Annotated in this window: 84 protein-coding genes, 1 tRNA gene, 1 other RNA gene, 2 pseudogenes and 1 riboswitch (1 of these 89 only partly in view); of the genes and pseudogenes, 59 read left to right on the top strand and 29 right to left on the bottom strand. The window is 65.2% G+C overall.

All coding sequences use genetic code 11. From position 1 onward, the window contains the following. The coding region (locus VXJ37_RS12780) for a GH25 family lysozyme (RefSeq protein ID WP_440589803.1) at positions 1 to 1,354 on the bottom strand (1,354 nt) is incomplete at its 3' end. 680 nt (positions 1,355 to 2,034) lie between these two features. On the opposite strand from VXJ37_RS12780, the pseudogene VXJ37_RS12775 reads away from it, so the two are divergent. The 17 genes and pseudogenes from VXJ37_RS12775 to VXJ37_RS12695 all read left to right on the top strand — a co-directional run. After that, positions 2,035 to 2,937, top strand: a pseudogene (locus VXJ37_RS12775) (CpaF family protein); the annotation flags it as partial. Positions 2,938 to 3,049: 112 nt separating this feature from the next. Beyond that, a pseudogene (locus tag VXJ37_RS12770) lies at positions 3,050 to 3,373 on the top strand (CpaF family protein); the annotation flags it as partial. Further along, complete coding sequence (locus tag VXJ37_RS12765) at positions 3,370 to 4,227, top strand: type II secretion system F family protein (protein ID WP_331323385.1); 858 nt, start codon at positions 3,370 to 3,372, stop codon at positions 4,225 to 4,227. The pseudogene VXJ37_RS12770 and the gene VXJ37_RS12765, both read left to right, overlap by 4 nt. Further along, positions 4,224 to 5,165 (top strand): type II secretion system F family protein, encoded by a 942-nt coding sequence (locus VXJ37_RS12760; protein ID WP_331323384.1) that lies wholly within the window; start codon positions 4,224 to 4,226, stop codon positions 5,163 to 5,165. The genes VXJ37_RS12765 and VXJ37_RS12760 overlap by 4 nt, the downstream gene beginning before the upstream one ends. Positions 5,166 to 5,232: 67 nt before the next feature. After that, positions 5,233 to 5,535: a hypothetical protein gene (locus VXJ37_RS12755; protein ID WP_331323383.1), complete on the top strand. Its 303-nt coding sequence runs from the start codon at positions 5,233 to 5,235 to the stop codon at positions 5,533 to 5,535. A 3-nt stretch (positions 5,536 to 5,538) separates the two neighbouring features. Beyond that, the gene (locus VXJ37_RS12750; protein WP_331323382.1) at positions 5,539 to 5,976 is read left to right on the top strand and encodes a TadE family protein; all 438 of its coding nucleotides are present in this window, start codon (positions 5,539 to 5,541) and stop codon (positions 5,974 to 5,976) included. Next, on the top strand, positions 5,957 to 6,571 hold the full coding sequence (locus VXJ37_RS12745; RefSeq protein ID WP_331323381.1) for a hypothetical protein: 615 nt from the start codon (positions 5,957 to 5,959) through the stop codon (positions 6,569 to 6,571). The genes VXJ37_RS12750 and VXJ37_RS12745 overlap by 20 nt, the downstream gene beginning before the upstream one ends. Beyond that, complete coding sequence (locus VXJ37_RS12740; protein ID WP_331323380.1) at positions 6,568 to 7,014, top strand: pilus assembly protein TadG-related protein; 447 nt, start codon at positions 6,568 to 6,570, stop codon at positions 7,012 to 7,014. Before VXJ37_RS12745 ends, VXJ37_RS12740 begins: the two co-directional genes overlap by 4 nt. Before the next feature lie 44 nt (positions 7,015 to 7,058). Then, the gene (prfB, locus tag VXJ37_RS12735) at positions 7,059 to 8,174 is read left to right on the top strand and encodes a peptide chain release factor 2 (RefSeq protein ID WP_331323379.1); all 1,116 of its coding nucleotides are present in this window, start codon (positions 7,059 to 7,061) and stop codon (positions 8,172 to 8,174) included. A gap of 187 nt (positions 8,175 to 8,361) precedes the next feature. Then, the gene (gene ftsE, locus VXJ37_RS12730; RefSeq protein ID WP_331323378.1) at positions 8,362 to 9,150 is read left to right on the top strand and encodes a cell division ATP-binding protein FtsE; all 789 of its coding nucleotides are present in this window, start codon (positions 8,362 to 8,364) and stop codon (positions 9,148 to 9,150) included. Next, positions 9,147 to 10,061 carry a permease-like cell division protein FtsX gene (gene ftsX, locus VXJ37_RS12725; protein ID WP_331323377.1) on the top strand — a complete coding sequence of 305 codons (915 nt, stop codon included), beginning with the start codon at positions 9,147 to 9,149 and terminating at the stop codon, positions 10,059 to 10,061. Before ftsE ends, ftsX begins: the two co-directional genes overlap by 4 nt. Before the next feature lie 27 nt (positions 10,062 to 10,088). Further along, positions 10,089 to 11,519: a peptidoglycan DD-metalloendopeptidase family protein gene (locus VXJ37_RS12720; RefSeq protein WP_331323376.1), complete on the top strand. Its 1,431-nt coding sequence runs from the start codon at positions 10,089 to 10,091 to the stop codon at positions 11,517 to 11,519. 81 nt (positions 11,520 to 11,600) lie between these two features. Beyond that, positions 11,601 to 12,074: an SsrA-binding protein SmpB gene (smpB, locus tag VXJ37_RS12715; protein WP_043453530.1), complete on the top strand. Its 474-nt coding sequence runs from the start codon at positions 11,601 to 11,603 to the stop codon at positions 12,072 to 12,074. Positions 12,075 to 12,147: 73 nt separating this feature from the next. Beyond that, positions 12,148 to 12,516, top strand: a transfer-messenger RNA (tmRNA) gene (gene ssrA / locus VXJ37_RS12710). A gap of 151 nt (positions 12,517 to 12,667) precedes the next feature. Next, complete coding sequence (locus VXJ37_RS12705) at positions 12,668 to 13,123, top strand: pyridoxamine 5'-phosphate oxidase family protein (protein ID WP_331323375.1); 456 nt, start codon at positions 12,668 to 12,670, stop codon at positions 13,121 to 13,123. Positions 13,124 to 13,212: 89 nt separating this feature from the next. Then, a complete protein-coding gene (locus VXJ37_RS12700; protein ID WP_331323374.1) occupies positions 13,213 to 16,398 on the top strand; it encodes an HAD-IA family hydrolase in 3,186 nt (1,061 codons plus the stop codon). Then, positions 16,395 to 17,420, top strand: coding sequence for an ATP-dependent 6-phosphofructokinase (locus VXJ37_RS12695; protein WP_331323373.1), 1,026 nt, complete (start codon positions 16,395 to 16,397; stop codon positions 17,418 to 17,420). The genes VXJ37_RS12700 and VXJ37_RS12695 overlap by 4 nt, the downstream gene beginning before the upstream one ends. A gap of 11 nt (positions 17,421 to 17,431) precedes the next feature. Here the strand turns inward: VXJ37_RS12695 and VXJ37_RS12690 are convergent, their stop codons facing one another. Continuing rightward, a complete protein-coding gene (locus VXJ37_RS12690) occupies positions 17,432 to 18,451 on the bottom strand; it encodes a zinc-dependent alcohol dehydrogenase family protein (RefSeq protein ID WP_331323372.1) in 1,020 nt (339 codons plus the stop codon). A 20-nt stretch (positions 18,452 to 18,471) separates the two neighbouring features. Next, on the bottom strand, positions 18,472 to 18,942 hold the full coding sequence (locus VXJ37_RS12685; RefSeq protein WP_331323371.1) for a pyridoxamine 5'-phosphate oxidase family protein: 471 nt from the start codon (positions 18,940 to 18,942) through the stop codon (positions 18,472 to 18,474). Between the two features lie 213 nt (positions 18,943 to 19,155). On the opposite strand from VXJ37_RS12685, the gene VXJ37_RS12680 reads away from it, so the two are divergent. Next, positions 19,156 to 20,211 (top strand): zinc-dependent alcohol dehydrogenase family protein, encoded by a 1,056-nt coding sequence (locus VXJ37_RS12680; RefSeq protein WP_331323370.1) that lies wholly within the window; start codon positions 19,156 to 19,158, stop codon positions 20,209 to 20,211. A 19-nt stretch (positions 20,212 to 20,230) separates the two neighbouring features. Here VXJ37_RS12680 and VXJ37_RS12675 read toward each other — a convergent pair whose 3' ends face one another. Together VXJ37_RS12675 and VXJ37_RS12670 are read right to left on the bottom strand one after the other, a co-directional pair. Next, complete coding sequence (locus VXJ37_RS12675; protein ID WP_331323369.1) at positions 20,231 to 20,698, bottom strand: pyridoxamine 5'-phosphate oxidase family protein; 468 nt, start codon at positions 20,696 to 20,698, stop codon at positions 20,231 to 20,233. 10 nt (positions 20,699 to 20,708) lie between these two features. Then, entirely contained in the window at positions 20,709 to 21,818 is a 1,110-nt protein-coding gene (locus VXJ37_RS12670; protein WP_331323368.1) for an acyltransferase, read from the bottom strand. 220 nt (positions 21,819 to 22,038) lie between these two features. Between VXJ37_RS12670 and VXJ37_RS12665 the strand changes: the two genes are divergently transcribed. Then, positions 22,039 to 23,022, top strand: coding sequence for a S1C family serine protease (locus VXJ37_RS12665; protein WP_331323367.1), 984 nt, complete (start codon positions 22,039 to 22,041; stop codon positions 23,020 to 23,022). A 45-nt stretch (positions 23,023 to 23,067) separates the two neighbouring features. Here VXJ37_RS12665 and VXJ37_RS12660 read toward each other — a convergent pair whose 3' ends face one another. From VXJ37_RS12660 to VXJ37_RS12615, 10 genes are all read right to left on the bottom strand, one after another. Continuing rightward, positions 23,068 to 23,445 carry a hypothetical protein gene (locus VXJ37_RS12660; protein WP_331323366.1) on the bottom strand — a complete coding sequence of 126 codons (378 nt, stop codon included), beginning with the start codon at positions 23,443 to 23,445 and terminating at the stop codon, positions 23,068 to 23,070. Between the two features lie 52 nt (positions 23,446 to 23,497). Beyond that, a complete protein-coding gene (locus tag VXJ37_RS12655) occupies positions 23,498 to 23,896 on the bottom strand; it encodes a fluoride efflux transporter FluC (protein WP_331323365.1) in 399 nt (132 codons plus the stop codon). After that, on the bottom strand, positions 23,893 to 24,303 hold the full coding sequence (locus tag VXJ37_RS12650; protein ID WP_331323364.1) for a fluoride efflux transporter FluC: 411 nt from the start codon (positions 24,301 to 24,303) through the stop codon (positions 23,893 to 23,895). Before VXJ37_RS12650 ends, VXJ37_RS12655 begins: the two co-directional genes overlap by 4 nt. A 1-nt stretch (position 24,304) precedes the next feature. Next, positions 24,305 to 25,018 (bottom strand): metal-dependent transcriptional regulator, encoded by a 714-nt coding sequence (locus tag VXJ37_RS12645; RefSeq protein ID WP_331323363.1) that lies wholly within the window; start codon positions 25,016 to 25,018, stop codon positions 24,305 to 24,307. Between the two features lie 48 nt (positions 25,019 to 25,066). Beyond that, on the bottom strand, positions 25,067 to 25,825 hold the full coding sequence (locus VXJ37_RS12640) for a class I SAM-dependent methyltransferase (RefSeq protein WP_331323362.1): 759 nt from the start codon (positions 25,823 to 25,825) through the stop codon (positions 25,067 to 25,069). A 93-nt stretch (positions 25,826 to 25,918) separates the two neighbouring features. Further along, positions 25,919 to 27,337: an aminotransferase class V-fold PLP-dependent enzyme gene (locus tag VXJ37_RS12635; RefSeq protein WP_331323361.1), complete on the bottom strand. Its 1,419-nt coding sequence runs from the start codon at positions 27,335 to 27,337 to the stop codon at positions 25,919 to 25,921. A gap of 37 nt (positions 27,338 to 27,374) precedes the next feature. Beyond that, a riboswitch (SAM riboswitch) is annotated at positions 27,375 to 27,488 on the bottom strand. Between the two features lie 152 nt (positions 27,489 to 27,640). Then, positions 27,641 to 28,453, bottom strand: a complete 813-nt coding sequence (gene hisN / locus VXJ37_RS12630; protein ID WP_331323360.1) for a histidinol-phosphatase — start codon at positions 28,451 to 28,453, stop codon at positions 27,641 to 27,643. A gap of 44 nt (positions 28,454 to 28,497) precedes the next feature. Beyond that, entirely contained in the window at positions 28,498 to 29,613 is a 1,116-nt protein-coding gene (gene rsgA, locus VXJ37_RS12625) for a ribosome small subunit-dependent GTPase A (protein WP_331323359.1), read from the bottom strand. Further along, positions 29,597 to 30,985 carry a 3-phosphoshikimate 1-carboxyvinyltransferase gene (gene aroA, locus VXJ37_RS12620; protein WP_331323358.1) on the bottom strand — a complete coding sequence of 463 codons (1,389 nt, stop codon included), beginning with the start codon at positions 30,983 to 30,985 and terminating at the stop codon, positions 29,597 to 29,599. The genes rsgA and aroA overlap by 17 nt, the downstream gene beginning before the upstream one ends. Positions 30,986 to 30,991: 6 nt before the next feature. After that, entirely contained in the window at positions 30,992 to 31,540 is a 549-nt protein-coding gene (locus tag VXJ37_RS12615) for a DoxX family protein (protein ID WP_331323357.1), read from the bottom strand. Between the two features lie 276 nt (positions 31,541 to 31,816). Between VXJ37_RS12615 and VXJ37_RS12610 the strand changes: the two genes are divergently transcribed. Continuing rightward, complete coding sequence (locus tag VXJ37_RS12610) at positions 31,817 to 32,590, top strand: sigma-70 family RNA polymerase sigma factor (RefSeq protein WP_331323356.1); 774 nt, start codon at positions 31,817 to 31,819, stop codon at positions 32,588 to 32,590. Further along, positions 32,587 to 32,847: a mycothiol system anti-sigma-R factor gene (gene rsrA, locus VXJ37_RS12605; protein WP_141942165.1), complete on the top strand. Its 261-nt coding sequence runs from the start codon at positions 32,587 to 32,589 to the stop codon at positions 32,845 to 32,847. The genes VXJ37_RS12610 and rsrA overlap by 4 nt, the downstream gene beginning before the upstream one ends. Positions 32,848 to 32,949: 102 nt before the next feature. On the opposite strand, the gene VXJ37_RS21190 is transcribed toward rsrA, so the two are convergent. From VXJ37_RS21190 to VXJ37_RS12585, 5 genes are all read right to left on the bottom strand, one after another. Next, a complete protein-coding gene (locus VXJ37_RS21190; protein WP_369299106.1) occupies positions 32,950 to 33,024 on the bottom strand; it encodes a 50S ribosomal protein bL37 in 75 nt (24 codons plus the stop codon). 117 nt (positions 33,025 to 33,141) lie between these two features. After that, complete coding sequence (locus VXJ37_RS12600) at positions 33,142 to 33,603, bottom strand: PadR family transcriptional regulator (RefSeq protein WP_331323355.1); 462 nt, start codon at positions 33,601 to 33,603, stop codon at positions 33,142 to 33,144. Beyond that, entirely contained in the window at positions 33,603 to 34,436 is an 834-nt protein-coding gene (locus VXJ37_RS12595; RefSeq protein ID WP_331323354.1) for a DUF4097 family beta strand repeat-containing protein, read from the bottom strand. The genes VXJ37_RS12600 and VXJ37_RS12595 overlap by 1 nt, the downstream gene beginning before the upstream one ends. 81 nt (positions 34,437 to 34,517) lie before the next feature. After that, positions 34,518 to 35,117 (bottom strand): GDSL-type esterase/lipase family protein, encoded by a 600-nt coding sequence (locus VXJ37_RS12590; protein WP_141942156.1) that lies wholly within the window; start codon positions 35,115 to 35,117, stop codon positions 34,518 to 34,520. A 142-nt stretch (positions 35,118 to 35,259) separates the two neighbouring features. Then, entirely contained in the window at positions 35,260 to 39,075 is a 3,816-nt protein-coding gene (locus VXJ37_RS12585; protein ID WP_331323353.1) for a multifunctional oxoglutarate decarboxylase/oxoglutarate dehydrogenase thiamine pyrophosphate-binding subunit/dihydrolipoyllysine-residue succinyltransferase subunit, read from the bottom strand. 545 nt (positions 39,076 to 39,620) lie between these two features. On the opposite strand from VXJ37_RS12585, the gene VXJ37_RS12580 reads away from it, so the two are divergent. The 5 genes from VXJ37_RS12580 to VXJ37_RS12560 all read left to right on the top strand — a co-directional run bounded on the left by VXJ37_RS12580 (position 39,621) and on the right by VXJ37_RS12560 (position 44,834). Then, positions 39,621 to 40,955: a hemolysin family protein gene (locus tag VXJ37_RS12580; RefSeq protein WP_331323352.1), complete on the top strand. Its 1,335-nt coding sequence runs from the start codon at positions 39,621 to 39,623 to the stop codon at positions 40,953 to 40,955. Further along, positions 40,952 to 42,022: a hemolysin family protein gene (locus tag VXJ37_RS12575; RefSeq protein WP_331323351.1), complete on the top strand. Its 1,071-nt coding sequence runs from the start codon at positions 40,952 to 40,954 to the stop codon at positions 42,020 to 42,022. The genes VXJ37_RS12580 and VXJ37_RS12575 overlap by 4 nt, the downstream gene beginning before the upstream one ends. Positions 42,023 to 42,162: 140 nt before the next feature. Further along, the gene (locus VXJ37_RS12570; protein WP_331323350.1) at positions 42,163 to 43,137 is read left to right on the top strand and encodes a metal ABC transporter solute-binding protein, Zn/Mn family; all 975 of its coding nucleotides are present in this window, start codon (positions 42,163 to 42,165) and stop codon (positions 43,135 to 43,137) included. Beyond that, positions 43,138 to 43,950 (top strand): metal ABC transporter ATP-binding protein, encoded by an 813-nt coding sequence (locus VXJ37_RS12565; RefSeq protein WP_331323349.1) that lies wholly within the window; start codon positions 43,138 to 43,140, stop codon positions 43,948 to 43,950. Next, positions 43,950 to 44,834, top strand: a complete 885-nt coding sequence (locus VXJ37_RS12560; RefSeq protein ID WP_331323348.1) for a metal ABC transporter permease — start codon at positions 43,950 to 43,952, stop codon at positions 44,832 to 44,834. Before VXJ37_RS12565 ends, VXJ37_RS12560 begins: the two co-directional genes overlap by 1 nt. Here VXJ37_RS12560 and VXJ37_RS12555 read toward each other — a convergent pair. After that, positions 44,812 to 45,273, bottom strand: a complete 462-nt coding sequence (locus VXJ37_RS12555; protein WP_331323347.1) for a Fur family transcriptional regulator — start codon at positions 45,271 to 45,273, stop codon at positions 44,812 to 44,814. The genes VXJ37_RS12560 and VXJ37_RS12555 overlap by 23 nt on opposite strands. A gap of 90 nt (positions 45,274 to 45,363) precedes the next feature. Between VXJ37_RS12555 and VXJ37_RS12550 the strand changes: the two genes are divergently transcribed. Beyond that, on the top strand, positions 45,364 to 46,020 hold the full coding sequence (locus VXJ37_RS12550) for an MBL fold metallo-hydrolase (RefSeq protein WP_331323346.1): 657 nt from the start codon (positions 45,364 to 45,366) through the stop codon (positions 46,018 to 46,020). Here VXJ37_RS12550 and VXJ37_RS12545 read toward each other — a convergent pair. After that, positions 46,017 to 47,120, bottom strand: coding sequence for a PLP-dependent cysteine synthase family protein (locus VXJ37_RS12545; RefSeq protein ID WP_331323345.1), 1,104 nt, complete (start codon positions 47,118 to 47,120; stop codon positions 46,017 to 46,019). The two genes, VXJ37_RS12550 and VXJ37_RS12545, sit on opposite strands and share 4 nt — an antisense overlap. Before the next feature lie 73 nt (positions 47,121 to 47,193). Between VXJ37_RS12545 and VXJ37_RS12540 the strand changes: the two genes are divergently transcribed. Genes VXJ37_RS12540 through VXJ37_RS12530 form a run of 3 tightly spaced genes read left to right on the top strand, consistent with a single transcriptional unit; the run spans position 47,194 to position 49,690 of the window. Then, positions 47,194 to 48,108: a sulfurtransferase gene (locus VXJ37_RS12540; RefSeq protein ID WP_331323344.1), complete on the top strand. Its 915-nt coding sequence runs from the start codon at positions 47,194 to 47,196 to the stop codon at positions 48,106 to 48,108. Then, positions 48,105 to 49,265 (top strand): NAD(P)-dependent alcohol dehydrogenase, encoded by a 1,161-nt coding sequence (locus tag VXJ37_RS12535; RefSeq protein WP_331323343.1) that lies wholly within the window; start codon positions 48,105 to 48,107, stop codon positions 49,263 to 49,265. Before VXJ37_RS12540 ends, VXJ37_RS12535 begins: the two co-directional genes overlap by 4 nt. After that, entirely contained in the window at positions 49,262 to 49,690 is a 429-nt protein-coding gene (locus VXJ37_RS12530; RefSeq protein ID WP_331323342.1) for an HIT family protein, read from the top strand. The genes VXJ37_RS12535 and VXJ37_RS12530 overlap by 4 nt, the downstream gene beginning before the upstream one ends. Positions 49,691 to 49,746: 56 nt before the next feature. Here VXJ37_RS12530 and VXJ37_RS12525 read toward each other — a convergent pair whose 3' ends face one another. From VXJ37_RS12525 to VXJ37_RS12510, 4 genes are all read right to left on the bottom strand, one after another. Further along, positions 49,747 to 50,730: a beta-ketoacyl-ACP synthase III gene (locus VXJ37_RS12525; RefSeq protein ID WP_331323341.1), complete on the bottom strand. Its 984-nt coding sequence runs from the start codon at positions 50,728 to 50,730 to the stop codon at positions 49,747 to 49,749. Positions 50,731 to 50,757: 27 nt separating this feature from the next. Beyond that, positions 50,758 to 54,789: an ATP-dependent RNA helicase HrpA gene (gene hrpA, locus VXJ37_RS12520; RefSeq protein ID WP_331323340.1), complete on the bottom strand. Its 4,032-nt coding sequence runs from the start codon at positions 54,787 to 54,789 to the stop codon at positions 50,758 to 50,760. A gap of 80 nt (positions 54,790 to 54,869) precedes the next feature. Beyond that, positions 54,870 to 55,208, bottom strand: a complete 339-nt coding sequence (locus VXJ37_RS12515) for a hypothetical protein (RefSeq protein WP_331323339.1) — start codon at positions 55,206 to 55,208, stop codon at positions 54,870 to 54,872. A 54-nt stretch (positions 55,209 to 55,262) separates the two neighbouring features. Further along, positions 55,263 to 56,315, bottom strand: coding sequence for a M4 family metallopeptidase (locus tag VXJ37_RS12510; RefSeq protein WP_331323338.1), 1,053 nt, complete (start codon positions 56,313 to 56,315; stop codon positions 55,263 to 55,265). 128 nt (positions 56,316 to 56,443) lie between these two features. Here VXJ37_RS12510 and VXJ37_RS12505 point away from each other — a divergent pair, with 128 nt between their 5' ends. Further along, positions 56,444 to 57,394, top strand: coding sequence for a cation diffusion facilitator family transporter (locus tag VXJ37_RS12505; RefSeq protein ID WP_331323337.1), 951 nt, complete (start codon positions 56,444 to 56,446; stop codon positions 57,392 to 57,394). Between the two features lie 54 nt (positions 57,395 to 57,448). On the opposite strand, the gene VXJ37_RS12500 is transcribed toward VXJ37_RS12505, so the two are convergent. Continuing rightward, positions 57,449 to 57,521: transfer RNA gene (locus VXJ37_RS12500), tRNA-Arg, on the bottom strand. A gap of 250 nt (positions 57,522 to 57,771) precedes the next feature. Between VXJ37_RS12500 and argS the strand changes: the two genes are divergently transcribed. The 26 genes from argS to VXJ37_RS12370 all read left to right on the top strand — a co-directional run bounded on the left by argS (position 57,772) and on the right by VXJ37_RS12370 (position 87,074). After that, the gene (gene argS / locus VXJ37_RS12495) at positions 57,772 to 59,436 is read left to right on the top strand and encodes an arginine--tRNA ligase (RefSeq protein WP_331323336.1); all 1,665 of its coding nucleotides are present in this window, start codon (positions 57,772 to 57,774) and stop codon (positions 59,434 to 59,436) included. A 5-nt stretch (positions 59,437 to 59,441) separates the two neighbouring features. After that, positions 59,442 to 60,914, top strand: a complete 1,473-nt coding sequence (lysA, locus tag VXJ37_RS12490) for a diaminopimelate decarboxylase (RefSeq protein ID WP_331323335.1) — start codon at positions 59,442 to 59,444, stop codon at positions 60,912 to 60,914. After that, positions 60,915 to 62,231 (top strand): homoserine dehydrogenase, encoded by a 1,317-nt coding sequence (locus VXJ37_RS12485; RefSeq protein WP_331323334.1) that lies wholly within the window; start codon positions 60,915 to 60,917, stop codon positions 62,229 to 62,231. Continuing rightward, positions 62,232 to 63,338 (top strand): threonine synthase, encoded by a 1,107-nt coding sequence (gene thrC, locus VXJ37_RS12480; protein WP_331323333.1) that lies wholly within the window; start codon positions 62,232 to 62,234, stop codon positions 63,336 to 63,338. A 2-nt stretch (positions 63,339 to 63,340) separates the two neighbouring features. Next, the gene (gene thrB, locus VXJ37_RS12475; protein WP_331323332.1) at positions 63,341 to 64,315 is read left to right on the top strand and encodes a homoserine kinase; all 975 of its coding nucleotides are present in this window, start codon (positions 63,341 to 63,343) and stop codon (positions 64,313 to 64,315) included. A gap of 297 nt (positions 64,316 to 64,612) precedes the next feature. Then, the gene (gene rho, locus VXJ37_RS12470) at positions 64,613 to 66,745 is read left to right on the top strand and encodes a transcription termination factor Rho (RefSeq protein ID WP_331323331.1); all 2,133 of its coding nucleotides are present in this window, start codon (positions 64,613 to 64,615) and stop codon (positions 66,743 to 66,745) included. Between the two features lie 230 nt (positions 66,746 to 66,975). Next, positions 66,976 to 68,049, top strand: coding sequence for a peptide chain release factor 1 (gene prfA / locus VXJ37_RS12465; RefSeq protein ID WP_331323330.1), 1,074 nt, complete (start codon positions 66,976 to 66,978; stop codon positions 68,047 to 68,049). 16 nt (positions 68,050 to 68,065) lie between these two features. After that, on the top strand, positions 68,066 to 68,965 hold the full coding sequence (gene prmC, locus VXJ37_RS12460; RefSeq protein WP_331323329.1) for a peptide chain release factor N(5)-glutamine methyltransferase: 900 nt from the start codon (positions 68,066 to 68,068) through the stop codon (positions 68,963 to 68,965). Then, positions 68,962 to 69,723, top strand: coding sequence for an L-threonylcarbamoyladenylate synthase (locus tag VXJ37_RS12455; protein WP_331323328.1), 762 nt, complete (start codon positions 68,962 to 68,964; stop codon positions 69,721 to 69,723). The genes prmC and VXJ37_RS12455 overlap by 4 nt, the downstream gene beginning before the upstream one ends. Position 69,724: 1 nt before the next feature. Next, positions 69,725 to 70,636, top strand: a complete 912-nt coding sequence (locus VXJ37_RS12450; RefSeq protein ID WP_331323327.1) for a glycosyltransferase — start codon at positions 69,725 to 69,727, stop codon at positions 70,634 to 70,636. A 6-nt stretch (positions 70,637 to 70,642) separates the two neighbouring features. After that, the gene (locus VXJ37_RS12445) at positions 70,643 to 71,605 is read left to right on the top strand and encodes a glycosyltransferase (RefSeq protein ID WP_331323326.1); all 963 of its coding nucleotides are present in this window, start codon (positions 70,643 to 70,645) and stop codon (positions 71,603 to 71,605) included. A gap of 99 nt (positions 71,606 to 71,704) precedes the next feature. Further along, on the top strand, positions 71,705 to 73,573 hold the full coding sequence (locus VXJ37_RS12440) for a polysaccharide biosynthesis protein (protein WP_331323325.1): 1,869 nt from the start codon (positions 71,705 to 71,707) through the stop codon (positions 73,571 to 73,573). Then, positions 73,573 to 74,595 carry an MraY family glycosyltransferase gene (locus VXJ37_RS12435; RefSeq protein WP_331323401.1) on the top strand — a complete coding sequence of 341 codons (1,023 nt, stop codon included), beginning with the start codon at positions 73,573 to 73,575 and terminating at the stop codon, positions 74,593 to 74,595. Before VXJ37_RS12440 ends, VXJ37_RS12435 begins: the two co-directional genes overlap by 1 nt. 99 nt (positions 74,596 to 74,694) lie before the next feature. Then, on the top strand, positions 74,695 to 75,177 hold the full coding sequence (locus VXJ37_RS12430; RefSeq protein ID WP_331323324.1) for a hypothetical protein: 483 nt from the start codon (positions 74,695 to 74,697) through the stop codon (positions 75,175 to 75,177). Then, positions 75,170 to 75,508, top strand: coding sequence for an AtpZ/AtpI family protein (locus VXJ37_RS12425; RefSeq protein WP_331323323.1), 339 nt, complete (start codon positions 75,170 to 75,172; stop codon positions 75,506 to 75,508). The genes VXJ37_RS12430 and VXJ37_RS12425 overlap by 8 nt, the downstream gene beginning before the upstream one ends. Before the next feature lie 81 nt (positions 75,509 to 75,589). Then, positions 75,590 to 76,390: a F0F1 ATP synthase subunit A gene (gene atpB, locus VXJ37_RS12420; RefSeq protein ID WP_159631646.1), complete on the top strand. Its 801-nt coding sequence runs from the start codon at positions 75,590 to 75,592 to the stop codon at positions 76,388 to 76,390. Between the two features lie 110 nt (positions 76,391 to 76,500). Continuing rightward, a complete protein-coding gene (atpE, locus tag VXJ37_RS12415) occupies positions 76,501 to 76,719 on the top strand; it encodes an ATP synthase F0 subunit C (protein WP_003804776.1) in 219 nt (72 codons plus the stop codon). 54 nt (positions 76,720 to 76,773) lie between these two features. After that, positions 76,774 to 77,325 (top strand): F0F1 ATP synthase subunit B, encoded by a 552-nt coding sequence (locus VXJ37_RS12410; RefSeq protein ID WP_188571160.1) that lies wholly within the window; start codon positions 76,774 to 76,776, stop codon positions 77,323 to 77,325. Continuing rightward, positions 77,325 to 78,152 (top strand): F0F1 ATP synthase subunit delta, encoded by an 828-nt coding sequence (locus VXJ37_RS12405; protein ID WP_331323322.1) that lies wholly within the window; start codon positions 77,325 to 77,327, stop codon positions 78,150 to 78,152. Before VXJ37_RS12410 ends, VXJ37_RS12405 begins: the two co-directional genes overlap by 1 nt. Before the next feature lie 78 nt (positions 78,153 to 78,230). Next, positions 78,231 to 79,868 (top strand): F0F1 ATP synthase subunit alpha, encoded by a 1,638-nt coding sequence (gene atpA / locus VXJ37_RS12400; RefSeq protein WP_331323321.1) that lies wholly within the window; start codon positions 78,231 to 78,233, stop codon positions 79,866 to 79,868. 72 nt (positions 79,869 to 79,940) lie between these two features. Further along, on the top strand, positions 79,941 to 80,831 hold the full coding sequence (locus VXJ37_RS12395) for a F0F1 ATP synthase subunit gamma (protein ID WP_255172585.1): 891 nt from the start codon (positions 79,941 to 79,943) through the stop codon (positions 80,829 to 80,831). Between the two features lie 82 nt (positions 80,832 to 80,913). Next, complete coding sequence (gene atpD, locus VXJ37_RS12390) at positions 80,914 to 82,368, top strand: F0F1 ATP synthase subunit beta (protein ID WP_331323320.1); 1,455 nt, start codon at positions 80,914 to 80,916, stop codon at positions 82,366 to 82,368. 1 nt (position 82,369) lies between these two features. Next, positions 82,370 to 82,654: a F0F1 ATP synthase subunit epsilon gene (locus tag VXJ37_RS12385; protein WP_018760117.1), complete on the top strand. Its 285-nt coding sequence runs from the start codon at positions 82,370 to 82,372 to the stop codon at positions 82,652 to 82,654. A gap of 10 nt (positions 82,655 to 82,664) precedes the next feature. Further along, on the top strand, positions 82,665 to 83,096 hold the full coding sequence (locus tag VXJ37_RS12380; RefSeq protein ID WP_331323319.1) for a DUF2550 domain-containing protein: 432 nt from the start codon (positions 82,665 to 82,667) through the stop codon (positions 83,094 to 83,096). A 4-nt stretch (positions 83,097 to 83,100) separates the two neighbouring features. After that, positions 83,101 to 84,429 carry an alpha/beta hydrolase gene (locus VXJ37_RS12375; protein WP_331323318.1) on the top strand — a complete coding sequence of 443 codons (1,329 nt, stop codon included), beginning with the start codon at positions 83,101 to 83,103 and terminating at the stop codon, positions 84,427 to 84,429. After that, entirely contained in the window at positions 84,411 to 87,074 is a 2,664-nt protein-coding gene (locus VXJ37_RS12370; RefSeq protein WP_440589802.1) for a bifunctional lysylphosphatidylglycerol flippase/synthetase MprF, read from the top strand. The genes VXJ37_RS12375 and VXJ37_RS12370 overlap by 19 nt, the downstream gene beginning before the upstream one ends. A 153-nt stretch (positions 87,075 to 87,227) precedes the next feature. Here the strand turns inward: VXJ37_RS12370 and VXJ37_RS12365 are convergent, their stop codons facing one another. Both VXJ37_RS12365 and nucS read right to left on the bottom strand, forming a co-directional pair. Continuing rightward, positions 87,228 to 87,431: a cold-shock protein gene (locus VXJ37_RS12365; protein ID WP_011692441.1), complete on the bottom strand. Its 204-nt coding sequence runs from the start codon at positions 87,429 to 87,431 to the stop codon at positions 87,228 to 87,230. A 301-nt stretch (positions 87,432 to 87,732) separates the two neighbouring features. Then, a complete protein-coding gene (gene nucS, locus VXJ37_RS12360) occupies positions 87,733 to 88,428 on the bottom strand; it encodes an endonuclease NucS (RefSeq protein WP_331323317.1) in 696 nt (231 codons plus the stop codon). Positions 88,429 to 88,544: 116 nt separating this feature from the next. On the opposite strand from nucS, the gene VXJ37_RS12355 reads away from it, so the two are divergent. Further along, positions 88,545 to 88,898 carry an ATP/GTP-binding protein gene (locus VXJ37_RS12355; RefSeq protein WP_331323398.1) on the top strand — a complete coding sequence of 118 codons (354 nt, stop codon included), beginning with the start codon at positions 88,545 to 88,547 and terminating at the stop codon, positions 88,896 to 88,898. A 44-nt stretch (positions 88,899 to 88,942) separates the two neighbouring features. Beyond that, on the top strand, positions 88,943 to 89,377 hold the 5' portion of the coding sequence (locus VXJ37_RS12350) for an alpha/beta hydrolase (protein ID WP_331323316.1). 363 nt of this gene lie beyond the right edge of the window; the window shows 435 of its 798 coding nt (coding positions 1-435); its start codon is at positions 88,943 to 88,945; its stop codon lies off the right edge, out of view.

Genomic DNA, 89,377 nt, shown 5'->3' with positions numbered 1-89,377 from the left:
ACCAGATGATGGCTCCGTTTTGGAAGTTCTGGTAGCAGCCGCCGTCTTTCAGTCCGCAGATCTGCGACGACGTCGGGTAGCCCAGGGTGCCTCCCTCGAAGCCGCTGGCTTGCCACGCGTCGCGGACGGGGCCGTTGGGGGAGACCTGGGCTCCTGTGGCGGTGGACCAGATGATGGCTCCGTTTTGGACGTTCTGGTAGCAGCCGCCGTCTTTCAGTCCGCAGATCTGCGACGACGTCGGGTAACCCAGGGTGCCTCCCTCGAGGCCGCTGGCTTGCCACGCGTCGCGGACGGGGCCGTTAGTGGAGACCTGGGCTCCGGTCGCGGTGGACCAGATGATGGCTCCGTTTTGGAAGTTCTGGAAGCAGCCGCCGTTCTTCAGCCCGCAGGTTTGACCTGAGGTGGGGTAGCCAAGGACGCCTCCCTCGAAACCGGAGGCTTGCCAGGCGTCGCGGATAGACCCGTTTGGAGAGGCATGGGCGCCAGCGGCGGAAGACCAAACGATCGCTCCACTCGCGAAATTCTGGTAGCAGCCACCGTCACGTAGACCACAAATTATCGAAGATGTAGGCGATCCCAGTCCCGGTGTCTGCATCTGAACGTTGCTAATAGCCTGGTTGGCGGCCGCCGGCACCCCGGCTGCGGCGAAGGCCTGGAGCCCGGCATAGTCCCCGTTCCAGACGTTCGAGTCGCCGGCGAAAGGCCCGGTGCTGCTGTACTGCCAGATGCTGTAGGTGCCCCAGCTCGCTGGTACCGCGCCGGCGTCGTTGCTGGGGGACCCTGGGTACGCTGCTACCCAAAGCGGGTAGTCGCTGAAGGCTGTCTGGTTGCCCAGGCACTGGTTCCACCAGCTGGTGTTGGTGTAGATGGACGGGAGCCGCCCAGTCAGTGACAGCATTGTGTTGCCGAAGTCCTGCACCCAGGAAGACAATTGGTCTGCCGACATGTTGTAGCAGGTGTTGCCGAAGTAGAACCCGTTGATGGTCCGGCCCTCGTAGGGGTTGAATTCGAAGTCAAGAACCGGGGGCATCGTGTAGCCGTCCGCAGTCCAGCCGCCGCCATTCTGAACGAAGTAGCGGGCCTGGTCTGCTCCGGAGGACCAGTTCGGGATGGCAAAGTGGTAGGCGCCCCGGATCATGCCCACGTTTCGCGAACCCTGGTACTGGGAGCTGAACTGGTCATTGGTGAAGTAGTTGCCTTCTGATGCCTTCACATACGCGAATCTGGCACCCATGTTCCATTGCTGCTGCCAGTCGACATTGGTTTGGTAGGCGCTGACGTCAAGTCCCTGCACACCGAACGTGGGCATCCAGGTTCCCTGCGTCGTCAGTGACTCCGCGCTAAGGCGTTTCACGCCCGTAGTATTCGCGGAAGCCGTCACCCGGGCTGAGCGCTGTCCCATCTCGGCACCCTTGCCGACGGCCTCGGCCATGGTCTGGGACGCTGACGGGGATGGAGATGGCGCCGCGCTTGGCTTAGGGGTGGTCGTTGCCGTTGCCGTTGCCGTTGCCTGGGCAGTCGTCGGTGGCGGCGTGGCCGCGGGTTGCGACGTCGGCGCAGTAGCCGAAGGTGACGGCGACGGGCTGGAATCGGTGGCGAAGGCGACCCCGCTCAGACCCGGGCCTGCCAACAAGGAGCCCACAAGGGCGAGGAGCCCGAAGAATTTCAGGGCTGGGCGACGGGACTGAGACAGGTTCCGCTTCATATTTGCTCCGGAGACATTGCGGCGCTCCCCCAAGCGCCCCTTTGGATACTGCTCAGGTGTTTCCCCCAGGAAGCCACCTGATAGTGCTATTTCGATAAACAACGCGCTCACCTTAGCACCGGTGTTACTAGGGGAACTAGTGGTTCTGGTGTTACTTATGTGAATCTTGTGGGGCTCCCTGCTGAATCCTCACACCAACTGGTGGGAATCTTGAGGTTGTTCGTTTATCCACAAACGGGCTGGATGACTTGTTGTGGCGATGCCCTCTCCCTAGGCTGTAACCCAGTCGCACTGCCCCCATCGGGGGCGGCCGTTGTATGGGGGAACATATGGATGCGCTGGTAATTGTCGAGGACGAAGTCCGCGAACTTATCCGCCGGCGAGGGCTGGATCCGCTCACGCAGGCCGGCGAGGTTCGACGCCTGGTCGAAGCCGTGGTCTCCGACTATGACGAACGCACGCTGGTAGGTCCGCTGCCGCCCCTTGGTCCTCTTGACGCCGCGCGCCGATTCCTCTTTGACGCCGTCGCAGGTTTCGGCGTGCTCCAACCTCTGCTAGATGATCCATCCGTCGAAGAAATTTGGCTGAATGCCCCCAACGAAATCTTCGTGGCACGTAATGGCGAGTCAGAACTGACGTCGTTGACTCTCTCCGAACAGCAGGTGCGTGACCTCGTGGAGCGCATGCTTAAGAGCTCGGGAAGACGGCTCGACATGTCGTCGCCCTTTGTAGACGCTGCGCTTCCCGACGGGTCCAGACTCCACGTCGTCATTCCGGACGTTACGCGCCGCCACTGGGCAGTGAATATCAGGAAATTCGTTGTCAGGGCGAGCCGTCTGGAGCATCTCGTAGAACTCGGCACCCTCACCCCACACGCTGCTCGTTTCCTCGCCGCGGCCGTAGCAAGCGGCCTCAACATACTCGTCTCAGGCGCAACCCAGGCAGGCAAGACGACCATGCTGAACTGCCTGGCGGCCGATATCGGAAGCAGGGAACGTGTCATTACGGTCGAGGAAATCTTTGAGTTGCAGTTTCCGCTCCGAGACGTCGTGGGACTTCAGTGTCGTCAACCAAACCTTGAAGGTGAGGGGGAGATTCCACTTCGCCGGCTGGTCAAGGAGGCATTGCGAATGCGGCCGGACCGCCTGGTAGTGGGGGAAGTACGGGAAGCGGAAAGCCTGGACATGCTAATTGCGCTCAACAGCGGCCTTCCCGGAATGTGCACCGTCCACGCCAACTCGGCGTACGACGCCGTNCCGCCTGGTAGTGGGGGAAGTACGGGAAGCGGAAAGCCTGGACATGCTAATTGCGCTCAACAGCGGCCTTCCCGGAATGTGCACCGTCCACGCCAACTCGGCGTACGACGCCGTGACTAAAATCTGTACACTCCCGCTCCTGGCCGGGGACAACATCTCAAGTGCGTTCGTGGTCCCGACTGTTGCATCGTGCATAGACCTCGTGGTGCATTGCAGCAGGCATGGGGACGGCCGGCGCCAAGTAACTCAAATCCTGTCGCTGGGTCGCCGTGTGGAAAATGGCGTCATCGAGTCGTCACTCGTCTTTGCCCTGGAGGACGGTGTTCTGGAGCCCCGGGCCAACGCGATGCCCGCTGCCGAAAAATTTTCGCAGGCAGGGTACGACGTTTCCGCACTGCTGGATCCGCGATGATCGCCGCGCTGGCCGGAACAGCGGGTGGCGTTGGCTTCTTCCTCATCTGGTGGTCCTGCTGGGAGACCCCCGCCCGCGGAAACCGGGAACGTAAGCCTGGTCGCCTGGCTGACCTGCTCGCTGCCGCGGGCGTGGACAAGGTTTCGCCCCGGAGCTTGGCCGGTACGTGCCTGGGGCTTGGTATCTTCGTGGCGCTTGTCTTCTACGCCCTCAGCCGGTCCTGGCCGATCGCCGGCTGCTTCAGCCTTTTTGGCGCCTGGCTGCCGATCACAATTCTCCGGTGGCGGGCCAAAAAAAGGACGGCCATGCTGCGCCAACTCTGGCCTGATGTTGTGGACCACCTCCGGTCGGCGATCCGTGCAGGGCTTCCAATGCCGGAGGCCCTTATCCAGCTCGGAGATAAAGGACCTGCGGAACTGCGGCCGCTGTTCCGCGAGTTTGGTGCCGACTACCGCGCAGGAGGCCAGTTTGATGGTTCTCTCAACAAGCTGAAGCAGCGGCTCGCTGATCCGGTGGCCGACCGTATTATTGAGGCGCTCCGGCTGACGCGGGAAGTTGGGGGCTCGGACCTCGGGAAGCTCCTGGGCACCCTGGCCGAATTCCTGCGCGAGAACGCCCGGACACGCAGTGAGCTTGAGGCCCGGCAGTCCTGGACAATCAACGCAGCCCGGCTTGCCGTCGCCGCGCCCTGGATCGTCATGCTTCTTCTTGCAACCAGGCCGGAAGCGATCCAGGCCTACAACACGCCTTTGGGGGCGGCGGTTCTGCTGGGCGGTTTGGTGGTGTCGCTGATCTGCTACACCGTCATGCTGAAGATCGGTGCCCTACCGCAGGATGAAAGGGTCCTCCGATGACGATCTTTTCCCCAGGAGCTGTAATCTGCGGTGTGGGTCTGGGGCTCGGTTTATGGCTTGTGATCTTCCGTTCGCCGCCGATGCGTCCCATGACGCTTTCGGAGCGGATTGAGCCCCAGCTGAAATCACAGAACCTGGAATCGCGGCTCCTGCGCACCGGTGATCAGAACGTGACACCGTTCGGCCCCCTCGAACGCATCCTTCGTCCCGTCTTCCAGGAGTGGCGGTCCGCCCTGGGCAAGTTCAACCCGTCTCCTGGCGCAACGGGCCGGAGGTTAGCGCAGGCGGGCGTCAATAAATCGCCTATTGACTTTCGCGCTGAGCAATTGCTGTGGGCGGCGGCCGGATTCATCCTCTCGCTGATTTTTATTCTTCTTGGAGCAGCAGCGGGAAGGAGCAGTCCGATCGTTGCGGCCGTGATAGTCATCGGCAGCGCTGCAGGAGGATTCGTGCTCCGGGACTACTGGCTGGGTGTCCAGGTGCGCCGGCGCGAAGCCAGGATGATGGCAGAGTTTCCCAGCCTTGCCGAATTGATGGCCCTGGCTGTGGGTGCAGGGGAGAGCGCTGCCGGGGCTTTGGACCGCGTCTGCAGGAGCGCGAACGGCGAACTGTCCCGGGAATTCTCGAAGATCCTCGCGGAGACAAGGGCCGGCAAACCCTTGGTCCTGGCACTGCAGGAATTTTCCGCGCGCACCGACCTTGCGCCGCTGGTCCGGTTCATGGATGGAATCATTGTCGCGGTCGAGCGAGGGACACCCCTGGCCGACGTACTCCGTGCACAGGCGCAGGACGTCCGCGATACGGCCAAGCGCGACCTGATGGAGGCCGCGGGAAAGAAGGAAATCGCCATGATGGTGCCCTTGGTCTTCGGAGTGCTTCCCCTGACCGTCGTGTTTGCGGTCTTCCCGGGCCTCGCCGCAATCAACCTGGGCTTCTGATGGAGGCAAGAACCAAACTTCCACTCGACACATTCAAACCCCTCAAGGAACAGGAATAGGACGCAAGATGAAAAACATGGGAACCCGCTGTGCGATGCTGCTTCTCGGCCTTGGGATGCTGTTGCAGGTACGGACGAGCCGGGCGGTCCGGCCTTCGCGCCTGCAAGGCGACGGCATACAGAGCGGCGGGATGCGGAACGCCGGCCAATCCACTTGGCCGGCGCCGAATGACGACCGGGAGCGGGGCGACGTGCCGGGCTGGGTGATGATAACCCTGATGTCAGCGGTGCTGGTTGCAGCACTGCTGGCTCTCGCCGGCCCTGCCCTGGAGGCCATGTTCAACCAGGCCATGGACAAAGTAGGGAACTGACCCATGAGCTCCGCTCAGCGGCCGGCGGTGCATCCGCGCCTGCACCTCGGCGGGGAGCCGGAGTCGTCCCGGCCGGGGGAGCGGGGGGCGGCGGTCGTGGACTTCGTTCTGGTTGGCGGACTGCTGACGATGTTCTTCCTTGCCATCATCCAGCTGACCCTGGTTTTGCACGTCCGGAATACTCTTATCGATGCTGCAGCATCGGGTGCCCGGTACGGAACACTCGCTGACAGGAACGCCTCCGATGCTGAAGAACGAACCCGAAGCCTCATAAGCGTGGCCCTCAACCCGGGCTTCGCGGAACAGGTCAGCACCCAGGAAGTGAACGTCCACGGCATGCGCACCCTGGAAGTTACAGTGCGCTCTCCCATGCCCGTCATCGGTCTCATCGGGCCGCGGGCCATGTTGGAGGTGAAGGGGCATGCGGCTGTCCAGCCTTGATCCGCGCGGCTTCAACCCGCTGCCCGGTTCCACGCTTTACGTTCACGTCAAGATCCGCCTCTTTCTCGCGCTGTGCCGCGAAACGGAGACGGAGTTCGATCCGGAGCCTGGGACGCATCAGGGGTTGGCGCCACGTACCGTGCGGGGGTACATCCACCGCGGGCAGCAGACGGCACAGCAGGGCTCCGGGCTTGAAGAGGGGAGCGCCATCGTGGAGTTTACGTTCCTGGCACTTCTGCTCATGGTCCCGCTGGTGTACTTCGTCATCACGGTCAGCCAGATCCAAGGTGGCTCCTTCGCGGTGGTGGGCGCTGCAGACCAGGCGGCCAAGGTCTACATTGCCCAACCCGACGCCGCCACCGCCCAATCCGCTGCAGAGCAGGCCGTGGCCCTGGCCCTCTCCGATTTCGGGCACCAGCCGGACCGGGCCACCATGACCACGTCCTGCAATCCAGCCGACTGCCAGGCGGCGGGCAGCACGGTAACGGTGAACGTCAGCCTCCGCGTCGTGCTGCCGTTCATGCCATTTGCTGACGGATTGTCTGTCACAGAGGTCAACGCTTCTTCCACGCAGCTGGTGGGCCGTTACCGGTGAAGCGCAACGAACGGGACGAAAGCGGCCAGTTGATGGTGATGATCCTGGGTTACGTGCTTTTGGCGCTGTTGGTCGCCACGGTCGTTGTAGGCATTTCCGCCGTATACCTGGAGCACAAACGGCTGCTGTCCCTGGCGGACGGAGCCTCCCTTGCCGCGGCAGACAGCTACACCCTGGGCGAAGTCGCAACGCAGGGCGGAAGCCCTTCAGCCGTCCTCAACCCCGCACGGGTCCGGAATGTGGCCGCCGATTTCGTTGCCCGAAGTCCTGCATCCCAACGTTTTTCGGACCTTGCCGTCGCGGGAGCGACGGGGACGCCGGACGGCTCCACCGCCGTCGTGGTCCTTACCGCGGCCGTGCATCCGCCGGTGGTCAACTTCCTCATTCCAGACGGCATACAGATTGAGGCGACCTCCACAGCACGCTCCCGGTTGACCCGATAGCCCCACCGGGGCACTATCCGCCGATAGCGTAGGCTTAAACCACCATGGCCAATATTGATTTTTCCGCTGAAATCCGCGCGCTCCGCGCCACCTACGAGTCCATCGAACGCGTGACCGACATCGAAGCGCTCAAGGAGGACATCGCCGAACTCAGCGAACGGGCAGGGGAGCCGGACCTTTGGGACGATCCTGCCGCGGCCCAGAAAATCACCTCCCGCCTGTCCCATCGCCAGTCGGAGCTCGAACGCCTCACGAACCTCCAGTCCCGGATTGACGATCTAGAAGTCCTGGTGGAACTCGGACAGGACGAGGACGACGCGGACTCGATGGGCGAGGCCGCTGCCGAACTCGAGTCCGTCAAAAAGGCCCTCAAGGACCTTGAAGTCGTCACGCTGCTGTCCGGCGAGTACGACGAGCGTGAAGCCGTGGTCTCCATCCGTGCCGGTGCCGGCGGCGTCGACGCCGCCGACTTTGCCGAAATGCTGCTGCGCATGTACCTGCGGTGGGCTGAACGCCATGGTTATCCCACCACCGTCATGGACACCTCGTACGCGGAAGAAGCCGGCCTGAAATCGGCCACCTTCGAGGTCAAGGCGCCCTACGCCTTCGGCACCCTGAGCGTGGAGGCCGGAACCCATCGACTCGTCCGGATCAGCCCGTTCGATAACCAGGGACGGCGGCAAACCTCGTTTGCGGCGGTAGAAGTGATACCGCTGATCGAGCAGACGGACTCCATCGAGATCCCGGACAACGAAATCAGGGTGGACGTGTTCCGCTCCTCCGGCCCCGGCGGCCAGTCGGTCAACACCACGGACTCCGCGGTCCGACTCACCCACATCCCCACCGGAACCGTGGTCTCCATGCAGAACGAGAAATCCCAGCTGCAGAACCGCGCAGCAGCCATGCGGGTTCTGCAGTCCAGGCTCCTGCTCCTTAAGAAGGAGCAGGAGGACGCCGAGAAGAAGGCTCTCGCCGGTGACGTTAAAGCTTCCTGGGGAGACCAGATGCGTTCGTACGTGCTGAACCCCTACCAAATGGTGAAGGACCTGCGCACCGAACACGAAGTTGGCAACACGGCTGCCGTGTTCGACGGCGAAATCGACGACTTCATCGACGCCGGAATCCGGTGGCGTACAGACAACCGGAACGCGGAGAAGTAGACCCGGCATAAGGGCCGCAAGCAGGACGATCCGGCGACACGCCCCGGAAAGCCCGGCCAACCCCGGGCTGTCCTGCGTATAGTCGAGGGGCCGGGGCCCTACCTTCCCCCAACGAAAACCCGTGCACCGGCTGCAGAACTGGGCTGCGTCAGAAGGATCAGTCCTGCCCTGCAGGGTACTTAGGGCCATGATCCGATTCGAAAATGTCACCAAGGTCTACGACCAGAAAGCCCGTCCGGCTCTGGACTCCGTCAACCTTGAGATTGACCGCGGCGAATTCGCCTTCCTTGTCGGCGCGTCCGGCTCCGGAAAGTCCACCTTCCTGCGGCTGGTTCTGAAGGAAGACCGTGCCACTTCGGGGGCGGTGTACGTCGCAGGCCAGAACGTCGCCAAGATCTCCAGTTGGCGGGTCCCGCGCCTCCGCCGTGGCATCGGCGTCGTCTTCCAGGACTTCCGCCTCCTGCCCCAAAAGAATGTGTTCGCCAACGTCGCGTTTGCCATGCAGGTCATCGGCAAGAGCCGCAGCGTCATCCGCGACACCGTTCCCGAGGTGCTCAAGACGGTAGGCCTCGAGGGCAAGGAACACCGCATGCCGCACGAGCTCTCCGGCGGGGAGCAGCAGCGCGTGGCCATCGCCCGCGCGGTGGTCAACCGCCCGGGAATCCTCCTCGCGGATGAGCCCACCGGAAACCTCGACCCCACTACGTCCATGGGAATCATGGGCGTGCTGGACAAGATCAACCAAAACGGAACAACCGTGGTTATGGCCACCCACGACGACGACATCGTCAACGAGATGCGGAAACGGGTGGTCGAACTAAAGAACGGCGTGGTGATCCGCGACGAAGCCAAGGCCCTGTACACGTCGATGATCCCCGTCGTCGGACAATCGCGGCGGCTAAAGGATGCCAGCGGCCGGGAAACCCCCGACGCCGCCCTGCCGGGTAACGGCCCCGAAGGCGAGGCCCAGCGGTGAGGCTCGCATTCATTCTTTCCGAGATCGGCAGCGGCCTGCGCCGCAACCTCTCCATGGTGGTCTCAGTCATCCTGGTGACCTTCGTGTCCCTGACGTTCGTGGGCGCGGCCGGCATGCTGCAGATGCAGATCAACCAGATGAAGGGCTACTGGTACGACAAGGTCCAGGTGGCCATCTTCCTCTGCAGCGACGGCTCGACCGCACCCGGTTGCGCTTCAGGGCCCGTCACTCCGGAGCAACAAAAGGGCCTGAACGCGCTCCTGGAGTCCCCGGCCGTGGCGCAATACATCAACGACTTCCAGTTCGAGTCCAAGGATGAGGCCTACAAGCACTTCAAGGACCAGTTCTCCAACTCACCCATCGTCGATTCGGTAACGCCGGACCAGCTGCCTGCATCGTTCCGGATCAATATGAAAGACCCGGAAAAGTACCAGATCATCAGCGAGACCTTCTCCTCCCAGCCGGGAGTGGAAACTGTGATTGACCAGCGCCAGCTGCTCGAACGCCTCTTCTCTGTGATGAACGGAGCGTCGCTGGTGGCGGTAGGCATTGCCGGCGTCATGATCGTCTGCGCCATCCTTCTGATTGCCACCACCATTCGGCTTTCCGCGTTCAGCAGGCGCAGGGAAACCGGCATCATGCGTCTTGTGGGCGCCTCCAAGACCGTGATCCAGCTGCCGTTCATCTTGGAAGGCGTCATTGCGGCGGTCATTGGAGCTGCCCTGGCTTCCGGCACCCTGTGGGCAGTCGCACAGTTCTTCCTGGGGGACTACATGTCCCGCCAGTATCCGGACACGGCCTTCATCTCATCCGGCCAGACGCTCATTCTTGCCCCGGCGCTGCTGGTCCTTGGCGCATCCTTGGCAGGAATTTCGTCTCTCTTGACCTTACGTAGATACTTGCGCGTTTAGGCTGTGCACACCGACCAAGGAATGCCCATGAACGTAACCGATCAGACACCGCCATCTCCCCGGCGCAGCCGCCGGGGGGCCGCTGCCCGCCGGTTGGGGATCGTCAGCGGCGTGCTCACCGTCATGCTTTCCGCCGGGATGGCCATCGCCACCCCGGCCGCGTTCGCCGATGACCTGGATGATAAGCAGAAAGCGCTCGAGACCGAAGCCGCCCGCGTCCAGGCTTCGCTTGAGTTCGTCGATTCCAGGATTGCGAAGGCCGCCGGTGACCTGGTGATTTACCAGGGCCAGCTGCCGGGCGCGCAGCAGGACCTCCTTGATGCACAGGGCCGCGTGGCCAGCGCGGTGAAGGAATCGGAAGCCCTAGCGGCACGCGTCGACATGGCGCAGCAGAACAAGGCGAAGATCACCCAGCAGCTGGAAGCGGACAAGCAGAAGATCGCTGACACCAAGAAGCTGATCGGGCAGATTGCCACCCAGGCCTACAAGTCCGGGGGAGTCCCCTCCAACTTATCCCTCTTCTTCGGCTCGAACGGCGGTGGCAGCCTCACCGACACCATGGACTTGGCGGACCAGGCAATGCGCAGCCAGAACGCGGCCATGGACAAGCTCAACCAGCAGAACGCTACCAACGTTAATTCCGAGGCGCGCCTCCAGGCAGTGGAAGCGGAAATCAAGGATCTTAAGGCCAAAGCGGACGCTGCCCTGGAACGGGAAAAGGCTGCCCGGGACGAAGCTGCGGCCAAAAAAGCCCAGGTTGACCAGCTGATCGCCGATACCACGCGCCTCGACGCTGAACTGCAGGCAGCCAAGCCCGGCATCCAGGCGCAGCTTGCGGGCGTTCAGGCCAACCAGAACCAGGTGGCCAACGAAATCGCCGAACGCGACCGGAAAGCCCGCGAGGCCTGGGAAGCGGAACAGCGCAGGCAGGCAGAGGCTGCCGCTGCAGCTGCTGCCGCGGCAGCCGCGGCAGCCAACCGCCCGGCCCCGCCTGTCCAGCCGTACGTACCGCCGGCAGCGGGATCGCCGTCGGCCTTTGGCCTGCGCCACCCCTTTGACGGAAGCATCCCCATCACCTCCGGATTTGGCTACCGCCTCACTCCGCCGGGGACCATCGACTTCTACGGCACCGGCGGTTACATGCACACCGGCATCGATTTCGGCGCCGCCTGCGGCACTCCTGTCTACGCAGCGGCCGCCGGGGAAGTCTTCAGCTCCGGCTGGAACTCCGCCGACGGCGGCGGCTGGCGCGTGAAGATCGACCATGGGGTGGTGCAGGGCAACACCCTGACCACCATCTACTACCACAACTCGAGCATCGTGGTTTCGAATGGCCAGCACGTCTCGCAGGGACAGCTGATCGCCTACTCGGGCAGCACCGGCAACTCCACTGGATGCCATGCCCACTTCGAGACATGGCTCAACGGCAAGGCCGTGGACCCCATGGGGCTGCTCTAGGGAGAACGCTGCTGCCGTAGACTGGTATAGCTCTGCGCCGCCGGGCGCGGAGAGACCAACCTGAACCTGAGGAGTTGCCCCGTGCCTAAAGAAAGTGGCCGGAAGGTGGTGGCCACCAACCGCAAGGCCAGGCACGACTACCACGTGCTGGACACGTACGAGGCCGGCATTGCGCTGATGGGCACCGAGGTGAAGTCCCTGCGCGAAGGCCACGCTTCGATGGTGGACGGATTCTGCACGTTCTACAACGACGAACTGTGGATGGAAGCAATCCACATTCCGGAGTACAACCAGGGCAGCTGGACCAACCACGCTGCGCGGCGCCGCCGTAAGCTGCTGCTGCACCGCGAGGAGCTTATTAAGATTTCCCGCAAGGTCCAGGAGGCCGGCTACACCATCGTGCCGCTCCAGCTGTATTTCGTGGACGGCCGGGCCAAGGTGGAAATCGCGGTTGCCCGCGGCAAGCGCGAGTATGACAAGCGGCAGACTCTGCGGGAACAGCAGGACAACCGTGAGGCCCAGCGCGAGATGCGCGAGCGCAACCGCCGGCGTTAGGAATTATTTCCGCAGCGTGTGCGTTAGTATTAGTAGTCCGGCAGGCTTGCCAGCCGGTTTGGTAACAAAATACGGGGATGATCGGTTTCGACGGTGTTAGTCGCGACAGGTGAAGCGGGCCGAGGATGCAGATTTATCTCGTAAACGCTGTCTGCAAAACAATAAGTGCCAATTCTAAGCGCACTGACTTCGCTCTCGCTGCCTAAGCAGTAAGACAGTCCGTCAGCCCGGGGTTGCTATCGCCCCGGATCCTGGCGTCATTTAGATAGCCACTGCTGTTTGCTCCCGTCATCGGAGTAAACGGGACTTTTAGGTGACTGGGCCCGGATCAGCCAGCTGTTTGCGGCATGGCTGGGGCCGAGAAAATCCGACGCAAACTGCGCCCGGAGAAGCCCTGACAACACGACATCGGACGGGGGTTCAATTCCCCCCATCTCCACCCTCCGACAAGGCCGGGGCATCCAAGCGGATGCCCCGGTCTTGCTCGTCACACCCCGGTCCCGGACCGGGGTGTTTTTGTTTGCCGTCCCGACCAAAAGGCCGGGCCCAAATACTCTAGTGGGGCGCCCGGCAGGCAAGGTACCTTCCACACTATGCACAACGACCCGCCGCAAGCGCCCACCGAAGTCCTGGCTGCCACCGTGTGCTGGGACTTGCTGCGCGGAGTGTCCGTGGGGCACCTCGCCGTCCTCGTCGACGGATATCCGGAAGTCTTCCCGGTCAATTACAAGGTGGACCACGATACTGTCCTGTTCCGTACCGGAGAAGGTACCAAACTGCGCGCAGCCGGAGGACCACTCGCCGTCGCGCTTGAAGCCGATGGCCACGACGACGCCCAGGCATGGAGCGTCCTGGTGAAGGGCAAGGCCGTCATCCTGGAACCATCGGAGGAACTCCTGACCGGGGCCGGCCTCACGCTGTTCCCCTGGCAGTCCGGCGAGAAGGACCACTTTGTCCGGATCGTCCCAACGTCGGTGTCCGGCAGACGCTTCACCATCACCTCCCCGCTGACCTGGTGGAACCATGTGCCGCATGGCTCTGCAGGGTAGGCCCAGGTGACAACCGCGCGTGAAAGGGGACGCGGCGTGCGGGCCCAACGGCCCTTTCCGGAACCACTGCTTGCTGGTACCACTGACCTATGATTGCGTCGCCAACCGCCGCTGCCGCCAAGCCACCATTCGACGCCGTCATTTTCGACCTGGACGGGGTGGTCACCAACACGGCGGTGGTCCATCAGGCCGCGTGGAAGGACGCTTTCGACCGGATCCTGCGTGACCCGCGGGTTCCTGCCGGTGCCAACCGGGCGCCGCTCAGCAGGGCTGACTACCTTACCTTCATTGACGGCATGCCTCGTGAGGAAGGGGTGGTGCGCTTCCTCGCCGCCAGGGGAGTGCAGCTCGACAAGGGCAGGGAGACCGATGGGGCCGGCACCTGGACAGGTTTCGGTCTGGGCGCCTGGAAGAACGAGTTGTTCCTGCAGCACCTGCGCGACGACGGCGTGGAAAGCTATCCGGGGACAATTGAGCTGTTGCAGAGGCTTGCAGATGCCGGAGTGCCCACCGCTGTGGTCACCTCGAGCCGGAACGCCGCCGTGGTCCTGCAGGCGGCGGGTATCCATGATCTGTTCACGGCAGTGATGGATGGTACGACGGCGGCCGGGCTGAGTCTGCAGGGCAAGCCCGCACCGGACGTCTTTCTTGCAGCGGCGTCGCGGCTGGGGGTGGTTCCGTCACATGCCGTGGTGGTTGAGGATTCGGCGGCGGGTGTGGAGGCCGGGCGGCGGGGCGGGTTTGGGTTGGTGGTTGGAATCGACCGCACCGGGAACCGCCGGCTGTTGGAAGCTGCCGGCGCCCACACTGTCCTCAACGACGTCGGGGAGCTGGACCTGGGACAGGTTATCGGCAACGCGTGGCACCTCGCCTACGAAGGGTTCGACCCAGTCCACGAGGGGCACCGGGAAGCCCTGACCACGTTGGGCAACGGCTACATGGGCGTGAGGGGGGCGGCCCCCGAGGGCGGCCCATTCAGCTACGCGGGCATGTACCTCGCCGGGGTTTACAACCGGGTGAGGGCAATGGCCGCCGGAGAAGTGCTGCTGGAAGAGCACATGGTCAATGCGCCCGACTGCCTTCCGCTCGACCTAAGGTTGACCGGCGGGACGTGGTGGTCACAAGGCGGATGGACCGTAGTCCGGGAACGCAGGGGACTGGACCTCAGGAGGGCGGTACTGGAGCGGAGGCTGCTGCTGGAAAGCGCGGACCACCGGCGTCTGGAAGTGGTGCAAACCCGTTTCGCCTCCATGGCCGAACCCCACCTGCTGGTCCTTGAAACCGTTGTCACCGCCCTGGGATGGAGCGGCGAGGTGGAGGTCCGCAGCGGGATCAACGCCGGCGTGCGCAACGCCAACCTGCCCGAACGGGCTGAAGGGTCCGATGTCCACCTGGCGGACAGGACAAGCACGCTTGGCCCCCGCCCGGACCTGCCGCCGGACGCAGCCACGGTCGTCGAGGTCGAAACCACGCAAAGCCTCGTCCGCATCGCCGCTGCCTCCCGCACCTATCTGTCCCAGGAGGCGGCAGGAACTGAAGACGGAAGGAAAGGACTTTTCCACTTCCGCTCTTTCCGGATTTTCCTGCAGGCCGGATCAGCAGTGCGGATCACCAAGACGGTGGCGGTGGTGACCTCCCGCGACCGTGCCATCTCCTCCCCGGAAACCGGTGCCCGCGCGGTCCTGGAGCGGACGGGCGCGGACTTTGGCGCACTGCTCGCGGCGCACGAGGAGGCCTGGCGGCGTGAACTGCGCCCGTTCCTGGTGGAAATCGACGCCCCTGTCCAGGTGCGCCTGGTCCTCAACCTGCACATCTTCCATCTGCTGCAGACACTGACGCACCACACGGCCGAACTCGATGCCGGCGTCACGGCACGGGGACTGCACGGCGAGGGCTACCGCGGGCATGTCTTCTGGGACGAATTGTTCGTCCTGCCGGTCCTCACCTCAAGGACGCCCGACATTGCCCGTTCGGTCATCGATTACAGATGGCGCCGGCTTCCTGCGGCCAGGGACGCTGCAGCTGCGCAGGGGCTGGCTGGGGCGAAATTCCCCTGGCAAAGTGGCAGTGACGGGACCGAGGAAACGCCGAAATGGCTGTACAACGACAGGTCCGGCAGATGGGTCAGGGACCACTCGCACCTGCAGGTCCATTCCGGCCTTGCGGTTGCCTTCAACGCCTGGCAATACTTCCAGGCCACCGGCAACAAGATCTGGCTCCTGCAAAAGGGTGCCGAGCTGGTGATCGAGGTTGCCCGCTTCTTCCGGTCCCTGGCCGACTACAACCAGCAGGGTGGCCGGTACCACCTCCGCGGCGTGGTGGGGCCGGATGAGTACCACACCGGTTATCCCGGCCGCGACAAGCCAGGGCTGGACGACAACGCCTACACCAACGTCATGGCCGCGTGGGTCTGTTCCCAGGCGGCAGGCATCTTGTCCTTCCTGCATGGCAGCGAGCGCGCCGGGCTCATGGAACGGCTGGGGGTCACCGATGAGGAGTCGGCCGGGTGGGCGCACATGGGTACGGCGATGTACGTCCCTTTTCACAGTGACGGTGTAATCAGCCAGTTTGAGGGCTACGCGGACCTGAAGGAACTGGACTGGGAGCAATACCGGGACAGGTACGGCGACATCGAGCGGCTGGACCTGATCCTGGAAGCCGAAAACGACGCCACCAACTGCTACAAGCTGGCAAAGCAGGCCGATGTCCTGATGCTGCCGTACCTCCTGGGCCACGAAGGGCTGGTGACCATTCTTCAGCGGCTGCATTACGGCTTCACGCGGGAGCAGCTTAACCGGACCATCGAGTACTACTTGGCCAGGACCGCCCACGGTTCCACACTGAGCCGGGTTGCACACGCATCTGTGCTGGCGGGCCTGGACGCGGACCGGGCGTGGGACAGCTTTCGGGAAGCGCTCGACGCCGACCTCGACGATACCCAGCACGGCACCACGCGCGCTGGAATCCATTTGGGGGCAATGGGTGGCACCATCGACGTGGTGCAGCGCAGCTTTGCGGGGCTCCGGTTCAGCGGGGAGACCATCGTTTTCGCTCCCAACCTGCCCACGGGGCTGCGCGCCGTCGCTTTCGAGGTCCTCTACCGCGGACACCGGCTCAGGGTCCATCTCAAGGACGGCCGCATGAGTATCGCCTCGGCGCCGGGCGACGCAGGACCCATCAAGGTGCACGTCTACGGTACCGACGTGGTCCTGCCTCCCGGCCGGACGCGGCATTTTCCGTTACCGGCGCGGGCCCCGGGGGTGGCAGCGTCGTGAGGCGGTTGGGGATCCTTACCAGCGGGGGTGACTGTCCGGGTGTCAACGCGGTCATCCGCGGTGCGGTCCTGGGCGGAGACGTTGCGCATGGATACGAATTCCTGGGGTTCCGGGACGGGTGGCGCGGTGTCTTGGAACAGGATGCCGTCCCCCTGCCGCGGACTGCTGTCCGCGGCATTTCGCGGCTCGGCGGGACCATCCTGGGTACCTCACGGACCAACCCGCTGGTGGGAAAGGGCATTGAGGGCGTCCGCGACAGCTTTCGGCGGAACGGACTGGATGGCCTGATAGCCATCGGTGGCGAGGGGACACTGGCGGCCGCACGGGAACTGTGCAAGCAAGGCTTCAATGTTGTGGGGGTCCCCAAGACTATCGACAACGACCTCGGCGCCACCGACTACACCTTTGGGTTCGATTCCGCCGTCCAGACCGCCACTGAAGCCATCGACCGGCTGCGGACCACCGGCGAATCGCATCACCGCTGCATGGTGGCCGAAGTGATGGGCCGGAACGCGGGGTGGATTGCATTGCACTCGGGGATGGCTTCCGGCGCCCACGCCGTCCTGATACCTGAACACCCTGTGTCCCTGGACCAGGTCGCCGTTTGGGTGATTTCCGCGCGGGACCGCGGGAGGGCGCCACTGGTAGTCGTGGCAGAGGCCTTCGCCCCCAAAGGCCACCCGGCACCCTACGCGCCCCGTGGCCTTGATACCTTCGGCAGGCCTCGGCTGGGCGGCATCGGGTTGCTGCTTGAAGGGGAAATCCAGATGAGGACCGGCATCGAAACCCGCGCCACCGTCCTGGGCCACATCCAGCGGGGCGGTGAACCCACTGCCTTCGACCGCGTCCTTGCCACCCGGCTGGGCCTGGCCGCCGTCGAATCCGCCGCCGCAGGCAGATGGGGCACCATGGTGTCGCTCCGCAGCACCGACATCGTGAGTGTCGGGCTGGAGGAGGCACTGGGAGAGCTCAAGGTGGTGCCCGAAGCGCGCTACCAGGAGGCCGCCGTCCTGTTCGGGTAAGGCCGGCCGCGTCAGTGTGGCACCTGCTCGGGCCGCACCCGCAGCACGGCCGAGCCCGTCACCTTGTCCGCAGCCAGGTCTTCCAGCGCCCTGTCCGCAGCATCGAAGGGGTACGTGGTGGTGGTGAGGGCCAGGGAGAGCCTGGCGGCCAACGCCAGGAACTCTTCTCCATCAGCCCGCGTATTGGCCGTCACGCTCCTTACCTGGCGTTCGAAAAAGAGCTCCCTGCCGTAGTTCAGGGCAGGAATGGCAGTCAAGTGGATCCCGGCGATGGCCAGCGTTCCACCCCGGTCCAGGGCGCGCAGTGCGATGGGAACAAGGTCACCCGCCGGGGCAAACAGGATGGCGGAATCGAGCGGTACCGGCGGGTTGTCCCCGGCGCCCCCCGCGTACTCAGCTCCCAGTTCCAGCGCGAGCTTCCGCGCACTTTCGGAGCGGGTCATGACGAACACCGAGGCACCCTGCCTGATGGCCAGTTGGGCAGTGATGTGCGCGGAGCTGCCAAACCCGTAGATTCCCAGGCGGCCGCCGACCGGCAACGCTGCCCGCTTCAGCGCGCGGTACCCGATAATGCCCGAACACAGCAGCGGCGCCGCCTGTTCGTCGGTGAAGACGGAAGGCACCGGGTACGCGAAGTCCTCCGCAACGGTCAGGTATTCGGCATACCCGCCATCGCGGTCCCAGCCGGTGAAAACGGGTGACGAACACAGGTTCTCGTCGCCGCGGCGGCAGTAGCGGCACGTGCCGCAGACGGCGCCCAGCCATGCCACGCCCACCCTGTCACCGGTGGTGAAGCGGGAGCATTCCGCACCGGTTCCAATAACGACGCCGACTGCCTCATGTCCGGGCACAACGCGCGGTCCGTGCGGGGACAGGTCGCCCTCTGCCAGATGAAGGTCCGTGCGGCACACGCCGCAGACGCTTACTTCCACCAAAAGCTCATGGGCGCCCGGGCGAGGGGTGGCACGGGTTCCCTGGATCAGCGGATGGGTGGATATGGGGCCGGGTTCCTCCACCCACCATGCGTGCACGGCGCCTCCCGTCAACAGGCCTATTCGAAGCCGGCGCGGGTTGCGTCGTCCAAGGGGCTTTGCCACAAAAGCGGCGCACTCATGGTGAAGCGCCGGCCTGTTACGGATTCGGGGGTAATACGGATGAAGTGCTCCTGCCCCACCCCCTGCCAGGGAAACAGCGCCCGGCGAATGTCGTCCAGGTCAGGGCCTGTTGGTTGTGTCTCAGCCGCCTTGCCCTTGACCACAACGCTCCAGGCAAGGCCGAACTGGGAACTGACGGCATCAGCTTCCAGGGCAACCGTGGCGTCTGACTGGATGGCCTGTTGCTTGGTGCCGCCGCCGGTGCGGAAAACCAGCGAACGCCCCTCCACCTTGTAGTTCACGGGGAAGACGTCGGGATGGCCGTCGGCGATGACGGCGAGCCTGCCCACTCCTGTTTGGGAAAGGAGCGTCCAGCACTCTTCTTCGTCGAGGATTTCCGGTACCGGTACGTTCGTGTTGTCAGTCATGGCCACAGCGTAGGCAACTCTCCCGATTCGGGTAAGGGCATTAAGGCCCGCCTGCGCGGCAGGACCTACGACGCTTGGTGCCCGGCAGGACCTACGACCCTTGGTGCCCGGCAGGGGCAATGCGACGCTGGGGGAGACGCCCCCGGCATCATCGACAGGCGCCCGTCCGCCCGCAGGCCACGCACGGCCGGCCCCCACAGTAAGGGAGACCCCATGAAAGCCCTCGTCTACGGCGGCCCCGGCAAAAAGTCCTGGACCAACGTTCCGGACCCCCGGATCCAGCAGCCCGGCGACGTCATCGTCAGGGTTGATACCACCACCATCTGCGGCACCGACCTGCACATCCTGAAAGGTGATGTCCCCGCCGTTGAAAAAGGACGGATCCTGGGACACGAGGGAGTGGGTACTGTCGTGGAGACCGGACCCTCCGTAACCGGACTGAAGGTCGATGACCGGGTGATCATTTCCTGCATCAAGTCCTGCGGCCACTGTGCGAACTGCAAGGCCGGTCTCTACTCGCACTGCCTCGGGGAAGAGGGCCAGGAAGGCACTGGATGGGTCTTCGGCCACCTGATCGACGGGACCCAGGCGGAGTATGTCCGTGTCCCTTACGCAGAAAACTCGCTGCACCTCCTGCCCTCCGGCGTCACGGACGAGCAGGGTGTGATGCTCTCGGACATCCTTCCCACTGGGTTCGAAATCGGGGTCCAGTATGGCCGCGTCAAGCCAGGCGACGTCGTGGCGGTGGTTGGCGCCGGGCCGGTGGGGCTGGCTGCAATCGCCACGGCGGGACTGTACGGCGCGGCCACCGTGGTGGCCATCGACCTGGACGCCAACCGCCTTGGGAAGGCAAAGGAGTTTGGCGCCACCGATACCGTCCTGTCCGGCAGCGCCGATTGGAAGGAACAGGTCCTGGCACTGACGGACGGCCACGGCGTGGATGTCGCCATCGAAGCCGTGGGCGTGCCGGCCACCTTTGCCATGTGCACCGACATCGTTCGGCCCGGCGGATCCGTGGCGAACGTGGGGGTGCACGGAAGACCGGTGGAACTGCACCTCGAAGACCTGTGGATCCAAAACATCACCATCAGCATGGGCCTGGTGAACACCAACACCACGCCGATGCTGCTCAAGCTGGTGGCGCAGGGCCGGATCCGGGCAGAAAAATTCGCGACGCACCGTTTTGGCTTCGACCAGTTCCTCGACGCCTATGACACGTTTTCCCGCGCTTCCGAAACCAAGGCCCTCAAGGTGATCCTGACGGCGTAACGGGTACGGACCGGCCTGCCTAGTCCAGCCAATCCGCGGAAAAGTCCACCGGCGGCCACCACCGTACCCGCGACCTTACTGCGAACCTGCGCCCGCTGATCTCCGTAGGCGTGATGGCCACCAGATGGTCCTTGACGCCAGGCTCCCACGGTTGACGGTCGGCGTCGTTATCCGGAAGGGCCATCCTGGTCTCATCGAACGGTTCCGGCCTGCCCTTGGCCACCACGCTCCAGACCTCCGTGGCATATGGGTTGAGGCCGTCCACTTCCAGGGCCGCAACTGCGCCGCTGAGAAGGGCGCGAAGCTTGGTGCCCGGCCCCGTGCGGAACATCAGGGTTCCTCCGGCCACCGAGAAATTCACTGGAAAGATCTCCGGAACATCACCGTTGATGACCGCCAGCCGTCCGATGTATGAGGACTTGAGGTACTGCCAGCATTCATCAGCGCGCAGAATTTCTGTATGAGACCCTGCAGGTGAATCAGTCATGGTACCGATCCTAGAGCCTGGAGAGCCGCCGCGCACGGGTGGGGAACGATCCAGCGGTGGACAAAGGGCGGCGGAACAGGAAAGTGAGGCCGCATTTCCGCAATAAAAACTCGATGGCAACGCAGGCGGCGACGACTGCCCCGGTCAGCGCAAGAGGGTAGACCAGTGCGATGGGCACCGAGTTCGCAATGGCCGGTGCCACCGGGGACAAAGGACCGTAGAAGGCCAAAACGAGGATATCGATAAGCGGCGTATGAAGGAGGTAGATCCCGAGGGTCCTGCGGCCCACCCAGGAGCCGGCGGCAGCAACGGGCCGAAACCTGGTTAGGGTGCTGATGGCGGCCACGAGCGCGGTGACGGCCGCAAACCCCTGCAGGATGTAAACAGCCTGGTCGATCCCCGGGTGAATGTCCGGCAGCGCCATGAGGGCAACAAACACAGGAACCGCCGCCCCGAAGTACAGCGCCCTGCGGCCCTCGGCGATGCGCAGGAAGATGTCCTTTCCATAGACCCCGGCTGCGAAGAACACGGCCAGTTCCGGCACCTTGCCCCACTGGCCGGCGGTGCTGTCCACAAACAGTGCAGTGAGGATGCTCAGTGCTCCCAGTCCCGCCAACACGGCCCACGGCGGAAGCTTCCTGCAGATAGTAAGCAACGGTACGTACACGGCCAGGGCGAAAATAAACCACAGCGGCGTGTCCGGGGCTACGAGCTGCAGGAAGAAATCGCCCATGGAGGAAACCCTCTGGGGCCGCGGCGAGCCCGCCAGGACAACGCCGAGCAGCCCATAGATAACGAGCCACACCGCGTACAGGTAGTAGCTGCTGAGGCTGGAATTCCATGCTTTGCCGTTGCCAAACCCGCTGCGCACTTTGGTGGCCGCCAGAACTCCGGAAACCGCCAGAAGGAGCGGCATACGCACCGCTGCGAGTCCAATCGACACTGTTTCCCAAAAGGTGAAGGCCACACTGCTCTCATGCTCAAGCCGCAGGAAATGCCACAGCCCGGTGTGGAACAGCACCACCGCTGTGACGCAGAGCCCCCGCGCGGCGTCGATCCATTCGATGCGCGGTTTCGCCGCGGTTTGGGCCGGAGCTGGATGGTGGTTTCCCCATAACATCGCACCAAGCTAACAGCGCCCCGAAAACAAGTTCATCTACTTGATGGAATACTGAGCGGACTCTGCTCGCGGATTCTGCCGTTCACCCACGGCGTACCGGAACCGGGACTGGAAACAGCCACGCCTGCGTTGTTCCCCTAAGGACCCGCGATGGCCGGAGCCGGAACAAGATCACGCTGGGGCCGGTCCTGCGGGGTGGAACGGACGCCGGAGGTGCGTCATGGAACAGGCACGGAACGCCGGGACAGCGGAAGACGACGAGGTCCTTGACTCCTATTCGCAAACCGTAATGCGCGTCGCCGCGGCCGTCACTCCCCATGTGGCAGCGATCGAGATGACCGCCACCCGCCGCAACGGACGCGTCAGGGTGGGCGCAGGTTCTGCCGTGCTTTTCACTGAGGATGGCTATCTGCTCACCAACTCCCACGTGGTTGCCGGTACCGTGCAAGGTTTCGCGGTCTTCGGTGATGGCAACAGGATGGAGCTGGAACTGGTGGGCGCCGACCCGCTGTCCGACCTCGCGGTGGTTCACGGCTCCCGGCCCAGGGTCCGGCCTGCGGAGTTCGGCGCGGCCGAGTCCCTCCGCGTGGGTCAGTTGGTGGTGGCGGTGGGAAATCCGCTGGGACTGGCGGGGTCGGTGACCGCAGGGGTGGTAAGCGGCCTGGGCCGGGCCATTCCGGTCTGGTCGGGCGGCAACAGGCGGGTCATCGAGGACGTCATCCAGACAGACGCGGCGTTGAACCCGGGCAACTCCGGCGGAGCGCTCGCGGACAGCCACGCCAGGATCGTCGGCATCAACACCGCAGTGGCAGGGGCCGGGTTGGGGCTGGCCATCCCGATCAACGCCACCACCCGCCGGATCATCTCCGCCCTGCTCAAGGATGGCAGGGTGCGCCGTGCCTACCTGGGCCTGGTCAGCACGCCGATCCAGCTCAATCCCAGCTCCGTGATCCGCACCGGTCTGCGCCAGGGGCTGCGCATTGTGGAGGTTCTGCCGGGGTCTCCGGCTGGCAAGGCCGGCCTGCTGGCCGGAGACATCATCGTCACGGCCGGAGGCAGCCCGGTCAGCAACGCTGAAAGCCTGCAGCGGCTGCTGTTCGCGGACGCCATAGGCCAGCCACTTGACGTTGCCGTGCTCCGGGAGGGCAATGAACTGCACCTCACCGCCGTTCCCAACGAAATGACGGCGAACGGGACACCGTAAAGCACGACGCCGGGCCGGCGCCGTGGGGGCGAAGTGTCAGGAAAGCTAACGGCTGGCCTGGGGCGCTTCCACGTCCGCGATGCCCACGAAACGTGTCCCGACGCCGTCGTACTCGCTGCGGACCCAGCCGGTGCCTGCGGGCGGAATCTCGGCCGGGGAGTGGTTTGCACAGACCACGTACGTGAAGTCCGGCCACCACTTCTTGGGGCGCGCCGCTTCCTCATACCCGCAGACCGCACATTCCAGGTGGACCCATACGGGCCGCTTGCCGGTCCTGTTGGCACGCGATTGCACCAGCCAGGGCGGGGGATTGTCCAGGATGGCGCGCAGTTCTGCCTCCGGCATCCACTTTGGCAGGCCGTGGCGCTGTGCCATTTCCAGGGGGACATCGAGGGTTATTGCTGCATCACGTCTGCTGATCATCACCTTCCACCATACGGGAGGCGGCCAAATCGCCGGCCGCACCCCGCTGCGCCTAACCCGCCAGCGCGATTCCCGCAGCCGCGGCGGCAAAGCCCAGGGCCAGGTTGACCACCACGTTCAGCAGGGCGGAGCCGAAGCGTGCCTCGCTGACCAGGCGGATGGTGGCGGTGGTCCAGGAGCTGAACGTCGTGAGTCCTCCTGCCAGGCCGGTCGCCAGGCCCACCTGCCATTCGCTGCCAAGCCCCATCGCAGCGGTCAGGCCATGCGCCATGCCGATGACGAAGCACCCTGCCACATTGACCAGCAGCGTGGCCCACGGCCAGTGCAGCCTGGCGCTTCCATCGGTGCGGACGCTGCGGATGCTGCTGTGGTGGGCAAACCAGCTGTCGACGGCGAACCGCAGCAGTGCGCCCCCGACGCCGAAAATTCCCACCAGGACGGCCGCGGTCATGGCCGCCCGTCCTGGTTGCGTGAAACGAACCTGCCGGTCCGCCACCCGGCCCCGGCCGCCGCAAGGCCCAGGACCAGAGACAACCCCAGATACGTGATCCACACCGGATGTGCCTCAGCGCGGGCCAACTGGCCCGAGGCAAAGATGACTGCGGAAAACGTGGTGAAGGAGCCCAGCAGGCCCGGCCCCAGCGCGGCGCGGAGCCAAAAAGCTGTATGCGGGCGGGCGATCCATATCGTAGTGAGTGCCGCCAGGACAAAACTGCCGCTGATGTTGATGGCCATCGTGGCCCAGGGAACGGACCCGGGAGTATCAGGGAACGCCAGCCCCAGCCCGTACCGCAGTTCGCTGCCGATCAGCCCTCCGGCCGCGACGGCCAGCCACGCACTGCCCGTTGGCATCGCCATGTCAGTGGCCGCCCAGGACGCAGCCCGGATGCGGGGTGTCGCTGGACACCCACAACGCGGAGGCGATCTCATCGGCAAGGTCGAACTCGCGGGACGCGCCGGCGCCGCCGATCCGCACCACCAGGGCGCCACCGAAGGGCCGCCGTCCCACCACTTCGACGTCGGCGTCGAGGTCGATGTCCTGGGCGGCGAGGTACCGGAGCAGTTCGGGATTGTCATCGCTGATCCGGGTGATCCGCCCGCTGTGGCCCTCGTCCAGATCAGCGAGGAGGTGGGCCCGCGGCATCAGCACCTGGCCGTCGGCAGTGGGAATGGGGTCCCCGTGCGGGTCCCGCTTGGGGTTTCCGAGCTTGGCGGCGACGCGTTCGATAAAGGTGTCCGATACAGCGTGCTCCAGCTGTTCAGCCTCATCATGTACCTCGTCCCAGCTGTAACCGAGCCGCTGGACCAGGTAGGTCTCGATCAGCCGGTGGCGCCGCACCATGGACAGGGCCAGGCGGAGGCCGGGCTCGGTCAGCGTGACGGCGCTGTAGGGCTTGTGGTCAACCAGGCCCTGGTCCTTGAGCTTGCGGACCATCTCCGACACGGAGGAATTCGCCACACCCAGCCGCTGCGCCAGCTGGGAAGACGTGATGGGCTTGTCCTGCCATTCCGTGAATGAATAGATGACCTTGACGTAGTCCTCAATGGAGGAGGAGGGCGCGCTGGTCTTCACAGGCTCAAGCCTACCGGTTTGGCCGGGACGGCACGGGTGGCGTGCCGGTTACGCCTTGACGGCGCGCCACGCCAGCGTGAGGTAGGGAAGGCCAAGCTCCTGGTCCGGTGCGTAGGCGAGGTGTTCATGGAGGTACCAGTCCAGGTTGGACAGGACTTTGGCGCGCGTCGCCTCGCCGGCACGCAGGTAGTAGCTGCGCGATTTGGTGAGTTCCAGCAGGTCTGCCGTGGTTACCGTGTCCTGCCAGTGTGTTACGTGCCCTTCGAGGCCCCGGAATTCGGGGCCGACGACGGGTTTGTGGCCCGGCCGGTAGACATCGCCGGCGTGCATGATCCTGGAGAGCCGGTGCACCCAGGGCACGGAGGTGTCCAGCTGGTTCCACACCAGCCCGAGGGTTCCGTGCGGGCGCAGGACGCGGGCGAGCTCCGTGCTTGCCGCCAGGGCATCACACCAATGCCATGCCTGGGCGACGGTGACGACGTCGAAGGACGCGTCCGGCATGCCGGTCGCCTCGGCAGTGCCGGTTACGGCGGTGGCGGCCGGGCAGTGCGCCTTCAACTGGGCGAGCATGTCTTCCGACGGGTCGACGGCGGTGACGTCCAGTCCCATGCCCAGCAGTAACGCGGTGAACTTTCCGGTTCCAGCGCCGACGTCGAGGGCGTCACGGGCGCCGCCGGGCACCAGCCACCGGGCTGATTCCTCCGGGTAGCCGGGCCGCACCCGCTGGTAGTGCCTGCCGCCGTCCTGGAAGCTTTGCCCGAGCTCCCGGCGCCGTCCGTGATCGAGCCTGGGGCCACCCCGAACCACGCGTGGCCTCCTTCTGATGCTGCCGATTGTGGATGTCTTTCGAATCTACCGCACGGAAGGCACCCCCGGTGTGGCGGAGGAAGGCAGCCCGGCCTAGTCGTCGATGCAGGGCGCGGCGCCGGCGGTCCCGGGGGTGTTCGGAGCCCAGTGCGGGTAGGTGCGGGTGTCGTGCGCGGGCACCCAGCGGCCCGCGTCCACCACGTAGTCCCAGCCCAGGCCGTCGGCGCGCAGCGTCCGGATTCCGGCGAGGAGGCGTTCGGCGTCTTCCAGCCGCGAGCCGACGCCGAAGCTCGCCCGGAGGGAGCCGGACGGCAGCCCCAGCCGCTTCAGGAGGGGGTGGGCGCAGAAGCGCCCGTCGCGCAGGCCCACCCCGTGCTCCGCCGAGAGATAGGCGGCCACCAGCCCCGCGTCGTAGCCTTCCACGGAGAAGTTGACCACGCCGATGGTGTCTGTTTCCGGGTTGGTGTCCTTGAAGATCTGGTGGACCGTGACGCCGTCGATGCCCTGCAGGCCTTCCACGAGGAAGGAGCGGATGGAAGATTCGTGCGCATGCCACCGGGCCTGGTCCAGTTCGGCGATCACCTGCGTGGCGCGGGCCAGGGTGGCGGCCCCGAGGACATTCGGCGAGCCCCCCTCGTGGCGGGCCGGCCCCGTGGCCCAGCTGACGCCGTCGAGCCTGGCTTCCTTGACTGCGCCGCCGCCGGCGAGGTGTGGGACGCCGGCATCCAGCCAGTCCGGCCGGCCCACCAGGACGCCGGCCCCGAACGGTGCGTACAACTTGTGGCCGGAGAACGCGAGGTAGTCCACGTCGTCGGCGCTGATATCCACCCGGCGGTGCGGCGCGAGCTGGGCAGCGTCCACTACGATCCGGGCGCCGTGCTGGTGTGCCAGCGCGGCCAGGGCACGGATGGGAAGAATTTCGCCGGTGACGTTGGATGCGCCGGTCACGGCCAGCAGGCTGACCCCGCCCTGCGCCAGTTCGGCACGGACAGACTCCAGCGTGCCGTTGATGGTGTCCGCGGCGACGATGCTGCGGTGCGGGACGCCCTGCCATGGCAGGAGGTTGGCGTGGTGTTCGATGTCCAGGTACAGGACGTCACCGTCCGGACGCCCTCCAGTGGAGGGCAGGCAGCCAGCCAGCAGATTCAGCGAATCGGTGGTGTTGCGCGTGAAGATCACGGAATCGCCAGGGCGGCCGCCCACGAAGTCGCGGACAATGCTGCGGGCGTTCTCGTACACCGACGTGCTGATCTGGGACGCATACCCGGCCCCGCGGTGGACGCTGGCGTAGTACGGCAGGATCTCGTTCAGGTACGCCGACACCACGGACAACGCGGGGGCTGACGCGCCGTAATCGAGGTTGGCGTAGCGCACGTGGCCGCCGGAAATCAGTGGTGCCTGGATTTCCGCTCCGGTGACAGCGGCGAGGGGCCGGCCGGCAGCGGCGCGGCGTTGATCGGCAATGGCAGCCTGGGCGATAGCGGGCTGGGGGGAGACGGTGGCAGTTGTCACAGAGACCTCACTTGACTACAGGACTCCGGCATACAGGAATCCGCGCTTGCCGCATCCGCTCCGGACCGGCCTGGTCGTCACCCGGGGCACCCCACCGCGAATGGAGGGTTGCCGGCCAGCAAACCGGGGTTTTGCGCTGGCACTCGTGACCTGCATAAAAGCGTAGGACATGGGACGGCCAGGACTGAAGCCACAGCGATTGTTAAGGCGTTTGTTACGCGCTGGCGAATAAACGACGCCGGGCACCCCCTTTTAGGGGCGCCCGGCGTCGCAATATTCGCTGCAGTGGTAAAACGGCGGCAGTTAGAGCAGGTCGTCCAGGTATGGGTTCAGGCGGTGCAGCACTTCCGAGTGCAGGATCGAGTTGGTGGCCAACGCGTTACCGCCGAACGGGCCGTCTTCCCCTTCGAGGGACGTGAACCGGCCGCCGGCCTCCACCACGATGGGCACCAGGGCCGCCATGTCATACAGGTTCAGTTCCGGTTCGCACGCGATGTCCACCGAGCCTTCGGCCACCATGCAGTACGACCAGAAGTCGCCGTAGGCCCGGGTCCGCCACACGTCCTCGGTGAGGCCCAGGAACTCGTCCAGGTTGCCGCGTTCCTTCCAGCCGGTGAGGCTCGAGTAGGAAAGGGACGCGTCGGAGAGCTTGGACACGTTGGAAACGCGGAGCCTGGTGGCGGCAGCCAGGGACCTGCCCATGTACGCACCCATGCCTTTGGCCGCCCACCAGCGTTTGCCCAAGGCCGGGGCGCTGACCACGCCCACAACCGGTTCGCCTTCGTCCACGAGTGCGATCAGGGTGGCCCAGACCGGCACGCCGCGGACGAAGTTCTTGGTTCCGTCGATGGGGTCGATGATCCAGCGCCGCGAACCGTGCCCGGTGCTGCCGAACTCCTCGCCCAGGACGGCGTCGCGGGGGCGGGAACGCGAGAGCTGGCCGCGGATGGCTTCCTCGGCGGCCTTGTCCGCATCGGTGACCGGCGTCAGGTCCGGCTTGGTCTCAACGCGGAGGTCCAGGGCCTTGAAGCGGCTCATGGTCTGGTCATCCACGGAGTCGGCCAGGACGTGGGCCAGGCGCAGGTCATCGTTGTAGCTCGAAGCGGGTTGGATCATGGTTCCAAACTACCGTCTGCGGACGCTTCTGCCGGGAGAACGCGTCAGTTGACGCTGCCGAGCTCCTTGGTTTCCTGCGCTTCCATCCGTGGGTCCGTGCCGAGCAGGCGCCGCAGGGACGCCAGCCGGGCGCGACCGGTGGGCCCGGCATGTCCATCCGCCACCCAGCCATCGAGCCCGCAGTCAACGGCGCTTGCCGTGTGTTTGCAGCCACGCTCGCAGCTCTCGATCCCGGGGGAGAGGTCCGGGAAGGAGCGCAGGATGCGGTCAGGGTCCACGTGGGCCAGACCGAAGGAGCGGATGCCCGGGGTGTCGATGATCCAGCTGCCCGGAGGCGCGTCGGACAGGCGCAGGGCCAAGGCGGAGGAGGACGTGTGCCTGCCGCGGCCGGTCACGGCGTTTACCCCGCCGGTGGCCCGCTCGGCGCCGGTGAGGGCGTTCACCATGGTGGACTTGCCCACTCCGGAGTGCCCCAGCATCACGGTGACTTTGCCGTCGAGGTGCGCCCGGAGGTCTGCCACCGCGGCTCTGTCCAGCCGGGCGGAGAGGCCGTCGTCGGACCGGGCGTCTATTCCCGAGGCCTGGGCATCGGCGGTGCGGCTGATGATGACGGGGAAATCCAGGTGGGTGTAGTTGGACAGCAGGTCCGCCGGATCCTTGACGTCGGCCTTGGTGACCAGCAGGATCGGCTCGATGCCGGCGTCGTAGGCCGCCACCAGGGCGCGGTCGATGAATCCGGTGCGGGGCTCGGGGTTGGCTGCGGCCACCACGATCACCAACTGGTCCGCGTTGGCAACGACGGCCCGCTCCACGGGGTCGGTGTCATCTGCGCTGCGCCGCAGGAGCGTCTTCCGGTCAAGGATCTTCACCAGCCGGGCCAGGGTGTCAGGCGCCCCGGACACGTCCCCCACGAGCGAGACGAAGTCGCCGGCAACCACTGGCGACCGGCGCAACTCGCGCGCGCGGGCGGCGATGACTACACGCTCTTCCTTCGAGTCCTCATCCACCACAGCGGTGTACCGGCCCCGGTCCACCGTTATGATCCGGCCGGTGACGGCATCGTCATGGCTGGGCCGGTCCTTGGTCCGTGGACGCGAGCCCTTCTTGTTTGGGCGGATGCGAACGTCTGATTCGTCCCAGGAATCAGTGCTCCGCGCCACTGCCACGCCCTTCCGGTCCCGCCTGGGTCGAAGACCCTTGGGACAGCATGCCTGCCCACAGCTCCGGGAAGTCGGGCATGGTCTTGGCGGTGGTGGCGATATCCTCGACCTGCACGCCTGGCACAGCCAGGCCCAGGATGGCGCCGGCAGTGGCCATCCGATGGTCTGCGTAACTGTGGACGACGCCCGCGTGAAGCGCCGCGGGCCGGATCACCAGCCCATCGCCGGTTTCTTCGGCGTCGCCGCCGAGCCGGTTGATTTCCGTTACCAGGGCCGCGAGCCGGTCCGTCTCGTGTCCCCTCAGGTGCGCGATGCCGGTGAGCCGGGAGGGGCCGCTGGCCAGGGCGCACAGCGCTGCCACCGTGGGAGCGAGTTCACTGGTGTCGGCAAAATCGCCGCCCCTGATCTCCGGGCCACCGGTAACGGTCAGGACGCCGTCGGCCAGGGAGACCTTGGCGCCCATCCTGGCGAGGATGCCGCGCCACAAATCTCCCACCTGCTGCGTTTCCGCGGGCCAGTTGGGGATCCGCACCGTACCCTTCGAGGCCAGGGCAGCGGCCAGGAACGGGCCCGCGTTGGAAAGGTCCTGCTCGATCCGCTGATCGAAGGCGCGGATGGGACCCGGCGCCACTACCCAGTGGTTGGGGACGGAGTCGTCCACGGACACCCCCGCGCCCCGGAGGACGGCGACGGTCATGTTGATGTGGTCAAGGCTCGGCACGGGCTTTCCCACGTGTTCAAGGTGCAGGCCCTCGTCAAACCTTGCCCCCACCAGGAGAAGCGCCGAGACGAACTGAGAGGAGGCACTGGCATCGATCACCAGGTGGCCGCCGCGGACTGTCCCGGTCCCTTGCACCACGAAGGGGAGCGACGACGGCGCGCTGCCGTCTTCCGCTGCCACGGCCACACCCAGGGCCTTGAGAGCCTCGATGATGGTCCCCATGGGACGCTTGCGTGCGTGCGGGTCGCCGTCGAACATGCTGGCTCCGTTGCGCAGCGCCGCCAGCGGTGGAACAAACCGCATGACGGTGCCGGCAAGCCCGCAGTCGATCCTGGTCCGGGATGCTTCCGCTGCCGCATGGAAGGGAAGCACCTCCAGGTCAGGCCCGAAAGCGCCGTCGCCGGGCACTTCGGTGATTGTGGCGCCCAGCTGCCGCAGCGCGTCGATCATCAGGGCGGAATCCCTGGAGTGCAGGGGCGCACGCAGCCGGGACGGTCCGTCTGCAAGGGCTGCCAGGACCAGGTACCTGTTGGTCAGGGACTTTGATCCCGGTACGGTCACGGTGGCGTCGACGGGCCCGGCCGCGAAAGGTGCGGGCCAATGCTGGGCAGGGGTTCCGGATCCGTCCCGGGCGGCAGCTGGTGCGGTCATTCGTGGTTAGGCTTTCGTGGCTTGGTCGACGGCGCGGCGTACAGCCTTGTCCGCCTTGTTCAGCTTCTTGGTGGTGGTCTTGCGGGCGTCGGCGGCCAGGTGCGAAGCGTTCCGGCGCGCATCCGCCGCGAGGTGTTCGGCGCGCCAGGCCAGGCCCGGCCTGCCGGCCGTATCCACTGATGCGAGCAGGGCCCCGCCGCCCAGGGAGAGGTTCTTGAGCAGCTGGTTCCGCCGGTTCTCACGGCCTTCCTTGCTGCTGATGTCCGCGCTGCGCCATTCGACGAAGGTGTTCAGGAGGGAAATGACCGTGAGCAGTGCAGCCGAAAGCCTGGAGAACTTGCCGAGTCCGAACAGGACGCCGGCCCCGACCTGCGTTCCACCGATGACCCGGGCAAGGGTCTTCTCATTTGCCTGGAAGGGGAGCGAAGCTGCAGCCTTGCGCAGCAACGGCGAAAGCTGCTGTGCGGTGTCGTCGGAGTTCTTGAGCTTATCCAGTCCGGCGAGAACGAAACTGGAGGCAAGCATGGGCCGTGCGAGCGTGCGGACAAAGGACATGGATTTCCTCCTGGATGGACGAGCCGCGGCAAGCGGCGGAGTCGGTCCTAGTCTTGCACTTTTGGGGAATATTTGCCCGTGGGAGGCGGTTGTCCATGTCGGGTCCGCGACAGGGGACCTGGAGATCATCCACCCGAAACAGAGCGGAGTTGGCCCTTGGGGAAGGTGTTGGACGGAACCAGACAGGCGGGCCCGGTGGCCGTGGACAAGCTGGCAGCCGGGGCGCCGGAGTACGGCATGTCCCGGTCCGGAAGCCTGACAGTAGACTTGAAGGCAATGAACACCCTGGATCCGGCCGTCGCGGCCATGTATGAGGCTTCCCCCGGCGAAGTGAACGGCAGGGCAGGCAGCGCTCCCCCGCCCGCCGGCCAGTCAGCGGCAGTGCCGCTGGACGCTGAAGCGTCCAGCGATGACGGCACCCTGGACGTCTCCGCGGAGTCCGTGGAGCAGCGCCGCCTGCGTTTTGAGCGTGACGCCATGCAGTACGTGGACCAGCTGTATTCAGCGGCCATGCGCATGGCGCGAAACCCATCGGACGCGGAGGACCTGGTCCAGGAGGCCTACACCAAGGCGTTCTCGGCCTTCCACCAGTACAAGCCGGGGACCAACCTCAAGGCATGGCTGTACCGGATCCTGACGAACACGTACATCAACCTCTACCGCAAGAGGCAGCGCGAGCCCCTGCAGTCCAACTCGGACAGCATCGAGGACTGGCAGCTTGCCCGGGCCGAATCGCACACCTCAAGCGGCCTGCGATCGGCCGAGGCTGAGGCGCTGGACCATCTTCCGGATTCGGACGTCAAGCGGGCCCTGCAGGACATCCCGGAGGAGTTCCGCCTGGCCGTCTACTTCGCTGACGTGGAGGGCTTCGCCTACAAGGAAATATCGGACATCATGAACACACCTATCGGCACCGTGATGTCCCGGCTCCACCGCGGCCGGCGAATGCTGCGGGACATGCTCGCGGAATATGCCGCTGAGCGCGGATTCAAAACGGCCGCGGATACGCCGGATGCGGCAGGAAGCAAAGCACAGGAGAACAGGAAATGAGCGACTGCCAGGGATTGGGCGATTGCGACGATACCCGGATGCAACGCATCTACGAATACCTTGACGGGGCACTGACCCGCGAGGATCTGACCGAGATCAAGAACCACCTTGACGAGTGCCCTGAGTGCACGGAGCAGTATGACCTTGAGTGCGTCATCCGGAACATGGTCAAGCGCTCCTGCAAGGAATCCGCTCCGGACAACCTGAAGAACGCCATCCTGGACCGGATCCACTCCATCCGCAGCGTCGAAGCGTAGATTCAGCACGTCCTGCCGGGCCAGGACCACCAACAGCAAAGGACCCCGTAAGCCGAGTGGCTTGCGGGGTCCTTCGCTTGAACCGTAGTTCCTGGCATTTGCCTAGGTGTTGGGGCGCTTCCCGTGGTTCGCGCCGCCACGCTTACGGTCACGACGCTTGCGTGCACGCTTGCTCATAGCTGGCCTCCTTACTGTTGGTACTCAAAAGAGCTGCCCTCCAGTCTCCCACATCATGTGGCGGCCCGCGAACCGGGAAGGGGCAATGACCTGCGGTTGTACGCGCCCGTCGTTGTTCTAGGGCTCCAGCGCACCGGCTATCGTCGCCCGGGCACGATCCAGCGCGGTCCTGACCGTCTCCACGACGGCGGGGGTGAGGGGGCCATGCAGGGCCCGGCGGTGCAGGTCCGCCTGCAGCCCGTCGTTGAACTGCTGCAGGACCAGCTCAATATCCAGCCGCCGGGCGCTGGCGGCGATCCGTTCCTCCACTCCGGCGACATCCTCCCGCCGCCGGTTCAGTTCGGCGAGGCCGGCGGGGGTGAGGCGGTAGTTGGTGCGTCGTCCGGCCGGTTCGGTGGCAACAAGGCCATCCGCCTCGAGTTTGCACAGTCGGGGATAGATGGTCCCGGCGCTTGGGGAGTAGGCCCCGGAAAACCGGTCCCGCAGTGCCTTGATGAGCTCATAGCCGTGTTTGGGGCCGCTTTCGAGCAGGGCCAGAAGGTAGAGGCGCAACGCGCCGCGGGCGAACACCGGTGGCATCAGTTTGTTGTGTCCCGGGCGCCCTCTGCTGGTGCGGCAGCATGGCTGATGGAGGTCTTGCCCGAGACGGAGTTGGTGCGGACGAGCATCAGCTGTGCGTCCGGACCGGAAATGGTCTCCACTTTGCCGTTGGCGAGGATGCACTGGTGGCCGTCCAGGACCACGGCGCCCCCGGCTGACTTGGCCACGATGTCGGCGCCTACGTCGTGGGGCAGCCGGATGGCCAGGTCGCCGGCCACGGAGTTGGAGCCGAAATCCTGCGTGAAACCGAGCAGGTCGAAATTGAGGTGCCCGGTGACTGTGTTGGTGCGGACATGGGTGAAGTGGCCCGAGGCGTTGACCTCTCCGGAGACGCTCTTGGCCGTGAGGACTCCGCAGTGGTTAGTGACCTCCACCCGCCCGCTGACCGTGTTGACCGCAAGTTCGCCGGTGGTGCCCTCGGCGGTGATAGTGCCCGAGACGCTGTTGAGCTGGACGCGGCCGGAAATGCCGGTGACCAGACCTTCGCCGCTGACGGTGCCCGCCTCCACATCGATGCCTGCGGGGACGTAAATGCTGACGACCGCGGAATTCTCGCTGTTGTGGTTGACCGTTTCCATGAGGGTCCTGAACCACCCCTGGGCCCCATGGAGCTGATGCCGGACCTCCAGCCTGCCATCGCCCACGTGCACGGCGATGGGATCGCCGTCCACCTCTGAAACCTCCAGCCGGACTGCCGTGCCCGCGTGGGGCAGGATCTCGAACCTGCCTTTGACAATGCCCAGCTTCAGTGCGGCAACGTCATTGACCTCAATGGTTTGCGGGCCTGTGACGGTCCAGTTCTCCTCGCTCAAGGTCCCCTCCAGAAGACGATATATCGCGTCCGTTCAACTTAACGCCGGTTACTGGACGGGTCAATACGTCTCGACGTGCATTTACTGCGGCGCGTCCAACCCCAGCCACTGGAACCAGCCGCGGTGCAGCACCAGCCACGCCATGAGCCCGTAACCTGCCTGGCCCGGCGTCCCGCCGTTCGCAGCCAGGTCCTGGCGCCACTGTTCATGGTTCAGCAGGGGGGAAAAGGTGTCGACATAGAGGTGCTTGCGGCGCGTGGTGACGTCGGCGAAAGCGGTGTTCAGCTCATCCAGCCGCCTGTTTTGCGCCGGGTCAAGCGTGGGAGGCGGCCCAACGACGAAAACTTCGATCCTGTTCTGCGAGGCAGAGTCCAGAATGTTGGCCAGGTTCAGCCTGCTGCGGGCAGTGGAGAGTCCGAATTCGATGTCGCGCCCGGACAGGCCGATGACCAGCCGGTTTTCTGCCTGGCCGCTGAAGCGCCGCCCTGCTTCGTCGAGCCAGCGCGCCGCGAGCCCTTCGGTACCTTCCTGCGGACAGGGGAGCGCATAGCTTTCGAGCACCATACCGTCCTGGGGAGTGCGGGCCAGGACGCGGCCCAGCCAGCCAAGTGCCCGGGGATCGCCCAGTCCGGCCAGCAGTTCGTCTCCTACAGCTGCGATCCGCAGCTTCCTGTCTTCCACGCGTTCCTCTTTACTTCGGTACGGGTTACATTGTGCGGCAGCAGCCGCCGCGGCTGCGGAGGTTGCGGCGCTGTCCATCCATTAAACAGAACTGCCCGGCCGGAGTCTGGTATTTCGACGTCCGGCCGGGCAGCCTTACTGCTTACTTCCGAGCAAATGCCTGCTTCAGCAGGACATCCTGCTCCGCTGCGTGCCGCTTCATCGACCCGGCGGCCGTGGAGGCCGAGGCCGGGCGGGAAACGAGGCGGACGCGGCGGTCAAGGACATCCGGCAGGTGGAGGCCGATGAACGGCCACGGGCCCTGGTTGGCGGGTTCATCCTGTGCCCAGACCACTTCTGCGTTCGGGTACTTGGCGAGTTCCGCAGCGATCTCAGCGTGCGGCAGCGGGTAGAGCTGCTCCACGCGGATGATGGCCGTGGTCTTGTCGCCGGTCTTCTGCCGGGTGGACAGGAGATCGTAGTAGAGGCGGCCCGAGACGAGGATGACGCGTTCGACGGCGGTTGCCGGCAATTGCTCATGCTCACCGATGACGGGACGGAAGGTGCCGTTGGTGAAGTCCTCCACGGAGGAGGCGGCAGCCTTCAGGCGCAGCAGCTGCTTGGGCGTGAAGATGATCAGCGGCTTGCGCGGGCGGCTGTATGCCTGGCGGCGCAGCAGGTGGAAGTGCGAGGCCGCGGTGGTGGGGTTGGCCACGATCATGTTGTCTTCCGCGCACAGCTGCAGGAAGCGTTCGATCCTTGCGGAGGAGTGGTCCGGGCCCTGGCCCTCGTAGCCGTGCGGAAGCATCAGGACCAGCGAGGAGCGCTGGCCCCACTTCTGCTCGGCCGAGGAGATGAACTCGTCGATGATGGTCTGCGCACCGTTGACGAAGTCGCCGAACTGGGCTTCCCACAGGACAAGGGCGTCCGGGCGTTCCACCGAGTAGCCGTACTCAAAGCCCATGGCCGCGTATTCGGACAGCAGGGAGTCGTAGGTCCACAGCTTTGCCTGGTTGTCGGAAAGGTTGCCCAGCGGCAGCCATTCCTTGCCGTTGGCGCGGTCGTGGAAGACGGCGTGGCGCTGCACGAACGTGCCGCGGCGTGAGTCCTGGCCGGCCAGGCGGACGGGGACGCCCTCCATGATCAGGGAGCCGAAGGCAGCGATCTCGCCAAAGCCCCAGTCGATGCCGCCCTCGCGGGACATCTGCTCGCGCTTTTCGAGCAGCTGCTTCAGCTTCGGGTGGACCGTGAAGCCGTCAGGAATCTCGACGTGCGCCTTGCCGATCCGGGCCAGGGTCTCGGCGCTGATGGCAGTGGAGGCCGGTGCGCTGACACTGGAATCGGACTGCTGGGCCATGGGCCGTTCGATGTCGGACACAGCAGCGGAATCCGCCGTCACGATCGGAATCGGCGAGGTCTGGGCGGCGTGGGTCTCGGCAAAGACCCGCTCCAGCCGTTCCTGGTAGTCGCGGAGCAGCTGCTCGGCTTCTTCCTCGGTGATGTCTCCACGGCCGATGAGGGACTCCGTGTACAGCTTGCGGACGGAGCGCTTGGCTTCGATCAGGTTGTACATCAGCGGCTGGGTCATCGAGGGGTCGTCACCCTCGTTGTGGCCGCGGCGGCGGTAGCAGACCATGTCAATGACAACGTCCTTGTGGAAACGCTGCCGGAACTCGTAGGCGAGCTGGCCGATGCGGACCACTGCCTCGGGGTCGTCGCCGTTCACGTGGAAGACCGGTGCCTGGATCATCTTGGCAACATCCGTGGAGTACGTGGACGAACGCGACGACGACGGGGCGGTGGTGAAGCCCACCTGGTTGTTGACCACGATGTGGATGGTGCCGCCGGTGCGGTAACCCCGGAGCTGGGACAGGTTCAGCGTTTCAGCCACCACACCCTGCCCGGCGAAGGCGGCGTCACCGTGAACCATGATGGGCAGCACGGGGAACGTCTCGCCCTGGTCCAGGCGGTCCTGCTTGGCGCGGACAATACCTTCGAGCACGGAGTCGACGGCTTCCAGGTGCGACGGGTTGGCCGCGAGGTAGACCTTGGTCTCCTTGCCGTTGTCCGACGTGAAGGTGCCCTCAGTGCCCAGGTGGTACTTGACGTCGCCGGAACCCTGCACGGAGCGGGGATCCTGGGTGCCTTCAAACTCGCGGAATACCTGGGCATAGGTCTTGCCGGCGATGTTGGTCAGGACGTTGAGGCGGCCGCGGTGGGCCATGCCGATGGCAACCTCGTCCAGGCCGTCGTCGGCAGCGTCGGACATGATGGCGTCCAGCAGCGGGATCAGCGACTCGCCGCCTTCGAGGGAGAAGCGCTTCTGGCCCACGAACTTGGTCTGGAGGAAGGTTTCGAAGGCCTCGGCGGCGTTCAGCTTGGAAACGATCCGCAGCTGCTCTTCCCGGCTGGGCTTGGAGTAAGGGTGCTCCAGCTGGTCCTGGAACCATTTGCGCTCGGCAGGCTCCTGGATGTGCATGTACTCGATGCCGGTGGTGCGGCAGTAGGCATCGCGCAGAACGCCGAGGATGTCGCGGAACTTCAGCATGGGCTTGCCGCCGAAGCCGCCCGTGGGCCATTCACGGTCCAGGTCCCAGAGGGTCAGGCCGTAGGTGAGGACGTCGAGGTCGGGGTGCTTGCGCTGGACGTACTCCAGCGGATCGGTATCCGCCATGAGGTGGCCGCGCACGCGGAAGGAGTGGATCAGCTGCTGGATCCGGGCTACCTTGTTGATCTCATCGGCCGGGTCCACCTGCAGGTCGGGGCTCCAGCGGACGGGCTCGTAGGGGATCCGCAGTGCTTCGAAGATCTCGTCGTAGAAGTTCTGCGCCCCCAGCAGGAGCTGGTGGACCAGCTTGAGGAACTCGCCGCTGCCGGCGCCCTGGATGACGCGGTGGTCATATGTCGAGGTCAGGGTGAGGACCTTGCTGATGGCGTTCTGGGCGATGATCTTTTCGCTGGCACCTTGGAATTCAGCGGGGTAGTCGAGGGCGCCGACGCCGATGATGGCAGCCTGGCCCTTGGAGAGGCGCGGCACGGAGTGTACGGTGCCGATGCCGCCCGGGTTGGTGAGGGACACGGTGGTGCCCTGGTGGTCCTCGGCGGTGAGCTTGCCGTTGCGGGCCCGCTTGATGAGGTCCTCATAGGTGTGCCAGAACTCGGCGAAGTTGAGGGTTTCAGCCTTCTTGATGTTCGGAACCATCAGCAGGCGGCTGCCGTCGGGCTTGGGCATGTCGATGGCAATGCCGAAATTGACGTGTGCCGGCTGGACGGCGACGGGCTTGCCGTCCACCTCGTCGTAGTAGACGTTCATCGACGGGAACTGGGAAAGCGCCCGGATCACGGCGTAGCCGATGAGGTGGGTGAAGGAAACCTTGCCGCCGCGGGCGCGGGCAAGGTTGGAGTTGATGACCACGCGGTTGTCGATGAGCAGCTTGGCCGGAATGGCACGGACACTGGTGGCGGTGGGCACCTCGAGGCTGGTGACCATGTTGGTGGCGATCGCCTTGGCCGGTCCGCGAAGGACGGAGACAACGTCTTCCTCGGGAGCGGTGGGAGCCTTGACGTTTTTGGGAAGCTGGGCGGGGATGGGCTGCGAGCCGGTGCCGGCTTCGGTCTTCTTGCCGCCGTCGCGCGCTTCCGTGGCGGGGGCCTTCTTGACCGGGGCGGGGGCTGCTGCCGGTGCGGCAGGCGCCGGGGCAGCGGCAGCAGGCGGTGCGGGGGGAGCGGCGGGGGCTGCGGCCGGCGACGCTGCCGGGGCCGGCTTTACGACGGGAAGTTCCCGCGTGGGAGGGTTGGCGGCATGCGCCGAATTTCCATTGGAAGAAGAACCGTTGCCCGAGTCGAAGGATTCGAACAGGGGCCACCACTTGGCATCCACGGCGTTCTTGTCCTGCTGGTACTGCTCGTACAGTTCGTCAACGAGCCACTCGTTTCCGCCAAATTCCTCTGGTAGACGGTGGCTTGGCTGCTCTGGCACTTGAAATACGCCTCTTCCATGAGTTTGATTTCTCTTTGGCCCCCCGGTGCTTCAGCACTACGTTCGAACCAGTCTCTGTCCGCTGAACCCGGACCTTTGCAAGTCTAGTGAGCATTCTGTGTTAACTGCCAATAAGGGTGACCCAAATCATGAAGTGACGAACCAGGGCCGAAATATAGGGGCCGGACGGTCAGTGGCAGCACGGTGCGGGACGCTGGATGCACCGCTTTAAAGCGCCGGCCCTGTGCTCACGACGCGGTCCGGCGGCAGGGGCGCTCCTGTAGACTGAAATTCTTATGGACAGTAAATCTAGGTGCCGGCCTGGGCGCTGTCAGCGGAGCTCCAAGAGAAGCGCCGCGCAGTCCGCCCCCAGAGCCGGCAAACCCCGACAACGCGCCCATCACCAGCCAACGGCACAGCTTGCCGCAGCCCGCACGGACCAGGCATCGGCGTCTGCCGACCATCCTCCGCCGGGACGAAACAGCTTTTACCCCCTCCAGCTGACCGGCGTCCGGTCATCCTCCATATCCCAGGCGGGATGTTGAATGGAGTGGCTTCTCCTCGCAGCAGGCCTGCTGCTGATCGCCGGCACCGGGTTCTTCGTGGCCGTCGAGTTCTCCCTCATCGCCCTGGACCAGCCCACCGTCCAGCGTGCAATTGACGACGGCGACACCCGCGCAGTGCCTTTGCTCGCCTGCCTCAAGTCCCTGTCCACGCAGCTGTCCAGCTGCCAGCTCGGCATTACCCTGACCACGTTGCTCACCGGTTACGTCATGGAACCGTCCGTGGGCCACCTGCTCGAAGTGCCGCTGGCCGCCGTCGGACTTCCCGACGTGGCGGTGCAGTCCGCGTCGCTGATCCTGGCCATGGTGGTGGCAACACTGTTGTCCATGCTCCTCGGCGAACTGGTGCCCAAGAACATGGCCATTGCGCTTGCGTTCCCGGTGGGCCGGGCGCTGGCCGGGCCGCAGCTGGTGTTCACCACCATCTTCAAGCCGGCCATCGTGCTCCTCAACGGGTTTTCCAACAGAATCCTGAACGTCTTCGGACTGGAAGCCAAAGAGGAGATTTCCGGCGCCCGGACGCCTGCGGAGCTTGCCTCGCTGGTACGCAGGTCCGCCGCAATGGGCACCCTCGACGCCGGGACCGCCAACTTCATCGCCCGGACGTTGAACTTTTCCACGCGGACCGCGGCTGACGTGATGACGCCCCGTATCCGCCTGGAGACGATCGACGCGGACCAGCCGGTCTCGGATGTCGTGGACGCTGCCCGCAGGACCGGGTATTCGCGGTTCCCCGTCATTGGGGAGTCGGCCGATGACATCCGGGGGCTGGTGCACATCAAAAAGGCCGTTGCTGTTCCCTCGGAACGCCGGCAGAACCTCGAGGCCGGCGCCATCATGACGGAGGTCCTGCGCGTGCCCGAGACCATCCACCTGGATGCGCTGTTGGCGGAGCTCCGGGAGGGAAACCTGCAGCTGGCCGTGGTGCTGGACGAATACGGCGGAACCGCCGGCATTGCCACCCTTGAGGACCTGGTGGAGGAGATTGTGGGCGAGGTGGCGGACGAACACGACCGGGTCCGTCCCGGACTCCTGCAAAGTGCCTCTGGTGACTGGTACTTTCCCGGCCTCCTTCGGCCGGATGAGCTGTCCGAGCAGATCCCCGGGTTGACCGTCCCGGACGAGGCGGCCTACGAAACCGTGGGCGGCTATGTCATGAGCCAGCTCGGCAGGATTGCGGTGGCAGGCGATACCGTCACGGTGAACGGCGGGACCCTCAGCGTCACCAGGATGGACGGCCGCAGGATCGACCGCATCTGCTTCCACCCCTCGGAGGAGCCGGCTGAGCAGGACGCCGATGGCAGGAGCAAACCATGAGCGACTGGGCCGGAATACTTTGGCTGGGCGTCCTCCTGCTCGGCAACGCGTTTTTCGTCGCTGCTGAATTTGCCATCATGTCCGCGCGCCGCAGCCAGATCGAGCCACTGGCCGACACAGGGTCCAAACGGGCCCAGACCACGCTGCGCGCCATGGAGAACGTCTCCCTGATGCTGGCCTGTGCGCAGTTGGGCATCACCGTCTGCTCCCTGCTGATCCTGCTGGTGGCGGAACCGGCGATACACCACCTTCTCGCCGTCCCCATCGAGACGGTGGGCCTGCCCTCGGAAGCGGCGGACGTTGCCGCCTTCGCAGTGGCATTGATGCTGGTGACCTTCCTGCACGTCACCTTCGGCGAGATGGTGCCCAAGAACATCTCGGTGTCCGTGGCGGACAAAGCGGCGCTGTTCCTGGCGCCGCCGCTCCTGTTCATCTCCCGGCTGGTCCATCCCGTCATCTCTGTCCTCAACTGGACCGCCAACCACATGCTGAAGTTGGTGCGGATTGAGCCGAAGGACGAGGTGACATCCTCCTTCACGCTGGAGGAAGTGCAGTCGATCGTGCAGGAGTCCACCCGCCACGGCCTGGTGGACGACGACGCCGGGGTCATCACCGGCGCGCTCGAGTTCTCGGAGCATACGGCGGAGGACATCATGGTGCCGCTGGAAAGCCTGGTCATGCTGCCGGCTTCCACTACCCCGGTGGAGTTTGAAAAAGCCGTCAGCCGGACCGGTTTCTCCCGGTTCCCCATGCTGGACGATGAGGACATGCTGTATGGCTACCTCCATGTCAAGGATGTGTTGTCCATCCCCGAGTCTGCCTACGGCCTGCCCATTGCCGAGGCCCGGGTCCGCTCACTGGCCAACTTGGCTTTGGGCGACGAGATCGAAAAGGCCATGTCGGTGATGCAGCGGACAGGTTCCCACCTTGCGCGCGTCATCGGCCCCGACGGCAATACCAGGGGCGTCCTCTTCCTTGAGGACGTGATCGAACAGCTGGTGGGCGAGATCCGGGACGCAACCCAGGCCAGGGGTATCCGGCGCCTGGGCCAGACCAACGGCGGCTGACGCGGTACGCCCCTCCCGCACGGGAGGGGCGGTGCCAGGCCAAGGTCAGCGTCAGGGCCGCCAGAAAGCTAAATAGGAATCATTCGCATTTAGGTATAGGCTGGTGCTGTTGCCACCCCATCTGTGAACTGAGGTTTCCCGTGCGCCGTCCAGCCGCTGCCAAGTCCTTCCTTGCCGTCCTTGCAGGTTTTGGCTTTCTGCTGACTGGCTGCGGCTCCCAGTCTTCGCAGACCCAGCAGGCGGGGCAGGGAATCAACGTCGTGGCGTCCACCAACGTTTATGGCGATATCGCCCGGACAATCGGCGGTGACAAGGTCAAGGTCACCTCGATCATTAACAATGCCGCCCAGGATCCGCACTCCTACGAGGCCACCGCGCAGGACCGGCTGGCCGTGTCCAAGGCGCAACTCATCATCGAAAACGGCGGCGGCTACGACGGCTTTCTCCACACCCTGGTGGAGAGCAGCAAGGCTGGCGACGCTTCGGTGCTGACCGCCGTCGACATCTCGGGGCTTGCCAACCCCGGGGAATCCGCGGCCGGGCCTTCGGCGGCCGGGACGGCCACGGCTGAGGCACACGACCACGGCGACATCAACGAGCACGTCTGGTACAGCCTGCCGGCCATGGAGCGCGTGGCGGACAGCATCTCGGCCAAGTTGTCCGCACTGGATCCGGGCTCTGCCGCTGCGTTCTCAGCCAACACTGAATCATTCAAGTCATCCCTCGCAGGTCTGCAGTCCAAGCTGGACTCGGTCAAGGCTGCTGCGGCCAACGGGAAGGTGGCCGTCACGGAACCCGTCCCGCTGTACCTGCTGCAGGATGCAGGCCTGGTGAACGCGACGCCCGGGCAATACACAGCAGCCATTGAAGAAGGCAGCGACGTTCCGCCCGCAGTCATGAAGGAGGCCACGGATCTGGTGGCATCCGGGTCGGTGCGCTTCCTCGCCTACAACGCCCAGACGGAAGGCCAGCAGACGGAGGCCCTGAAGAAGGCGGCCGAAGGTGCGGGTGTGCCGGTGGTCGATTTCACCGAGACACTGCCTGAAGGCAAGACCTACCTGCAGTGGATGGCGGACAATGTGAACAACATCAGCAAGGTTCTGGAGACAAAATAGGTGAAATCCGTCGTCAGCCTTAAAGGGGCGTGCCTCAAGTTCGGCCAGCGCACGCTCTGGGAGGACCTGGACCTGGACATCAGGCCCGGAGAGTTCTTCGCCGTGCTGGGCCCCAACGGCAGCGGGAAAACAAGCTTCCTGAAGGTCCTGCTTGGCCTGCAGAAACTGCATTCAGGACAGGCAGAGCTGGGCGGTCGTCCGGTTGAACGCGGCAGCAGCCTGATCGGCTACATACCCCAGCAGAAGTCCTTCCCGCCCGACACCCCCATGCGGGCCCGCGACCTGGTGGCCCTGGGAGTTGACGGCCACCGGTGGGGAATCCGGCTGCAACCCGGTAAAGCCAAACGGAAAGTGGACCAGCTGCTGCACATGGTGGGAGCCGACGACTACGCCAAGGTCCCGGTAGGCCAGCTCTCCGGCGGAGAGCAGCAGCGCCTCCGCGTGGCGCAGGCCCTGGCCACCGCCCCGCAGGTCCTGCTCTGCGACGAGCCGCTGCTGTCCCTCGACCTGCACCACCAGCAGGCAGTCAGCGCCCTCATCCATCAGCAAAGCCGCGAACACAACACCGCCGTAGTATTCGTCACCCACGAAATCAACCCGATCATCGAATACGTTGACCGGGTGCTCTACCTGGCGGGTGGACGTTTCCGTGTGGGAACGCCGGACGAGGTCATGACCACCGAAGTGCTCTCGGACCTCTACGGCAGCAATGTGGAGGTCATCCACGCCAACGGGAGGATCGTCGTCGTCGGGCTGCCCGACGCCACTACGCACCACCACGGTGCGGATTCGCTGGCGGGGGAGGTGGCCTGATGGACGTGGACAGCATTCTCGGTGCCATCTTCAACTTCGACAACTACGGCGAACTGCTGGTCCTCGTCCAGAACTCCATCTGGGCCGGCGCCATCCTTGGCCTCCTGGGCGGCCTGGTGGGAACGTTCGTAATGAAGCGGGACCTTGCCTTCGCGGTCCACGGCATCTCCGAATTGTCCTTCGCCGGGGCTGCTTTTGCCCTGCTGGTCGGCGCGGACGTGGTGTTTGGCTCGCTCATCGGGTCGGTGGCCGCTGCCCTGCTGCTCGGCATTATGGGTGTGCGGGCGCGGGACAAGAACTCCATTATCGGCGTCATCATGCCCTTCGGCCTGGGCCTTGGAATCCTCTTCCTGTCGCTGTACCAAGGCCGCGCCGCCAACAAGTTCGGCCTGCTGACCGGGCAGATCGTGTCAGTGGACACGGTCCAGCTCCAGGTACTGGCCGGCACCGCCGTCGTCATCATGCTTGTGTTGCTGGCAATCTGGCGCCCCCTGAACTTTGCCAGCGTGGACCCGGACCTTGCCGAGGCCAGGGGAGTGCCAGTGCGTACCCTCGCGGTGGTGTTCATGATCGTGCTCGGCGTCAGCGTGGCGCTGTCCATCCAGGTGGTGGGTGCCCTGCTGGTACTGGCCCTGCTGATCACTCCGGCAGCCGCGGCCCTGCGCGTCACGTCCTCGCCGGTCGCAGCGGTGGTCCTGAGCGTCGTCTTCGCGGTCACCGCAACGGTCGGAGGGATCCTGCTGGCGCTGGGTGGACGGATTCCCATCAGCCCCTACGTGACCACATTGTCATTCCTGATCTACGTGGTGTGCCGGGTCTTCGGGTCCGTACGGGCTGCCCGGGGGATCAACGGACGCGTCCTTACAGCTTCCCGGCAGCCTTGAGCGAGGTGCAGTCCGGGCACAGGCCAAAGATTTCCACGGTGTGGTCCACCTCCGTGAACCCGTGCTCCGCTGCAGTGCGCACGGCCCATGTTTCCACGGCGGGTGCTTCAACCTCCACTGCCTTGCCGCAGTTCCTGCACAACAGGTGATGGTGGTGCCCGGTCACCGCACAGCGCCGGTACACGGCCTCGCCGTCACCGTTGCGCAGCACATCCACCAGGCCCTCATCGGCGAGTGACTGCAGGATCCGGTAGGCAGTGGCGAGGGAAACGGAGACGCCCTGGTTCTGCAGGATGCGGTAGAGCTCCTGGGTGCTGACGAAGTCATCCAGATCGTCCAGGGCTGCGCTGACGGCCTTGCGCTGTTTGGTGACGCGCTGTTCCTTGCCAGCTCCTGCCGGGGTTGGGGCGGCGGAATCAGCCTTGACGCCGATCGGCATGGACGAACTCGCTTCCGTGGGGGGCAGACATCAAGATTACCAGCCGGAGCATCGTGGACAGGCTTCCGCGGCGGACCCTAGGCTGGCGCTATGAAGCTGACCAAATACACCCACGCCTGTGTCCGGCTCGAGAAGGAAGGCGGGGTCCTGGTCCTTGATCCCGGCACGTTCTCCGAATCTGCCGAGGCGCTCGCCGGGGCCCAGGTTGTCCTGGTGACCCACGAACACGCAGACCATCTTGACATCCCGGCTGTGGTGAAGGCCCTCCAGGATGACAAGGACCTGGTGCTGCACGCCCCGGAGGGCGTGGCGGGGCAGTTGCGGGCGGAGGCCGCGGCCGCCGCGGACCGCATCCACACCGTGGAACCCGGATCGACTTTCCAGGCCGCCGGATTCGATATCCGCAGCTTTGGCGGCCAGCACGCCCTGATCCACCCCCAGATCCCCATGGTGGCCAACATCGGCTTTTTGGTGGACAACAACGTGTACCACCCGGGGGACTCATTCATCATCCCGGACGGCATCACGGTACAGACGCTGCTGGTGCCGCTGCACGCACCGTGGAGCAAGTCCGCGGAGGTGGTGGACTTCGTCATCGGCGTCCGGGCGCCGCGGGCGTTCCAGATCCACGACGGGCTGCTCAACGACAACGGCCTGGGCATCGTTGAAGGCCACGTGAAGCGGATCGGCGCCAAGTACGGCACGGAGTACCGGCATCTGGCCGCCCGCGAATCAGTGGAGGTTTAGGCCGTCCATTCCCCGGTGTCCAGGAACCTGGCTATGACTGCTTCGTACGGCGCGGGATCCAGCCCCTGGGAAGCCAGCCAGTCCCGGTTCCAGTAGTTGCCGGCGTAGCGTTCCCCGCCGTCGCACATCAAGGAAACGATGCTGCCCCGGCGCCCTTCCGCGAGCATCCCGGCAACTGTCTGCCAGACTCCCCACAGGTTGGTGCCGGTGGACGGTCCGGCGTGCAGGCCGGCGTAGGAATGCAGGTGCCGCATGGCGGCGATCGAGGCGGCATCCGGTACCTGGACCATCCTGTCGATCACCGTGGGGATGAAACTGGGCTCCATCCTGGCCCGGCCGATGCCTTCGATCCGGGAGGGCAGGCCGGCGGGCTTCCCGGCTGTTTCGCCCAGCCAGCCCGGGTAGAAGGCGGAGTTTTCCGGGTCCACCACCAGCAACCGGGTGGGATGGGAGTGGTAGCGCAGGTAGCGGCCGATCGTGGCGCTGGTTCCCCCGGTGCCGGCCCCCACCACGATCCAGTCCGGCACCGGGTGCGGCTCCAGGCTGAGCTGGCCGAAAATCGATTCCGCGATGTTGTTGTTGCCGCGCCAGTCCGTAGCCCGTTCCGCGTACGTGAACTGGTCCATGTAATGGCCGTTGCACGTGGCTGCTGTTTCCTCGGCTACGGCATAAACGTCAGAGGCGTTTTCCACCAGCAGGCACGAGCCGCCGAACTGTTCAATCAGCGCGATCTTCTCCGGGCTGGTGGTGCGCGCCATGACGGCGACGAAGGGAAGCCCCAGCAGTTGGGCGAAGTACGCCTCCGAGACCGCTGTGCTGCCACTGGACGCTTCCACGATGGTGGTGTCCTCCCGGATCCATCCGTTCACCAGGCCGAACAGGAACAGGGACCTGGCCAGCCGGTGCTTCAGGCTGCCCGAACGGTGCCTGGATTCATCCTTGAGGTAGAGCTCGATGCCCCAGTGCTGCGGCAGTGGCACCGAGTAGAGGTGGGTGTCCGCAGAGCGGTTGTTTTCCGCCGTGATGGTGCGGATGGCACGGTCGGCCCAGCCCCGGTCCGTTCCGCTGCTGCCCTTGCCGGGGTTGCCCTTGATCGTCACCGAACCAGCCTACCCGCGGCAACAGTCCGTCTAGAGTGGGTCCTGTCGGCTGCAGGAACCCGTAAGGAGCGCGATGAACCCGTTGATGGAGGTCCAGGACCTTGAAGCCCGGCTTGCCGCCGGGCAGCGGACGGTGCTGCTGGATGTGCGGTGGGCGCTGGGCGACCCGCACGGGCACGACCACTATCTTGCCGGACACCTGCCCGGGGCGGTGTTCGTGGACCTCGCCAACGAGCTTTCGGATCCGTCGATCCCGGACCGGGGGCGTCACCCGTTGCCGTCGCCGGCGCAGTTCCAGGAGGCGGCCCGGCGGTGGGGTGTCAGGAACGGCGACGCCGTGGTGGCCTACGACGACAGTGCCAACATGGCGGCGGCCAGGGTGTGGTGGATGCTGCGCGACGCCGGGCTGGCCGAGGTGTACCTGCTCGACGGCGGCCTGGCCGCGTGGCGTGCCGCCGGCCTGCCGGTTGAACCGGGGGCTGTCCATCCCGTCCCCGGGGACGTGGCGCTGGGCAGTGGACAGATGCCCGCGGCCGACGCCGGAGCTGCCGCCGGCTGGGCACGCGGCGGCCTGCTGCTCGACGCGAGGGCAGGGGAGAGGTACCGGGGAGAGATTGAGCCGGTTGACCCGCGAGCCGGCCACATCCCGGGAGCCGTGAGCGCCCCCACCACGGGGAACGTGGACGCGGACGGACGGTTCCTGCCGCCGGCGGAGCTGCGGCGGAGGTTCGAGTCCCTGGGCGTCCGGGAAGGCTGTCCGGTGGCGGTCTACTGCGGCTCCGGCGTCACCGCGGCGCACGAGGTGGCCGCGCTGGAACTCGCCGGATTCCGGGCCACGCTGTACCCGGGCTCATTTTCAGAGTGGTCCAACCGTCCTGAACTCCCTGTTGCCACCGGCCCGGAGCCGGGGGACGGCGGCGCCGATGCCGGGCAGTCCGGAGCGCCGGTTGGAAAGTCGGCAGGAGGCGGGGGTAGCGTCGCAGTATGACACCAGGACGCCCCGTACCACCGCCCCTCGCCCGACCCATTGCCCCTGCCCCTGACGCTGCGCCCACGGGGGATGCAGCCGGACTGCTCGCCGCCGCCTACGGCGCCGTGTCCCGAGACAGCGGCCTGGTCCCGCTGACTGTGGCCCGGCGGACTCCCAAACCGGACGACGTCGAGATCGCCATCGAATTCTGCGGGCTGTGCCACTCCGATGTGCACGCTACCCGCGGCGAATGGGGCGGACAGGTCTACCCCCTGGTGCCGGGCCACGAAATCGTCGGAACGGTCACCAAGGTCGGATCCGACGTTGACGACTTCGCCGTTGGCGAGCGGGTGGGCGTGGGCTGCATGGTCGATTCCTGCCGCGGGTGCGACAGCTGCCTGGACGGCCTGGAGCAATACTGCGAAAAGGGCATGACCGGCACGTACGGTGCCAAGGACAGCAGGAACGGGGACGCGGTCACGCAGGGCGGCTATTCGTCGTCCATCGTTGTGGACAGGCGCTATGTCCTCCACGTGCCCGACTCGCTGGACCCGGCCGCCGTCGCGCCCCTGCTGTGCGCCGGCGTCACCACGTTCTCTCCGCTGCGGCACTTCGACGTGGAGGAAGGCGACGTGGTGGGCGTCGTCGGCCTGGGGGGACTGGGCCATATGGCCGTCAAACTGGCCAAGGCCATGGGCGCAAGGGTGGTGGTGTTCACCACCTCGGAGTCGAAGGTGGCCGCCGCGCTGGAACTGGGAGCCGACGAGGTGGTCCTGTCCCGCGATGAGGCCGCCATGGAGGGCGCAAACCGCACCATCGACCTCATTATCGACACCGTGGCAGCCCCGCACGACCTGAACCCCTTCTTCCGCACCCTGCGCGTGGACGGGGCCCTGTTCCAGCTCGGCCTGCCCTCGGAGGCGATGCCGCCCGTCAATCCCGGGTCCCTGATCCGGCGGAGGATTGCCTATGCGGGGTCGCTCATTGGGGGCATCGCCGAAACCCAGGAAATGCTCGACTTCTGCGCTGAGCACGGGGTTGTGGCCGACATCGAGATGGTGTCGGCCGGACAGTTGAATGAAGCCTACGACCGCATGGTCGCTGGAGACGTCAAGTACCGGTTCGTTCTGGACACCAGCACGCTGCAGGCAGCAGCCGAGGAGGCAGACGCATGAGCACGCTGTTCACCAGGATCCTGAGGGGCGAGATTCCAGGCCGGTTCGTCTGGCGCGAGGACGACGTATCGGCGTTCCTGACCACCGGGCCGCTCGCTGACGGCCACACCCTGGTGGTGCCCACCGAGGAAGTGGACCGCTGGACGGACGCCTCGCCGGACACCCTCGCCAAAGTCATGGAAGTGGCACGCCGCATCGGTGCCGTGCAAGTGGATATCTTCGGCGCCCGGCGTGCCGGCCTGATCGTGGCAGGCTACGAGGTCAACCACCTGCACGTGCATGTGTGGCCGTCGCGAAGCATGGCTGACTTCGACTTCGGCTCTGCGGACCAGAACCCGGACCCGGCGGTCCTGGACGCCAACGCGGAAAAGCTTCGCGACGGCCTCCGTGCCGCCGGCTACGGGGAATTCGTTCCGGCCGAATGAACTGGTGCAACGCCCGCCGCTTCTGCGGCGGGCGTTGCCATGCCGGGCAGGAAGGGTCAGTTCCTGCGGGGCGTCATCGCCACCATGCCCGCGTAGGTGAATCCGCCCCCGAAGCCGAACAGCAGCGCGGGGACGTCCGCGGGGATCCTGCCGGAGTGCCACCATTTGCTCAACCCGAGCGGCACGCTTGCGGCAGACGTGTTGCCCGACTCCGTGACGTCCGTGATGACGATGCGGTCCGTCAGGTTCAGTGCCTCCGCGAGTGGTTCGATGATCCGAAGGTTGGCCTGGTGCGCGGCCAGGACCTGGATGTCGTCCAGTTCCAGTCCCGCGCGCGCCACCACCTCGCGGGCCCGCTCGGGGGCCCTGGTCAGTGCCCAACGCAGCACTTCACGGCCGTTCTGCGAGAACCTGCCCAAGGGTGGGGAGATGGTGACAGCGTCAGCCATACCGCGCTCCGAGCCCCAGACGACGGGTCCAATCCGGGGTGTTTCGGAGGGACGCACGACGGCGGCGCCCGCGCCGTCGGCGGTAAGGACGGCCGTGGCGCGGTCCGTCCAGTCAGTGACGGTGGAGAGCGTCTCGGCTCCCACGACGATGGCGTGGGTTGCGCTTCCGGTCCGGATTGCCTGGTCGGCCACGCCCAGCGCGTATTCGAAGCCGGAGCATGCTGTGTTGACGTCCATAATGGCAGGACCGCGGCCGTCCCGCCCGAGTCCAAGAGCGTCCGCGATGCGGCCGGCCGTATTCGGTGAGCGTTCGGCTGCGGTGGTGGTGGCCACCACCACGAGGTCGATCTCCGCCGCGCCGACTCCCGAGTCAGCCAGCGCCATCCGGGCAGCGGGAACCGCAAGGTCCACCACGGTCTCACCTTCGGCAACGATGCGCCTGGTGACAATCCCGGTGCGTTGGCGGATCCACTCGTCGCTCGTGTCCATCATGCCTTCGAGTTCATGGTTGTCCATGACCCGCACCGGCTGGGCGTGGCCGAGCCCTGCGATTTCGGTCCCTGCGGGGCCCTGGGCAAGCGTCAGCTTCATTCGATTCCTCTCGTGGGGGTGCCGCTGCTAGGCGGGGGCGAGTGCCTTGTTGAGCACCGTGCGGATGCGCTTCTCGGATACGGAGTAGGCGGTCCCGAGTTCGACGGCGAACAGGCTCACCCGAAGTTCCTCAATCATCCAGCGCACCTGGGTTAACTCCCGGCCGGCGCGGCGTCCCGGCAGGAGTGCCGAGACCGCATCGTCGTAGTCGTCCTCCAGGCCCTGGATCACCGCCATGTTCAGGGCGTCCCGCTGCACGTTGCCGGGCAACCGGTCCAGCCGCTTCTCGATCGCCGCAAGGTACCGCGGCAGCTGGCTGAGCTGGGCGTAGCCCGTGCGTGCTACAAAGCCTGGGTAAACCAGTTGTTCCAGCTGGCTCCTGATGTCGTTCAGTGCGCTGATCAGGGCCAGGCTGGTGGTGCCCTTGAGCTGCTTTTCGATCCGGCGCGTACTGGCGAGGATGCGCTCCACCGTGGCTGTGACTGAGAAGACCGTGTCGATCAGTTCGGCGCGCACCAGCTCATAGAGCTGGTCAAAGGCCTGCCGGTCCCATGGAAGCTCCGCGGGCGTGAGCTTGTCAATGGCGGCCAGGGCGCAGTCGGCGATGAGGGCGGACACCGAACCATGCGGGTTCTGGCTGAAGGTCAGCTTCTCCGTGTTGCTCAGGTGCTCCAGGACGTAGCGGTCCGGCGCCGGTACACGCAGGGCCAGCAGCCGGATCACGCCGCCGCGCATCGCGTCCAGCTGCTCTCCAGCCGTCTGGAACACGCGCAGCGACACTGACGTGCCCTGGTCCACCAAAGCCGGGTAACCAGTCACGGTGTGGCCTTTGACCATGCTGCTCACCTGGCGTTCAATGCGGCCGAAACTCCACTCCGTCAGGCCATCCCGCTCCACGAACCCTGCCCCGGCCTGGACACCCGGCACCCCTGTGGCCTGCTGCAGTCCCTGCGGACCGCCGTCGGACGTTTTGCCACTTCCGCCCTGTGCCTTTCCGTTCCCACCGCGCGCCTTCCCGTTCCCGCCCTGGCCCTTGCCGCGGCCGCTTGGAGCCGTGGAGGAAGGGGTGGCGCCGAGCGATTCGGCGATGGCGCGCCGGGTGGCCGGAGCCAGCTGTTCCTGGAGTTCCGCCAGGTCTTTGCCTTCGCCCAGGACCTTCCCCTTGCTGTCCACTGCCTTGAAACTCATCCGCAGGTGCGGCGGGACCGCGTCCCAGTTCCAGGACCCAGGTGGGACGATGGCCCCGCGGATCCGCCGCAGCACCAGCTCCAGCGAAGGCTCGAGGTCATCCTTTGCGGGGTCGAAGTCCGCCTCAAGGGCAGCCACCGCCTGGCGGGCGACATCAGGGGCAGGAACAAAGTTCTTCCGTACCTGCTTGGGCAGTGACTTGATCAGGGCTGTCACCAGCTCCACCCGCTGCCCCGGAATCAACCAGCGGAACGGGGCATCGTCGAGCTGGTTGAGGAACAGGACCGGCACTACAGCTGTGACGCCGTCAGAGGGGTCCGGGGCCGAGCCCGGAGCCACCGGATGGAACTCGTACGTCAGTGGAAGTTCGAAGCCCTTGTGGAGCCAGGTCTTCGGATAAGCCGAATCGTCCAGGTCATCGGCGTCGTCACTGAGGAGCAGTGACTTGTCGTAATCCAGGAGGTCCGGGTTCTCCCTGCGGGCATCCTTCCACCACTTGTCGAAATGCCGTTCGGAAACAACCTCGGGACCGATCCTGGCATCGTAAAACTCGAACAGTGTTTCATCGTCCACCAGCAGGTCGCGGCGACGCATGCGGGCCTCAAGTTCCTCCACCTCATTCAGGAGGGCCCGGTTGCGCTGGAAGAATTTATGGTGCGTGCGCCAGTCACCTTCCACCAGGGCGTGCCTGATGAAGAGCTCGCGTGCTACGGCCGGGTCCACCCGGCCGTAGTTGATCCGCCGCTGCGCAATGATCGGGACGCCGTAAAGGGTGACTTTTTCGTAGGCCATGACGGCGCCTTGCCGGCTGGACCAGTGCGGTTCGCTGTAGCTGTGCTTGACCAGGTCCGGTGCCACCTGTTCCGCCCACAGGGGGTCGAACTTGGCCGCAACCCGGGCCCACAGCCTGCTGGTTTCCACCAGCTCCGCCGCCATGACGAAGGTGGGTGACTTCTTGAAAAGGGCCGATCCGGGGAAAATCGCGAATCGGCTGCCGCGGGCGCCGGCATATTCGCGCTTGCGTTCATCCAGGATGCCGATATGGCTCAGCAGGCCGGAGAGCAGGCTGATGTGGATACCTTCATGGTTGCCCACCGGGTCAGCCAGGCGCTTGTTGTCCAGGCTGATTCCCAGCGGCCGGGCGAGCTGGCGCAACTGGGCAAAGAGGTCCTGCCATTCGCGGACCCGCAGGTAGTTGATGAATTCGGCGCGGCACAACCGGCGGAAGGCCGACGACGACAGCTCCTGCTGCTTCTCCTGCAGGTAGTTCCAGAGGTTGAGGTAGCCGGTGAAGTCGGAGTTCTCGTCCCGGAAGCGGTTGTGCTTTTCCGCAGCGAGCTGCTGCTTATCGGTAGGGCGTTCGCGCGGATCCTGGATGGTCAGCGCAGCGGCCAGGACCATGACCTCCCGGACACAACCGCGTTTCCCTGCTTCCACGATCATCCTGCCCAGGCGGGGATCCACGGGCAGCTGCGCGAGTTTTTGCCCGACGGCGGTGAGGCCGCCGCCTTTCGGCGCGTTCCGGTCCCCGGCTGCTTCTGCCTTGCCGGTTTTGCCCTGCGGGCGCGGGGGAGCCAGGGCGCCAAGCTCGCGGAGGAGGGTGACGCCGTCGTTGATGGCCCGGGTTTCCGGCGGTTCGACGAACGGGAACTCCTCCACGTCCTTGGGGCCTTTAGCCACACCCATGGCCGTCATCTGGAGGATGACGGCGGCCAGGTTGGTGCGCAGGATTTCCGGGTCCGTGAAGCGGGGCCGGGACTCGAAGTCCTCCTCGGAGTACAGCCGGATGGCGATGCCGTCAGAGACACGGCCGCACCGGCCCGAACGCTGGTTCGCCGAGGCCTGCGAGACGCGCTCGATGGGCAGGCGCTGCACTTTGGTCCGGTGCGAGTAACGGGAAATGCGGGCCGTGCCGGTATCGATGACGTATTTAATACCTGGTACGGTCAGCGACGTTTCCGCCACGTTCGTGGCCAGCACGATCCGCCGCTTGCTTCCGGGGTGGAAGACCTTGTGCTGCTCCTGAAGGCTCAAGCGCGCGAAAAGGGGGAGTATTTCTGTGTTGGCCAGTCTCCGGTTGGACTGGATGCGGGACTGCAGGGCATCAGCAGCATCGCGGATTTCGCGCTCGCCGGAGAAGAACACCAGGATGTCGCCGGGAGCTTCAGCCGCCAGCTCGTCCACAGCATCGCACACGGCATCCAGCGGGTCGCGGTCCTCTTCGAGCTCATCGTCCGAGGCGTCCTCCTCGTCGGTGGCCGGCTGGCTCAGGGGACGGTAGCGGATTTCGACCGGATACGTCCTGCCGGAGACCTCGATGATGGGCGCCGGATTTCCAGGGGTACCGAAATGGTTGGCGAACCGTTCGGGGTCGATGGTGGCGGAGGTGATGATGACCTTCAGATCAGGCCGCTGGGGGAGGATCCGCTTCAGATAGCCAAGGATGAAGTCGATGTTGAGGCTTCGTTCATGCGCCTCGTCAATGATGATGGTGCTGTACTTCCGCAGCAGCCTGTCCCGCTGGATCTCGGCCAGCAGGATGCCGTCGGTCATCAGCTTGACCTTGGTCGACCTGCCCACCTCACCGGTGAACCGGACCTGGAAACCCACCTCCTGGCCGATTTCAACGCCCAGTTCTTCCGCGATGCGCTCCGCGACGGTCCGGGCCGCCAGCCGCCTGGGCTGCGTGTGCCCGATCAGCCCCTTGTCTCCCAGCCCCAGTTCCAGGCACATCTTGGGGATCTGCGTGGTCTTCCCGGAGCCGGTTTCGCCGGCGATGATGGTCACCTGGTTGGCGGCGATGGCGGCCATCAGGTCCTCGCGGCGCTCGGAAACCGGCAGCTCGGCGGGATAGGAGATATGAAAAGTCATGGCTGCAGACAGTCTACTGCCGTCATGAACGGCCCTTCATTCGACGCCTTGCGGCAACACCTGTCCGGCTGCCGCCCGAATCAGGAGGTGGCGTTGGTGTTCCTGCCGGGTTGGAGCGCACCGGCTGTTTGCTCTGCTGCGGCCCTTGCGCTGTCAACCAGAACGCGCCACGGCCCGGTGATGGCCTGTTCCGGCAGGGCAGCCCTGAGCTGCCCTGCCGTGATTGAGTAGATAAAGCGGTCCGGCTGCGGCGCCTCGAAGGCAGCGGCGGCTGCCCGTGGTGTCCGGGGAACCGCATCCCACGGACAGGCCTCGACGAGGGGCCGCCACTGGCTGAGGGCGGCGTCGGTCCGTGCGTCCACCGACCACACCCTGGGCACCGCCGCGGTTCCGCCTGTGCGCTCCACCTTGATCTTCATGCCCCTGGGCTTCCATATGGCCCCGGGGCGCAGTAACGGGCCACAGGACAGCGGTTAAACCTTGACCTTCACAGTTTCCCACGCGCTCCGGACCGCGTCATGCCCGCTGGACTCCTGACCGAAGAGGCCAGCGGCGGTGCGGATTGTGGCACGGGCAAAGACGCTGAAAGTGGCAGCCGGGGGCAGTGACCCGTTAGTCAGGGTTTCATACCAGATGCGGCCAGGGGATTCCCAGGCGTTGCCGCCCAGAGCCTCTGCAACGAGGTAGAAGGCCCGGTTGGGAATGCCGGAATTGATGTGGACCCCGCCATTGTCCGCACTGGTCCGGACATAGCCATCCATGGAGTCCGGCTGCGGGTCCTTTCCCAAAACGTCGTCGTCGTACGCGGTTCCCGGTGCCTTCATGGACCGCAGGGCGAGGCCCTGAACTTGGGGGGTGAAGAGGCCTTCCCCGATGAGCCAGGTGGCCTGGGCCGCGGTCTGGTTCTTCGCGTACTGATCGACGAGCGCGCCGAACACGTCGGACATGGACTCGTTCAGGGCTCCGGCCTGGTTCCGGTAGGCAAGCCCTGCCGAATATTGGGTGACACCGTGGGCCAGTTCGTGGCCGATGACGCTGATGGACCTGGTGAACCGTTCGAAGACATCCCCGTCGCCATCGCCGAAGACCATCTGGCTGCCGTTCCAGAACGCGTTGTCATAGAGCTGGCCAAAATGCACTGTGGCATCGAGCCTGAGTCCGGAATCGTCCACGGAATTCCGGCCAAACACCTCAGCATAAAACCGGTGGGTGTGTCCCAGTCCATCATAGGCGTCGTCGGCGGCGGCATCCGTAGTGGCCGCACCGCCTTCCTTCCGGACCGGGGTGCCGGGGAGGACCTCGGAACCTTCCGCGTCATAGATTGTCCGGTCCACCCGCCCCGGCCTCTCCTGTCGCAACCCCGGGGTTGGCGCGGACGCCGCCCGGGCCCGCGCGGCGTGGAATGATTCCACATGGCCCAGGGCCTTCCTGGCGGCGGTGGCCGCGGCAGAGTATCCCGGCGCATCCTGCTGCGCGAGCCTGCGCAGCAGGTACGGGGGAACAATTGAACAGAACTGAACGTGCATGGCGCGTACTCCCTCAGCTAGGTGTTCCCAACCTAGGAGGAGGCACTGACAATCAAACGGCGGGCCGCTTCGGCGAAACCAACGGCCAGCCGGGCGCTGGAGCCGGTGCAGGTGGGTACGGTTAGCGCATGGCTGAAACCGAAAAGAGCACTAAGTCCAGCTCCACCCTCCTGACGGTCATCATCGCGTTCGTGGCCAATACCCTCGTGGCGGGGGCAAAGTCGGTGGCTGCTGTCCTTTCAGGTTCGGCCTCGATGGCGGCGGAAGCGGCGCACTCCTGGGCGGACACCGGCAACCAGGTGTTCCTGTTCTTTGCCGAGCGCCGCTCTGCCCGGCCGCGGGACAAGAGCCACCCGATGGGCTACGGCCGGGAAGCCTATGTGTGGTCCATGTTCGCCGCCTTCGGACTCTTCACCGCCGGCGCCGTGGTGTCCATCATGCATGGCATCCAGCAGATCATCGCCCCGGAGCCCGCGTCGGATTTCACGATCGCCTACGTGGTGCTGGGCGTTGCCTTCGTCTTTGAAGGGATTTCCTTCATCCAGGCTTTCCGGCAAACCCGGAAAGCGGCCCATGAGCTGGAACGGCACACGCTGGAGCAGGTCCTCATCAGCTCCGATCCCACGCTCCGCGCAGTCTTCGCCGAGGATGCGGCTGCGCTGATCGGCCTCGTCGTGGCGTTCGTGGGTGTGTTCCTGCACCAGGTGACGGGATCCCCGCTCCCGGACGCCATCGGATCGATCGCGGTGGGCGTGCTGCTGGCCATCGTCGCTGTGGTACTCATCGACCGCAACAGGCGCTTCCTGGTGGGGCAGGGCGTGACGCCGGACATCGAACGTTCCATGGCCCGGCGTGTGCTGGAGCATCCCGAGATCGCACGGCTGACGTACCTGCACCTGGAATTTGTCGGCCCCCGCAAGCTTTACCTTGTGGCGGCAGTGGATTTGGAGGGGGACCACCCGGAGCATGAGGTGGCTGTGGTCCTGCGCCGGATCGAGCGCGAGCTGGAGGACCACGAAACGGTAGAGGAAGCGGTGCTTACCCTGGCCACCCTTGACGAGGCGGCCCTGCGCTTCTGAGTTTGCGGAAACGAAAAAACCCCGCCGCTTCAATGAAGCGGCGGGGTTTGTGTGTGCCCTCGATAGGATTCGAACCTACGACCTTCTGCTCCGGAGGCAGACGCTCTATCCCCTGAGCTACGAGGGCAATCCGGATTTCCTGCCGTTCCCGGCGGGACGTCCTAGAGCTTAGCAGGAAGGTGGCCCGCAAGGGAAAACCGCTGCCTGGACCAGCCGGAGAGGTGAGGGGAACAGGCCATTGCAGCCCGAACAAGGAGTGCGCGCGCCAGTTGCGCGGTGGCGCTTCCTTTTACCCGGCGGAGCATGGGCAGGGTAAAGCAGCTGCCGGGCTGCGGGTCGAATTCTTTGCTGTCACTGGCCCCCGGTAGGCTAGAGGGGTGACTCCCGAAGAACTTTCCCTCGCCATATCCGCCTGCCTCAAGGACGCCGTTACCGCCGGCGATATTGCCCTTGCGGAATCAGCCATTCCGGCTGAGGTGCGTGTGGAGCGGCCCAAGAACCGGGACCACGGCGACTGGGCAACCAACATCGCCCTTCAGCTGGCCAAGCAGGCGGGCACCAATCCCCGCGAATTCGCCAGCATCCTCAGCGCCCGGCTGAAGTCCATCGATGGCGTCTCGGCCGTGGACATCGCAGGCCCAGGCTTCCTGAACATCACCGTGGACGCCGCGGCAGCCGGTGCCCTGGCAAAAGCCATCGTCGAGGCCGGCACGGCCTACGGCACCAACACAGCGCTCACCGGGCACACGGTCAACATGGAGTTCGTCTCCGCGAACCCCACCGGTCCGCTGCACATCGGCCACACCCGCTGGGCCGCGCTGGGTGATTCCATTGCCCGCGTGCTGCGCGCCTCGGGCGCCGACGTGACGGCTGAGTACTACATCAACGACGCCGGCTCGCAGATGAACACCTTCGCCACCTCCGTGTACTCCCGCCTGCACGGCCTTCCTGTGCCGGACGGCGGTTACCCCGGGCAGTACATCGCCGAGCTTGGCCATGAAGTCCTCACCGCGCACCCGGACATCCGCGAGCTCACCGAAGTGGCGGCCCTGCCGGTCATCCGGGCCGCCGCTTACGAGGCGCAGATGAAGGACATTAAGGCCACCCTTGCGGACTTCGGCGTGGAATTCGACGTCTTCTTCTCCGAGCAGGAACTGCACGACGCCGGCGCTATCGAAAGTGCGGTGGCGCGCCTGCGTGAACAGGGCCACGTGTTCGACGACGGCGGTGCGGTTTGGCTGCGGACCACGGACTTTGGCGACGACAAGGACCGCGTCATGATCCGCGCCAACGGCGAACCCACCTACTTCGCCGCGGACGCTGCCTACTACCTGTCCAAGAAGGACCGCGGCTTCACGGAGAAGATCTACCTCCTGGGCGCCGACCACCACGGCTACATCAACCGGCTCAAGGCCATCGCCGCCGCCGCCGGTGATGATCCCGAAGTGAACATCGAAGTGCTGATCGGCCAGCTGGTGTCCGTCAACGGCGCCAAGCTGTCCAAGCGCGCCGGCAACATCATCGAACTCAAGGACCTGATCGACTGGCTGGGCAAGGATGCAGTCCGTTACTCCCTGGCCCGCTTCCCCGCCGACTCGCCGCTGACCCTCGATCCTGAACTGCTGAAGAAGCACAGCAACGAAAACCCGGTGTTCTACGTGCAGTACGCCCACGCCCGTTCCCGCGGCGCAGCCCGCAATGCGGTGGCCGCAGGCGTCGAGCGCCAGGTGGACGGCCAGGACAGCTTCGAGGCTGCACTGCTGGACCATGCCACGGAAAACGAGCTGCTGTCCTACCTCGGCAGCTACCCCTCCATCGTGGCCAAGGCCGCGGAACTGCGCGAACCGCACCGCGTGGCGCGCCACCTCGAATCCATCGCCAGTGCATACCACCGCTGGTACGACGCCTGCCGCATCGCCCCCATGGGTGAAGAACCCGTCACAGACCTCAACCGCACCCGGCTCTGGCTCAACGACGCCACCAGCCAGGTGCTGGCCAACGGACTTGACCTGCTGGGCGTTTCCGCGCCGGAACGGATGTAGAAGCCATGACGCAGACAGCAGCACAAGGCTCTCCTCTTGCCCCGGGGTGGCTTGCGGTTCCGGATGACCTCAACGCCCTCCACCCTTCGATGTGGGCCCGTGACGTAGCACGGAACACGGACGGCGAAGTCAGCATCGACGGCATCCCTGTCAGCGAGCTGCAGCGGAAGTACGGCACGCCGCTTTTCGTGATGAGCGAGAACGACTTCCGGGCCAGGGCCAGGGCCTTCAGCGACGCGTTCAACGACGCCTTCGCCGATATCTGCGGGGGAGTGGATGTCTACTACGCCGGAAAATCCTTCCTATGCACCGCGGTGGTCCGCTGGGTGGAAGAGGAAGGCCTGCGCCTGGATACTGCATCGGGCGGTGAACTGGCCGTCGCCTACCGGGCCGGAATTCCCGGGGCGGACGTGGCCCTGCACGGCAACAACAAGTCCGACGGCGAGATTCACAGGGCGCTGGACATGGGACTTGGCCGGATCGTGGTGGACAGCCTGGACGAACTCGCGCGAGTCGGAGCCATTGCCCAGGGGCGCGGCGTGCAGGCGAAAGTCATGCTGCGGCTGACCCCCGGCGTCCATGCCCACACGCACGAATTCATTGCCACGGCGCATGAGGACCAGAAGTTCGGCCTCTCCATGGCCGCGGACACCACGGACCGGGCCGGCATCTCCGCCGCCGAGGAAGCGGTGGCAGCTGCAGCTGCGCATCCCGGCATCGAGCTTCTGGGCCTGCACTGCCACATCGGTTCGCAGATCTTTGAGCCGGACGGTTTCGCGCTGGCCGCCGAGAAACTGCTCCGCTTCCTGGCAGCCATGCAGGAAAAATACTCCATCACCATGCCCGAACTGGACCTTGGCGGCGGCTACGGAATCGCCTACACCCCAGTCGACACCCCCCGGCCCGCAGCGGAAATCGCAAACGCCATGGCCGCCGTCGTCCGCTCCACCTGCGCCGAGCTGGGCATCAAATCTCCGCGCATCTCCATCGAGCCCGGACGCGCCATCGTGGGCAGCACTACCTTCACGCTCTACGAGGTGGGCACGCTGAAGACAGTCCGCGTCGACGCCCCCGCGGCTTCCGGCGGCAGTGATGCGGGCAACAACGTTACGTATCCGCGCCGCTATGTTTCGGTGGACGGCGGCATGAGCGACAACGCCCGCCCGGTGCTGTACGACGCGGATTATTCGGCGGTTCTTGCATCGCGCACCTCCTCCGCGGCCCCGCAGCTGTCCCGCGTGGTGGGCAAACATTGCGAGAGCGGCGACATAGTTGTTAGAGATGTATATCTGCCCGAGGACGTGGCAGCCGGTGATCTGCTTGCTGTACCGGGAACCGGCGCCTACTGCTGGGCCCTCTCGAGCAACTACAACTATCTGGCCCGGCCGGGCGTTGTCGCGGTGCGCGACGGATCTTCCCGGCTGATTGTCCGCGGGGAAACCGAAGAAGACCTGCTGAACCGCGACATGGGAGCCTGAATGACGGAAATGCGAACGCTGAAAGTAGCCCTGCTGGGCTGTGGCAACGTTGGAGCCCAGGTTGCGCGGATCCTGATTGAGGACGCCGACGCCCTTGCCGCCCGCACCGGTGCCCGCCTGCAGCTCAGCGGCATCGCCGTGCGCAACCTCACCGCCCCCCGCGACGTGGACCTGCCGCAGGAGCTTTTCACCGCCGATGCCGACACGTTGGTCAAGGACGCCGACCTGGTCATCGAACTGATGGGCGGCATCGAGCCGGCCCGCACGCTGATCCTCGCCGCGCTGCGCAACGGCGCCTGCGTGGTCACCGGCAACAAGGCCCTCCTGGCCCAGGACGGTCCCACCCTCTACGAAGAGGCTGACAAGGCCGGAGTCCAGCTGTCCTACGAGGCCGCCGTGGCTGGAGCCATCCCCATCCTTCGCCCCATCCGTGACAGCCTCTCCGGCGACCGGATCACCCGGGTCCTTGGGATCGTGAACGGCACCACCAACTTCATCCTCGACCAGATGGACACCACCGGGGCCCAGTTCTCCGACGCCCTCGCCGAAGCCCAGCGCCTTGGCTACGCCGAAGCGGACCCCACTGCAGACATCGAAGGCCATGACGCAGCTGCCAAAGCCGCAATCCTGGCCTCGCTGTCCTTCCACACCCGTTTCTCTCTTGACGACGTCCACTGCGAGGGCATCACCTCGGTCAGCGCGTCCGACATCGCGGCTGCGAAGGACGCAGGGTTCGTCATCAAGCTCCTGGCCATCGCGGAGAAGCTCACCGACGCAGAGGGCAAGGAAGGCGTCTCCGTCCGCGTGCACCCCACCCTCCTCCCGCGCGAACATCCGCTGGCAGCCGTCCGCGGAGCATTCAATGCGGTGTTCATCGAGGCGGAAAACGCTGGCGAGCTGATGTTCTACGGCCAGGGCGCGGGCGGAACGCCCACGGCGTCCGCCGTCCTGGGCGACCTCGTGTCCGCTGCCCGCCGCCTGGTCCTGGGCGGTCCCGGCCGCACCGAAACCACCACCGGCCACGTTCCGGCGCTGCCCATCGATGCGGCCACCACCAGCTACTACATCGGACTGGACGTCGCCGACCAGCCGGGCGTGCTGGCCAGGATCGCCCAGCTGTTCGCCGAGCATGGCGTCTCCATCGAAATCATGCGGCAGACCATCCACCGCGACTCCGCTTCCAAAGCGGAGTCGGCAGAACTGCGGATTGTCACCCACCGCGCGTCAGAGGCTGCCCTTGCGGCCACCGTCGAGGCCGTGAAGGGCCTGGACGTCATCAATTCAGTTACATCCGTTCTTCGGGTAGAAGGAGTCTAAGTGGCTCACCAATGGCGCGGTGTCATCCGCGAATACGCTGACCGCCTGCCCGTGACGGAGTCCACCAGGGTGATCACCCTGGGCGAGGGCGGCACCCCGCTGGTGCACGCACAGAAGCTCTCCGAACTCACCGGCTCCGAGGTCTACCTGAAGGTCGAGGGCATGAATCCCACCGGGTCCTTCAAGGACCGCGGCATGACCATGGCCATGACTGCGGCAGTCGCCTCCGGCGCCAAGGCCGTCGTCTGCGCTTCCACCGGGAACACCTCCGCTTCCGCCGCCGCCTACGCAACTGCCGCGGGCCTGAAGTGTGCCGTCCTGGTCCCTGAAGGCAAGATCTCCATGGGCAAGCTCAGCCAGGCCATCGCCCACGGCGCAACGCTGCTGCAGGTGGACGGCAACTTCGACAACTGCCTGGACATTGCCCGCAAGCTGGGGGAGTCCTACCCCGTCTTCCTCGTCAACTCCGTCAACCCGGCCCGCATCCAGGGCCAGAAGACCGGTGCGTTCGAGGTAGTCGACGCCCTGGGCGACGCTCCGGACATTCACGTGCTGCCGGTCGGCAACGCAGGCAACATCACCGCGTACTGGAAGGGCTACAAGGAGTACTCCGCGCCCTTCGAGTCGGAAACGGCCGGCACCCTGCCCGCCGTGTCCACCAGGACGCCCGCCATGTGGGGCTTCCAGGCTGCCGGGGCCGCGCCCTTCGTGGCAGGCCATCCGATCACCGAGCCGGACACCATCGCCACCGCCATCCGGATCGGCAACCCCGCGTCGTGGGACGGCGCAGTTGGTGCACGTGACGAGTCCGGCGGACTCATCGACGCCGTCACCGACGAGCAGATCCTGAGCGCCCACCGCTGGCTGTCATCCAAGGAAGGGGTCTTCGTGGAGCCCGGTTCCGCAGCCGGCGTTGCAGGCCTCCTCAAGAAGCACGCCGCCGGCGAGGTCCCCAGCGGAAAAACCATCGTCATCACCGTGACCGGACACGGACTCAAGGACCCCCAGTGGGCCCTGCGCACCGAGGACGGCAGCGATGTCCAGCCGGTCAAGGTCCCCAACGACGTGGTCACCGTTGCCGCTGAGCTGGGACTGGAAGAAAAATAGCCTTGGACACCACCTCGCAGGCCGCCGTCGGACTGCAACTGATTGAGCCGGGCCAGCGCGTCACCGTCCGCGTCCCCGCCACCACTGCCAACCTCGGTCCCGGGTATGACAGCCTGGGGCTCGCATTGGCGCTGCATGACACCCTCACGGTGGAAAGCCTGGACACGGACGAACTCGTGTTCGAGCTCAGCGGCGAGGGCGCGGACACGCTGCCACGGGACGCCAGCCACCTGGTGGTCCGCGCCATGGACGCAGCCTTCGAGCGGCTGGGCTACCGCCACGGCGGCCTGAAAGTGACCGCCTTGAACGTGAACCCCCACGGCCGGGGGCTGGGCTCCTCCGCCTCCGCCGTGGTGGCCGCCGTCTCCGCAGCCAATGCCATGGTGCCCGCCCGGAGCCAGCGCGGAAAGGACTGGATCCTCCAGCTGACCAGCGAATTGGAGGGCCATCCGGACAACGTCGCACCTGCCATTTTTGGCGGACTGGCGCTGTCGTGGCAGGACAGTGAGCAGTACAGCAGCACCAGCGCAACAGTCGCCGCGTCGATTATCCCCATTGTGGCCGTACCCGACTTTGAGCTCTCCACCGAAGCAGCGCGCGCGCTGCTGCCCGCATCGGTGGGACACCACGCCGCTGCGATGAATTCAGGAAGGGCCGCCCTGCTGATCCACGCGCTGACGCAGAAGCCCGAATTTTTGTTGCCCGGCACGGAGGACTACCTGCACCAGAGCTACCGCGCAGAGGCCATGCGGCCCAGCGCGGCGCTCATCACCGCGCTTCGCACCGCCGGTTACCCGGCCGTGGTCTCCGGGGCCGGGCCAACCGTCCTGGTGCTGGCCAACGGGGAGGCCCAGGCCGCCAAAGCCCTGGCCTTCATCGAGGCCTTCACAGCGGGGAACACGCCGGAAATAGGCTGGCGCGTGCTGAAGCTCGCAGTGGACGTCGAAGGTGCTAAGGTGGACTTGCACCGGCGGTAATTCCGCCTATCTGATCTGCTCCTGCATTCAGTTGCTATTTGATCTACGACTGTGAATGTATTCCGGTGCCACCTGCTTGGTCTGTCGCAGGAATCTGCAGCATCCAACTGCCCCTGAACCGTCAGCCCGGTGTTGCGTCATTGGGCGCAGCGCAAGGTGAATCAGTATCCGGCCCTGCTGGCCGAAATCCAACCGGCAAGGCCGCAAAAATCCCGGCTGCAGATCTGAACTGCAGCCCAGATCAAATCATCGCGCCCAGCTCCCAGTCCGGGCGCCGTCGAGGGGGAAGGATCCTTCGTGACCGAAACCACTGAGCTGTCGCCAGCTGTGGAACACACAACTTCTGCTGCCGAATCAATGGCCGCACCCGCCAAGAGCAACGGCCTCGCAGGCCTGAAGCTCGCCCAGCTGCAGGCCCTTGCCAGCCAGCTCGGTATCTCCGGCGGTTCCCGCATGCGGAAGGGAGACCTGGTCTCGGCCATCTCCGCCCACCGCGCCGGAACCCTTACTGCCAAGGCCCCTGCGAAGTCCGCTGAAAAGGCTCCGGAAAGCATCGTGGCTCCGGCTGCCGCTGCACCGGCTTCCACTCCCGAGGCTCCAGCAGCTGAGGCCCCTGCCGCAGAGGGCACCCGTGCCCGCGGACGCGGCCGCAGCCGCCGCGCAGTCAGCGACGGCGTGGTTGCCCCGGCAGCCGAAGCTCCCGCTGTGGACACAGTTGCCGCGCCTGCCGCTGCAACTGTCGAGGCGCCGTCGGCAGCTCCTGCCGAAACCACCGAGGCAACTGAAGGCGCACCCGAGCGCCGTCAGCCGCGTACCCGCAACCGCCGCCGCAGCGAAGCTGCCGCCGCGCCCGTCCAGGAAGCCCCCGTGGAGACCCCGGCAGAGCAGCCCGCCGGTGAACAGCGCGAGCAGCGCGCTGAAGCGCCCGCAGCGGAGCAGTCCGACGCCGGCCAGCGCACTGAGCGCCGCGAGGGCGGACGCACCCGCGGCCGTGACAACACCCGGGACTCCGACGGCGGCCGTGACAACCAGGGCAGCCGCGAGGCAGGCCAGCGTGACGGCGGCCGTGACAACCGCGACGGCGACGACACCGACGGCGGAAGCCGCCGCAACCGCCGGAACCGCCGTGACCGCAACGACCGGAACGACCGCTCCGGCGGCCAGGACCGGGACAACTCCCGCAACGACCGCTTCCGCGACCGCAACGACCGCCGCCGCGGCCGCAACCAGGGCCCGGACGTGGACGACGTCGAAGTCACCGAAGACGACGTCCTGCTGCCGGTCGCGGGCATCCTGGATGTCCTGGAGAACTACGCGTTCATCCGCACCTCCGGCTACCTGCCCGGTCCCAACGACGTCTACGTCTCCCTGGCCCAGGTCAAGAAGTACAACCTCCGCAAGGGTGACGCCGTGGTTGGCGCCATCCGTGCACCTCGCGAGGGCGAGGACCGCAACCAGCAGTCCAACCGCCAGAAGTTCAACGCCCTGGTCCGCGTCACGTCCGTGAACGGCAAGACGCCGGAGGAACTGAAGGACCGCGTCGAGTTCGCCAAGCTCGTTCCGCTGTACCCGTCCGAGCGCCTGCGCCTGGAGACCGACCCCAAGAAGATCGGTCCCCGCGTCATCGACCTCGTCGCCCCGATCGGCAAGGGCCAGCGTGGCCTGATCGTCTCCCCGCCCAAGGCCGGCAAGACGCTCATCCTGCAGTCCATCGCCAACGCCATCACCACCAACAACCCTGAGGTCCACCTCATGATGGTGCTGGTTGACGAACGTCCTGAAGAAGTGACGGACATGCAGCGCACAGTCAAGGGCGAGGTCATTGCCTCCACCTTCGACCGTCCCGCCGACGACCACACCACCGTGGCCGAGCTCTCCATCGAGCGCGCCAAGCGCCTCGTGGAAATGGGCATGGACGTTGTGGTGCTCCTGGACTCCATGACCCGACTGGGACGCGCCTACAACCTGGCAGCACCGGCCTCCGGCCGCATCCTGTCCGGTGGTGTGGACTCCGCAGCCCTGTACCCGCCCAAGCGCTTCTTCGGCGCCGCCCGCAACATCGAGAACGGCGGCTCACTCACCATCCTGGCCACCGCTCTCGTCGAGACCGGTTCGAAGATGGACGAGGTCATCTTCGAAGAGTTCAAGGGCACCGGCAACATGGAACTGCGCCTGTCCCGCCAGCTGGCTGACAAGCGCATCTTCCCGGCTGTGGACGTCAACGCGTCAGGCACCCGCCGCGAGGAGAACCTGCTCTCGCCCGAGGAAGTCAAGATCATGTGGAAGCTGCGCCGCGTCCTCTCCGGACTCGAGACCCAGCAGAGCCTTGAACTGCTCACCAACAAGATCCGGGAAACCCAGAGCAACGTCGAGTTCCTCATGCAGGTGCAGAAGACGACGCTTGGTGCGAAGTCGGATAACGACAAATAACACATTGGGGAGCGGCTGATCTGCTGCCCTGGTGCTGACGCCGCACGGATTTTTCCGCCCCCGCCCCTACGCTGGGAGGCTTTCGATCTTCGATCGTCAGCCTCCCAGCTTCGGCAGGCCCGATGCCACTCCCGGGGCGGAAAAATTTGTGCGGCTTCGTCGTTAAGTCACCAGCCGCTTTCCCGTTTTTGTTTGTTACTAGACTTATCCAAGTCGAAAGAGGTTTATAGATGTTTGAGTCCGTACAGGGCCTGCTTGATGAGCATGATGCCATTCAGGCGCAGCTGGGGGATCCTGCTGTGTACGCTGATCAGCGGCTTGCCCGGAAGCTTGGGCGGCGGTCGGCTCAGCTCAATGGCATTGTTGATGCTTACCACAAGTGGGAAGGCCTTCGGGATGACCTTGCTGCCGCCAAGGAAATGGCTGCCGAGGATCCCGAGTTCGCTGCCGAGGTGCCCGAACTGGAAGATTCGCTCGAGGTTGCTGCGGCCAAGCTGCGGCGCCTGCTGATTCCCCGCGATCCGGATGATGCCCGCAATGTGATCCTTGAAGTCAAGGGTGGCGAAGGCGGCGACGAGGCTGCCCTGTTCGCCGGCGACCTGCTGCGCATGTACACCCGCTACGCAGAGTCCCGCGGCTGGAAGACAGAGATCATTTCCGCCACCGAATCGGACCTCGGCGGGTACAAGGACGTCCAGATGGCCGTCAAGGGCAACTCAAACGACCCGGCCGAGGGCGTATACGCCCGGCTCAAGTTCGAAGGCGGCGTGCACCGCGTCCAGCGCGTGCCTGTAACTGAGTCCCAGGGCCGCATCCACACCTCCGCCGCCGGCGTGCTGGTCCTGCCCGAGGTTGATGAGCCGGAAGAGCTCGAGATCAACCAGAACGACCTCAAGATCGACGTGTACCGTTCCTCGGGCCCGGGCGGCCAGTCGGTCAACACCACCGACTCTGCGGTCCGCATCACGCACCTTCCCACCGGCATCGTGGTGGCCATGCAGAACGAGAAATCCCAGCTGCAGAACCGCGAAGCCGGCATGCGCGTCCTGCGGGCCCGCATCCTGGCGCACCAGCAGGAGCAGATCGACGCCGCCAACTCGGAGCAGCGCAAGTCGCAGATCCGCACCATGGACCGCTCCGAGCGCATCCGCACCTACAACTACCCGGAAAACCGGATCGCTGACCACCGCACCGGGTACAAGGCCTACAACCTGGACCAGGTCATGAACGGTGACCTGGAACCGGTGATCCAGTCCGCGATCGAGATGGACGAACAGGCCCGGCTCGACGCCATCGGCGACTGACCGGAACCTGCCACCCATGACCGAGCCCATCCACGCGGCGTCCGCCCGGACCCTGGCCGAAGCGGTCCGTGAGGCTGCGGCGCTCCTGGCAGAGGCAGGCGTGCCCAGCCCCCGGGTCGACGCCGAGCTGCTGGCGGACCACCTCCTCAACGTCGGGCTGGGGCGCCTCCGTTCCCTGATGCTGGGTGACACGCCCGCGCCCGAAGGGTATGCCGAACTCGTTGCCGAGCGTGCGCGCCGCATCCCGCTGCAGCACATTACCGGGGTGGCGCATTTCCGTTACCTGGAACTGGCGGTGGGGCCGGGGGTGTTCATTCCCCGACCCGAGACCGAATCCGTGGTCCAGCTGGCCATCGACCACGTCCGGGGCATGGACGGCCCGCGCATTGTGGATCTCGGCACGGGATCCGGTGCCATCGCAGGCTCCATCGCGCACGAAGTACCCGGCGCAGAAGTGCACGCCGTCGAGTTCAGCCCGTTCGCGCACGCCTGGGCAGCCAAAAACCTTGACCCTCTGGGGGTGCACCTCATCCTTGGGGACCTGCGGGACGCCTTTCCGGAACTTAATGGAAGTGTCGACGTCGTGGTGTCCAACCCGCCCTACATCCCCGCCGAAGCCATCCCCAATGAGCCCGAAGTAGCGCTGCACGATCCACCCGAGGCTTTGTACGGCGGGGGAGCGGACGGCATGGACCTTCCGACGGCGGCAGCGGCCTCAGCGGCCCGCCTGCTGCGCCCAGGGGGCTACTTCGTCATGGAACATGCAGAAGTCCAGGCCGGCTGGATTGCGGCCATGCTTGCAAGGACCGGACCATGGACAGCCATCACCACTCACCTGGACCTCAACGGCAAGGAACGCGCCACCAGCGCCGTGCTCGCTGAGGAGTCCGCACGGAATGAAAGAATGGGCCAGTGACCACAACTTATGACTGCACTATCCACGACGAGCGGGCCCGGGGCCTGGAGCACGCCCAGCGCGCCATCAGCGAGAATAAGTGCGTCGTGCTTCCCACGGACACGGTTTACGGGATCGGCGCGGACGCGTTCTCGCCGCAGGCCGTCACCATGCTGCTGGTTTCCAAGGGGCGCAGCCGCACCATGCCCCCGCCCGTCCTGATTCCGCGGATCAATGCCCTGGACGGCCTGGCCACCGAGGTTTCGGCTGACGCCCGCAAACTGGCAGAGGCCTTCTGGCCCGGCGGCCTGACCCTGATCCTGCACGCGCAGCCGTCGCTGGACTGGGACCTTGGCGAAACCAAGGGGACAGTTGCGCTCCGGATGCCCGCCGACGAGGTGGCCCTGGAACTGTTGACCCTGACCGGCCCGCTTGCCGTTTCCTCCGCCAACCGCACCGGCCAGTCTCCTGCCCAAACTGCCGCGGCGGCGCAGGAGCAGCTGGCGGAGTCCGTTGAGGTGTACCTGGAAGGCGGCCCGCGCCCGCTGGAGGGCGAAGCGGGGGTGCCGTCAACCATCGTCGATGCCACAGGCCCCGTTCTGCGCGTAGTCCGCGACGGTGCAGTGAGCCTGGAGCGGCTTCGCGAGCACGTTCCGGGCGTCCTGGGACTGGGTGAGGTGGCCACGGCGCCCGAGGAACCGGCGCCGGGGACGGAACCTGAGGCAACCAGCGCAGGCAGCACGGCGGTCAGCGACGCCGAAAACGTTGCGGGAAACTGACGTGCAGCCCAAAGTCGCCGTTGCTGCGGTAACCTTCGACCGCCACGAGGAACTGGCCCTGCTCCTGAAGGGCCTGGCGGCGCAGACGGCGCCGATCCATTCCATCGCCCTGGTGGACTCCGGCACGGTCCCGGCCAGCGACGTGGTCACGTCCGGGGGAGCGGAGAACATCAACTACCTCCGCTCCGAGGCCAACCTGGGCGGTGCCGGGGGTTTTGCCTACGCGATCCTGGCTGCCATGGCCAGCGGCGCGGAGTGGATCTGGCTGATGGACGACGACGGCCACCCGGAGGACGCCACCTGCCTGGCCGAACTGCTCCAGGCCGCGGAGGAGCACCAGCTGGACATCATCAGCCCGCTGGTGGCGGCTACGGCGGACCCCAACCGGCTGTCCTTCAATTTCCGCATCAACGGACTCCTGACCAACGACCGTTCCCGCCTTGCGCCCATGGGCTACCTTCCGGACATGGTCCACTTCTTCAACGGTGCGCTGATCCGGACTGAAGTCTTTTACAAGATCGGCATTCCCGACGTGAAGTTCTTCATCCGCGGGGATGAGGTGGACTTCCTTTCCCGGGTGAAAAAGGCCGGCCTCAAGTATGGAACACTCGCCACGGTGGCCGTCCGGCACCCCGCCACCTGGACGGAAATGAAGCCCATCTTCGGCGGCTTCATCACTCCCGTGATTCCCGAAGGGGAGTTCAAGCGCTACTGCTACTTCCGCAACCGGGGCTATCTGACCCGCAAATACCGGAACGTTCGCTGGTTCAGCGCAGACATCGTCGGCTTCCCCTACTTCTTCCTGAAGACCGGTGACTTCCGGGGCCTGGCCCACTGGTTCGGTGCCTACTCCACCGGCTTCCGCGGCAAGGGCTTCGGCTCCCCGGCGGAACTGATGTCCGGCAGGAACTAGGCCGCCGTGGAGAACCTGTACGCCGTCGTCGTCACCTATAACCGCGCAGATTTCCTGCGCAACCTTCTGGACTCCTTCGCCCGGCTGAACACCCCGCCGGCGCGCATCCTCATCGTGGACAACGCCAGTACCGACCACACGCCGGGAGTCGTGGCGGACGCCATCAGCGACCAAGGTCCGCGCATCCATTACGAGCGGCTGGACCGGAATGTGGGCGGGGCCGGCGGCTTCTCCCGCGGCGTGGAGCTGGCGCTCGAGTCGGGTGCCGAATGGCTGTGGCTGATGGACGACGACGTCGAGGTCCTTCCCGGCGCCGTTGAAGCACTGGACAAGTTCACCGCGGACTACTCGTGCATGATCGGCCGCCGGTACGACGCCAACGGCAAACCGTTCTTCTGGCAGCATCACTTCGTTGAGGCGTTGGGCATCTTCCTGCCGGTCTCGCGCGACGTGTTCAAGCATTCAGACGTATTCCGCACCAATGTGGGCAACTTCGAGGGCATGCTGGTCAAGGCCGCGGTGGTCCGTGACATCGGCCTGCCGGACCCTCGCTTCTTCATCACCTGGGATGACCTGATTTACGGTTGGCTGGCCGCGCAGCGCACTCCGGTGGTGTACGTGAACGCTTTCGTGATCAGGAAGGTCCGTGCGCAACGGCAGGTTGATTTGGGGCTGCGCCACCTCAACGACTCGTCCGACTTGAGCCGCCGCTATGTAATGCGCAACCGCGGGCACGTGGCGCACTACCTGAAGGCCTACGGCAAGTACAACCGCGCCGGTTTCGCGGCCGGGACTGCCCTGACGTTCCTCAAGGAAATGGTCCGGCTGATGCTCGTGGAGCGGACGCTCAAAGGCACCGCTCCACTGTGGCAGGGATGGCGTGAATCGCGCACGATTCTCGCCGACACGGGATGGAAACCCATGCCGCCGCTGCCGGCGCATCCGGGAAGCGGCAGCCAAAGAGTTTAGTATCGTTCTAGGCCCCGACGCCGTCCGACGGTTTTTGCGGCGGGGATTTTTGAAACAGGCGCTGGCCGCCGTGGTAGTGGAAGTCGGTTGCATCTTCTGTTGAGTACAAAATCTGAAACGCGCGCACCTGCCGCTGTACGGGACGAGAAGCCCGCCCTCTGGATCTGGATCCAGCTCTTCCTGGACTCCATGTCGTGGGTGGTGGCCATCGTCCTGGCGTTGCTGCTGCGCTACGAGATGGGCATCCGGGTCGAACAGTTCGCGGGCGCCTTCGCCGTTGCCGCCATCGCCGTCGTCGTGCAAATGCTCGCCGGCTACTCCCTGGCTCTTTACCGCGGCCGCTACCCGTTTGGCAGCTTCCAGGAAGCCAGGGCACTGGTAATCGTCACCGTCATCGTGGCCGCTTCCATCACGGCCAGCCTGCTGGTGCTGTACGAGGCCATCAACATTGGCCGCAGCGTGGGCCTTATCGCCTTCCCGTTCGCCTGCCTTTTCATGGCCGCCACCCGGTACGCCAAGCGTCTCTATGTGGAAAGCCGTACCCGGCCAGCGGATGGCGCACAGAACACCCTTGTTTACGGCGCCGGGTTCCTGGGCAACTCGCTGGTGACCAGGATGCTGCAGGACCCGGACTCGCCCTACTTTCCCGTCGGACTGATCGACGACGACCCAACCAAGAAGCACCTCCGGCTTTCCGGAGTGCAGGTGCAGGGCCGGGGAGACGACCTGCCGGCCATCATCCGGCGCACCCGGGCCAGGGTCCTGGTCCTCGCTTTCGCCAACGTCGAAGCCGGCCTGGTACGGCGAATTTCCGACGCCGTGGCAGGCCTGAATGTCCGCGTCCTGGTGCTGCCCCCGTTGCGGGACATGCTCGGCAGCGGGACTCCCGCCGGCTTCTCTGACTTCCGGGATGTGGCCGTTGAAGACCTGATTGGGCGCCGTCCGGTTGACATCAAGGTTGATGAGATAGCGGGCTACATCACCGGGAAGCGGGTCTTGGTCACGGGGGCCGGCGGATCGATCGGGTCCGAACTCTGCCGCCAGATCGTGCAGTTCAGCCCATCCGAACTCATCATGCTGGACCACGACGAGACCGGCCTGCAGCAAACCCAAATTTCCATCACCGGCCGCGGCCTGCTGGCCGGGCGCGATACTGTGCTCGCCAACATCCGCGACGGGGAAGCGCTGCAGGCAATCTTTGCTGACAGGCGCCCCGAGGTGGTGTTCCACGCGGCAGCCCTCAAACACGCGCCATTGCTGCAGCAGTATCCGGTGGAGGCCTGGAAGACCAACGTCTGCGGCACGCTGAACGTACTGCGCGCCGCACAGCACGCCGGTGTTTCACACTTCGTCAACATCTCCACGGACAAGGCTGCCAATCCCACCACGGCCCTTGGCCACTCCAAGCGGGTAGCCGAAAAGCTCACTGCCTGGATGGCTGGCCAGACCCAGCGGAAGTTCGTCTCCGTCCGGTTCGGCAACGTCATGGGCAGCCGGGGGTCGATGCTTCCCCTCTTCACCGAGCAGATCCGCGTGGGCGGTCCGGTGACGGTTACCGACCCGGACGTCACCCGTTTCTTCATGACAATCCCGGAGGCTTGCCAGCTGGTCATCCAGGCCGGCGCCATCGGCGCGGGCGGCGACGTCCTGATCCTGGACATGGGTGAACCCGTGCGCATCCTGGACGTGGCGCAGCGGATGATCGCGATGTCGGGCAAGGATGTCGAGATTATCTATACCGGGCTGCGGCCCGGCGAGAAGCTGCATGAAGTGCTGGTGGGCGCAGGGGAGCTGGACGAGCGTCCGCTGCATCCAAAAATCTCCCACACCAAGGCAACAGAGCAGGATCCGGACAAGCTGGACCTCAACGTCTGGCTGGCCCGCTGCGAGGCGGAACAGGGCGCCGGCATTGGCGATATTCCGGACGACGAAGCCGACGACGCGGGCCCGGTCAGGGTGGCGTCGTGATGCCGTTGGTCCTCGTCGCCGCCGTGACACTGGTGGCCAGTCTCCTGCTTCCGTTCGCAGTGAAACCGTGGCTGGTGCGGATGGGCGTGGTGGATGTCCCGTCCGCGCGCTCATCGCATGTCAAAGCCACCATCCGCGGCATGGGTGTGGCGGCTGCGCTGGCCACCGTCATCGGCTACGCGGCAGCGGTGCTGCTGGGAGTCGTCACCGTTGACCGCTCCATTTCCGCAGTGGTGCTCGGCATCATCGCCGCCTGCGCCGTGGTCGGCTGGGTTGAGGACCTGCGCGGCCTGTCCATCAGCGGGCGCGCCGGCGCCCAGCTCGGCATCGGGGCGGCTGGCTCCGCAGCGCTGATCGTGCTGACGGGGCAGTCCTTCTGGTGGCTGCCGCTCGCCGCACTGGCCATTGCGGCCTACGTCAACATTGCCAACTTCATGGACGGTGTCAACGGCATTTCAGGGCTCCACGGGGCTACTGCAGGGGTTGCCTACGCGGTGGCGGGAGCGTTGTCGGAACAGCCATGGCTGACGGCCGGCGGCACGGTGCTGGCGATGGCCTTCCTCGGTTTCCTGCCGTGGAACCTTGGCCGGGGCTCCGTCTTCCTGGGGGACGTGGGCAGCTACCTGCTGGGCGCCTCGATCGCAGCCCTTGCGGTGGCCGGCTTCCTCAGCGGCGTCTACGTCGAGTATGTCCTGTCGCCGATCCTGGTGTACGCCGCCGACACCGGCTACACGCTGCTGCGGCGGATCAAGGCGGGGGAGCGTTGGTACGCGTCCCACCGGGAGCACGTCTACCAGCGGCTGACGGACGTTGGCTTCTCGCATCTGCAATCGGCCGGTGCGGTGACGCTCTGCACGGTGGCAGTCATCATTCTTGGCTTCGTTGCCGCCACCGCGTCCTTGCCGGTGGTGGTCCTCTGCGTCACGGTGGGCGTGCTGGTCCTTGCCTTGTACCTGGCGAGCCCGGACCTGATCCGCAGGCGCCGCCGGAGGTCCAGGGTTACGCGCCTGCCGGTGACCTAGCCATGTTCTATCTCGTGTAGAATTTAGGTGCAGCCCAAGCTGCCACTCCACCCCCTGCCTCCTGGCGATTCGCCATTTGGTGCCGACGATTGGGATCGAATGACCTCCAACGCCGAGTCCGGACCTGCCTCCGGCAAAGGACACGTTGGCGCTTCCGGCCCCGCCGCCTCCCTCTGGCTGAACCTGCTCAAGCGCAGTTCGATTGCCGCTGGTGCCGGCCTTGCGCTGTGCGCCATCCCTGCCGGCCTCCTCAACGGAGCCACCGGGGCCGTATCGAGTGTACTCGGCGGCCTCCTGGTGATGCTGTTCTTTGGAATAAGCCTGCTGATCGGGCATTACGTTGGCCGCAGCAATCCCTCGGGTGCGATTGGCGTGTTTGTGGCCACCTACTTCATCAAGGTAGTTGGCTTCGCTGTGGTCCTGTTTGTCATTGGCGCTCCGGAATGGCTTCACGGCCGCTGGTTCATCATTGGCGCCGTGGTAGCCGTCGTCCTCTGGCAGGCCGCCGAAATCCACGGCTTCAGCAGGGCCCGCCTCCAGATCTACAACGACCCGGAAGACAAGGGTGCAGCTGATGCGTGATCCGAAGAAAGCCGCGGGCGCCCCCCATGGCAAACACGGCACGAACGGCTCTTCATCCGCCGCTTCCGACCCCTCCACCGATGGCGGTTACAACGCCGGAATGGCTGTGTTCAGCTACATCATTGGCGGAATCATCGTCTGGAGTTTGATAGGGTGGGGACTGGATTATCTGTGGGGAACGCGCTGGATTGTGCTCGCAGGCGCTCTGCTTGGAGCCGTCGGAGGTTTCTACCTTTCCCACATGCACGGCCTTACCAGTTCCCGCAAAACTGCTGATGAGCGCCATGCTTCCAGCGCACCGTCCCAGGACGGAAAAGATAATGCCAAATAATTTCACAGGGGGAACAGCAGGCTGTCAGGCTGCCGGACCCCGCCCAACGCCCAATGATGGACACTGCAGAGAGGAAACGCGTTGATCGCGCTTGCGCTCCCGGCCCAAGATTCAGGAGAGTTCACTCCTCCTGGAATTAACGAAATGCATTTGCCGGCAATCCTGCCGTGGGGTGCCGCAGAAGGATTCTCCAAGCAGATGCTGCTGGTCCTCCTCTCTGTCGTCTTTATCGCAGTCTTCTTCGTGCTCGCCGCACGCAAGCAGCAGCTGGTACCCGGCAAGCTCCAGTTCGCCGGCGAAGCCGCTTACGGCTTTGTCCGCAACGGCATTGCCAAGGACATTATCGGCGGCAGGGACTTCATCAAGTACGTCCCGCTGCTTTTCAGCCTGTTCTTCTTCATCCTGGTCAACAACATCTACGGCGCCATCCCGGTGTTCCAGCTCCCCACGTTCTCGCACGTGGGTGGAGCCTATGTGCTGGCCGGCCTGGTCTACGTCACCTGGATCGCCATCGGCGTGAAGAAGAACGGCCTGCGCTACTTCAAGCTCGCAACCGTCCCCTCGGGCGTGCCGTGGTACATCCTGCCGATCGTCATTCCGATCGAGATCATCTCCAACTTCGTTGTCCGGCCCGTCACGCACAGCCTCCGTCTGTTCGCGACCATGCTCGCCGGCCACCTCATCGTCATGATCGCCGGTTCCGGCATCGAGTACCTCATCATGCAGGAGAACGTGCTGCTGAAGGGAACGTCGATCCTGGTCCTGGCCGGCGCCATCGCCATGTACATGCTCGAGGCCCTGATCATGGTCCTGCAGGCCTACGTCTTCACGCTGCTGACTGCGATCTACATCGAAGGCGCGCTGCACGCCGACAGCCACTAGGCACCCCGCCGGCGGCGCGACGCTTCGCCGGCACACCACAGTCTTCCCCTCGCGGGGATGAAGCAACCCAAACAACCTGCCGCACAAGCGGCATCTTGAAAGGAAAAAAAATGGAAGGCTCCATCAACGGCTCCCTCAACCTCATCGGCTATGGCCTCTCGGCTATCGGCGGTGGTATCGGTGTGGGTCTCGTGTTCGCTGCCTACATCAACGGCGTTGCACGCCAGCCGGAAGCCCAGCGCGTCCTGCAGCCGATCGCATTCCTGGGCCTGGCGCTGACCGAAGCACTCGCCATCCTGGGCCTGGTCTTCGCTTTCGTTCTCAAGTAAACCTTCAGAACTTCAGCGAACATTCAGAACCGAGTAGATAAGGACGGGTGAAATATGCATCAGCTGATCATCTCAGCCGCCGCTGAAGGCGACGTCAACCCCCTTGTTCCCAATGGCTGGGAAATGCTGGTTGTCTTCGTGGGCTTTGCCATCCTCTTCTTCATCGTGGTCAAGTATGTTGTCCCGATGTTCGAGAAGACCTTCGCAGAGCGTGCCGAGGCCATCGAAGGCGGTATCGCCAAGGCTGAAAAGGCCCAGGCTGAGGCGTCTGCTGCACTCGAAGAGTACAAGCAGCAGCTGACCGACGCCCGCACCGAAGCCAACCGCATCCGTGAGGAAGCCCGCGCCGAAGGTGCCCAGATCCTCGCGGATCTCAAGGAGAAGGCGGCAGCCGAGTCTGCCCGCATCACCGCACAGGCCCACGTACAGATCGAATCCGAGCGCCAGGCGGCCGTTGTGTCCCTGCGCTCTGAGGTAGGCACCCTGGCTACCACCCTCGCCGGCCGCATCGTGGGCGAGTCCCTCGACGACGATGCACGCGCAGCACGGGTTGTGGACCGTTTCCTGGCAGATCTGGAGTCCCAGAACGCAGGTGCAGCTAAGTAATGGCAGGCGTATCGAGCGAATCGCTGGCAACAGCACTGGCCGCTTTGGAAGCGAAGCTTCCCACGGCGTCGCTGCAGCTGGCAAAGGAACTCTTCGGAATTCTGGGAATGGTGGACAGCTCGGCTGGCTTGCGCCGTGCCCTGACTGACCCCTCCCGCAGCGGCGACGAAAAGTCTGCGCTGGTCAGGCAGCTGGTTGGCGGAAAAGTCTCCGCTGATGCTGCTGAAATCGCGGGCGGACTGGCCAGCTCACGCTGGGCATCGGCGCGCGACATCGGCGATGCACTCGAGACTCTTGCCGCAACGGTGGTCATTTCCGTTGCTGAAAACAAGTCGGCCGTTTCTGCCTCCGGAATCACTGGCCTGGAAGAGCTGGAAAACGATCTGTTTTCCTTCAACCAGGCTGTTGCCTCCAGCCACGAGGTACAACGTGCTCTGTCCGAACCGCAGGCAAGTGCTGCAGCCAAGGCTGTCCTTGCCGGCAAGGTGGTGCCCGGCGTTAGTGAGGAAGCCAAAGTCCTCATCACGCAGGCAGTCACCCAGCCGCGCGGCATCAAGCCCACCCGGCTGGTGGAACGGTTTGCCGAACTGGCGGCCAAGCGGCAGCAGCGCTGGATTGCAACGGTCAGCGTGACACGTCCCCTGATGCAGACGCAGATGTACCGCCTCCAGGCGGGCCTCAATGCACTGTACGGACGGGAACTGAAGGTCAACATGAACGTTGACCCGTCGCTCATTGGCGGAATCCGCGTCCAGGTGGGTGACGAAGTGCTCGACGCTTCGGTCATCACCCGGCTGGGCGAACTGCAACGCCAGCTGGCCGGCTAGCCGGACAAGCACACCAAAACTGATAGAAACCCCGGTCACCGTTGACGGTGATCACAAACAGGAGAGCAGGGACTGCAGATGGCCGAATTGACCATCAACGCCGACGACGTCCGTAATGCGTTGAACGAGTTCGCGGCGTCCTACGAACCCGGAAACGCAGAGCGCGTAGAGGTCGGCCGTGTAACGACCGCAGGTGACGGCATCGCCCGTGTTGAGGGCCTTCCCTCGGTCATGGCGAACGAGCTTCTTCGCTTCGAAGACGGCACGCTGGGCCTGGCCCAGAACCTTGACGTCCGCGAGATCGGTGTCATTATCCTCGGCGACTTCCAGGGCATCGAGGAAGGCCAGGAAGTGCACCGCACCGGGCAGGTATTGTCCGTTCCGGTCGGCGACGCCTTCCTCGGCCGCGTGGTTGACCCCCTGGGCCAGCCCATGGACGACCTCGGCGAGATCAAGGCTGAGACCACCCGTGCTCTGGAACTCCAGGCGCCCGGCGTGACCCAGCGCAAATCGGTCCACGAACCGATGCAGACCGGCCTGAAGGCCATCGACGCGATGATCCCGATCGGCCGCGGCCAGCGCCAGCTGATCATCGGCGACCGCCAGACCGGCAAATCCGCCATCGCGATCGACACCATCATCAACCAGAAGGCCAACTGGGCTTCCGGCGATGTCACCAAGCAGGTCCGCTGCATCTACGTCGCCATCGGCCAGAAGGCGTCCACCATCGCCGCCATCCGCCAGACCCTCGAGGACAACGGCGCGCTGGAGTACACCACCATCGTGGCTTCTCCGGCTTCCGACCCCGCAGGCTTCAAGTACCTGGCACCGTACGCGGGCTCGGCCATTGGCCAGCACTGGATGTACGGCGGCAAGCACGTCCTGATCGTGTTTGATGACCTGTCCAAGCAGGCCGAGGCATACCGCGCCGTGTCGTTGCTCCTCCGCCGCCCGCCGGGACGCGAAGCCTACCCGGGCGACGTCTTCTACCTGCACTCCCGCCTGCTGGAGCGTTGTGCCAAGCTCTCCGACGAGCTCGGCGCCGGCTCCATGACGGGCCTGCCGCTGATCGAGACCAAGGCGAACGACGTGTCCGCCTACATCCCGACGAACGTCATTTCCATCACCGACGGCCAGATCTTCCTGCAGTCGGACCTCTTCAACGCCAACCAGCGCCCCGCCGTTGACGTGGGTGTCTCCGTGTCCCGCGTTGGCGGTGCAGCCCAGGTGAAGTCCATGAAGAAGGTCTCCGGTACCTTGAAGCTGGACCTTGCCCAGTACCGCGACATGCAGGCGTTTGCGATGTTCGCATCCGACCTGGATGCAGCGTCCCGCCAGCAGCTGACCCGTGGCGCCCGCCTGATGGAACTGCTCAAGCAGGGCCAGTACTCGCCGTTCCCGGTCGAGGACCAGGTTGTGTCCATCTGGGCCGGCACCAACGGTTACCTGGATGACGTCCCGGTCGAGGACATCAGCCGCTTTGAAGCTGAGTTCCTGGAGCACCTCCGCCACAGGTCCTCGATCCTGACCACGCTCGCCCAGACCAACGTACTGGACGATGACACGGTTGCCGCTCTGAAGTCCTCGATCGTGGACTTCAAGAAGGGCTTCTTCGGCGAAGGTGACAACCACCTGGTAGGCGCCGGCCACGAGGAGCATGACGCTATCTCCGAGGGCGAAGTCGACCAGGAAAAGATCGTCAAGCAGAAGCGCTAGTTCCGCATCGCCGGGTGTGCCGGGCCCCAGGGTCCGGCACACCCGGCTACGGAATGTTAGGAAAGGATAAGTATGGGAGCCCAGATCCGGGTCTACCGCCAGAAGATCAGCTCGACCACGTCGATGCGCAAGATCTTCAAGGCGATGGAACTGATCGCTACCTCGCGCATCGGGAAGGCCCGTGCGCGCGTAGCAGCTTCACTGCCTTACGCGAACGCGATCACGCGCGCCGTTTCTGCTGTCGCCAGCCAAAGCGAAATCGACCACCCGCTGACCACTGAGCCGGAGCAGATCCGCCGTGCCGCCGTCCTGGTAATTACCTCGGACCGCGGCCTGGCAGGTTCCTACTCCGCCAGTGTGCTCAAGCAGGCGGAAGGTCTCTTCGAGCTGCTCCACGACGAAGGCAAGGAAGTCAAGACCTACCTCGTGGGCCGCAAGGCCCAGGCGTACTTCGAATTCCGGAACCGTGAATATGCACGGGTCTGGACCGGAGGAACCGACGCTCCAGAGTTCGCCACCGCCCGTGAAATCGGCGAGGCGCTGCTGTCAGATTTCGCAACTGACTTCGAGGAGGGCGGCGTGGACGAAATCCACGTTGTCTACACCCGCTTCAAGTCCATGGTTACCCAGGAGCCGACGGTCATCCGCCTGCTCCCGCTGGAAGTAGTGGAAGAACAGGCTGCTTCGGAATCGGAGCTCCTGCCGCTGTACGAGTTCGAGCCGGAAACGGAGCGTGTCCTTGACGCCCTGCTGCCGCGCTACATCGAATCCCGGATCTTCGCAGCCATGCTGCAGGCGGCAGCTTCCGAGCTTGCAGCCCGCCAGCGGGCGATGAAGTCCGCAGGCGACAACGCAACGGACCTGATCAAGAAGTACACGCGCCTGCGCAACACGGCCCGCCAGGCCGAAATCACGCAGGAGCTCTCCGAGATTGTTGCAGGTGCCGACGCCCTCGCGTCGTAGCCTCCCGACCCTCGGTTCCGCGGAACCAGCACCACCACAGCTAAACTGAACCCCACGCCATCTACTGAATGAAGTGAGAGAGATGACTGCCACTGCTACCGAACACGTAGCCGCAACGTCCGGTGCAACCGGCCGTATTGCGCGCGTAATCGGCCCGGTTGTCGACGTCGAATTCCCGGCTGACGCAATCCCGTCAATCTACAACGCCCTCACCACCGAGATCACTCTCAACGGTGAGACCAAGACCATTACCTTTGAAGTTGCGCTGCACCTCGGCGACAACCTCATCCGCGCCATTTCGCTGCAGGCGACCGACGGCCTGGTCCGCGGCACCTCCGTGGTGGACACCGGTGCCCCCATCTCCGTGCCCGTAGGTGACGGCGTCAAGGGCCACATCTTCAACGTCCTGGGCCAGCCCCTGGATGTTGCCGAGTCGGAACTGCAGATCAGCGAACGCTGGCCGATCCACCGCAAGGCGCCCAACTTCGCCTCGCTCGAAGGCTCCACCGAGATGCTGGAAACCGGCATCAAGGTCATCGACCTCCTCACCCCGTACATCAAGGGTGGAAAGATCGGCCTCTTCGGCGGCGCCGGCGTGGGCAAGACCGTTCTGATCCAGGAAATGATCACCCGTGTTGCCCGCAACTTCGGTGGTACTTCCGTCTTCGCCGGTGTTGGCGAGCGTACCCGTGAGGGCAACGACCTCTGGGTTGAAATGGAAGAGGCTGGGGTCCTCAAGGACACCGCCCTTGTATTCGGCCAGATGGATGAGCCGCCGGGAACGCGTCTGCGCGTGGCACTGTCCGCACTGACCATGGCGGAGTACTTCCGCGATGTGCAGAACCAGGACGTGCTGCTCTTCATCGACAACATCTTCCGCTTTACCCAGGCCGGCTCCGAGGTATCCACCCTTCTGGGCCGCATGCCTTCGGCAGTGGGCTACCAGCCCAACCTGGCGGATGAAATGGGTCTCCTGCAGGAGCGCATCACCTCCACCAAGGGCCACTCCATCACCTCGATGCAGGCAATCTACGTTCCCGCAGATGACTACACCGACCCGGCGCCGGCCACCACCTTCGCGCACCTGGATGCAACCACGGAACTTTCCCGTGAAATTGCTTCCCGTGGCCTGTACCCGGCCGTGGACCCGCTGACGTCCACGTCCCGAATCCTGGATCCCCAGTACATCGGCAAGGACCACTACAACACGGCTGTCCGTGTGAAGCAGATCCTGCAGAAGAACAAGGAACTCCAGGACATCATCGCCATCCTTGGTGTCGATGAGCTCTCCGAGGAAGACAAGATCGTGGTGTCGCGTGCGCGCCGCATCCAGCAGTTCCTGTCGCAGAACACCTACACCGCCAAGCAGTTCACCGGCGTGGAGGGTTCAACGGTTTCCATCAAGGACACCGTGGAAGGCTTCGCCGCCATCTGCGACGGCGACCTCGACCACATCGCGGAGCAGGCGTTCTTCAACGTCGGTGGCCTCGATGACGTTGAGCGCCAGTGGGCCAAGATCCAGGAACAGACCAAGTAATATGGCTGAGCTTGAGGTTGAGATTGTCGCAGCGGACCACTTCGTGTGGTCCGGAGCGGCCAAGATGGTCAAGGCCCGCACCAGCGATGGTGAAATCGGAATCCTGCCCGGCCACTCGCCCCTGCTGGCGATCCTGGCCGAAGGTGAACTGGCCATCCAGCCGGTGTCCGGGGACCGCATCGCGGTGGATGTTGACGGCGGGTTCTTCTCCGTTGACAACAACCGCGTGGTGATCGTTGCTGACAACGCCCAGCTGGGCGGCTCGGCTACCGCTGGGATCCGCTAGCACGACCTTGATGGACGCACCGGGTATTTCGTTCATCGCACTGGCAGTCGCTTTCGGATTGCTGATTTTTGCACTGTGCCTTTCGGGGGTGCGCCGCTTCAACCTGCGGCGTGCCCTCGGCACGGTGGACGCCTCCATTTGCATGGCTGACAACAGCTGGCAGATGGGGGTTTGTCGTTATCAGGACAATGATCTCGAATGGTTCAGGCTGATTTCCCTGAGCGTGCGCCCCAAGTACACGTTCAAGCGGAGCTCCCTGGAACTCCTGGGCCGCAGGAAGCCTACTGAAGCAGAAGCCGTGAAAGTCCAGCCCGACGTCGTCATCGTCGAACTAAGATACGAAGGGCAGGATGTGCGCCTCGCCATGAAGTTCGATGCCTACACGGGCCTGTCCTCCTGGCTGGAAGCGGGACCCGTCATTGGCGTAGGGACGTGGCGCTAGCCACGTGGATTGGTTACTAGACATCCGGCTTACGGACGGTCCGCTGTATGCAGCCGTCCTGGTACTGGGAGTGGGCGGCGCGGCCTACCTCCTGGTCCCACCCATGCGTGCCTCCGAAGGCGCGCTTTTGCGCATCCGGGCCTGGGCAATCCGGGTATTCATCGCTGTGGCGGCAGCCTTCGTCCTGGTGGCGACAGTCCACTGGGTGATGATCAACGTGCTCGCCGTCTTTCCGGCGGACATCCCCGACCCTGTTTTGCTGTGGTTCGTGCCTGCCGTCGCTGCCGTCATCCTGGGCATCCTCAGGGTGCCCAGGTCCAGCTGGATCCACTACGGGGCAGGCTTCCTCGCCGTAATCCTGGTGATACTGCTCTCAACCATCCAGATCAACGCCTACTTTGGGCTCAACAGGACCGTCAGCGATCTGCTCGGTACGGCCTTGGCCCGGATACCGGCACTTGAGCAGCAGCTCATGCGCCGCCCCGGGCAACCCGACGGCGTTCCGCTCCAGGGCTGGAAGGCGCAGGGGGAGTTGCCTGCCGGGGGCGCCCTGCGGAAGACCGCGATTCCCGGCACGGCGTCCGGCATGAACGTGCGGGATGCCTACATCTATCTTCCGCCGGCGTATTTTGCGGCGAACCGGCCCGCACTGCCGGTGCTGGTGCTGGTGGCCGGGCAGCCCGGCGGCCCGGCCGACTGGCTCACCGGCGGCGCACTCCGCGGACACATGGATTCCTTTGCCGCCACCCATGGCGGAGTATCCCCGGTCGTGGTTATCCCCGACCCCAACGGCTCCCAGTCCGCCAACACCATGTGCATGGACAGCCGCATTGCCAAAGCGGATACTTACCTGTCGCAGGACGTGCCGCACTGGATCAGTTCAACACTGGCAGTGGACACCAACCACAGCCACTGGGCCATCGGCGGGTTCTCCTTTGGCGGCACCTGCGCCGTGCAAATGGGGACCAGGCATCCGCACATCTACGCCGACGTCCTGGCATTTTCCAGCGAGGCGGAGCCAGCCATTGCCAAGGAGCGGCAGAAAACCATTGACGCAGCCTTTCCCGGACACCCCGACGAATTCATCAAGCAGACTCCGCTGGAGATCATGAAACACCAACGCTTCGAGTCCCACGGCATGTACCTGACCGCAGGCCAGAACGATCCGGAGTTCGTGGCGAACCTCCGGACGCTTGCCGCTGCCGCCCAGGACGCCGGGTTCACGGTGCAGGCACACGTTGTGGAACATACCGGGCACTCCTGGGATACCTCCTCCAAGCGCTTTACCGATGCACTGCAGTTCCTTGGCACCCAATGGGGGCTCACGTGGTGACCACTAAAAATCCGGACCGGACCGTTGCCCTGATGTGGAACGCCGTCGGACGCCCCGCAGTCCTCCGGGTACTTCGCACGTTGACGGCCATGCCCTTCACCTTGAGTGTGGTTGCCACCTTCCTCGGCGCCGCTGCCCTGACCGGAAGCTTCCTTGACGGACCGCCTGAGCACCTGCTCGGGCTGGCGTCCGTCAGCGGCCCGGGGCTGCGCGGGGGCCAGTGGTGGTCTTTGTTCACCAGTCTCTTCTTCGCCACCAACCCGCTCGCCTACATCACGGCGTCGCTGATGATGGTTCTGCTGCTGGGGCTTGCGGAGCGCAAACTGGGCCGCCGCGCCGCCATCGGGCTGTTCTTCGGCGGCCAGTTCGCATCCGTCACTGTTTTCCTGCTGGTGACCCAGCTGGCCGCCTATGTGGGAGACGGCTGGCTGGACACCATGGCTGACGACAACCTGATCGGCCCGTACGCCCCGGTGCTGACGGCGGGCCTTGCCGCGAGCGCCCGGATCACCCTGCTGTGGCAGCGCCGCCTGCGCACCGCGGTGCTCACCATCTCGCTCCTCCTCGTTCTGTACGTGGGGCATGCCGAAACGGTCATTGGCCTCATCGGTGCCCTGCTGGGTCTGCTTGCGGGCTGGTGGATCCAGGGGGACCAAGGGCGGCTGCACCGCCACCGGTCCACTGGCCGGGAGACCAGGAACCTGCTGGCGCTCACCGTTGCCGTGTTCGCCGTCGGTCCCATCCTGACCGGCATCACCCGCGCGCCAACCGGTCCGCTGGCACTGCTGCGGGACGTCGTGCTGAGCCCAATGCCCACGCTCAGCCAGCTGGTGTTCAACTGCGGGGCAACTGTTGACGCCTCCTGCCTGGAAACGGGAAGGGCAGGTTTCGCAGGACCCTTTGGCCTGGCCCTGGCGGTGGTACCGGTCATCCTGCTGCTGATCTGCGCGGACGGCATGCGCCGCGGCCGCCGGCTCGCCCTCAACATCGCCTTGACCATCCAGTTGGCAGTCACGGCATTGGCGGCCGTGTACCTTACGCTGTTCGCCCTCGTCCCATCACGGCTACAGGGCACGCATTCAACCCCGCTGTCCTCTGCTTTCGCCCACGTGCTTCCGCTGGTGGTGGTCCCGCTGCTGCTGGCCGTCATCCTGTGGCTCAACCGCCGGCAGTTCCGCGTACAGACCCGCCCGGGTGCGCGCCGCGTACTGGTGGCCGTGGTCTGCGGGACGTGGCTGGTCCTGGCCGGTTCCTATACCGCGGCCTGGTTCTTGTCCGGGGGACTGGCCCGCGACGGCGGGTTGCTGGGCCTGTTCGCCGAATTGGCGCGGCAGTACGTTCCGGTGCCGATTCCACAGCAATTCCGCAGGGTCTTTCCGGACCAGGACAGCGCCGAGGCGATACTGTTCGCCTACTCCGGTCCGGTGTTCTGGCTTGTGGCCCTGGTGGCGGTGTGGTGGGTGCTGGTGGGCCGGAACCACGGCCTGAACTTCGGCCGGCAGGACCGGGACCGCGCACGCGACCTGCTCCACCAGGGCGGCGGCCCGCTGTCCTGGATGGCGCTGTGGGAGCCGAACACCTACTGGTTCAGCCCGGACGGCGCCGGTGCCATGCCTTTCCAGCAGCACGGGACGGTGGCCCTGACCCTGGGCGGCGCCATCGGCGACCGAAAAGCGGAGCAGAAGGTCACGGAAGGTTTCCTGGACTACTGCCGCGGCCAGGCCCTGATACCGGCGCTGTACTCCTGTGACGACACCATGTGGCCAATGCTGCGGGAACGCGGCTTTTCCCGGGTGGCCGTTGCGCAGGAGACGCGCCTGGCGCTGAACGAGCTGGAGTTCAAGGGAAAGGAATGGCAGAACGTCCGGACCGCCCTGAACCGTGCCGCGAAGCTGGGGGTGCACGCCGTCTGGGGCTCGTACCACTCGCTGCCCGCGGGACTCCGGTTGCGGCTCAACGAAGTGTCCGAGGAATGGGCGGCCGGCAAGTCTGTTCCGGAAATGGGCTTTACGCTGGGCGGGGTGGATGAGCTCGACGACGAGGAAGTCCTTTGCTGCCTTGCCGTCGACGGGAACGGCGCTGTCCACGGAGTAACCAGCTGGCTGCCGGTGTACGACGACGGCCGGCTGGTGAGCAGGACGCTGGACGTCATGCGCCGCGGCAGCGAGGGGTTTCCGGGCGTGATGGAGTTCCTGATCGCGTCGGCCGTGCTGGAGTTGCGGGATTCGGTTGACGTGATCTCGCTGTCGGGCTCTCCGCTGGCTACCCGTCCGGACACCGGCCAGGAGAAGCCTGCAGGCTCAGCAGAGCCGGCAGCCGGCGGCCAGCCGGGAGACGCCGGGCAGCCGGGTGCCCAGGACGGGGTGGCCGAAAGCGACGCAAACGACGATGGCGGCGCCACCGATGAGGGCGCCCAGAACCTGGTGCGGATCCTGGACCTGGTGGGCCGCGCACTTGAGCCGGTGTACGGCTTCCGCTCCCTGGCGGCCTTCAAGTCACGGTTCAAACCCGAATACCGCGCCCTGTACCTCTACTACCAGGACCCGCTGCATCTGCCGGCCATCGGCAGGGCACTTACCCGGGCCTACCTGCCCGGGCTGTCCCTGGCGCAGGGTGCCCGGCTGGTGGGAAAATTGGTCAGCTGACCACCTCAACAGCGGCTGTGAACCGCGGGTGCTAAAGCCGGGGAATCAATAAAGTCGCATTCCATTTGCGAAATTGAGAATAAACAAATGGTCCCCGGCAAAACTGCCGGGGACCATTTGTTGTGACGGCCGCCTAAAGCGGCCGGCGGGTAACTAGACCAGAGTGACGCCGGTGGCCTGCGGGCCCTTTGCGCCCTGGCCGATTTCGAACTGAACGCGCTGGTTCTCGTCGAGGGTCTTGAAGCCGCCGGTCTGGATCTCGGAGTAGTGAACGAAGACATCGCCATCGGAGTCGTCCGGGGTGATGAAGCCGAAGCCCTTTTCAGCGTTGAACCACTTCACAGTTCCCTGTGCCATTTATTTCTCCTCATTGTGGAACTTTTTAAGACCGGCACACCTCGTGCCGCCCTTGGTCACTCCGCGAGAAGAATCCTGGTTTGCCCTGTCCCTTAAGGGGCCGGCGCTGCAGGAGCTTCGCGCTCGCAACATGTCTTGCGAGCATGAAAAACACCTACACAAAGACTGAGATAAGAATTTCATGCCCGTTCCCGCAGGTCAACGGCCCGCACAACAAAAAGGATAAAAATTAGGTAAAAAACAGGTGACCGGACGGCTCCGGTGAAAGGGGTAATTTGGTGCCTGGAGCAACAGCCGAAATCTAGAAGAGCCGCGATTCGCTGTCGTCCACCCCGCGCATGGCGTCGTAGTCCAGCGTGACGCAGTCGATTCCGCGATCATTGGCCAGGACCTTTGCCTGGGGCTTGATCTGCTGGGCCGCAAAAATGCCGCGGACCGGTGCCAGCAGGGGATCGCGGTTGAGCAGTTCCAGGTACCGCGTGAGCTGCTCCACGCCGTCAATGTCGCCCCTGCGCTTGAGTTCGATGGCCACCGTGGCACCGTCGGCGTCCCGGGCCAGGATGTCAACGGGGCCGATGGCGGTGAAGTACTCGCGCCTGATCAGGGAATAGCCCTGGCCCAAGGTTTCAATCTGCTCGGCGAGCAGCCGCTGCAGGTCCGCCTCCACGCCGTCCTTGATCAGCCCGGGGTCCACGCCGAGGTCGTGGGAGGATTCGCTGATCTTGTCGTGGATGTTGATGATGAGCCGGTCATCTGTCTTGGCGGACTGCACCGTCCACTGCTCCACCACGCCAAGCTCCAGGTCCACCTCGTCGGGGGACGACACCCTGAGGGTGGCCGGCGGGCTCATCCAGTTGAGGGGTTTGTAGGAACCGCCGTCGGAGTGGACCAGCACGGAGCCGTCCGCCTTGACCAGCAGCAGCCGGGTGGCGAGGGGGAGATGGGCTTTGAGCCGGCCAACGTAATCAACGGAGCAATGGGCTATGACAAGTCGCACGCCGTACAGACTACCGCGTGGGCCGGCCGGGAGTGTCCGACGGCGGCACGACGGCGGGCGGCAAGGAACACCAGGGATCGGGACGGGCAGTCACCCGGCTGGGGCAGAATGGTTACATGCCGCGTTCCAACCGTCCCCGCCGTCCAGTCTCCGGAAAGGGACCTGTTTCCGGCAGGGGTGCGGGACGCAAGGGAAGCGGTGACGTGCCAGAGCTGGACCTCGAGCGTGCGCGGGCGGGCATCGCCCGCCGCGAAAGCGCCCCTGACGGCGAATGGATGGTCCGGACCATGACTGCCAGGAACGCCGAAAAGACCTACATCTGCCCCGAGTGCTCCACGGCCGTGCTGCCGGGCGTCGCGCACCTGGTGGTGTGGAAGGACGACCACCTCTTTGGCGCAGCCGCCGGCCTGGCCGAACGCCGGCACTGGCATACCAACTGCTGGTTGACGCGCAGCTACCGCTACCGCTGACCCGCGCGGGCAGAAGAACCTCCGCTGTCGCTAAGCTGGCAGGCATGACTTTTGATCCGGCGTCGTACCAGTTCACCCAATCCGCGGGCCCCGCTCCCATCCGTGCCTCCACAGTCCTGCCCGCCAGGCGCGAGAACATCGAGCTGCACACGGGGGACGGCCACACGCTGGTGGGGGAGTTGGCCCTTCCGGAGTCCGGGCCGGTCCGGGCCACGCTGATCACGCTGCATCCACTGCCGACGCACGGCGGCTTCATGGATTCCCACGTCTACCGCAAGGCGTCCTACCGGCTGCCGGCGCTGGCGGGGATCGCGGTACTGCGCTTCAACACCCGTGGCACGGCTTCCGCCCGCGGCACCAGCAGCGGCGGCTTCGAGGAAGGCATTGGCGAACGCCAGGACGTAGAGGCTGCTGTCCGCTTCGCCGTGGAACGGGGCCTGCCCAACCGCTGGCTGGTCGGCTGGTCGTTCGGGACCGAG

It is taken from the genome of Pseudarthrobacter phenanthrenivorans (assembly GCF_036455295.1).
GTDB lineage: Bacteria > Actinomycetota > Actinomycetes > Actinomycetales > Micrococcaceae > Arthrobacter > Arthrobacter phenanthrenivorans_C.
Note: the sequence above shows the minus strand (reverse complement) of the source record. Positions and strands in the feature narration are given on the sequence as shown.

Excerpts from the sequence above, each read along its gene's own strand:
- VXJ37_RS12685 (WP_331323371.1), bottom strand. The coding sequence starts at position 18,942 with ATGACTGACAACACGAACGTACCGGTACCGGAAATCCTCGACGAAGAA.
- VXJ37_RS12370 (WP_440589802.1), top strand. The coding sequence starts at position 84,411 with ATGGGGGCTCACGTGGTGACCACTAAAAATCCGGACCGGACCGTTGCC.
- VXJ37_RS12510 (WP_331323338.1), bottom strand. The coding sequence starts at position 56,315 with ATGCACGTTCAGTTCTGTTCAATTGTTCCCCCGTACCTGCTGCGCAGG.
- VXJ37_RS12560 (WP_331323348.1), top strand. The coding sequence starts at position 43,950 with ATGGACGTGGACAGCATTCTCGGTGCCATCTTCAACTTCGACAACTAC.
- VXJ37_RS12755 (WP_331323383.1), top strand. The coding sequence starts at position 5,233 with ATGAAAAACATGGGAACCCGCTGTGCGATGCTGCTTCTCGGCCTTGGG.
- VXJ37_RS12430 (WP_331323324.1), top strand. The coding sequence starts at position 74,695 with ATGACCTCCAACGCCGAGTCCGGACCTGCCTCCGGCAAAGGACACGTT.
- VXJ37_RS12525 (WP_331323341.1), bottom strand. The coding sequence starts at position 50,730 with ATGAAGCTGACGCTTGCCCAGGGCCCCGCAGGGACCGAAATCGCAGGG.
- VXJ37_RS12395 (WP_255172585.1), top strand. The coding sequence starts at position 79,941 with ATGGGAGCCCAGATCCGGGTCTACCGCCAGAAGATCAGCTCGACCACG.
- VXJ37_RS12665 (WP_331323367.1), top strand. The coding sequence starts at position 22,039 with ATGGAACAGGCACGGAACGCCGGGACAGCGGAAGACGACGAGGTCCTT.
- VXJ37_RS12410 (WP_188571160.1), top strand. The coding sequence starts at position 76,774 with ATGCATCAGCTGATCATCTCAGCCGCCGCTGAAGGCGACGTCAACCCC.
- prmC (WP_331323329.1), top strand. The coding sequence starts at position 68,066 with ATGACCGAGCCCATCCACGCGGCGTCCGCCCGGACCCTGGCCGAAGCG.
- VXJ37_RS12505 (WP_331323337.1), top strand. The coding sequence starts at position 56,444 with ATGGCTGAAACCGAAAAGAGCACTAAGTCCAGCTCCACCCTCCTGACG.
- VXJ37_RS12675 (WP_331323369.1), bottom strand. The coding sequence starts at position 20,698 with ATGACTGATTCACCTGCAGGGTCTCATACAGAAATTCTGCGCGCTGAT.
- VXJ37_RS12760 (WP_331323384.1), top strand. The coding sequence starts at position 4,224 with ATGACGATCTTTTCCCCAGGAGCTGTAATCTGCGGTGTGGGTCTGGGG.
- VXJ37_RS12750 (WP_331323382.1), top strand. The coding sequence starts at position 5,539 with ATGAGCTCCGCTCAGCGGCCGGCGGTGCATCCGCGCCTGCACCTCGGC.
- VXJ37_RS12650 (WP_331323364.1), bottom strand. The coding sequence starts at position 24,303 with ATGGCGATGCCAACGGGCAGTGCGTGGCTGGCCGTCGCGGCCGGAGGG.
- VXJ37_RS12720 (WP_331323376.1), top strand. The coding sequence starts at position 10,089 with ATGAACGTAACCGATCAGACACCGCCATCTCCCCGGCGCAGCCGCCGG.
- rsrA (WP_141942165.1), top strand. The coding sequence starts at position 32,587 with ATGAGCGACTGCCAGGGATTGGGCGATTGCGACGATACCCGGATGCAA.
- atpD (WP_331323320.1), top strand. The coding sequence starts at position 80,914 with ATGACTGCCACTGCTACCGAACACGTAGCCGCAACGTCCGGTGCAACC.
- VXJ37_RS12580 (WP_331323352.1), top strand. The coding sequence starts at position 39,621 with ATGGAGTGGCTTCTCCTCGCAGCAGGCCTGCTGCTGATCGCCGGCACC.
- VXJ37_RS12745 (WP_331323381.1), top strand. The coding sequence starts at position 5,957 with ATGCGGCTGTCCAGCCTTGATCCGCGCGGCTTCAACCCGCTGCCCGGT.
- VXJ37_RS12425 (WP_331323323.1), top strand. The coding sequence starts at position 75,170 with ATGCGTGATCCGAAGAAAGCCGCGGGCGCCCCCCATGGCAAACACGGC.
- VXJ37_RS12355 (WP_331323398.1), top strand. The coding sequence starts at position 88,545 with ATGCCGCGTTCCAACCGTCCCCGCCGTCCAGTCTCCGGAAAGGGACCT.
- VXJ37_RS12365 (WP_011692441.1), bottom strand. The coding sequence starts at position 87,431 with ATGGCACAGGGAACTGTGAAGTGGTTCAACGCTGAAAAGGGCTTCGGC.
- VXJ37_RS12485 (WP_331323334.1), top strand. The coding sequence starts at position 60,915 with ATGACGGAAATGCGAACGCTGAAAGTAGCCCTGCTGGGCTGTGGCAAC.
- VXJ37_RS12700 (WP_331323374.1), top strand. The coding sequence starts at position 13,213 with ATGATTGCGTCGCCAACCGCCGCTGCCGCCAAGCCACCATTCGACGCC.
- VXJ37_RS12615 (WP_331323357.1), bottom strand. The coding sequence starts at position 31,540 with ATGTCCTTTGTCCGCACGCTCGCACGGCCCATGCTTGCCTCCAGTTTC.
- aroA (WP_331323358.1), bottom strand. The coding sequence starts at position 30,985 with ATGACCGCACCAGCTGCCGCCCGGGACGGATCCGGAACCCCTGCCCAG.
- VXJ37_RS12405 (WP_331323322.1), top strand. The coding sequence starts at position 77,325 with ATGGCAGGCGTATCGAGCGAATCGCTGGCAACAGCACTGGCCGCTTTG.
- atpE (WP_003804776.1), top strand. The coding sequence starts at position 76,501 with ATGGAAGGCTCCATCAACGGCTCCCTCAACCTCATCGGCTATGGCCTC.
- VXJ37_RS12680 (WP_331323370.1), top strand. The coding sequence starts at position 19,156 with ATGAAAGCCCTCGTCTACGGCGGCCCCGGCAAAAAGTCCTGGACCAAC.
- VXJ37_RS12530 (WP_331323342.1), top strand. The coding sequence starts at position 49,262 with ATGAGCACGCTGTTCACCAGGATCCTGAGGGGCGAGATTCCAGGCCGG.
- hrpA (WP_331323340.1), bottom strand. The coding sequence starts at position 54,789 with ATGACTTTTCATATCTCCTATCCCGCCGAGCTGCCGGTTTCCGAGCGC.
- VXJ37_RS12555 (WP_331323347.1), bottom strand. The coding sequence starts at position 45,273 with ATGCCGATCGGCGTCAAGGCTGATTCCGCCGCCCCAACCCCGGCAGGA.
- VXJ37_RS12540 (WP_331323344.1), top strand. The coding sequence starts at position 47,194 with ATGAACCCGTTGATGGAGGTCCAGGACCTTGAAGCCCGGCTTGCCGCC.
- VXJ37_RS12380 (WP_331323319.1), top strand. The coding sequence starts at position 82,665 with ATGGACGCACCGGGTATTTCGTTCATCGCACTGGCAGTCGCTTTCGGA.
- VXJ37_RS12435 (WP_331323401.1), top strand. The coding sequence starts at position 73,573 with ATGCCGTTGGTCCTCGTCGCCGCCGTGACACTGGTGGCCAGTCTCCTG.
- VXJ37_RS12660 (WP_331323366.1), bottom strand. The coding sequence starts at position 23,445 with ATGATCAGCAGACGTGATGCAGCAATAACCCTCGATGTCCCCCTGGAA.
- prfA (WP_331323330.1), top strand. The coding sequence starts at position 66,976 with ATGTTTGAGTCCGTACAGGGCCTGCTTGATGAGCATGATGCCATTCAG.
- VXJ37_RS12535 (WP_331323343.1), top strand. The coding sequence starts at position 48,105 with ATGACACCAGGACGCCCCGTACCACCGCCCCTCGCCCGACCCATTGCC.
- atpA (WP_331323321.1), top strand. The coding sequence starts at position 78,231 with ATGGCCGAATTGACCATCAACGCCGACGACGTCCGTAATGCGTTGAAC.
- VXJ37_RS12385 (WP_018760117.1), top strand. The coding sequence starts at position 82,370 with ATGGCTGAGCTTGAGGTTGAGATTGTCGCAGCGGACCACTTCGTGTGG.
- VXJ37_RS12705 (WP_331323375.1), top strand. The coding sequence starts at position 12,668 with ATGCACAACGACCCGCCGCAAGCGCCCACCGAAGTCCTGGCTGCCACC.
- VXJ37_RS12550 (WP_331323346.1), top strand. The coding sequence starts at position 45,364 with ATGAAGCTGACCAAATACACCCACGCCTGTGTCCGGCTCGAGAAGGAA.
- VXJ37_RS12600 (WP_331323355.1), bottom strand. The coding sequence starts at position 33,603 with ATGCCACCGGTGTTCGCCCGCGGCGCGTTGCGCCTCTACCTTCTGGCC.
- prfB (WP_331323379.1), top strand. The coding sequence starts at position 7,059 with ATGGCCAATATTGATTTTTCCGCTGAAATCCGCGCGCTCCGCGCCACC.
- lysA (WP_331323335.1), top strand. The coding sequence starts at position 59,442 with ATGACGCAGACAGCAGCACAAGGCTCTCCTCTTGCCCCGGGGTGGCTT.
- hisN (WP_331323360.1), bottom strand. The coding sequence starts at position 28,453 with ATGATCCAACCCGCTTCGAGCTACAACGATGACCTGCGCCTGGCCCAC.
- VXJ37_RS12670 (WP_331323368.1), bottom strand. The coding sequence starts at position 21,818 with ATGTTATGGGGAAACCACCATCCAGCTCCGGCCCAAACCGCGGCGAAA.
- VXJ37_RS12610 (WP_331323356.1), top strand. The coding sequence starts at position 31,817 with ATGAACACCCTGGATCCGGCCGTCGCGGCCATGTATGAGGCTTCCCCC.
- ftsE (WP_331323378.1), top strand. The coding sequence starts at position 8,362 with ATGATCCGATTCGAAAATGTCACCAAGGTCTACGACCAGAAAGCCCGT.
- VXJ37_RS12765 (WP_331323385.1), top strand. The coding sequence starts at position 3,370 with ATGATCGCCGCGCTGGCCGGAACAGCGGGTGGCGTTGGCTTCTTCCTC.
- VXJ37_RS12515 (WP_331323339.1), bottom strand. The coding sequence starts at position 55,208 with ATGAAGATCAAGGTGGAGCGCACAGGCGGAACCGCGGCGGTGCCCAGG.
- VXJ37_RS12575 (WP_331323351.1), top strand. The coding sequence starts at position 40,952 with ATGAGCGACTGGGCCGGAATACTTTGGCTGGGCGTCCTCCTGCTCGGC.
- VXJ37_RS12655 (WP_331323365.1), bottom strand. The coding sequence starts at position 23,896 with ATGACCGCGGCCGTCCTGGTGGGAATTTTCGGCGTCGGGGGCGCACTG.